Raw genomic sequence first — 115,343 nt, 5'->3', positions numbered from 1 at the left:
ATTAAGGGAAAAATGTTTTCTACTGAAACATTAATTTTACCTGTTGCCATATTTTTTAATTTTTGATTTAGTTTGATGATTTTCACTTATTCAAATAGAATACCAATTGTTTTTTGGGTGACAAAATGGCGGAAATGTTAATTTTGAAAGAAAATAAATAGATTCTAAAACGGATAATATCCCGACGAATCGTATATTTGTGGTACAATAATTGTTAAAAAGGCAAGTATTAATCTAAAAAAATTGTACAAAATGAAGAAGAGTATTTTTATATGCTTGATTGCCGCTATGTTTTTTGCGTGTAAATCAGCTTCGTCAACAGCAGCTTCGTCTTCAGAAGCAACGACACTATCAAATAAGCTTGATAGAAAAACTCAAGTAGCTTTTAAAGGAAACTGGGTCCTTACTAATGTTTCTTACCCAGGTTCTGATTATATCAAAGTAAATTCTTTTGATTTAGCTGATTCAAAATGCTTTATTGGTAGTACTTGGAGCTTTATTTCAAACAATAACAAAGGAACAATGGCTTTGACATCGCCAAGCTGTACCTCTTTCTCTTCTCCAATTGTATGGAGTATAAATGATCAAGGGATGTTTATACTTAAAATTTTGGATGCTGGAGAAAAAGCTAAGAAAGTAAGAGATGGTTATTTGCTTAAAGTAGGCAGTGTTACAGAATCTTCATTTCAATTAATTGATAATATCAATGTTGGAGGTCAGGTAAAAGATGTGGTTTACCAATTTCAAAGAGCTAATTAATATTTTAAAGAGATAAAAAATGAGAAAGATAACGGTTTTAGGTTTAAGCAGTTTAATGGTTATAGCTAGTTTTTTTACTAGTTGTGATTCAGTAAAAAACGCAAATAATACGCAAAAAGGAGCCGGAATTGGTGCTGTTGCAGGTGGTGTTATTGGTGCCGTTTTAGGAAACAATATCGGACGAGGCGGAAACGCTGCTTTAGGAGCTGCAATTGGAGCTGCTGTTGGTGGTGGTACAGGAGCTTTGATCGGAAACAAAATGGATAAACAAGCTCGTGAAATTGATCAGGCTTTACCAGGTGCGTCTGTAGAAAGAGTTGGAGAAGGAATTCACTTGACATTGAATGAAAATGCAGTGCGTTTTGATACTAATAAGTCAACTTTGACTTCTCAAGCAAAAGCTAATTTAGATAAATTAGTTCCTGTATTTAATGAGTATGGAGATACAGATATTCAAATTTTTGGTTACACAGACAATACTGGAAAACCAGAATATAACTTAACACTTTCAGGACAAAGAGCTGCTTCTGTGCAAGCTTATTTAGTTTCAAAAGGATTAAAATCTAGCCGTTTCAAAACTTCAGGTCTAGGAATTGCAGATCCAATTGCAACAAATGATACTCCAGAAGGTAGAGCGCAAAACCGTCGTGTAGAATTCTCAATTACTGCAAACGACAAAATGGTAAATGACGCAAAAGCAGAAGCTGGAAAATAATTTCAGATAAAATAAAATATAAAAAAAGCTGTTTCATAATTGAAGCAGCTTTTTTTTGACTTTAGAAATTGAAGTTCAAGATCATATTATTAATATAGATTAATATTTATTTGAGGACAATCATGTTCATTTGCGTAGATAAGTTTTAATTGCTTATTTCATGGAATTATAATTTAAATCGTTTTCATTTCCATTTAAAGTTTTTGATATTCAATCTATGTTTTATTTTTTTGATTTTGTTTCGCAAATCATATATGAACATAAATCTTCTTCGCTGCTTACGAAATGAATCATATTTTTAGCTATAAAATCTCGATCTTCAATTACAGATAAATTATAGAAAGCTCTATATTTATTGATTTTGTCGACATAAGCATCGATAATTTTTCTGTCAATTTCACACACTTGATTTTTGTCAAAATTGTATATTCCTAAAACATATATGTCTGTAAAATCTTGCTTAGGTTTTTTAGAAAAAATTTTAGAAATTAAAGTTTTTACTCTTTCAAAGTTTTGATTGTTTGTAATAAAAATTTGAAATGGTCTTGAGCTATAGTCGCTTTGAACATAATGGTATGTAGAATATTTTTTCTCTTCATTTGTTACTGAATAATAAGTTTCTTCCGCTTTTATAATTTGAGAAGAAACGAAATTATGCAGTAGTATAAAAAGTGCTATTATTATTTTTCGCATTATTTTTAATTTAAGTTTCTTGTTGAGATAGATAAAATATTACTATGAGTACCACGTTTAATTCAATATTTATAAAAGAATTTAAGTCTGAAGGAATAGGAAGTCGTTCGGACGAAAATGTAAAATTATTGACTTTCGATACTATTTCTATATTTTTTAAATTCTTTTAAAACAATACCTCCATTTTTCTTCTGAGTAAATATTCTAATAATCGAATCAGTTTGTAAAAAATTGTCATATCCGTTTAGGAATATTTCAGTAGTGATTATATTTTTATTAGCAATATCATATTTAAATTTCCCAATTGTGAAGATGGAATCTTTTTCAGTTTCAAAATCAAGTTTTTGAGCTTTAACTGTGTACCCAAAAAGAAATGTGTCCTTTATGGGGCTATAATAGCTTTTTATGTTTTTTATTAAACCATTAAATTCTCCTGTATTTATTCTTTCATAACTTACTTTGTACTTAAAATCGCCAATTTTTTCATATGAATTACAACTTATAAATAAGACGGCTGACACCACTATATAAAATTTAGTTTTCATTTTAGTTTGTTTCTGAAATTTAGTAAGCTTTAAAAAATAAATTTCGGTTGTTAGTTAAAAATAGCACCTAGAAAGTCAGTCTTTTAGTAAAAAAATGATTTTTCATTTTAAATAGTTTTTCGTTTAATTAAGTAGTGCTAGAAATTAATGCAATATTAGTTTCTATTGATTGACTTTTCCATTTTTAAATGATTTCTATAAGCTTTTTTTGCAATTGAATCTAACTCTTTGCTGATGTAATAGTGTAAACAATTTGCCATGTAGTAATTGTCTCCTTCTTTGCAGTTTTCACATAAAATAGGTTTGGATATATTCGTGCTTAATGTAACCCCCAATTCTCTGGCTCTTCTTAAATCATCTAAACTTAAACCATCATAAGGATTAAGAGCGTCTCTTTGCTCAATTATTTTGAAAATGCTATCATTTTTATAGCTTTCTCTTAAGCAAGAGAAAAAAACATTGTCTTTATAAGCTGCAATCCAAGGATTCACGGAATAATTGTAGTTAAATTTTTGATAAATACTTTTACTACATGAGCAAAAGAAACATAAAATTAGAAAGGTGCTTATGTTTTTCATGGACGAAATTAATTTAAAATCCAGGATTTTTTGCATTTATGATTGAATCAATGTTTTTTATATTTTTCCATTTTCTATAATTTACCTTTGTGATAGAATCTAATTTTTTACTATTATAAAAATTTAGACAGTGTAGCTGTATTTTTTTTCCTGTCAATGCTTCTGAGGCAATTGTAATTGACTTAATTGAATCTTTTTTCATAATTTTTGCCTCTTCAATTCCAATTTCTCGTAACTCATCATAAAGTACACTATTTATTACAGGTGAATAGAAAGATTTATCAATAAGTGTCATTTGTGAAGTTAGATTTTTATTGCCGTATCCTTCCAGAAGACAACTGCAATATGCATCAAACTTAAAATCTTTTTTAAAATTTTGAGTGTGTTTTTTATTATGTGTAACATTGCATGACATTAATAATAAGGAGCTTAAAAGTAAACAGATAGTTTTCATATAAATCTGATTAAAAAGCTGTTTTATAATCAAAACAGCTTTTTATTTATGTTATTTTGTTTTTAGATATTTTTTATAAGCTTTTTTTGCAATAGAATCTAATTCTTTACTAGCATAATAATTTAAGCAGGTAGCACAGATATAATTCTTTTTTAAAATTTCATTTTTTTCTTTTTCAGTGCAGTCATCACAATGCGGATAAATCGGTTTTGTTATGTTTTTAATTACTTTATCAGCAAGCGTGTCTATATTGTTGTATTCCGTGTAAATTGGCTCGTAAGGAACAAAAAGATCTTTTTTTTCTATTAAATCAAAGATGCTTTTTTCATTATACCCTTTATTTATACAGGAGAAAAAGACTTCTGTCTTGTACATATTAATCCATTCATTATCTTTTTTCCCAAAGTGATATTCAAATTTATTTCTTTTGTATGTGTCGCAAGAACACATAAAACATATAATGACAAAAAAAAATATATTTTTCATATTTGTTTGATTTTTAAGTGTTTAGTGTGTTGAATGTAGGGGGCAAATTGATGTTACTTGCTCGTTTAAAATACTCCAGTACGAACATTTTCCTAGTTACTTAAACATATTATTCCTATAAATTTTATCTCTTTCTCCTCCGTGTATCCATTCAAAACTTGACAACTCAGCAGGCTGAAACTCAATACCTATACAGCCTGCATCATCAATTTCTTTTTTTAGTTTTTCAGAAATATAATACATACTTCCAATTTATTTTTATTAGGGATAAGTAAATTATAGTTTTTATATAATCATTTGAACCACGTATTTTTTTGTTCATCGTAAAAAGCTGTTTCATAATTGAAGCAGCTTTTTTTTTGACTTTAGAAATTGAAGTTCAAGATCATATTATTCATATAGATAAATATTTATTGGAGGACAATCATGTTCATTTGCATAGATATGTAACGGAAATTTAATTGAAAGTTTTTCAAATTCTTGTATGTTAATGCTTTCGAAAGCTTTATTTAAAAGTTGATACGTTTTATATTTATAACATTCTGTTAGGTGTTCATAAAATGCTGTTTCCATAATAAAATTATCAATTTCCATTTCTTCCAAGAGTAGATCGAAAGAGAATAGCTTAGAACTTATTGTCGAATAATTAATAAGGTCAATGTGATTATAAATTGATTTTTTATAATCAAAAGAGAAACCACTAGGCTCTTTTAAGATTGGAAAACTTCCTTCTCCATAACAATACAGACCAGCAGAAAGTAATTGGTCATGAATGATAAAAATTAACTGAATATTAAATTTATCTTGTTGGGATTGCGCATTTTGCTTTAAATCAATGATGGCATTTTTGATTCCAGAAATCAAATCATCTTTTATGATCGCTTCGTTAAAATCTATTTTTATAACTTCATCAAAAGCTTTTTGCAATCGTTTATTCTTAGAAACTTTATTTAATAGAAGAACTTCTTCATCCTGAAGATAATTTGTGATTCCCATACTTTTGTAGTATAGGTCTGTTTCAATTATGTAATCTTTAATTATGTTTTCTAAGCTTTCATCTCTTACATGTTTATAGTTTTCGATAAATAATCTTTCAAGATTTTGTTTTATTTCATCATTCTTTTTCATAGCAATATATTTTTATAAAAACAATTAAATAGCCTTGCCATAAATTTTTTCTCGTTCTCCTCCATGCAGCCATTCTGATAATGATAGTTCTATTGGTTGAAACTCAATGCCTGTACATTCTGCATCTTCTATTTCTTTTTTTAGTTTTTCAGACACAACATATTTTAAGCCGCCTTCAACATTTTTTAGCATAAAAAAATCTTCCTGTATATTTTCTTTTAACTTAATTTTTTCAATGTAGAAAAGTTCATTATTATCAAGAGCTTTATGTAAAGCTTCACTAAAAATTTCATAATTGTCAAAAAATAAATGTTCAGTTTCGGTTTTAAAAGTGAATTTGTAATCATCTGATTTTTTGTCATATCTGATTTTACTATTTTTTATATCAATTAAATTATTCTCGTTTTGATACATATTTAAAACGAAATAATCGTCGATAAGATTTTCTTTGAAGATTATTGGAGATTTAAAGAATTGAAGCCCTTTTTCTTTACTATTTTCTAATATGTTTTTAAATTTCTGACTTACAAGAGGTTTTAATGTAAAGCCTACGCCTCCTGCATCTATTAGATCAGTTACTTTTGATTTCGTGTGTAATATTGCATTTGCGGTAATTGGTTCAAAATCAACTTGAGTATTTTGAACTTGTTCTATAAATTTTGGGTCATTCCATATGTCGCAATGATATTTGTAGCTTTTAACTTGAGGATAATGGCCTAAAATCTTGGAATTGAGAGAATGTTGTATTGAAAAATATTTCATAGGATTAAAAAATTAATTGAAGAACTAAGACCGTTATCATATTTTTCTACAAAGAATTTTGTTAAGCTTTTCCATAAATTTTTTCTCGTTCTCCTCCATGGCTCCATTCAATGCTTGATAATTCAGCTGGTTGAAACTCAATACCTGTACAGCCGGCATCTTCAATTTCTTTTTTTAGCTTTTCAGAAACATAATACATACTTCCAAAAACATATTTTAAAGCAAAGAAATCATCGGGAATTTCTGATTTAAGACATAATTTTTCAATGTAAATATTTTCGAGTTTAATTTTTGCCATTTCGATATATTCCATAAACTCTGATATGTTTTTTACTTTCAAAAGTGTCTTTTCTATTTTGTATGATATTTTAAAATCTGCATTTTGTTTTTCATAATAGATTAAACTGTTTCCAAAATCAATGTAAGTATGACTAAATTCATACATGTTTAACAACCAATAATTTTTATGTTTTTGATAAGCATCGATCAAACTAATATTAAAAAACTGCATTCCATGATTTCTGTATTTTTCAATCAATTCTTTTAATTTCTCACTTACAATGAGATAATTCGCTACGGGACCTCCTTCGAGGATCAAATCATGAACTTTAGATTTTTTAAAAAGCTCTATTTCTAAAAGATAAGGAATGAAATCTATTTTTGTATGATTAATATTGCCAATAAATTTTGGTTCCTCGAAATATAATTTATTTTTATTAGGGATAAGTAAATTATAGTTTTTTATATAATCATTTGAACCACGTATTTTTTTGTCGATCGTAAAATGTATACTGTAATATCTCATAATTAAAAGATTAGATCATTGATGTGTAAATTTGGATTGTCAATTATTGCCTTTTTAGCTTGATTCAAAATGAGTGTTAGTTGATCGTAACATTGATTTAATGTCGCATTCGGATTGTTTTTTTGAAAGACGTTCAGTTTATCAAGAATTAAATTATTATATTTATTATGATTGTATTGATTTCTCCATGCCTCGACTGCTATACCATTGAGTTCTTCATTCATATGAAATGCGCTTCCTGATTTTGCTGCTTTTTGCACCACTGGATGGCTAGAAATATCTTTTGCCCAAGGTATTATATGATGTGCTTGTCTAGCATCAAGTGCTATAGGGCCTAATCCTAAAACAACTCTCAGTTGACTGCTTGATCCAAATGTAATAGTATTTCCTGAAACCTTCCAAACCAATTTTGTTTTGTTTGAAATTGTATAAACCGTCTTAGGAACAACTTTAAGTTTAAAGGCATACTTAGTAGAAACTGCTGCCCATCCTGCTACAGGAACTGCACTGGCTAGGCTTATTGTGGCATTTAAACCGTCGCCTTCAATAACATATAATGCACCATTTGTAATATCAGCCAGTTCTCCTACTACAGGCACCGTACCAAAAACATCAAGTGTAATATGTACTACTTCTTTACTGGCTTCCCAATAACATTTTAAAAAACTCCATTGAGGATTCAGTTTTTTTAAGCGACACATTTTGGTTATATGGTGCGCTCCAAAATATATTATTAAATCAGGATCAGTATTATTTATGGCATTCATATCTTCGTCCATGTATCGATCCATGGCTAGTAAAAAGGCATCATCTAAACCACCTATAGTTTTATTGTTGCTCAATGCTTTTAAAGTAAAATTGAAAGCATTAAGATCAAGTGAAGGGTCGGCTTTTATTATTTCAAATAATTCTTTCCCAAAAACTATAGAATCATCTGAAAATTTATTCGCGACTAGGTAATCGTATAGGGCAAAAGCGATTTCCCCATTATTATGGATAAATGTTTTACCAGGTATTGTATTAATGTGCAAGTATTTTTTGACCGCTTCAATTTTGATAATCTCTGGTTCATCATACATAGAAAATAAAGGAGATGTGGCAATGCTTCCTCCACCAGTGCCCCCAGAATTGGGGTTGATGTAACCATTTGAAGTGTAAGATCCTGTTCCTGTTTGATAGTTTGTTGTGTTGGTATCTTCTTCTATCACATTTGCATATACCACAGAGCACGATGCTGCAACTAAAGTCCAATATTGTTTAACATTATCGGCTCCTACTAAATCTCCCGATCCTACAAGTTCATAATCGTATTTACAAATCCATAGTGCAGCTCCCTTTCCTGTTATAGAACTTATATTAAGATCGATTGGTTCAATTTTAGCCGCACCCGGTTTGTTTTTAGCATTGAAACTTTCTAATTCTTTTTTATTATAATCGTATTCAACTATATAAGAATCATAACCGCCATTTTCATTTAGAGAAAAAAGGATGTTTTTTATTTTTTCATTCTCATTTTGTTGAGTAGAGAAGGTATATGAATGATAGTTTCCATTCTCAATATAAATCGCATTATCGGTATTAACAATTAAACCAAGATCATTTAAAAGTATGTTTTTTGATGTCGATGAATTTTTTGCTTCATTTATTTTTTGAAGTTTATTTGCAATTTTAGTATTTAATTCAATCTCATCTTTTGAAATTTTCTTTAAATTATAATTGCTTTGAGGAATATTAGTAACAATGTTTTCTTCGGCTGAACAGCTCGAAAGTAAAAAACTAAGTATGGCAAAGCATATTATTGCCAAATGGAGTGATGTTTGTTTCATGGTATATAGTTTATTTTGGTTTTTTAAGGTTTTGCTAATGATCTTTCATAGAATTTAAATAGTTGATTACTGTTTTCAATTACGTTTTCTAAATTGTGGTCTCTTAAAAACTGCTCCGTTTCGGTTATATCTTTTTGGGTTCCTTTAGTAGCTAAATACTTTAAAAACCAATACTGATAATCATTTAATTCGTTAATTTCTTCTGCTTTTATTGCTGAAATTTTTTTGTTGAGCTTTTCAAAATCAAAGCGATATGCTAATTCGTACAGGACTAAAAGCTCAAGTTTTTGTTTCTTTTGCAAATAGTTTTCATCGCTTTTCTTTAATTCATCTTTAGCGTCTTTTAAGTATTCATTAGCAACACGAACTATTCTTCCTTTAATATTATTATTTACTAATAGAGAATAATTGTAATATTTCTGTGCTATCCGAATAGCTGTATTGTATTTTTGAGTTTGGTAAAAACCAATTAATTCTGTGGCTAAATATTCTGTAGATAAACTATATTGTATTAATTCTCTTTTTAAATCAGAAGCAGTTTGATAACCTGTAAATTGATGAATAATTTTTCCGTTAGGATCAATAATAAAAATACTGGGAAGAAGCCTAATCTGGTATTTAAAAGCAATGTCCCGATGCACATCGACATCTATCTTAAGGTTACAAAATTTTCAAGAATGGTTTGAATCTGGACATCATTCCAAGAACTTAAATCCATTTGCTTGCAAGGGCCGCACCATTTTGCAGTAAAATCTACAAGTATTAGTTTGTTTGTGCTTAAAGCTACTTTTTGTGCATCTTCTATAGAAGTAAACCACGCTGCTTCAACTTTATATGATGCAAAAAACAATACTATTAACGGGAGCAATTTTTTCATAATGCAATTTATTAATTCTAGGCAAATAAAGTAAAAAAAAGATTACAAATAAAATTATAATGTTAATTTTTAAATTATTTTTCTGACAATAAACTTACTTAGGAAGAGTTTCATAATTGAAGCAGCTTTTTTTTGACTTTAGAAATTAAACATTGTAAATTTGACGTCTCATATTACAACTCATGCTCGACATACAAAATATATCTTTTTCGTACACCGAAAGCCCCGTTATAAAAAACATCTCTTTTTCTATTGAAAAAGGCCAGAATATTGCCATTATCGGCGAGAGTGGCTGCGGAAAAAGCACGCTGCTCAAGCTTATATATGGGCTTTACGATCTGGACGAGGGAAAGATTTTCTATGAGAACAAGCCAGTTTTGGGGCCAAAGTTTAATTTGATTCCAGGAATGCCCTATATGAAATATTTGGCGCAAGATTTTGATTTGTCTCCTTATGAAACGGTTGCAGAAAACGTAGGTAAGTTTCTATCCAATGGTTTTGCCAACATGAAAAAACTTCGTGTTCAGGAATTATTAGAAATGGTAGAAATGGATCAGTTTTCAAATGTTAAGACCAAATTCTTAAGTGGAGGACAGCAGCAGAGAGTGGCTTTGGTAAGAGTTTTAGCTTTAGAACCAGAAGTGATTTTGCTAGACGAGCCTTTCAGTCAGATTGATGCTTTCAGAAAAAATGCGCTTCGTCGTAATTTGTTTCGTTACTTAAAACAAAAGGGGATTACGTGTATTATTGCAACGCACGATAGTACAGATGCTTTGTCTTTTGCAGATCAGGCAATCGTGATGCGAAATGGGGAAGTATTAGTAAAAGATGATCCGAATAAAATATATGAAGATCCAAAAATAAAATATGTTGCTTCTTTGTTTGGAGAAGTAAATGAAATTCCGACGCATTTATTATTAGACTATCAAGACGAAACCCATAAAACTTTGGTTTATCCGCATCAGTTTAAAATGGTTTCAGAGTCTCGATTAATGGTTAAAATCAGAAGAACTTATTTTAGAGGAAGCCATTATTTAATTGAAACTGTTTATAAAAGGCAATTAATTTTCTTTGAAAGTGAAATAGATTTACCGCTTGAGCAGGAAGTGTTTCTGGCTTTGAATTATCTATAATTAGAAAATGTGCCAATTAGATAATTAAGATAATTGCTGGCGTTAAATAATAAACCCGACAGGTTTTTGAAACTTGTCGGGTTTGCTTTTGAAAATAAAATGAAATTAATTTTTCAGATATTTTTCTAAAAATTGATCTTGTTCCCAAAGCAAATGAAGAATGTTTTCTTTGGCAACATAACTATGCGATTCTTTTGGCAGAATAACCATTCTTGCTGGCGCTCCCAAACCTTTCAATGCTTGAAAATAACGTTCTGTCTGCAAAGTAAAAGTTCCAGGATTGTTATCTGCTTCTCCGTGAACTAATAACATTGGAGTTTTCATTTTTTCTGCATTCATAAAAGGAGACATGGTATTGTAGACTTCTGGAGCTTCCCAATAATTTCTTTGTTCAGATTGAAATCCGAATGGCGTTAAAGTTCTGTTGTAAGCGCCACTTCTTGCAATTCCGCAGGCAAAAAGATTAGAATGCGTTAATAAGTTAGCCGTCATAAATGCTCCATACGAATGTCCTCCAACAGCCACTTTTTTGCGATTAATATAACCTAAAGCATCAACAGCGTCAATCGCCGCTGCTGCATTATCAACTAATTGCGAAACAAAGTTGTCATTTGGTTCTGTAGTTCCTTCTCCAATAATTGGAAATGCTGCGTCGTCTAAAACCACATATCCTTTTGTAACCCAGTACACAAATGATCCATAATAAGGAAATGTAAATTCGTTAGAATTTTGCGTCGATTGCGAAGCACTGTTTCTGTCTTTATATTCTGCAGGATAAGCCCAGATCAATAGCGGCAATTTTTCTTTTTTTGCTTTATCATAACCAGCAGGAAGATATAAAGTTCCTGAAAGTTCCAAGCCATCTTTACGTTTATATTTAATAACTTCTTTGCTTACATTTTTAATGCTTTCAAACGGATTTTTGAAATCGGTAACTTGTGTTAAGCTGTTTTGTTTTTTGATATTTCTGAAATAGTAATTCGGATATTCTGTTTTAGATTGTATCTGAACCAAGACTTTTCCGGTTTTAAAATCTTCAATTTCTAAAATATCTTCTTTTTTGTCTTTATAAGAAGACGTATAAATGCGTTTAGATTTTAAAGTTTCCAGATTGAATTCATCCACAAAAGGGAATTGCCCAGTTTTAGTATAACCTTCGCCAATTCTGTAAAGATTGTTTTTTTCGATTGCTAAAACATATTTATTGTAAGCATTTTTTCTCGTTTCAAAAACTCCAGGGTCTGAATAAACATCTTGCGAATTTCTATCTGTAATCAGTTTCGGCTGCTGACTTGGGTTTGAAGGATTTATCAAAAATGTTTTAGTGTTTCTAGTGTCGTACCATTCTTCTGAAAGAATAGCTAAATCGTCATTCCCCCAAATAATATCACTAAAACGCTGTGGTGTTTTTGCTAAAGATGTCGCTTCTTTGTCAAAAGGTGCATCCCAAAGAAAAATCTCATCTCTAAAATCAACTTTATTTGCAGGATCTCCTTCATCTAAAGCTACAACATAAGACAATGTTGCAGGTTTGTCATTTCTCCAAGCCATTTCTCTTTTTCCTTTGCGAACAGCCATAAAACCTTTTGGCATAATTTCGTTTAGAGGAACATCGTTTACCGTTTTAATTTCTCTTCCGCTTAAATCGTAAACAATAGTTTTAGACGGAAATCTATATAAAGGCACTACATAAGAAAACGGTTTTTGAATTGTAGTCAGCATAATGTAATTGCCATCTGGCGAGATTTTCTCTCCAAAATACATCGCAGCTGCTTTATATAAAGAAGCGTCGCCGTTTAATTTTACTTTGTATAATTCAGAAGTGATGCAGTTTTCAAAATTAACTTCGTCATTTTTATTTTTAAGCATATCAGGATACGTTCTGTTTTGAGATTTTTCTCCCGAAGTGTTTGAAATAATTGGCCCAGTTGGCAGATCTTTTTTAGAATCTAAAAGAGGCTGTCTGTTTTTAGGAAGCATTTTTACTAAGATGGTTTCGCTATCTAAAAACCAGCTAAACGGATTTCCAAGATTGGCATTTACTCTGGCCTCTGTAAGTTTTGTAGCTTGTGCTGTAGCCACATCTAAAACCCAAAGTTCAACACCAGAATTGGTAGTGTGCGAGAAAAGGATTTTTTTGTCATTTGGCGACCAAAGAATGTTTGTTATTTTTGGATTATCAGGCAATCCTTTAATTTGGATTTCTTCTTTACCGCTTATTTTTCGTAGTTTAAGGTTAGTTAGATAAGTTACTGTGCTCGAAATATTAGTAACGGGATTAATTCTTAAACCTGCCAAACGAACCTCGTCTTGATTTAGGTCATCTAACGTTTTATAAGTATTGCGGTACATTAAAAGCATATTTTCTTTTTTTGTATCCATAGATACGGAAGGAGCTCTTTGGTAATCTGCCAAATCTAAAATAGATTTTGAAGGTTTTTGATAAGTTAGATTCTCTTGTGCGAAAGAGAAAAAGCTTATATTTAAAAATAAAAACAGTGTAACCTTTAATTTCATAGTTTGAATTTTATGGGTTTGTAAAATTGGTATTCAAAATGTTTGTCTAAGATAGTTTTGTCTTGTTACATCTTGAGCCTGATTTTTAATTTTTTTCAATGTTTGCGTATTAAAATTGCCTTTTCGAGAAGTAAATGATGATAAGTCACCGTAGAATTAAAATATATTAAATTGCTAATAACGAAAAAAATAGTATTTTGTGTACGTATATTTTAAAGTATGCGTAAATTTGCAATCCAATTTTTTAATAAATAATAATAGATTATGTATCATTCAAAAATAGCTGGTTTAGGATATTATGTGCCTTCAAATGTGGTGACTAACGATGATTTGTCTAAGATAATGGATACCAATGATGAATGGATTCAGGAAAGAACTGGAATTCAGGAAAGAAGACACATTATCCGTGGAGAAGACACTACTACTTCAATGGGAGTAAAAGCAGCTAAAATTGCAATCGAGCGTTCTGGCGTTGCCAAAGAAGATATTGATTTTGTAGTTTTTGCTACATTAAGTCCAGATTATTATTTTCCAGGACCAGGTGTTTTGGTTCAAAGAGATTTGGGTTTAAGAACAGTTGGAGCATTAGATGTTAGAAACCAATGTTCTGGTTTTGTTTATGCAATTTCTGTTGCAGATCAATATATTAAAACTGGAATGTATAAAAACATTTTAGTTATTGGTTCTGAAGTTCATTCTACTGGATTGGACATGACAACTCGCGGACGTGGAGTTTCTGTAATTTTCGGAGATGGAGCAGGAGCTGCAGTTTTAAGCCGTGAAGAAGATTTGACGAAAGGAATTTTATCTACACATTTGCATTCAGAAGGAGAACACGCAGAAGAATTGGCTTTGCAAGCGCCAGGAATGGGAGCGCGCTGGGTGACAGATATTATTGCTGATAATGATCCGAACGACGAAAGTTATTATCCTTACATGAATGGACAATTTGTATTTAAAAATGCTGTAGTTCGTTTTGCTGAAGTAATCAATGAAGGATTGGAAGCAAATGGTCTTCAGGTTTCAGATATCGACATGCTAATTCCGCATCAAGCGAATTTGAGAATTTCGCAATTCATTCAAAATAAATTCAAATTAACAGACGACCAAGTTCATAACAATATTCAGAAATACGGAAACACGACAGCAGCGTCTATTCCGATTGCTTTGACTGAAGCTTGGGAACAAGGAAAAATCAAATCTGGAGATACTGTAGTTCTAGCAGCTTTCGGTAGCGGATTCACTTGGGCAAGTGCTATTATTAAATGGTAAAATAATCATCTTACATTATATATTTTTTTTAACCTGCTTCTTATTTGGAGCAGGTTTTTTTTTATAAATTGCGGTGTAGACCTGACAGGTTTCTAAAACCTGTCAGGTCTCTGAGAATAAACTTATTTCAATAAAAATGAAAAAAAATCAATTAGAAATAGCTTGTTTTAATTATGAATCGGCATTAATTGCTCAAGCAAACGGCGCGGACAGAATTGAACTTTGTGAAAATATGAAATTGGGAGGAACTACTCCAAACTCAATTTTGGTGGTGAAAGTTCGCGAAAGCCTAAATATAAAAATGCATGTAATCATCAGACCTCGTGGCGGTGATTTTGTTTATTCTGATGAAGAGCTTACAGAAATGAAACAAGATATTAAGCAATATAAAAAACTTGGCGTAGATGGTTTTGTTTTCGGAATTCTGAAGGAAAATGGAAAAATAAATAAAAAGCAAAATAAAGAATTAGTGCATTTAGCGCATCCGCTTTCATGTACATTTCATCGTGCTTTTGATGTAGTTAAAAATCCTGAAAAATCGCTCGAATCAATTATTGACTGCGGTTTCAAAACAATTTTAACTTCTGGCCAAGGAGTGAATGTTGAAGAAGGAATTTTAGCTTTAGAAAGAATTCAGGAATTGGCTGGCGACAGAATAGAAATTATGCCGGGCGGAGGGCTGAGATCTTCGAATATCAAATTACTGCAAGAAAAATTAGATTTGACTTTTTATCATTCGTCTGCAATTACAGACGATTCAGAAACGGCAAATCCAGAAGAAATAAAGGAATTGCGTAATTTTTTATAATTACATAAAAATAAAAAATCCTGGAGTTGGCATACTCCAGGATTTTTTTTTCTACAAGAACTATTAAAATCTGCTAATAAAAGCGGTATTAAAACATTCCGCCGCCACCTTTATTAGTGTTATCTTCTCTTTGTTTACGCTGTAAATTTTTGATTTTTGCACCTCCAAAGTTATACGTTAAACCAACATATACAGTTTGGCTTTCCCACTTAAACTGACCCGCTTGCGGATAAGGATACATCGTGTCAAAAGCATATTTCATAGTATTGAAAACATCATTAAAACGAACACTTAAATTCATTTTATTGTCTAGCAATGTATAACGTGTACCAATATCCATTTTATACATTTCATGGCTATTGTTTTGAAGACCGTCTGTAGCACCTCTATAGAATCCGAAAGCTAAGAAACTTAAACGTTTATTTACTTTAAAGTTAGAGTTCATACGTCCGTTGAAAGCAGCAACTGTAATTTTACGATCAACAGGATTACTTGTATTAGTTGCAGGATCATATAAGAACACAATACCTTGCTGATTAATGCTTGAAAAATCAATAGACGGCTGAATATCCCACCATTTTGTAATTTTATAATTGAATGAAAGTTCAAATCCGTAAGCAGTATTATGATCGTAGTTTGTAAACGTCATAATCTGTTTTTCTTTGTTAGGATCTGCTGGATCAGGATATAAAATTCTGCTAATTTGATCGTTGATGCTTCTCACAAAAACACCAGCTGTAAAACTTCCTTTTTCAAGAGTTTTAGTATAATTTACTTCAACAGAGTTTGTAAACTGAGGTCTTAATTCTGGATTTCCTAAAGAAGTAACCAACGGAGTGGCAAATTCACGAATAGGTTTTGTCTGCTCTAAACTCGGACGGTCTACACGACGGCTGTAGCTGAATTGCAGAGTATTTTTTTCATTCAAGTTATACGTTAAGTAAGCAGATGGATACAAGGTAATGTAATCATCGTCAAATGTAGTTTGGCCGTAATTTAAGTTTGCCTGAGCTTTATAACTTTCAAAACGAGCTCCTAATTGATAGCTGAATTTTTTAAATTTTTGCCCAAAAGTTACATAAGCAGAATAAATGTCTGTGTCATAAGTATAATGAGAAGTTTGATCTGCAACAGGAAGTAACGGGTTTCCAGTTGTGTAGTCGTTTCCTGTTCTCGTGATTCTTGCTTCTGCTCCAGCTTCAAGAGTCGTTTTTTCGTTTAACGGATTAACATAATCAACGTTTATGGTGCTTAATTTTCTAGTTCCTTCTAAGAAATCATTGTAGGCAACATCTGAAGAGGTGTTGTCAGTATTGGTCGTTTGAGTATCAAAAGAAGCATGTTGCGTTTCTTTGTTGTCGCTATAATTGGCTTCAAAATCTAAAGTATGTCCTTCTTTTTTGAAAATGTGTTTGTATGCCAAATTATAAGTTCCAACTCGATCTGGCCCCCAATATTTAGATTTTTGAAAGATATTAGAAATATCAGAATTTGCTACATTATTGTAATCAATATCAGTATCTACAAAGCCTTCGCCGTCAGATCTGTTTTGGTTCGTATAAATAGATAAAGTGTTATGGTCATCAATTAAGTAATCCATTCCAATTTTGTATAAATACGATTCGTTGTCATTCAAAACATCAATATTTTGAGTGATATCTTGATCAAATCTTTGGATAAATCCATCATTTTGGTACTTTCCAAAATTCTGTCCTACGTTTCCAAAGAAATTTACTTTACCAGTTTTATAGTTTAAATCTAAAGACTGATTGTATTTTGCCGTTTTTCCAAAAGTAATACCACCGCTATATGTTCCGTTAAAACCAGTATTTGCATTTTTATGCAAAATAATGTTGATAATTCCAGACATTCCTTCTGGATTATACTTCGCACTTGGATTGGTAATCAGCTCAATTTTTTTGATAGAAGTTGACGGAATCTGTTTCAGTAATTGAGCAGGATCAATATTAGAAGGACGACCGTCAATAAGTACACGAACATTGTCATTTCCGCGAAGCGAAAGTTTTCCGTCCTGATCCACATTCACAGAAGGAATATTATTCATAATATCCGATGCTGAAGCTCCGGCAGTTGTTAAATCTTTTCCAACGTTCACTACCTTTCTATCAATTTTTTGTTCAATTGTCGAACGTTCTGCGATAACGTTTACCCCTTTTAACTGCGTTGCTTCTTCTTCTAGAGAAACATTTACAGTTGCCGTTTTTTTGTTTTCGCTTAAAAGGACAGAACCAATATATTTTCTAAATCCAATATATTGAATTTCGATCGTATAACTTTTTAAAGCAACATTTTTAAATGAAAAATCTCCATTATCGTCTGTATTTACTCCGGTAATTACTTTTCCATTTTCTTTAAGTGAAACCGTAGCGTAAGAAATCGGCGCATTGTTTGACTTTTCTGTAATTTTTCCAGAAATACTTCCCGTATTCTGGGCCTGTGCTGTTGCGATTATCCCCAATAATGCAAACAGAAAGAATTTTAATTTCATGATTTTTTTAATGATTATTTTTGATTTGATTGATGATGATTTTGTTTTGTTAGTTTTTCTTTTTTTTGTTTTTTCTTGACCTCAATAAAAATTGAAGTCACTAAGTAAGACTCGATTGTATTTGATATGTTACAAGAAATTCTAGAAAAAAGAATAAATTTTTTCTCATTGGCTGTTTTGTAAGAGATTAGGCTTTTGATTTTTTGATAATTTTAACAATTAAAAAATGTGCTTTTTTATCAAATTGAAACTCTTTTCTTGAATTTAATATGTTTTTGATTTTCTCTAATTGATGAATAAGCAGTATCTTTGCTCACTTTAAAATAAGTTTACATGTCATTACAACAAATTCTTACACCTTCTATACAAAAAGCAATACAAGCATTATTTGATGTTACTGTTGATAAAATCGAGTTTCAAACTACTAGAAAAGAGTTTGAAGGCGATATTACAATGGTAATTTTTCCTTTATTGAAAGTGATTAAAAGTAATCCGGCCGAACTGGGAAATAAAATTGGAAACTATCTCGTTGAAAATGTTTCTGAAGTGGCTCGCTTTAATGTAGTTTCTGGTTTCTTGAATATTGTAATTTCAGATAGCTACTATGTAAATTTCTTTAACGGAATAAAAGACCAAATACCATTCGGATTTGTTGAGCCAAATCCTGCTGAAAAAGCGGTAATGGTAGAATATTCTTCTCCAAACACCAATAAACCTTTGCACTTAGGGCATGTTCGTAACAATTTGTTAGGATATTCTGTTGCAGAGATTTTAAAAGCTTCGGGTAAAAAAGTATACAAAACTCAAATTATCAACGATAGAGGAATCCATATCTGTAAATCGATGCTGGCTTGGGAGAAATTCGGACACGGAGAAACCCCTGAAACTTCTGGTTTAAAAGGAGATAAACTGGTTGGTAAATATTATGTAGAGTTTGATAAAGCTTACAAGAGTGAAATTAATGGTTTAATCGAAACGGGTAAAACAGAAGAAGAAGCAAAAAAACAAGCGCCAATCATTATCGAAGCACAAGACATGCTTAAGAAATGGGAAGCTGGCGACGAAAAAGTAATTGCACTTTGGAAAAAAATGAACGAATGGGTTTATGAAGGTTTTGCTACAACTTATACTAATCTTGGAGTTAATTTTGATAAATATTACTACGAAAGCAACACTTATTTATTAGGTAAAGATGTTGTGCAAGTAGGTTTGGATAAAGGTGTTTTTGAAAAAGATCCAGACGGTTCTGTTTGGATTGATTTGACTGACGAAGGTTTAGACCGTAAAATTGTTTTGCGTTCTGACGGTACTGCAGTTTATATGACACAAGATATCGGAACAGCAATTCAGCGTGTAAAAGACATGCCAGATGTTGGAGGAATGGTTTACACGGTTGGAAATGAACAAGATTATCACTTTAAAGTATTATTCTTAATCTTGAAAAAGCTAGGTTTTGACTGGGCTTCAAGTCTATATCATTTGTCTTACGGAATGGTTGATCTTCCGTCTGGAAAAATGAAAAGCCGTGAGGGAACAGTTGTAGATGCTGACGATTTGATGCAAGACATGACGGATACAGCAAGACAAATTTCAGAAGATTTAGGGAAATTGGATAGCTATTCTGATGAAGAAAAAGCAAAACTGTACAAAACAATTGGTTTAGGGGCTTTGAAATATTACATTTTAAAAGTTGATCCTAAAAAACGTATTTTGTTCAATCCAGAAGAATCTGTAGATTTTGCAGGAAATACAGGACCATTTATTCAGTATACATACGCTAGAATTCGATCGATAATTCGTAAAGCAGATTTTGATTTTGATACTAAAATTGAAATTGATGAATTGCACGAAAAAGAAAAAGAATTGCTAAAACAAACCGAGCTTTTCCCAGAAATAATTCAAAATGCAGCTCAAAATCATAGTCCGGCATTAATTGCAAATTATACTTATGATTTAGTAAAAGAATACAACTCTTTTTATCAGTCAGTACACATTTTAGGTGAAGTTGATTTAACTAAAAAAATATTCAGAGTGCAGCTTTCTCAAAAAGTTGCCGAAGTAATTAAATCTGCATTGCAATTGTTAGGAATTGAAGTTCCTGAGAGAATGTAAGAGTTTAAAATACCAGAGAAAGTAAAGCCAATAGTTTAATGACTATTGGCTTTTTTTATTGTTTTTTTGGCTCGTAGACCCTTTTTACACTATAATTTGAAAGTAATTTTGCACCGGCTTTTGTAAGAATTACGATAATAGGTGATAGATTTTTTAAGTCAGTTCTACTGTTCATTTTTAACTATTTTGAATTAGTAATCTCTTAGTTGAAAAATGATACAGAATAAAAGAAAAACCGTCTATTATAGATGGTTTTTATTCTTAAGCCTCACCTTTACTTGTTTCGTTTTTAAACGTAGTGGCTTCTCTTTTAAGTCTTCTAAATTTTATTTGTAATATTAATTGTATATTTTATTTAGTTAAAAGTAATTTAACACTTGTTAAAATTATTTTAATTTTTTAAGTTCGCCCCGTAATTAAAAAACAAAAAATAATGAAACAAAAATTAAAAGGATTTATGATGCTTTTTTTTATTCTGATTTTGCAGTCTAGCATTGCTCAGGAGAAAAAAGTTACGGGAGTGGTTTCAGATGCAAACGGACCAATTCCGGGTGTAAACGTAATGATTAAAGGCACCAAAAATGGAGTTCAATCGGATTTGGATGGTAAATATATCATAACAGCAAAAACTGGTGATGTTTTAACCTTTTCTTACATGGGATTCAAAGATGTTAGTTTAACTGTCGGTTCTGGTTCTGTTCTAAATGCTAAAATGCAAGAAGACGGAAAAGAATTAGATGAGGTTGTGGTTGTCGCATATGGGACGGCAAAAAAGACTTCTTATGTCGGATCAGCTACTCAAATAAAATCCGAACAACTCGAAAATAGACCTTTGACAAATGCATTGTCTGTTTTGGAAGGTTCAACATCAGGAGTTCAAATTCAAAGTTCTGCGGGACAACCAGGTGCTGCTCCCGAAATTAGAATTAGAGGTTTTAGCTCGATTAATGGATCAAATACTCCTTTATACATTGTAGATGGTGTTCCTTATGCTGGCGACATCAGTAATTTAAATTCAAGCGATATTGAAAGTTTAAGCGTTTTAAAAGATGCTTCTTCTACATCTTTATATGGCTCAAAAGCAGCAAATGGAGTAATTATTATTACTACAAAATCAGGGAAATCACAAAAGGATAAATTCTCACTTAATTTAAGTACAGGAATGACCTCCCGATCTATTAAAGATTATAAAAGAGTAAATGCCCTAGATTATTATCCATTAGAATGGGAAGCTATTAGAAATAGTCGTCCGATGGGTAATCAAACAGAAATTGATGCAGCAAATGCTTATGCATCTTCTAGAGTTCCAGTCGTTTTAGTTACAAACCCATTTAATGTTCCAAGCGGGAGTATAGTTGGAACAGACGGAAAATTAAATCCTGATGCAAAGTTGTTGTATCCTCAAGATCTTGATTGGGCTAAACAATTGGAAAGAGCGGGAGTTCGTAAAAATGTAGATTTTTCTTATCAAGGAAAATCTGAAAGATCCAACTATTTTGCATCATTAGGCTATTTGGATGAAGAAGGATATATACAAAAATCTGGCTTCGAAAGAACAACGGGAAGATTAAACCTAAATACAAGTTTAAAAGAATGGTTTAAAACAGGCGTAAACATATCGGGAACTTTAACCAATTCAAAATTAGGAACTGATGGAGTCGAAAATACAAGCTCATTTAAGAATCCATTTAGAACAATAAGAACAATGGGGCCAATTTATCCTGTTTTCGATCATGCATCAAATGGCGATTATGTTTTAGATGTTAATGGTAATCGCGTTTATTCTACTGTTCGTGGATCAGGAGCTTCAAACGGACGTAATGTTGTTTACGAAACTTTAAATGATACCGATGTCGTAAAAGGATTAGCTCTTTCGGCTAGAACTTTTTTTGAAATTTCATTTACTAAGGATTTAAAATTTACAACAAATGCATCTATCGACAAAACATATAGAAATAGAACCTATTCTTATAATACTGAAATTGGAGACGGAGCACCAACTGGCTTGATGGCAAAAGAAGATAAAATCCTAACAGGAATTACATATAATCAATTATTGAATTATTCGAAGAAAATTGGAGAACATTCATTCAATATATTATTGGGACATGAAAGTTTCGATTATGAAACAAACTGGACCAGCAGTAGTAAAACAGGTCAAGTGGCTCCAGATATCATAGAGTTTGTCAATTATGCAACAACTACTGGTTTAACTTCTTTTACAAGAAATTATGCAACAGAATCATACTTTTCAAGAGCAGGTTATGATTATATGAGTAAGTATATTTTTTCAGCATCATTAAGAAGAGATGGATCTTCAAAATTTGCTAAAGATAATCGTTGGGGTAATTTCTGGTCTTTAGGTGGAGCGTGGGTAATTTCTAAAGAAAATTTTTTAAAAGATTATTCTTGGATTAGTGATTTAAAACTAAGAGCCTCAATTGGGCAAGTTGGAAATGACTCTCATATAATTGGCAATACGAATGATGCTGGTTCAAAAATTAATGGCTTAAATTATTATGTCAGCCAGCCTACTTATAGTTTAGGTAATGATAATGGAAGTGAGGGCGGTATTATAACTTATGCTGCGGCTGCAACCGATTTAAAATGGGAGGTAAATACTCAAAAGGATATTGCAATAGGGTTTGGTTTATTCAAAAACAGATTAAAAGGGAGTGTCGAGTATTATAATAGAAATACTGACGGGTTGATTTTTTCTGTGCCTAATCCATTGTCTTCTGGTTTAGATAATAGAGTGGAAAATATTGGTTCTATGGTCAATAAAGGATTTGAAATTTCATTAGATGGTGTCATCGTTAAAACAAATGATTTTTCCTGGAGCCTGAATATTAATGCGTCAACAATTAATAATAAAATTACAAAACTTCCTCAAGGAGAAATTATTGATGGGACTAAAAAACTCTCAGTAGGTCATTCAATATATGATTATTGGTTAAGAGACTGGTATGGTGTAGATCCTTCAGACGGATATGCGCTATTTGTAGCGGATCCAAAATTTGTAAATACAAGCGATGCTTCAATGAGAGTTGTAAATGGTGTAAATGTTACTACAGATCAAAATAAAGCACTGTACCATTATGCAGGTTCAGCTATTCCAGATTTATTTGGAAGTTTTGGAAATACATTTAAATATAAAGGACTTCAATTGGATGTTGTATGCGCGTATCAAATAGGAGGTAAAATGTACGATACTAATTATTCAGTTTTAATGCATACGGGAAATAATTATGGATCTGCTTTAAGTACGGATATCTTTAGAAGATGGCAAAATCCTGGCGATATAACTGATGTTCCTCGATTGGATGTTAATAGAAATACTCCATCAAGCGCGGCTTCTGACAGATGGTTAATAGGTTCTGATTATTTATCGTTAAGACAAGTTAATTTATCTTATAAAATGCCTTCGGAGTTTATATCAAAATTCGAAATTGATAATGCTTCAATATATATCAACGGTGAAAATTTAATGCTGTTTACAAAACGTCAAGGAATGGATCCAACTCAAACTTTCAATGGAACGACTCAAAATAGATATATACCATCGAGAGTAATTTCATTAGGACTGAATTTAAATTTTTAATATTATGAAATCAAATTATATAAAATTACTATTCGCATTTATAGTCTTAACTTTTTTAGGCTCTTGTTCTGACGATTTTTTAGATAAAAAGCCAACCGAATTTGTGGACTATGAGGGAGCAACAAATACAACTACTGATTTAATGACTCTTTTGAATGGGATTCATCGATCTTTATATATTAGTTATGAAGATCAGAGTCAGGGAGGCTTGGGAGGTCTTATGGAACAAACTGATATTGCTGGTGATGATGTTGTCTTCCCAATTACAAATGGATGGTTTTTGACAATGTATAATTGGAGCGCAATGAACAATGAGAATTCTACAGAAATTCGTTTTGCTTATAGAACCTATTATAGAATCATTAGAAATGCCAATACAATAATAAATGCGACTGATTCAGCAATTGGATCTAATGCTGATAAGAAGATTGTAAAAGGACAAGCTTTACTTTACAGAGCGTTTTGCCATTATCAATTGGTGCAGTTGTTTGGTAAAAGATATGAAAGTGGTAGTGTAAATTCTCAACTTGGTGTGCCAATTATCTTAACTGTTGGGAATGATAAATTTCCGCGTTCAACTGTTGAAGAAGTATATGCTCAAATTAACAAAGATTTGGACGAAGCAAATGTTTTATTAGCGGGTTATACAAAACCAAATAATTCGCATTTGGATTTGGCAGTAGCACAAGGTTTAAAAGCTAGAGTAGCTTTGACTCAAGGAAATTGGTCAATTGCGGCTGATTATGCCAATAAAGCCAGAACAGGAAAGACTCTAATGCCAGTGGCAGAATATGGTCTAGGTTTTAATGATTATAATAATAGAGAATGGATGTGGGGAAGTCATATTAATGAAGTTCAAACAGCATATTTTGCAAATTTTGGTGCTTATATGTCTAGAAATTTCAGTTCAACTGTTATTCGCTCTTGTCCAAAGGCAATCAATAGCAAATTGTATGATTTGATTCCTTCTACTGATGTTCGTTCTACAATATTTGACAAAACAGGAAAGCATACAGCGTTGGGATTGCCTTCAAACTTTGCTAAGTTTCCTTATACCAGCCAGAAATTTTTAGCCGTAAGTGCAGGAGACAGCAGATGCGATGTGCCATATATGCGTGTTGCTGAAATGTATTTAATAGAAGCAGAATCAAAAGCAAGATTAGGAAATGCAGATGCAGCTACTGTGCTTTTTGAATTTGAAAAAACAAGAAACCCTTCTTACACCTTATCTACAAATTCAGGGCAGGCTCTAGTTGATGAAATTTTACTTCAAAGAAGAATTGAATTGTGGGGAGAAGGTTTTAGATTTTATGATTTAAAAAGAACTAATTCCCCATTGAATAGAACTAATTCAAATCATGATTTAGGAATTACAAATGGAGTGGTTGCTGTAGCGCCTTCAGATAAAAGATGGCAATGGTTGATTCCAAAAGTTGAAATTGATGCAAATCCTTTGGTTATTCAAAATGAATTGTAAACTTTTATAATAAGCCTAAAAGAATAAGAAGTTTAAATCTTAACACATATAAAATAAACGTTGCTAAAATGCCAAAAAAAAAGCCGGAAGTCTCAAAACTTCCGGCTTTTTTATAACAACTAATTCTAATTACTTAACAAATTTGTCAATGATTTTATCTGTTTCTGCTTTTGCAGTATCTGGTTTTAAATCAAATAATAAAGAGTAAAGTGCTTTTCTATCTACTTTAGCCTCTAAGTTTAAGTCTTTATGTCTGTCAAATAAAGTTTGCCATTTATCACGAACATTTTTCCATAAAGCATTGTTTGCAACCCACCATTTTTGAGCAGCCTGACATTTAATGTCTGGAACTTTAGTGTAAACGTCAAATCCTTTTTCTTGAGCTAACAATACATCTTTTCCAGCATCGTCACGAACCAATTTGTCGTTGTCTTGCTCGTGGTTCCATCCTGTAGCAGTGATTTCGTGAATGTTTCTTCTTTTCAAAACATTGTAATCGTTACGTTTTGTCTGCTCTCTTCTTGGAAGCGGTGCATCTGCAACATTTTCCCAATAATCTTTTCCGTCAACATGTACCCATGTAGAAGAACCTTCGTAACGAGGACTATCATCTACTTGGTAAACTTTTTGAGTCCATTGACCTTTAACGGCTTTTTTATCTAATTTTTTGTATTTCCAAGAAGTTCCTTTGTCGAAAGAATATAAGTCTGTGTTTTCATATAACCAATCTTGTCTCCAGTGTTTGATAATCATATCGTCACTTACAATCAATAAGTGCTGCATTACAATTTTGTTTGGAGTATCTTCTAATAATTCTACCCATTCTAAAGCAGATTCATGTTTAGTTTCAGAAGGTTTGTAAGTAAGAGTATCTTTTGGATAAGAGAAAGTTTCTGTGAAATTAAACTTTACCTCGTAACAACCACACATCGATTTAATTGACTTAATGTCTTGTTGTTTCTTGTCCTGACTGAATCCAAGACTACATGTTAAAGCCAAAGCGGCTGACATAAAAAGGCTTTTTGAAATCATAACTTATTGTTTTGTTTTTAAATTTTTCGCAAATATATAAATTTAATTTAGAACAATTAAAAATAATCATATATTTGCACCGATTATTAAGATTGAATAAAAATAATGAAAATTAAAATTACCCTTTTTGCTGGATTTCTATTTTGTACTTATGCTTTCGGACAGCAAAAAGATACCATTAAAACAGCTGAAAAATTGTCTGAGGTTGTTGTGACCGGGCAATTCGAACCACAATCGATTAAAAAGTCGGTTTTTAATGTTCGTGTTATTTCTAGTAAGGATATTCAGAATCTAGCTGCGAATAATTTAGCCGATGTGTTGAATCAGTATTTAAATATTACAGTTAGACCAAGTGGAACAAGCGGAAGATCAACAGTTTCCTTGTTTGGGTTGGATGCACAGTATTTTAAAATTCTGGTGGATAACATTCCATTAGTAAATGAAGCGGGTTTAGGAAATAATACAGATTTATCGCAGATCAACTTAAATGATGTTGAACGAATTGAAATCGTAGAGGGATCGATGGGGGTGGTTTATGGAGCAAATGCAGTAAGTGGTGTTTTAAATATCATTACCAAAAAATCTTCTCAAAATAAATGGAATATAAATGCCTATATTCAAGAAGAAACGGTTAAAGATGAGTATGCACTTTTTGATGAAGGTCGTCATATTCAATCACTAAGAGCAGCTCATACTTTTAATGATAATTGGTTTGCCAGTATTGGTGCAACTCGTAATGATTTTCAAGGTTTCTTGGATGATAAAAACGGAAAAGACTACGAAATAAACGATCAGACCCGTGGATATAGATGGCTTCCAAAAGATCAATTGAATGGAAATGCATTAATTGCTTATAATAAAGGTAATTTTAAAATTTTCTACAAATTCGAATATTTAGATGAGGATGTTGATTATTATAATGCGACAGTGCAATCAGGATTTAATCCTGTTTTAGGATCATATACTTATGCAGATGATATGCGATATATGACTAATAGATATTTTCATAATCTTAATGCTTCTGGAAAACTTTTTACTAAATTAAACTATAATGTTTCTCTTTCGCATCAAAAACAAGAACGTAATGTAGAAAATTTCAAATACTATTTTCAGAACAAAAATGAGAAAGAAAATGTTACTGTGAAAGACCAGTCAATGGAAGTTCTTTATTCAACAGGAACTTTGAGCAATTTTTTTACAAATAAAAAATATGATCTTCAAATAGGTTATGAATTTGTAAATAATCAAGGGTATTCATTGATTCAAGAAGGAAACAATTTATTTGTTCCTGTTAGAAAAACTCTTGAAAACTATGATTTTTTTGCTTCTTCTGAAATTATGGCAACAGACAGGTTTTCAGTCCGCCCAGGGTTAAGATTTTCTGCTCAGTCAAGATTTAAAGACCAATACGCTTCTTCTCTTAATTTAAGATATTTATTTGATAGAGGAATAGAGTTAAGAGGATCAGTTGGTACATCATTTAGAACTCCAACTTTTGAGGAGTTATATTCAAAATTAATCTTCGATGGACACTTTTTTACAGGAAATGAAAATCTTATTCCAGAAACAAGTACTTCATATGAAGCAAGTTTTAAAAAGTCAACTTCTTTAAGTTCTGGATTGAGGATTTCAAACACATTTGCAGGAAGCTTTTTAAATGTAAATGACAGAATCGATATGGCTTTAATTCAATTTAACCCAGATACGGGAAATCCAGAATATCAATATATCAATATTAGTAAATACCAAATGTGGAATTTTTCAACAATGAATCAATTCAACATTGGCAATCTAAATTTTAATCTTGGAGCCGCGGTTGTTGGAATTTCAAGAAAAATAGAAAATCAAGTCTTTAGTTCTGATGACAAATTTTTGTATTCGTTTAATTTGAATAGTAGCGTTTCTTATCAACTTCCAAAATGGAAAACTATTTTTTCAGCCTATTATAAATATAACGGAAAAACACAGCAGTTTATAGAAGGGTCTTCGTCGTATGTTCTTTCGGATATAGACCCAAGCAATTGGCTAGACGCTTCTATTCGTCAGGGATTTTTTAAAAACCAATTGGAAGCTACAATTGGAGCTAGAAACATCTGTAATGTTACTAATGTTACACAAACCAACACCAATCAGAGTGCAGGACATGCAGGTTCATCAGACTTAATGCTGGCTTATGGACGCTCTTATTTTATTAAACTTTCATATAATCTTAATCTTTAAACATAAACTACAATAAAATGAAAAAACTATTATTTTTATCACTTTTTGTGTTGTCATTAGCATCATGCTCAAGTGATGATAACAACACAGCTGAAGTTAATGCTGTTGCTTTTGCATCTGCTTCACTAAATCTGACTGCCGCTGAAACACCAGTTGTAATTAATTTTGCAGCACCAACTTCATCAGCGGGATCTTTGACTTTAAGTTATACTGAAAATGCTGTTGTTGAAGGAACTGATTTTTCAACAGTCCCAGCTGTAGCTGCCAAAACAATCGTAGTACCTTTTGCACAAGGAGTTTCTTCTGTTAGCTTTACTTTCAAAAAATTGAAAGAAGCTGTTGAAGGACAGGTTAAAAATGTAGTTTTCACAATTAGCAGTAATTCTATTAATGCAATACTAGGTGAAAACAAAACAATTCAGGTTAACTTTAATGAAACTGCATATACAGGCGGTACTTTAGCTGCAAGTGTTGGTGGACCAAATCAGCCAAATCAACTTTACCTTGATTTAAGTTCAGGTATTTCAACATCTGTAAATAGAGCTGCTTGGGATTTTGGTTTCTATTCAGGAAGTGATTTTAGAGTTATAATAAACGGATCAGTTAAAATGGCTGTTAAAAAACTAGAAACATCAGATATTACTTTACCACAAGAAATTGATAGTAATGTAACTGTTGGAGCAGGAACAACAGCAGCTTCAAATGGTTTTGTAGATAACCCAACTGGTGTTTTAACTGGAGCTGGTGCAGGACTTGGAACAGCTATTGCAGAAATTTCAGCTACAGACGCAGATAATAAAGTTTACTTAGTGAATATGGGAGCAGCAGTAAGCACAAAAGTAGCAGGTACTGGTGGAGTAGAAGTTGATGGTGATTCTAGAGGATGGAAAAAAGTTAGAATATTAAGAAATGGTGCAGGTTATAAAATTCAATATGCAGAATTAGGAGCTACTACATTTACGGAAAAAACAATTTCTAAAGATGCAACTTATAACTTTACATTTTTTAGTATAGCTTCTGGAAATACTGTTTCAGTTGAACCAGCAAAAGCAAAATGGGATTTAAACTTCACTGTATTTACAAATTATTTAAATATGGGTAGTGGAGATGTAACTTATGGATATGCTGATTTTATTACTACAAATTCAAGAGGAGGATCTAAAGTTTATCAAGTTTTAGTTTCTACTGGTGGATCTTATGCTGATTTTACAAAAGCAAAAGTTGTTGAAGATAACTTTAAAGTTTCTGAAACAGATCAAAGAATAATTGGTGCAAACTGGAGAAACGGAGGAGGTCCTACTACTTTGCCAAGCATCAGAACAGATCGTTTTTATGTAGTTAAAGATGCAGCAGGTAACTATTACAAAGTAAGATTCCTTACTATGCTAAATGAAAAAAGCGAAAGAGGAAATGTTACTCTGGAGTCTGCTATCTTAAAATAAATTCATAAATGAAAAATCTAAAAAATATAAAGATTATTTCATTCTAAAATAAATGCTTTGCATTCAAAATTTAGTTAATCATTAGCTTTGTTTTTTTTATTTTTTTTTGATTTAAGAGGTTAGATTTTCTAACCTCTTTTTTTTGTTCTACTTTCCTGTTAAAATGAAATAGAAACAAAATGTTATTCTATCTTTGCACAAAATTTTCTGCAATAAGTTAACAATTATTTAATTGGTTTAATTTTTGAATGCAGTCCCTCATATTTTTATAATTATTAAGTGAATACAAAATCTTATTTTTTTCAGTCTTTTGCGATCGTTGCTTTAGCGCTGGTTGCTTTTATTGGGTTTAAGCAAATCCTTCCAGACAAAATATTTTCGGAGAGTAAGTTAGATTCTAAAAATATATTAATTGACAGTTTGCTTTTGGAGTCTGTAGCCGAAGATTCTCTTTCTTTGGATAAGGATAGTATTGCCGAAAGCGAACGAGAACTAAATCAGCAGAAAATTGTTTTTGACGAAACGGAAGGAATCGAGTTTCCCGCAGAAACATTCGAAAATTATAAAGGATATCAATACCTGATTTCTTTCTATGAGAAATTGTACCAATTAGAAAAAAATCCTCAAAGCAAAGTTAGAATCGCTTATTATGGAGATTCTATGACCGATGGAGATTTAATCGTTCAAGACGTTCGTACGAATTATCAGGAACGTTTTGGTGGAAACGGTGTTGGTTTTGTTCCTATTACTTCAGAATCTGCTGCTTCGAGAGGTTCTGTAAAATCAACTTATTCTAAAAACTGGAAAACGCAGTCTTATTTAAATGTAAAAAGACCAACTAGCCCGTTTGGAGTTAACGGACACGTGTTTTTTGCAAATGACAAATCCAATTTAACTTGGGTACAGTATGAAGCTGGGCGTAACAAATATTCTACTTCTTTAGACAATGCCACTTTATTTTATGGACGTTCGTCTAAAGCTGGAAAAGTAAATTTCATTATAGGAAAAGATACTCTAAAGAAAAGTCTATCTCCAAATAATCTAGTAAACACGCTGAAAGTTTCATCTGGAAGTTTAAAAGCTTTTAAAGCAAATTTCGTACAAGCAGATTCTATTCCGATTTACGGATTTAATTTTGATAACGGAGCTGGAGTTCATGTCGATAATTTCTCGCAGAGAGGAAATTCTGGACTTCCAATTTCGATGTTCAATGCCGATGTCATGAGAGCTTTTAATAACAATTTAAAATACGATCTGATAATTCTACATTACGGAACAAACGTTTTAAATTATGGTACGAAAAATTATTCTTGGTATGAAAAAGGAATGACGAAGACCGTAAATAAAATCAAAGAATCTTTCCCTGGAGTTTCAATTTTGATTGTTTCTACAGCTGATAAATCAACAAAATATGATTTAGAAATGAAAACAGATTCTGCAGTAGTGCCATTAATGAAAGCACAAAAACACTATGCACTTGAAACGCAGGCTGGTTTTGTAAATTTATATACTTTGATGGGAGGAGACGGCTCTATGATTAAATGGGTTGACGAAGTTCCTGCAAAAGCCAATAAGGATTACACGCACTTTAACCAGCGCGGGGCAAAAGCAATTGGTAATTTGCTTTACGGACAATTAAATAAGGGTTACGAAGAATATAAAGCACTCAGACAAAAAAGAGATGCTGAAGGGACTAAGCCAAAACCAGTAAGGAAAGCCAGACCCGATTCCGTTTCGGTAACAAAAGATAGCGTATGATAAATAAACTTATTTTTTTCTTTTGTTGTCTCTTTTTTACAACAAATGAAAAACCTCCAAAAACAGCCGTACATCCAATACAAAAAAGTATGATTCAAAAAACAGATTCTGCAGTAATTGATGCGCCTTCTGACGGACAGATTTATAATGCAAAAGCGTTAAGTGATTTTTTTAAGAAACTGGAAAAAAACGAAGACCAAAAAAATCAAAAAATCAATATTGTACATATTGGAGATTCGCATATTCAGGGTGATTTAATGACCAATGAAATCAGAAAGAAGCTTCAGCAGAAATTTGGTAATGCAGGACGCGGTTTAGTATTTCCGTATCAATTGGCCAGAACAAACGGATCGTACAACGAGCGTTTTAAATCCAACAGAACTTGGGAAAGTTATAGAAATATTTACCCAGCTAAAAATAGTCCGGTGGGGTTAAGCGGAATTGGACTTTGGAGAGATACAGGCGGATTTGTAGTAGAGATGAATGTAAAAGATCCTTCGTATAAATTCAATACCATAAAAATTATTACGCCTCAGAATCAGAATATGTTTGATTTGGCGGTTTCGTCAAAAATCAATTCTATTCAGACTACAGAACGAAGGGTTATAACACACAAAATTAAAAAAGGTGAAGTTCTGGGTACAATAGCAGATAAATACAATGTTTCGATTGCTGAAATTAAAAGAGACAACCGCTTAAAATCGAATAATATCCGAGCGGGAAGAACGTTAAAAATAGCAACAAACGAAACAAGAGCGAAAACTGTTTCAATGTCTGAATTTGTTCCGTTGGAGATAGAGTCAGATTCCTATTCGCATTATTATAATTCGGAGAATGCTTTGAGCCGAATTTTCTTGATTCCGAATAAAGAAGCAAAGGATTATGAGCTAAACGGAATTGTTTTAGAAAAAGATGCTCCAGGCGTTATTTATAGTGGAATTGGAGTGAACGGAGCGAAATATTCAGATTACAATAAATATCCGCTCTTTTTTGAACAATTGAAATCCCTGCATCCAGATTTACTGGTTTTTTCGTTAGGGACAAATGAAAGCTACGATCACTTAGATGCAGAAAAGTATATTAGTGAATTGCGAGAATTTATTAGTAAGATAAGAGCGCAGAAAATAGAGGCACCGATAATTGTAATGACGCCACCGCCATCTTTGCTAAGAAGAAAACCAAATACCTATGTTGATAATTATGCAAGACAAATTATTGATATAGCCCAAAAAGATGATCTTGCTGTTTGGGATTTATACAATGAGTTTGGCGGAATGAGCGGAATCAAACAATTAAAGGTACAGGGATTAATTGGCCCAGACTGGGTTCATTATTCCAAAAAAGGATATGAGAAACAAGGAAATTTGTTTGCTCAGGCATTTTTAAGATCATACGATAATTTTAAATTAAAGAAGTAAATTGACAACGATAGAGAGCATTAATAATTGGTTTATTCAAAACTTTGGTGCAATTACAATAGAACAAGTTAAGAGTTGGTTTGTTTACGATCCCGACGAAAAACTTTTATTCAATACCGGTTTATTCCTAGGTTTATTTCTGGTTTTCTATTTTGTGTATGGTTTTTTACGCAAAACATTTTATTTGAGATTAACGTATGTTATTCTCTTCTCGCTTTTCTTTTATTATAAGTCAAGCGGAATTTACTTTTTGCTGTTATTGCTTTCATCGGTAGTAGATTATGGCTTGAGTCAGATTATTTACAAGGAAAGTAGAGACGGCGTTAAGAAATTGTATTTGGTAATTAGTGTGATTTTGAATTTGGCACTTTTGGGCTATTTCAAATACATGAACTTTTTGATTGTTACGTACAATGATATGTTCAGCGGAAATTTTGCATTGCATAATGTGTTCCTTCCTGTTGGAATTTCATTTTACACTTTCCAATCGATGAGTTATATTATTGAGATTTATCGTGAAGAAATTAAGCCGACCAAAAATTACATCGAATATTTATTTTTCGTTTCATTTTTTCCGCAGTTAGTCGCTGGGCCAATTGTTCGCGCAAAAGATTTCCTTCCGCAGATTTATCAAAAATTAAACCTGACCAAGCAAGATGTAAACAATGCTCTATTTTTGATTATTGGAGGTTTAATTAAGAAAACCGTAATTTCAAATTATATATCGGTAAACTTTGTAGATCGTGTTTTTGATACACCTTTGAGTTATACTTCGTTTGAAAACTTAATGGCTTCTTACGGATATGCGATTCAAATCTATTGCGATTTCTCCGGATATTCAGATATGGCAATTGGTATTGCATTATTATTAGGATTTAAATTGCCAGCCAACTTTAGAACACCGTATAAATCAACTTCGATTACCGATTTCTGGAGAAGATGGCATATTTCACTTTCGACTTGGTTAAAAGACTTTTTATACATTTCGATAGGAGGAAACAGATCGGGTTCTTTCGCAGGATATTTATTCCCGAGTTTATTCTTCTTCGGATTATTGCTTTGGGGAATGTCTTGTTACAATGAAAGTATAATTCCGCTTATCATTGCAGGAAGCAGTATTTTGATTTTCTGCTTGTCATTTTTACTTTCAAGCAAAATCAAACAAACATTAGTAACAAACTTCAACTTGTTTACGACAATGCTTTTGGGCGGTTTGTGGCATGGAGCAGGAGCGCAGTTTATAGTTTGGGGAGCACTTCACGGATTAGCTTTGGCAGTTCATAAAATTTTTATGGAATTCTTTCCGTCTAAAAAAGATAAAAGTCCGAATTTCGTTTGGCGCTTTTTCTCTATCGTAATCACATTTCATTTTGTAGTTTTCTGCTGGATCTTTTTCCGCGCAAGAGATTTCGAAACTGCTCTACAAGTAATTAATAATATCGGCCAGTTAACATTCGAACCAGAACTTTGGAAAACAATTGTATTAGGTTATAAAAATGTTTTCGGATTAATGCTTTTCGGTTACGTTTGGCATTTCTTACCAGAAACTTTCACAAACGGAATGAAATCTGTTTTTGACAAAACTCCATTATTAGTAAAAGCAATAATCTTAGGATTTGTTTACTGGATTGTCTACGCAACAGCCGTTGCAGGATCACAACCGTTTATTTACTTCCAATTTTAGTCAGAGTTACAAAGGCGCAAAGGTTTTTTCTTTTGCGCCTTTTTTTTGGGGTATGCCACGAAGGCGCTAAGACGCGAAGTTTTTTTGTTTCACGCAGATTTTACAGATTTTAGCAGATTTTATTTTAGATTTTTTGAAATATAAATCTGCGTGAAATAAACTTTGCGTCTCTGCGTCTTTGCGCGATTTTTTATTTTAGAGAAGTTTTTTGTTTCTCGCAGATTTGGCAGATAATGCAGATTTGTCTCGTAATATCTATTTTGTAGATTTTCAATTTTTATATTAAAAAATAAATCAGCTTAATCTGCGGGAGAAAAAATTCGAGAAATTAGTGTAATTCGTGGCAAAAAAATAGGCGTAAAAATAATTCGAGCAATCAGTGTAATTCGTGGCTAAAAAACTTTGCACCTTGAGCCTTTGTAACTCTGTCACTTTGTGCCTTTGAACCTTAAAATAAAAATTGCCTGAAATATCTAATTAGATTATCTTTGCACTTCATATAAAGAAAATGATATGTTTGATAATTTAAGTGATAAGTTAGATAAAGCGTTCCATATATTAAAAGGACACGGTAAAATTACAGAAGTAAACGTTGCCGATACCTTAAAAGAAGTTCGTCGTGCCTTATTAGACGCCGACGTTAACTTTAAAATTGCCAAAGATTTTACAGCTAAAGTAAAAGAAAAAGCAATTGGTCAGGATGTATTAACTACACTTCAGCCAGGACAATTATTGGTGAAGTTAGTAAAAGACGAACTTACCGAATTAATGGGTGGAGATGTTGCAGGAGTAAACCTTTCAGGAAATCCGACAGTAATCTTGATGTCTGGACTTCAAGGTTCTGGTAAAACAACTTTTTCTGGAAAACTAGCGAACTTCTTAAAAACAAAGAAAAATAAAAAGCCACTACTTGTAGCGTGTGATATCTACCGTCCGGCGGCGATTAATCAATTGCATGTTGTTGGAGACCAAATAGGTGTTGAGGTTTACTCAGAACCAGAAAATAAAAATCCTGTAGAAATTGCTCAAAATGCAATCAAACATGCTAAAGCAAACGGATTCAATGTTGTAATCGTCGATACAGCAGGACGTTTAGCAGTAGATCAGGAAATGATGGACGAAATTGCACGTGTACACAAAGCAATTGAGCCGCAAGAAACATTGTTTGTTGTCGACTCTATGACAGGACAAGACGCTGTAAACACAGCAAAAGCTTTCAATGATATCTTAAACTTTGATGGAGTTATCTTAACGAAGTTAGATGGTGATACTCGTGGTGGAGCTGCGCTTTCTATCAAAACGATTGTAAACAAGCCAATTAAATTTGTTGGTACTGGAGAAAAAATGGAAGCAATTGATGTTTTCTATCCAGAACGTATGGCAGAGCGTATCTTAGGAATGGGAGACGTTGTGTCTCTTGTTGAAAGAGCTCAAGAACAGTTTGACGAAGAAGAAGCAAGAAAACTTCAAAAGAAAATCGCTAAAAACGAATTTGGTTTTGATGATTTCTTAACGCAGATTCAGCAAGTGAAAAAAATGGGTAATATGAAAGATCTTGTCGGAATGATCCCAGGAGCTTCAAAAGCCATGAAAGATGTAGAGATCGAAGATGACGCTTTCAAACATATCGAAGCGATTATCTACTCGATGACACCAGCAGAAAGAAGTAAACCAGCCTTAATCGACGTAAAAAGAAAAGCCAGAATCGCAAAAGGTTCGGGAACTAAAGTCGAGCAGGTAAACCAACTGATGAAGCAGTTTGACCAAATGAGCAAGATGATGAAAATGATGCAGGGGCCAGGCGGAAAAAATCTGATGAAAATGATGGGCGGTATGAAAGGAATGCCAGGTGGAATGCCAGGAATGCCAAAATAAAAAAAATAAAAGTTTCAAGTTTCAGGTTTCAAGTTATGAGACAGAAATTTGAAACTTTTTTCAATAATAAACAGGGAATGTTTTTAAAACAAAACCTGAAAATAAAAAGGACAGCAAACAACAAACAACAAACAAAACAACATGCAGTTACTAGACGGTAAAAAAACATCTAACGACATTAAAAACGAAATTGCAGTAGAAGTTCAATCTATAAAAGATGCAGGAGGAAAAGTACCTCATTTAGCAGCGGTTTTAGTTGGAAATAATGGAGCAAGTTTAACTTATGTAGGAAGTAAAGTAAAATCATGCCAAGAAATAGGGTTTGATTCAACTTTGGTTTCTTTACCAGAAACAATTACAGAAGAGGAACTTTTGGCAAAAATTAAAGAATTAAATGAAGATGATAATCTTGATGGATACATCGTTCAGTTGCCTTTGCCAAAACACATCGACGAGCAGAAAATTTTATTAGCAATCGATCCAGATAAAGACGTTGATGGTTTCCACCCAACCAACTTTGGTAGAATGGCTCTTGAAATGGAAAGCTTTATTCCGGCAACACCATTCGGAATTATGGAATTGTTAGAGCGTTACAAAGTAGAAACTGCAGGAAAACACACAGTAGTTATCGGAAGAAGCCATATCGTAGGCCGTCCGATGAGTATCTTAATGAGCCGTAAAGGAAATCCTGGAGATTCAACAGTAACTTTGACTCATAGCCGTACTAAAAACTTAGCAGAATTTACTAAAAATGCCGATATCATTATCACTGCTTTAGGAGTTCCGGAATTCTTAAAAGCAGATATGGTAAAAGACGGAGTAACCGTTATCGACGTTGGAATCACTCGTGTAGATGACGCATCAAACCCAAAAGGATATGTGATCAAAGGTGACGTTGATTTTGACGGTGTAAGCAAGAAAGCAGCATTCATTACGCCAGTTCCAGGTGGAGTAGGGCCAATGACCATTGCCATGCTTTTGAAAAACACTCTTTTAGCACGTAAAATGAGAAGCGCAAGAAATCAATAATATTGGTTCAAAAACATATATTGTAAAGTCTAATTAACCGCAAAGTTCGCAAAGATTTTTAAATTTAAGTTTTATAAATATAAGTTCGCAAAGCTAAATCAATAAAGCTTTGCGAACTTTCTGCTTTTACGGGGCTTCCCTAAAAAAATCTTTGCGCACTTTGCGGTTAAAATTATTTGCATTTTCTAGGATCTCTATTTAAACTGAACACTAAAAGCTGAACACTGGATACTTTCTATGTGTTTAAAAAACTTAAACGCCTGTTTTAATATATTATTAATACTTTAAACTTTTTCCTTCTAAAAATAAAGGATACTTTTGCAACACTTTAAAAAACACTTCTCCAAAATGGACGATTATTATTCGTTAGTATTTAATTAAAAGCAGCAATTGAAATTTCAAGGTGCTGCAATAAACACGTAGTTACTAGAAATGAAAGCCTTTTACACAAACAACAACGGATTGGTAGAAATTCAAAAATGGATTTCAAATTGCTGGATTCACATCGAATCGCCTACAGAATCAGAAAAAAAATATCTATTAGAAGAACTTCAGATTCCCGAAGCATTTTACAACGACATCGAAGATATTGACGAAAGACCACGTATCGAAATCGAACACGGCTGGACGCTTATCATCATGCGCATCCCAATAAAAAGTAGCGATGTCAAACTCCCTTTTCAAACTGCACCGCTCGGAGTTATTTTTAAAGACGATATCTGCGTCACCATCAGTTTTTACAAAACAGAAATCATAGCCGATTTTGTGCAATATTCAAGACGCAAAAACATCGAAATCGAAGACAATTTCAATTTAGTTCTAAGACTGCTTTTGTCTTCAAGCGTTTGGTATTTGAAGTACCTAAAACAAATCAACCAAAAAATCAAATTGGCCGAAGATAATTTAGAGAAATCAATCAAAAATGAAGAATTGCAAGCCTTGCTTCAGATCGAAAAATGTTTCGTATTCTTCATCACTTCCTTAAAAGCCAACGACGTTTTATTCCAAAGAATCAAGAATCTAAAAGCGCACAAAGCCAGTTATGATCCAGAATTGCTAGAAGACGTAGAAATCGAGCTTAATCAGGCACAAGATACCGCCAATATTTACAGCAACATCTTGACCGGAATGATGGACGCGTACGCCTCTGTAATTTCAAATAATATGAATAATATTATGAAGCAAATGACCTCGATTTCCATCATTTTAATGATTCCAACACTAATCGCCAGTTTATACGGAATGAATGTCCCAAATGGCCTCGAAGAAAGCAAATACGGAATCTGGATTCTGCTTTTCGTTTCCATTATTCTTTCTGTTGGTGGCGTTATGCTGTTCAAACGCAGAAAATGGTTTTAAATAGAAATTAAAAATAATGTGAAAGTCCGTTCTTGATGAATGGACTTTTTCGTTTTTATTATTTGGGCGTGACCCCGATGCGTCGAGAGGGCAAACATACTTTGTCTTTATACGCCCTCTCAACGCATCGGGGTCGGGCTATCCGCGCTACTTCGGTAGCTAGCTCCTATCCCTCACGCGGTCAGACGTAGTATTCCTGCAAGGTTTCCAAAACCTTGTAGGTATATGTAAAGACTATCATGAAAAAATAGTTTGCTAAACTTTCAGACCTACAGGGTTTTGGAAACCTTGCAGGAATTAAAAATATTTTCACTTTTTTATTTGCCAATTCAAAATAAATAATAACTTTGTACTGCAAAGTACTTTAATTATGAATCAAAAGCACCAAGAAGATTTAGCACATATTCGTTCCATGATGGAGCGCTCTTCAAGATTTATATCATTAAGCGGACTTTCAGGAGTTTTCGCTGGTCTTTCGGCTTTAATTGGCGGAATCTATGTTTACCAGCTGTTCAAAGCAAACGGCATGGATTATCTAAACGATGAACATAGATTATACACAACCAATTTAGTTTCAGAATTATTCTGGATCGGAATCACAATTTTAGTATTTGCATTTGCATTTGGAATCTTTTTCACCATTAGAAAAAGCCGAAAATACAATCTGCCAATTTGGACTTCGGCAACAAAAAAAATGCTGTTCAATCTTGCAGTGCCGCTATTTACAGGTGGAATATTCTGTTTGGCAATGATGCACCACGGCTACTTTGGTTTAGTCGCGCCATCAACCTTAATATTTTACGGACTGGCGGTTTTAAACGCAGAAAAATATACATTTTCAGACATTAAATATCTTGGTTTTTCGGAACTGATTTTAGGATGTATTGCACTCTTTTATATAGGGTATGGATTAATTTTCTGGATTTTAGGATTCGGAATCCTGCATATCGTATATGGATTAGTGATGTTCAAAAAATACAAATAACCCAATGGGAATTATTGATAAACTAAATAAAGATTTTGAAAGCCGTGTTAGACTGGGCATTATGTCCGTTCTGATGGTTAACGACTGGGTAGATTTTACCGAGATGAAAGCGCTTTTAAACATCACCGATGGTAATTTAGCGAGTCATTCCTCAGCGCTTGAAAAAGCAGGTTATATAGAAGTAAAAAAAGAGTTTGTGGGCAAAAAGCCAAAAACATCTTACCAAGTTACCGATTTAGGGCGCGCTGCTTTTAAAGAGCATTTATCATATCTAGAAAAATTAATGAAATCTTAAAACTAAAATTTTTTATCTAAAAACTTTGAAATGCAAAGTACTTTTAAATTCTAAAATCATGAAAAAACATCAAATTATCTTTGCTTGTACAGCAGTTTTTATCCTGCTTTTTTACAACGAATCTGTTGGAATTAATCTTTCTATTTTTGGCGTTTTACTGACGCTTTTAATTAGTTATTTCTTCCAAGAAAAGTTTGTCGACCGATCGCATCTTGTTCTTGTAGTTACATCTATATTGTCTTGTTTCGCCTTTGCGTGGTACGGAGACGCAGCTTCATTCTTCGCTTTAGCATTATCAATACTGTTTTTGCAATTCAAAACACAAGATGGCGAACTCAAAACAATTCAGGTTTTTCCTTTAATAATCTTAAACGGATTTACTTCTATAGGGAGAATTTTCATGTTTAGCCAATGGCTTCCAGAGCGAAAAATCCATAATGATTTTGCTAAAAAACTAGTAGCCTTTGTTCTCATTCCAATAATCTTTCTCGGATTGTTTTTTATCGTTTATTCTTTCGGAAGCGATCATTTCTCTTCATTGTTTACCGATTATGAATTAGATATCAATATGCCGCAGCTAATCGCAATGTGCATTTTAGGTTTTTATATTTCGTTCAGTTTTTGGAATTATTGGGTTCCAGATGTCTGTTATCAATACAATCCAAAATTGAATAATGAATTCACTAATATTTCAGAAGTCAAAAATCAAAATACCTTTTCATTTTTAGATCTTGACTTCGAACGAAAAAGTGGCGAGATCACCTTGGTTCTTTTAAATATTATGCTTTTAGTTTTCATCGGAACGTATAATTATGAGCAGTTTTTTGAAATGAAAGACACAGCCGTAAAAATGTCAGAGTTAAGTGCTGCTACGCATGAAAGAGTAAATTCAGTTATTTTTTCAATTTTGATGGCTGTGGGTGTAATCTTATTTTATTTCAAAGGAGGGTTTAATTTCGATAAAAATGCCACTCTTCTTAAAACGCTGGCCAAAATCTGGATCTTTCTAAACGGAATTTTAATAGTAAGTACATTCGTAAAAAATTCAGAATATATTTCTTCTTTTGGTTTAACCTATAAACGTTTAGGAGTTTATGCTTTTCTAATTCTTTCGCTTATCGGGCTGGTTTATACTTTTTTAAAAATAAAGAAACAAAAAACAAATGCCTATTTAGTCAACCAAATGGTTTGGTATTTCTACGGAACGGTTCTTTTGTGCAGTTATGTAAATTGGGGAAATTTAGTGACTAATTATAATATTTCTGTAAACAAAGGTCTGGAGCCAACCTTTTTAAGCGGCTTGAATTTTAATGATGAAGCTCGAAGAGCATATTTTGTAAAGAATAATTTGAGTGGAGGATATAATGAAGAAATGAGAGAAAAATTAATTTCAAATTATCAGAACGAAAAATTTTTATCTAAAGCTTTGTATTATGAGTTTTTGGATAAAAAGAAATAGTCTTAAAGCAGAAATCCCATTCAAACGAATGGGATTTCTGCTTATTTATTATCCCCTCTTTTTTTAAATCGAGGATCATGTTTTGAAATAAATGCTTTTCTTCGAGTTGGAGTGGAAGCAGAAGTTGGAGCTTCAACTTTTGGAAAACTTGCTTCTTCCGTTTTACTAGAAGGCTCAATCAGCTGGTTCAGTTCTTTGATTTCATCGTCTGTTAATTCTCTGTAACGGCCAACAGGAACATCCAAAGAAATATTAATAATTCGGATACGTTTAAGCGCTGTAACTTCGTAACCCAAATATTCAGACATTCTTCTAATTTGGCGGTTTAATCCCTGCGTTAGAATAATTTTAAAAGTGAATTTGCTAATCTGTTCTACTTTACACTTTTTAGTAACCGTATCCAGAATCGGAACTCCATTTCCCATTCGCTGAATAAAACGCTCTGTGATTGGTTTGTTTACCGTAACGGTATATTCTTTTTCGTGATTGTTTCTTGCGCGAAGAATTTTGTTGACAATATCTCCGTCATTCGTCATAAAAATCAATCCTTCACTGGCTTTATCCAACCTTCCGATCGGGAAAATACGTTTAGGATAATTGATATAATCAACAATATTGTTTTTGACTTCAAGATTGGTAGTACATTCAATTCCGACAGGTTTATTGAATGCTAGATAAATCATTTTTTCGTTTTTTTCAACGATCAATTTACCGTTTATACGTACTTCATCATCTGGCGAAACTTTAGTTCCCATTTCGGCCGCAGCACCATTTATTGTCACTCGTCCTTCTTCAATCAATTTATCGGCTTCACGACGCGAGCAGTAACCCGTTTCTCCAATAAATTTATTAAGACGTTTTAAATTTTCTTCCATACTGCAAAAGTAGGGAAAATTTAAATTTTAGACTTGAGATTTTAGATTTTAGATTGCTCAAAAGCTTTGTCCCTTTGAACCTCTGAACCTTTGCATGTTTTAAGAATGATATTCCTTGCTGTCTTCAGGAGTTTCTTTGCGCTCAAACATTCCGTAATCGCGAACTACGGTTGCAATTCGCAAATGGTAATCTTTAAAAACTTCATTTCTGCCTTTTGCCTGCGCATGGCGATGCATTTCAAGATTTCGCCATTGCTGAATACTTTCTTCATCTCTCCAAAAAGAAAGAGATAAAATTTTCCCAGGATCAGCTAAACTCTGGAATCTTTCTATGGAAATAAATCCGTCGATATGACTCAACTCCGGTTTTAGACTGGCTGCAATATCCAGATATTCTTCTTTTTTCCCTTCGTTCGGAATGACTTCAAAAATTACGGCGATCATCTTTTGGAATTATGAATTATAAATTATGAGTTATAAGTTGAATTAAATGCAGAAAAACTTTGTGTCTTTGTCACTCTGTTACTTTGTCCCTTCAGAAAAAAGAAACTCAATCACTTTGTCATACAATTCGTCATCATGCATTCCGTGACCTAAACCACTTGTTTCTACAAACTGGCTGTTTTTCCAATTGCTGGCGATTTTTTGCCCTTCGGCGAAAGCCACAATTTTATCAGAAGTATCGTGAGCGATAAATCCAGATACATTAAATTGAGAAGCAAATTTCTGTCCTGAAAAATCTTCCAGTTTAAAATTGAATCGGTCCATGAATTTGCTTTCTAAAAGTGAAAACATTTTGGTGTTCAGACTCAACATGGAAACATAATTATCAATCAAAGTTTTTAATTCAGATGGAGCGCCTAAAATCACCATTTTATTGATGCTCGTATTCGGAAATAAATATTGATGATAAACGCAGGCAGCACCGCCAATAGAATGTCCGATGATGATTTCTGGCTGGTATTTTTCTACCGCTTTATTGATAAATTCGGCATAAAGAGGAACGTTGAATTCTTTTCCGCTGCTCTGCCCGTGTGCGGGAGCATCAAGCGCGATGATTGTGCTTCCTGATTTCTGCAGATGCGGTAAAGTTTTTTTCCAGCGTGACGAATTGCTTTCCCAGCCGTGAACTAAAAGAATTTTGGTTTCATTTCCTTTCCAGATATAGGTTTGAAAATGATGTTCATTATGATGGAAAATTTCTGTTTCGGTATTTTTTAAAACTTTAGGAAGTTTTTCTTTGTGCAATCTGCCAATTCGTGGCTGACTGAAAAGTGCATAAGAAAGTTCAACAGCTTTTTGCGGACGCACATAACTCAGAAAGTTAATATAAGTTCCAACAGATTTTAATGTAATGAAACGAATTCCTTTTTTAATTCCCAAAACGTAATTTTTTTAAAGATAAAAACTTGCTAAAAAAGTTAGCCACGAATTACACGAATTTACACTAATTTCTATTCCGATTAGAAATAAATTAAAAATTAGTGCAATTAGTGTAATTCGTGGCAAAAAAAATATTTTCAAAAAAAAATCCCGATTTTAATCGGGACTTGATATTTAGAATTTTGCGAACAATTGTTCCATTTTTTCTTTTTCTTCTTCAGCTAACTGAGTGTCAACTAAAATTCTTCCAGAGTGCTCATCAGTGATGATTTTCTTTCTTGAAGCAATTTCAACCTGAGTTTGTGGTGGAATTGTAAAGAAAGATCCAGCAGAAGCTCCTCTTTCGATAGAAACAACAGCTAAACCATTACGAACACTGCTTCTGATTCTGTTGTAAGCAGCCAATAATCTGTCTTCGATTTGTGCAGCATACTCAGCAGATTTCTCTGTTAAGAAAGTTTCTTCTTTCTGAGTTTCAGCCATAATAGCGTCCAATTCAGATTTTTTATGTTTTAAATGAGAGCTTTTAGCGTCAAGTTTTTCTTTTAAGTTAGAAATAACTTCTTTTTTGTGCTCGATAGAAGCTTTCATTTCTTTGATTTGCTTTTCAGCCAATTGAATTTCTAATTCTTGAAATTCAACTTCTTTTGTCAAAGAATTAAATTCTCTGTTGTTACGAACAGATTCTTGTTGTTTTGTGTACTTCTTGATAACCTCTTTATGCTCCTCAATAGCAATTTTCTTTGCTTTGATTTGCTCTTCAATCACTTCAAGTTCACCTTTCAGTTTCTCTGAACGAGTGCTCAAACCTGCAACTTCATCTTCCAAATCTTCAACCTCTAAAGGAAGTTCTCCTCTAACGTTTCTGATTTCGTCAATTCTAGAGTCAATAAGCTGTAAATCGTATATTGCTCTTAACTTGTCCTCAACACTTAATTCTTTCGTATTCGTCATATTCTATAAGTACTTAACTGGATTTGTATTTTCTTCCGATAAAATGATTGCAAAATTAAGAATTTTTTTTCGAAGATAATCAACAATATAATTTTTTGTATAGCGTTCGCTCTCAAAATGACCAATATCGGCCAAAAGTAGCTTATTTTCAGCTTCATAAAACTGGTGATACTTCAAATCGGCAGTCAAAAAAGCGTCGGCTCCAGCCTGAATTGCATTTTTTATAGCAAAACTTCCTGAACCGCCCAAAACGGCAACTTTTTTGATTTTTTTGCCTAAAAATTCAGAATGACGAATTCCGTCAGAAATCATTTTTTCTTTCACAAAATGAAGAAATTCTTTTTCATCCATTTCATTTTCAAATTCGCCAATCATTCCTAAACCAATATTTTGATGCACATTTTTCAAATCATAAATTTCATAAGCTACTTCTTCGTAAATATGATTGGCAAAAAGCGCTTTTAAAATTCGAGATTGAAGATGTTTTTCAAACACCACTTCGATCTTGATTTCTTCTCCTGTATGAAGTTTTCCTTTTTCGCCAATTACCGGATTGCTATCTTCATTTCCCTGAAAAGTAAAAAATCCCTGTGTATTAAAACTACAGTTGTCATAATTTCCAATAGTTCCGGCTCCAGCTTCAAACATTGCATTTCGAACTTTATCGGCATTGTCAGGAACTGTAAAAGTGACTAATTTTTGAATGAAATTATTTTTAGGAACTAAAACTTTAGTATTGATTAATCCTAAAGCATCGCAGAAAATTTTATTTACACCTTGCGAATGGTTATCAAGCGCGGTATGAACGGCATAAATAGCAATATCATTTTTTATTGCTTTTAGAATAGCGCGTTCCACATAATTTTTGCCCGTAATTTTTTTGATTCCAGAAAATAAAATAGGATGGAAGCAAACCACCAAATTGCAGTTTTTAGAAACGGCTTCGTCAATTACATTTTCCAAAGCGTCGTGACAAACCAAAACACCTGTGCTTTCAGTTTCAGAATTTCCTACTAAGAGCCCGACATTATCAAAATCTTCGGCATAAGCCAAAGGAGCCATTTCTTCAAGAACCGAGATAATTTCTTTTATTTTCATTTTTTTGTTTCAAGTTTAAGGTTTAACGTTTCAAGTCTTTATTAGAAAATTTAGAAACCTTGATAAGTTTAACAAAATAACGAATAATCAGGTCAATTTAAAATCCTAGATAGCGTTTTTATAGAATAACACGAGTAACATTGGTAACACAATGTTACTCGTGTTACTTTTCGTATATTTGTAGTTCTAAATTAAAAGTCATGGCTATAATAAAAATAAACGAACATACTAAGACAGGCAAAGCTTTTATGGCGATGTTTGAAGCTTTTTTTAAGGGAGTTGAGGGTATTGAAATTGTTGAAGACAATTATAATCAGGTTAATGAGGAAGAAGTTATTTATAGCGCTGAATTTGTTGAGAAAGTAAGAAAAGCAGAAGAAAATATTAAAAATGGCGAAACTACAACGCTGAATCCAGAGGATATATGGGGAAGTTTAGGGTTGAAGTAACTAAAATGGCAAACCAAGACATTGAGAAACATAAGAAATCAGGAAATAAAATCTCTATTAAAAATATTGCCAAAATTTTAATAGATCTTACAGAAACCCCATATGAAGGTTTTGGAAGTCCCGAGCCTTTAAAATATGAGTATTCAGGATTATGGTCGAGACGCATTAATCAAAAAGACCGGCTAATTTATCGTGTAGATGATGAAGTCGTAACGGTATTTGTGATTTCTGCAATGGGTCATTATTCAGACAAATAACATTTATGAAATTACTCCGCTACATACTTTTCCCTTTCGCCGTTTTATACGGTTTCATTACTTCAATTCGTAATATTCTTTTTGATAAAGGAATTTTAAAATCAACTTCATTTGATCTTCCAGTTATTGCAGTTGGAAATCTTAGCGTGGGCGGAACTGGAAAAACGCCACAAATAGAATACTTGATTCGATTATTATCTGATAAATATAAAATTGCCACTTTAAGCCGAGGTTACAAAAGAAAATCTGAAGGTTTTGTTCTGGCTGATGAAAATTCGAATGCCGAAATTCTAGGTGATGAACCCTTTCAATTTTATCAAAAATTCCCAAATATAATGGTGGCAGTTGATGCTAATCGTACAAACGGAATTCAGCAATTGCTTTCGCAAAATGAAAAACCTGAAATTATTTTGCTTGATGATGCCTACCAGCACAGAAAAGTAAAGGCAGGTTTTTATATTTTATTGACTTCTTATGGGGATTTATATGCAGATGATTTTATGCTGCCAACGGGAAATTTACGTGAAAGTAGGAGTGGGGCAGAAAGAGCAAATATTGTAGTTGTCACCAAATGCCCTAAAATTTTAACCGAAGAAGAACAAGCTGAAATTAAATCAAAATTGAAGTTGAAAGCTGCACAACAGGTCTTTTTTACTTTTATAGATTATGATTTGGTTGTTTTCGGCAAAAACGAAAAAATTGCAGTGAGCGAAATCAAATCAGAATCAAAACTCCTTTTGGCTGGAATTGCAAAACCAAAGCCATTTTTTGATTATTTAAAGAATGAAAGCGACGAATGTCTGACTTTTCCAGACCATCATCATTTTTCTGATGCAGATTTGGATGCCATTCGAAATAAAGCAAACGGAAGAAAAATAATTACTACAGAAAAAGATTATGTGCGCTTAAAAGATTCCGAGTTGGTGGATCAATTGTATTATCTGCCCATAAAAAGCTCTTTTATCAATCATCAGCAAGACTTTGACGCAACGATTTTAGAATACGTAAAGAAAACTTAGAGCCTTAGTATCTCAGCATCTTAGAAGCTTAGTTGAAAAACTTCGCAATAGTAGTGTAGAAATCGTCTGGAACAAAAGGTTTTGTAATCACATCGTCCATTCCGAAAGATAAAAGCATGTCTCGGTTTTCGTCAAGCGAAATAGCTGTCAAAGCAATAATTGGAGTCGCTTTATCAAATTCACGAATCAATTTAGTGGCTGTTGTTCCGTTAATTCCTGGAAGATGAACATCCATTAAAATCATATCGAATCGCTTGATTTTCAAAAGTTCGACAGCATCTTCTCCATTATCAACAATCTCGCACGTAATGTTTTTGTTTTCCAACATTTTACGAGTAATCATCTGATTGATTTTGTTGTCCTCAATCAATAAAATAGATTTGTTTTTCAATTGGTTGTCGTTATATGGTTTTACTTCTTCGATTACTTCCAATGGTTCGTTGTTAATTTTGAAATTTAACTTGAAGGTAAATGTAGAACCTTTACCCACTTCACTTTTTAATTTTATTTCGCCTCCTAAAAGTTCGATCAATTTTTTTACAATAGTCAAACCAAGGCCAGTTCCACCGTATTTTCTATTTACTTCGATAGAACCTTGAGAAAAGCTTTCAAAAACAGATTGCAGTTTGTCTTCTGGTATTCCAATTCCAGTATCAACAATTTCAAAATATATCGTAGCTTCTTCACCTTCTTGTGAATACAATTTTGCAATCACATTTACATGTCCGTTCTGAGTAAATTTTAAAGCATTGTTGATTAAGTTCAGTATAATCTGAGACAGTTTTGTTGGATCTCCAATTAAATTATCAGGAATCGCTTTGTCTATTTCTAAGTTGAAGTAGTTTTTGTTGGCGGTTGCCAATTCTTTTAATGAACTTTGAATATTAAAAAGCAGTTCTTTCAAATTAAAGCTGATATTTTCAACTTCAACTTTAGTCGAATCTATTTTATTAATTTCTAAAATTTCATTGATAAAAGTAGTTAAATAGTTACCGGAGAATTTCAGTGACTCTAAATATTTCAATTGCTTTTTCTTCGGCTTATCTTCGAGAAGGATATGGGTAATTCCGTTAATCGCATTCAACGGTGTCCGGAGTTCATGGCTCACAGTCGACAAAAATTCAGATCGTGCTTTAGATGCTTTTTCTGCTTTATTTTTAGCCAAAATCAATTCTTTATTTTTTTCCCGAAGCAGTAAATTATTCTGGTTTCTAATAATATTGTTTTTGTATAAAGCCAAACTCAACAGCGATAAAATCGAAATTAAAGCAATTGCTAAAATACTCACTAACTTAGAATAGCGATAGGTTTTGAGCTGAAATTTCTCTTCGTTTTCTTTTTTAATAGTATTATTTAAAGATTGATTTTTTTTGAATTTTTCGAATTCGTCCAAATCAACTTTATCATTTTTTAATTTTAAAAGATAATTTTCCAGCTGATAATGTTCGTCTAAATAAGAATACGCCAGATCATAATTTTTGTTTTGTTTGTAGTATTGGCTTATCGCTAAAACGATTTTCGATTTCTTTGGAAGATCATTGATTTTAGAATTGTATTCTAAAGCTTTGTCAAAATAGATAATAGCAGAATCATTTCTTTTAAGCTGTCCTTCAATCAAGCCAAGCTGATAATAGGCATCTACTTTGGTTTTTGTGATTGTAGGATTATCAGGTTTTTTTGTTATTGCTTTGAAGGTTTTTGCTGCTAATTTGAGATCTTTATTAGACTTAAAAGCCAAAGCTTTCTGGTAATCTAAAACTTCCGCATTATCATTGATATTCAGCTCCTTTAATAAATCCTTCGCTTTGGTGTAGTAAACGGTTGCTGTTTTGTAGTCGCCTTTAGCAGTATTCGTTACGCCAATATAATGCAAGGCTAAAGCTTTTGTACAGCTGGGTTTTATGGTGTCGAATAAAGAAACTGTTTTGTGGAAGTTTTTTAAAGCATCTTCAAACTTTCCCTGATTGTAATAAATTTTACCAAGCTTAAAAGTCTGATTGGCCAGATTTTCTTTTTTGCCATTTTCTTCGCAAAAATTAATCGACTTTTCGGTGTAATATACCGCCTGATTGAACTTTTTATTGTTAAGGTTTAAATTGGCAAGCTTGTTATAATAGCTCACGCTATCCGTATTCTTTTTAGCTTGAGAATACAAAAACGAGTTAAAAAAACAAACAACAATAAAAAGATAGTATTTCATGTATGGCAATGCATTTACAATGAACCTTATTTTTCTCTTATTAGTAAAATTAAATCGATCAATCTTGATGAATAGCCAATTTCGTTATCGTACCAGCCTACCACTTTTACCATTTTATCGATAACTGAAGTTAGCTGAGCATCAAATAAACAAGAATGTGTGTTGCCAATTACATCAACCGAAACAATCGGATCTTCGGTATAATCTAATATTCCTTTTAAATTTGTTTTTGAGGCTTGTTCGAATGCTTTATTTATTTCTTCAATGCTTACAGCACGTTTTACATTGAAGGTTATGTCTGTTAATGAACCGTCTGGAACTGGGACTCTTATGCCACAGCCACCCATTTTATTGTGCAATTTAGGAAAAATTTTTGTTAATGCCTTAGCTGCGCCAGTAGTTGTTGGAACAATTGACTGGCTGGCACCTCTCGCACGGCGTAAATCCTTATGTGGCTGGTCATGAAGACTTTGGTCTGTCGTGAAAGAATGTATAGTTGTAATGTAAGCCTGCTCAATTCCGCACAATTCTTCGATTATTTTAATCATCGGAGCGGCGTTATTTGTCGTACAGCTTGCATTCGAAACGATGTCTTCAGTACCGTCCAAAATATGTTCGTTTACACCAAGAACTACTGTTTTTATAGTGTCAACTTCAGATGGAGCCGAAAGAATTACTTTTTTTGCTCCAGCTTCTAAATGCGCATTTAATTCTTCATGAGTCTTGTACTTTCCTGTCGATTCGATTACGATATCAATCGAATGCGATTTCCAGTCTATGTTTGAAATGTTTTTTTCGTGAAAAAAGAAAAAATGCTTTCCGTCTACAATAATACTATTTTCGTCATGACTTACTTGCGCAGGCAAAACACCGTGAATACTGTCATATTTTATTAAATGAGACATGGTTTTGTTATCTGCAATGTCATTTATAGCAACGACTTCAATTTCAGGGTGATTTAAAAGCAATCGGAATAAATTTCGTCCAATTCTTCCAAATCCATTAATAGCAATTCTTGTTTTCAATTTTTTCTTTATTCGTTGAACTGTTTAATCGTTTAATCGGTTTTACAATTAAACGATCAAACAATTAAACTTTTTATAAAATATGTTTTTGTGCTTTGTAAGATGAACGAACAAGAGGTCCGCTTTCTACGTGTCTAAAGCCTAATTCAAGACCAAATTTTTCATATCTGGCAAATTGTTCAGGCGTGATAAATTCTTTTACAGGAAGATGTTTTTTACTTGGCTGCAAATATTGCCCAATTGTAACCACGTCAACATTTGCATTTCTTAAATCGGTCATAGTTTGGAAAACTTCTTCTTCAGTTTCTCCAAGCCCAAGCATAATTCCAGATTTTGTTCTGTTAATTCCCTTTTCCTTTAAATAACGAAGCACTTCTAAACTTCTGTCATATTTAGCTTGAATACGAACTTCACGAGTCAAACGTCGTACGGTTTCCATATTATGAGAAACCACTTCAGGATTTGCTTCTACAATACGATCTAAATTTCTTTCAATTCCTTGAAAGTCTGGGATCAAAGTTTCTAGAGTAGTTTGAGGATTCATTCTTCTAATAGCTCTCACGGTTTCCATCCAAATAATAGAGCCACCGTCTTTAATATCGTCTCTGTCAACACTTGTAATAACAGCATGTTTGATATTCATGATTTTAATAGAACGAGCTACTTTTTCAGGTTCGTCCCAATCTACCGTTTCTGGTCTTCCGGTTTTAACACCGCAGAAACCGCAAGAACGGGTACAAACGTTTCCTAAAATCATAAAAGTCGCTGTTCCTTCACCCCAGCACTCTCCCATATTTGGGCAGCTTCCAGAGGTACAAATGGTATTTAAACTATATTTATCAACTAAACCTCTAAGTTCAGTATATTTTTGTCCGATAGGTAATTTTACTTTTAACCACTTTGGTTTTGTGGCAGGTATATTTTCAGCGACTGTTTCCATATATCAATGTTCAAAGTACAAAGATACGGAATGTTGTTTATTTGAAGATTTGTTTAAGGTTTAATTTAGCAATTAGATGCTAAAAATGAGTAGATGTGCGCTTTAATTATGTGTAATAAAACAGTTAAATGTTTGTGTTAAAATCATTATTTGTTGCTGTATAAGTGTTTTTCTTTTTGTGAATATTTATTTTGAGCATAATTATAGCAACGGGTTGTGTTTTAGTACTTTAAAATTTATACCTTTAAATGTTAAAAAAACTAGATTTCTCATAGATATAAGAAGATGTTTTTGTAGTATATTTGTTATTAAATTAATAAAAGTAAAAATGAAAAAGAAATTTATTGTATTAGGAGTTTTATTGGCAGTTTTTGGTTCTACCAAAACAAATGCACAAATTAATTTTGGAGATAAAGCAATTGGAGCAGTTCAGAAGGGGGTTAGCGGTTTTACTTTTAGTAATGCCGATGCGGCAAAACTATCTAAAGAAGCGGTTGATAAATTAGATGCAGAGCACGAAATTGCAGGACCGACTGATGGTTATGCAATACGATTAAACCGTGTTTTTGGGAAACATGCATCTGGAGACGGATTTACTTTAAATTATAAAGTGTATAAATTGAAAGAAGTAAATGCTTTTGCAACAGCAGATGGAAGCGTTCGAGTATATTCTGGATTAATGGATATCATGGATGATAACGAATTAATTGCTGTAATCGGTCACGAGATTGGACACGTAGCCAATAACGATTCTAGAGACGCTATTCGTGCGGCTTACCAGAAAGAAGCTTTAATGGACGGAGTAGCTTCTCAATCGGCGACTGTGGCAACAGTTACAGACAGCCAGCTTGGAAAAATCGGAAGCGCAATTATTGACAGTAAATATAGCCGTAAACAAGAATCGGAAGCCGATTTGTTTGCTTACAATTTCATGAAGAAAAACGGCTATGATGTGAATGCTGAAGAATCTGCTTTTAGAATTTTAGCCAAAATGAGCGAAGGATCTGAAGCTTCATTTATTGACCAAATGATGAGTTCTCACCCTGATTCTAAGAAAAGGGCAGATGATGCGAAAAAAAGAGCAGAAAAAGATGGTTTGTATAAACCGTATGTGCAGCAGAAAATTGTAAATACTGTTCCTGTAACTACAACTAAAAAAGCTACAACTACAAAGAAAACAACAACAAAAAAGAAATAAAAGTTGTTTCTTAAAATTATAAACCCCGTCAGATTTTATGATTTGACGGGGTTGTTTTTTTATCCTAAAACATGAAAGGCAAGAATCTTTTGCACTTCATAAACATTAACCGATTTGTTGAATTGTTTTACAATGCTTGGCTGTTGTTCGCTAGAAATCCAGATTTTTAATTCAGCATCCAGATCGAAAGTTCCAGCAGTTTCTACACTGAATCTTGTAATGTTTTTGTAGGCAATAGATTTGTATTCTGTTTTGCTTCCTGTAATTCCTTGCACATCAACTAAGATTAATCTTTTGTTAGTAAAAATGAAAGTATCGCGAATAAGTTTAAAACCCATTTCGATTTCTTCATTTGCTGTCAAAAGCTGTCCGTATTTTTTAATTAAATCTTCCTGACTTACAGAACCTGCATTGCCAAGAATAGCTGAAAATATTCCCATTATTTTGTTTTTAATTCGTTAAAATAAAATCCGTTTTTGAAGTAGTAAATGTAGTAGATTTTTGAATTAAAAATAAACAAAAAAGCAGAACCTAAAGTTCTGCTTTTTCACTTTTCAAAATATCTATTTTTTATTCAACCTCTGTTTTAATTGTAATCGGAAGATTGTATGCTGTTCTTACAGCTTGTCCGTTAAGAATTCCAGGAGTCCATTTTGTTTTTAATGATTTTAAAACTCTAACAGCTTCTTTTCCCATTCCGAAACCAGGATCATTTTTAACCATAATGTCAGTAAGCGATCCATCTTTTTCAACTACAAACGAAACATACACTCTTAATGTTTTTTCTGCATCAAGCTCTGGTCTGCGGAAATTGTTTCCCACATATTTGTAAAACTGAGCAATTCCGCCTGGAAATTCTGGAAGTTTATCCAAAACTGCAACAGAAACAGGATCGTTAGTTGGTGGTGCAACCGAAGCAGTGTCTCCATTTCCTCCTCCGCCTCCAGTTGTAGGCAAAGTATTGGTTGCCGTTCCTGTTCCAGTGGTGTTTTCTACAACTGGACCATTGTCAACATTTGGTGCAATTTCTTGAACCGCATCTTGTGTTCTAGTTACTACAGGATTCGTTAATTGAACTGCATCTGTTTGACTTGCGGCAGTTTGTTCTACTACCGGTGCTGGTGGCGCTGGTGGCGGTGGCACAACAGTAGGGTCAATGTTTACAATCGTTGGCGGTTCGTAAATCATTGGCTCTGGCTCAGGTTCAATTACTGACGAATTAAATTTGCTAATAAGTGCAGATGCACTTCCTATAGCTGTTAATAACAATAAACCCATAAAGAGAGCTGTTACAGAATTTTTAGAATTCTCTTGACGTAATTGGTATGCGCCGTACTCTTTGTTTTTGTTCTCGAAAACAAGATCGGTCCACTTGTTTTCATAAATACTTAATTTAGACATAATTTTTGGGTTTTAAGGTTAAGTAACTTTAAATCATACGCAGAAAAGGTTTAGGTTTGAGCTAACAACGTAAAAGTTGTAGTTTTAGTGTTGTGGAAATCTATTTATTTTAAGAATAAAAGTGATAATAATTTATTCTTTATTTAAAGATAATAAATTATCTGTTACGTTCGATAATTTCTGCCAATAATTTTTTAGCACGTAAAAGCTTTACTTTAACGCTGCTTAAAGGCTCATCAATCTTAGCCGCAATTTCCTGATAAGACATTTCTTGAAAATAACGAAGCTGAATTACTTCTTGGTAGTGGGGTTTGAGTTCTTTGATGCATAAGAGCAGACGAGAAAGATTCTGTTCTTTAATTAAAGCATCTTCTGCAGATGGAGTAGGGTCAGCAATGTTGTATGCCTGCTGGTCTTCGTTGTCTGTGATTTCTATAAAAAGATTGGTTTTCTTTTTTCGAAGTAAATCAATATAGACATTTTTTGCAATCGCTATGAGCCAGGTATTAAACTGAAATTCTGGATTATAAGAGGCTATTTTGTCAAAAGCTTTAGAGAAAGTTTCAATGGTAATATCTTCTGCCGTGGTTTCATTTTCGGTACGTTTGAGCATAAAAGCATACACCTCATTCCAATAATGATCTAATAAAAAAGTAAAGGCGATCTGATCGCCTTTTTTTGCTTTTTCTATTTTAGAATTTATTTCCAATATACCGGTTTTGAAAAGATATTAGTTATAAAGATATTAATTTGCGTTAATATAAGCGCTATCTCAACAACTGGAAACCAAATTTTAATATCTTTTTCTTTTAATTTTCCTGCCGAACATCCAATTACTGTCCATACAACAGTATAGCGTGTTGCTAAAATGGCTAATACCGCAATCCATTGAAATTGGAATGCTAATAAAATAATAACTAATAAAAAGAAAAATAATTGTGAAAGGAAGAATAATCCTAACTGCATTTTGTCAAAAAACTTGTAATGCTCTGCAGTCGAAATGTGTCTTCTTTTCTGAGTAAACCATTCTTTGTAAGTTGTTTTAGGTTTTGAATACGTAAAACTTTCTGGTGTATAAGAGATGGTAGTATTTTCTTTATTCGCAGCCTGATTAATAAACAAATCGTCATCGCCAGAGCGAATCTGAATGTGATCAATAAAGCCGTTTACATTAAAAAACTCTTCTTTTTTATAGGCAAGATTTCTGCCGACTCCCATATATGGAAGTCCCATTTTTGCCCATGAAAAATATTGCATTGCAGTAAGGACAGTTTCAAAGCGAATAACTTTGTTTAGAAATGAACGCTCTACTTTTTCGTAACCTCCATAGCCCAAAACGATTGTTTTGTTCATAGTAAATTGCGAAGTCATCGATGTAATCCAGTCTTTCGAATTTGGAAAACAGTCAGCATCTGTAAATAATAAATAATCTTTCTTTGCGGCTTTTATTCCAAGCGTTAAAGCGTATTTTTTATTTCCCCAAAAAGCTTCATTATTCTCCACTTTTACCAAACGGATATTAGAAAATTCTTTTTCAAATTCTTCAAAAACTTCAAGAGTTTCATCGCTAGAAGCGTCGTCAATTAAAACAATTTCAAAATCAGGGTAATCTTGCTGTGCCAAAAGCGGAATGAATTTTTTAACATTCTCTTCTTCATTTTTTGCGCATACAATTACAGAAACAGGAAGATTTTTAGGTTTTACATGCTGCGGTTTGGCAAAAGCAAATTTTCCAAAAATTCCGAGATAATAAAAAAGTTGAACTACAACAATAGCAATAAAAAAGTAAAATATGTATATAAGCATCTGATTTATTAGGTTCTATTAATTTCACGTTCTGCGACTGCAAATGTACTTATCAATTCGCTAAATTCAATAGCCAAAACCGATTTACTTTCGGCATTTTGACATTTCTTTTGCAACAGCAATAGACTGAGGGTTTTCGGTTTTTTCTAGTTCCGAAATTATGTTTGTATAATTATGATCGTCGCGGTTTTGCGAAAGTTTTTTGGTTGCCTGAATTTCTTCAATTTCAATTTCAAAACCAAAGATTCCGCGCGCTTCACGCATTGTTTTTTGAGATAAATCTTCAACACGAACTGGTTTTGCAGAATTTACTTCATACTTATCTACAAGCTTTTTCAGTTGCTCTACAGAAGTTTCGTAATCTACGATCTTGATTTTTCCGTAAACATGTACGGCTATATAATTCCACGTTGGAACATTTTCATGATCGTACCAAGAAGAAGAAATATAACTGTGCGGACCCGTAAAAACAGCCAAAACCTGATCGTTTTCTTTAAAACCTTCAGCCTGCGGATTCAGTTTTGAAATATGTCCTTGCAGAACTTCTTTTCCATCAGCATTCAATTCCAATTCTATCGGAATATGTGTAGCGGTCAATTTCCCGTTTGTCTGATTTATCAAGATTCCAAAACTATTTTCTTTCAAAAAAGCTCTAATTTCTTCCTGATTTTCGTTTTTGTATAAGTCTGGAGTGTACATATTCTTGTTGTTTATGCAATTTGTCACATTGAGCGATGCCGAGTCTTCAAGAAAAATGTTTTTCATTAGGCTTCGACTCCGCTCAGCCTGACAAAAAAGTTAATTCGTGAAAATTAGTGAAATTCGTGTTTTAAATTACATTCACTTCCGCTTCAATTTGGATCCCAAATTTTTCAAAAACCGTTTTCTGCACTTCTTTCGAAACAGCCAAAATTTCTTGACCTGTTGCGTTTCCGTAATTTACCAAAACTAACGCTTGATTTTTATGAACTCCAGCATCGCCAAAACGTTTTCCTTTAAAACCAGCTTGTTCAATTAGCCAGCCTGCAGGAACTTTAACTTCAGTTTCAGAAACTTCATAAAACTTCATTTCTGGGAATTTTTGATGGATTTTCTCAAAATCAGATTTTGCTATAATCGGATTTTTGAAGAAGCTTCCGCTGTTTCCTAATTCTTTCGGATCGGGTAATTTACTTTGTCTAATGGCAATTACAGCATTGCTGACATCTTTTAAAGTTGGTTCTGTAATATTGTTTTTAGCCAATTCTGCCAAAATATCTCCGTAAGAAGTATTGATTTTGTGATTGCGTTTGGTTAGTTTAAAAATGACCGAAGTAATAATATATTGGTCTTTTACTTCGTGTTTGAAAATGCTTTCGCGGTAGCCAAAATTACATGCTGCATTATCGAAAGTTTTCATTTCTTGAGTGGCAATATTCATCGCTTCGCAAGAAACAAAGGTGTCTTTAATCTCAGTTCCGTAAGCGCCGATGTTCTGAACTGGAGTTGTGCCAACATTTCCAGGAATAAGCGACATGTTTTCTAAGCCTCCAAAATTATTTTCAATGGTCCAAAGAACAAAATCATGCCAAGTTTCTCCCGCCTGACTTTCGACCCAAACAAAATCGTCGTCTTCTTTTATGATTTTTTTACCTTTTAAATCGATATGAATAACCAGCGCCTCAATGTCTTTGGTTAAAAGCATATTGCTTCCACCACCCAAAATAAATTTTTTCTCGTTTTTGTTTTCTTGTAAAACTGTCTTTAGTTCAGCAATAGAATGAACGGCAACGAATTGTTTTGCATTGGCTTCAATGCCGAAAGTATTATATTTTTTTAAAGAAAAATTGGATTGGATTTCCATAAATAAAAGGCTTTTTAATATAGTTCAAAAGTATGAATTATAATTTTTGGTTTGACTGGAAAGAACACAAAGTTTAATTTTAACGCAAAGCACGCAAAGATTTTTATTTTAGTTTGTGCTTATAGAAAGGTAAGTTCGCAAAGCTTTATGGAAAATTGCTTAGCGAACCTTGCGTAAATCTTTGTGTGCTTTGCGGTTAAATTATTTTCGCATAGTCAATAACTCATGATATTTCTCTGAGATAACCTTCATATTAATATCATAATTAGCATTTTCCTCCACAAATTTTCTATTTCGAATAATGGCTTCATTTCGTAAATCTGGATTTTCAAAAGACCAGATCAATTCTTTCGCTAACATTTGGATATTGTCAATTTCAATCAACTGTCCGTTTTCACGATGTGTAATCCAGCTTTGATTTCCTGGAATGTCAGAAACTATAGGGAAGCAATTAGAAGCCATTGCTTCAAATAAAGATGCAGAAACGCCTTCTGTAATTGGCATACTGATATAAATGTTCGATTGTTGCAATAATTTTGGGAGTTCTGTGTTCGGAATTCTTCCTGTAAAAATTACTTTGTTTTCGATTTGAAGTTCTTTAGCTAAATCTTTTAAAAACTGCAATCTTGTTCCGTCGCCGACAATTGTCAGTGAGAAATCAATTCCTTTCTGATTTAAAATTCCTAAAGATTTTAAAATAGAATCATGTCGGTATTCTGGTTGAAGCGAACGCGTTACTATCGCTTCAATTTTATTTGAATTATTAGTCGAAGGACTAAAAAGTGATAGATCAATTCCTTTAGGGAGAACCAAAACTTTATTCATATCTACACCCGTTGCCTTCATATGAATTGCCATTACTGGACCCCAAGCATGAATTAAATGTGCTTTTTTGAAGGCGTATTTCTGAATAAATTTTTTAAATGGGTATAAAAGAGAACTTTCTGGCCATAAATCGGTTCGGCCTTGCTGTGCGATGGCAATGGTTTTAGATCCTGATATTGCTGCAAGAAAACCGTAACTGGTCGTTCTTTCTGCAATTACCATATCTGGCTTTTCTTTTTTAATGATTTTTCGAATAGAAAGAGGAGCAGAGAAATACTCTAAAATACGCTTCAATCTATGATTATTTGAAGTTTGAAGTTCCCAAGTTCTGATTTCAAAATCGCCAAATTCCTTTAGACCTTTCATCCAAGTTATAGCATCGGCGCGGTAAGATTCTCCAAGAAAAAGTATTTTCCTTTTCATTATAAAAGTTTTTCGCTGCGAATTCACGAATTAATTTTGAATAATTCGTGAATTCGTGGCGTTTTTTTTTTCTCTAAAATTCGTCAGTTTCCAAAGCGCGGTTGATGAATTCGTTTAATGGTTTCAACGCGATTAGCTTTTTACTCATTTTAGAAACGAAATCTTTCTGGGTAACTTCAGAAATATCATAAGGCTGAGTTGCTGTAAAGCTTTTTAATTTCAAAAACTCAATTGCCGGATGGTCTTTTTCGTAACCGCGCGGCATGCTTTTAAGCGAATTGTTTTCGTTTATGTCTAAACTTCCAAATTCTTTTTTGAAGTTTTTATCGTTTAAGATTTCCTGTAAATCGTCATAGAAAAAAGCAATTTCTTTACGGACTTTCTTTAAATCTTCCGCTTCAGGCGAATAGAATCCGCCAGCAATAAAACTCGCGCCTTTTTCGATGTGAACGTAATAACCAGAACGATTTGCGCCTTTTGCACCCGCTGACATCCAAACGCCCAAATGTGCCTTATAAGGTGATTTGTCTTTAGAAAAACGGATATCGCGATTAATTCTGAAAGTACAGTTTTTAACTTCGAGCAATTCCAATGAAGGATCAAGCGGTTTCATAACATCAAGAAAGTTAGAAACCAATTGATGGTAATCTTTCTTAAAAACTTCGTATCGTTTTTTATTTTCTTGAAACCATTCTCGATTGTTGTTCTTTTTTAAATCGTCTAAAAATTGCAATGATTCTTTGGTTAGCATATACTTTTTATATATTATTTATTGCAGTTAATGTTTTTGCTAATTTACTGATTTCTTAAAAGAAAGTTTGCCACGAATTGTTTTTTGCCACGAATTTCACAAATTACACAAATTTGCGCAAATTAATTTCTAACCAGTGTATCTTCAGATTTCATAGATGCGCACAGATTTTTAATCATTACAATCCTCTATTCTGAGCCAAAAAATAATTTGTGAAAATTTGTGTAATTTGTGGTAAAACCTCTCAATCTGTGGCTAAAATAAAATGCGTAAAGTTAATTAGCGAAAATTCGTGTAATTCGTGGCAAACAAAAACTTTATAGATTAAATATCTTATAACTCTGGTGCGTCGATTTTACAATCGCTTCGGTTCTTTCAGGATGAGTGTCAGAAATAAAAAGTTGTCCGAACGTTTCGCTGTTTACCATTTCTATGATTTTGGCAACACGTGTTTCGTCCAGTTTGTCAAAAATATCATCAAACAGAAGAATTGGTTTTACGCCGCTCTGTTTTTTGAGGAATTCAAATTGAGCCAATTTTAAAGCAATCAGGAAAGATTTCTGCTGCCCCTGAGATCCGAATTTTTTTATCGGATGCGAATCAATTTCAAAAGATAAATCGTCTTTATGAATTCCGACCGTTGTATAATGAAGTACGCGATCTTTGTTTATACTTTCCTGTAAAAGTGTCAAAAGATCTTTTTCGAACAAATGACTTTCATAAACCAGCTGCACACTTTCTTCAGAACCTGTTATTTCGTGATGATGTTTATTAAATATAGGTATAAACTGCTCGAGGAAATCTTTTCGCTTTTCAAAAATCGATTTTCCGTAACCTTGCAATTGCTCATTATATATAGATAAGGTGTCGTTGTCAAAAACATGGTTCAGAGCAAAATATTTTAAAAGGGCATTTCGCTGTGTAATTACCTTTTGGTATTGTATTAATTCGTGCAGATAAGTGGCGTCTAACTGCGAAATCACACTATCCATAAATTTACGGCGTGTTTCACTGCCTTCAATAATCAAATCGCGATCTGCCGGCGAAATAATAACTAGCGGAATAAATCCGATATGATCTGAGAATTTATCGTAAGGTTTTCCGTTTCGTTTTAAAACTTTTTTCTGGCCTTTTTTTAAACTGCAAACAATCTGCTCGGTTCTCTCATTTTTTTCTAGTTCGGCATCAATCACAAAAAACTCTTCGCCGTGTTTGATGTTTTGAACAGCAAGAGGATTAAAATAACTTTTTCCATAAGCCAAATGGTAAATGGCATCAAGCACATTGGTTTTTCCAATGCCATTTTTACCCACAAAACAGTTGATTTTGATGTCGAAATCAAAATTTGCTTCAGAAAAGTTTTTGTAATTAAATAAAGAGATTTTGTTTAAATGCATTTTTGAAAGAAAGCACAAAGGTACAAAAAGGAAGATTCTTAAAGAAGTTTAATAGTTTTAGAAATTCAATTCAAAATCTTCCGTTTCTTACATACAAAAAGAGGATTGTAATTTAGTGCTACAATTATCCCAAAAGTGCTGTTGTAAATGGGTATGCCGTGGTTTTGAGTTGATTTGTTTTTTACGCTTTCGCGGAAGCAAAAAAGCAATTGCAAAATATTTCTTTTAAAATAGTGATAAAATTGAAATTTTTTACGTCAATTTCAATAAAAATTTTATTTTTGCCGTTCACTAAATAAATTTTAAATGGCAACTTACAATAAAAGAGGATATAAGACACCAAAAGAAAAGGAAGTTAAAGAAGTTACTGAAGAGCAACAAGTAGTTATTGATGAAAAAGATAGCACAACAGCTGGAGTTTTCTCAAAATTAGACGAAACTGCTTCAAAAACTGAGGATTGGGTGGCTAAAAATCAAAAAATCATTATTGGTTTAGTTGCTGGTATTGCAGTTGCTACAATTGGATATTTGGCTTACCAAAAATTTATTGCTACTCCAAAACAAGAAGAAGCTGCAAGCGAAATGTTTGTTGCTCAGCAAAACTTTGAAAAAGCTGTAAACGGTGTTTCTAGCGATTCATTATTCAAATTATCATTGAATGGTTCTGAAGGTAAATTCGGATTTATTAAAATCGCTGACGAATATTCTGGAACAGATGCTGGAAACTTAGCAAATTACTATGCTGGTATTGCTTACTTAAATACTGGTAAATTTGATGAGGCAATTAAATATTTAGGTGAATTCAAATCGGAAGATGTAGTCTTAACTGCTTTAGCTAAAGGTGCTACAGGAGATGCTTACTCTCAAAAAAATCAGCAAAAAGAAGCTTTAGATTTTTATGTAAAAGCTGCTGAGTCTAACAAAAACGATTTTACAACGCCTCGTTTCTTGCTAAAAGCTGGAAAAACGGCTTTAGCTTTAGGACAGAAAGAAGATGCATTGAAATATTTCAATGACATTAAAGATAATTACGACAGTACTCCAGAAGCAGCACAAGTTGATGCTTTGATCGGATTAGCGCAATAATATTATTGTAGAGTTAAGATTTTAGATTTTAGATTCGTATTTTAGCAATCTGAAATTTAATATCTAAAATCTAAAATATACAGATGGCTACTGAAAATAAAAATCTATCAGAATACGATAAAAACACAATCCCAAACGCGAAAGACTTTCGGTTTGGGATTGTTGTTTCTGAATGGAATGATACTATAACAGAAGGACTTTATGATGGCGCTTTTGACGCTTTAGTTGATTGTGATGTTCCTGCTCAGCAAATTATCCGTTGGAATGTTCCGGGAAGTTTTGAGCTGATTTACGGAGCTAAAAAAATGCTTCAGACACAAAACGTTGATGCCGTTATCGTAATTGGATGCGTAATTCAAGGAGAAACAAAACACTTCGACTTTGTTTGTGAAGGTGTGACACAAGGAATTAAAGACCTAAATGTTCAAACTGATATTCCAGTTATTTTCTGTGTTTTAACAGATAATAATATGCAGCAGTCAATTGACAGAAGCGGAGGAGTTCATGGAAACAAAGGAACAGAAGCAGCAATTGCAGCAATCAAAATGGCGTACATTCGTCAGCAAGCTTCAATAGCTCACGTTTATAATCAGCCATTGTTGGCTTCAGGTGCGCTTCAAATTGAAGATTCTCCAAGAAAAATAGAAAACGAATAAGGCACATTTGTTTTAATAAGATTAAAACCTATACTGTGTAATAACGGTATAGGTTTTTTTGTTTTTTTTATGATTATTCTTATTCTAAAAGCCAACCAAAATTCACTAAATTTGTACTTCTTGGTTTATAAAAACCGAATCTAAACTTTAAAATTATTTTTGCTTAATGTCGAGTATTATTCAATTGCTTCCTGATCACGTTGCTAACCAAATTGCTGCTGGAGAGGTGGTTCAAAGACCAGCTTCAGTCGTAAAAGAATTGTTAGAAAATGCTGTTGATGCCAAAGCAACTGATATTAAATTAATTATAAAAGATGCTGGTAAATCACTAGTTCAAGTTATCGATAATGGTGTCGGAATGACTGTTACCGATGCGCGTTTGTGTTTTGCCCGTCACGCTACTTCCAAAATCCGTCAGGCCGAAGATTTATTTTCGCTAGGAACAAAAGGTTTTCGTGGAGAGGCTCTCGCTTCAATTGCGGCGATTGCTCACATGGAAATGAAAACCAAACAAGATCAGGACGAACTTGGTACGCATATTATAATTGAGGGAAGTAAATTTGTTTCGCAAGAAGTGGCAGTTTTGCCAAAAGGAACTTCATTTGCGGTTAAAAACTTGTTTTTTAATATTCCAGCTCGCCGTAATTTCTTAAAGTCAGATACGGTTGAATTTCGACATGTTATGGATGAGTTTCAGCGTGTAGCATTGGCGCATCCTAACATTCATTTTAGTTTTTACCATAACGGCAGCGAGATGTATAATCTTCCGTCAGCAGGATACCGCCAGAGAATTGTTGGTATTATGTCTGGAAAAACAAATGAAAAATTAGTTCCGGTAAACGAAGACACAGAAATTATAAATGTTCAAGGTTTTGTTTGCAAGCCTGAATTTGCTAAGAAAAATAGGGGAGAACAATTCTTTTTTGTAAACGATCGATTTATAAAAAGCAGTTTTTTGCACCATGCGGTAATGTCTGCTTACGACGGATTGCTGAAAGATGGTTCACAGCCAAGTTATTTCTTGTATCTTCAAGTTCCGCCAAATACAATTGATATCAATATCCATCCAACTAAAACTGAAATTAAGTTTGATGACGAACAGGCTTTATATGCTATTTTAAGAGCCTCTATCAAGCATAGTTTAGGGCAGTTTAACGTTGCTCCTGTTTTAGATTTTGATAGAGATGCCAATTTAGATACGCCATACCATTATAAAGATGTAGAAGCAGAAGTGCCAACTATTCAGGTAGATGGGACTTTTAATCCTTTTACAGATGATAAAACGAATCAGCATTATAGCAAAGGCTCTTCGGGATCTTCAGGATATAGTTCTGGTTCCTCTTTTTCGTCTTCATCAGGATCTTCCTCTTCTGGATCATCTTATTCGGGTTATTCTAAGAGAGTAGAACCAACTGCAAGTTGGGAAAGTTTATATGTTGGTTTAGATGTCGAAAATCCAGAAAGCATAGAAAGTTCGCCATTTACATTCGAAAACGAGGAAGTAACCTCTTCTTTATTTGATGATGAAGAAGTGGAACAAGCAACTCAGAAAACGTATCAGATTCATAAGAAATATATTGTTTCGCCAATAAAATCAGGAATGATAATTGTCGACCAGCAGCGTGCACATCAGCGTATTTTGTACGAACAATTTTTGCTTAACATGACCGTAAATCAAGCTTCTAGCCAGCAATTGCTGTTTCCGTTAGATTTGTTTTATTCGTCAAGCGAAATGAAATTGATTGAAGAATTAAAGCCTTCTCTGGCAACAACAGGATTTGTTTTTGATGAAAGTAAAACTGATCATGTTGTGATTTCTGGAATTCCAGTAAATATTACAGAAAGTGAAGTCTCTCAAGTTATAGAACAATTATTGAGCGATTTGCAAGACGGAATTCCAGCAAACAGTTACAGCCAAAACGATACAATTGCCAAGTCGATGGCCAAAAGTTTAGCGGTTAAAACAGGATCTTATTTAACCGAAAAAGAACAAGATAACTTAGTAAACGGTTTGTTTGCTTGTAAAGATCCAAATATTTCACCTTTTCAAAAACCTACCTTTATCACTATGCGTGTTGAAGATATAGATAAAAAGTTTGCTTTATGATGAATATGACTCCAGTAGTTAAACAACTGCTAATTATAAATATAATATTCTTTATTGGATCTCAGATAGTTCCAATTTCATATGACTATTTGATGCTGTATTATCCTGAAAGTGATCATTTCAGAATCTGGCAGATTATTACGCATATGTTTATGCACGCGCCACTGCCAAACTTTGCACATATTTTATTTAATATGTTTGCTTTGTACAGTTTTGGTTCGGCATTGGAACATTTCTGGGGCGGAAAAAAATTCTTGTTTTTCTATATTTCTTGCGGACTTGGTGCGGCATTGCTTCATACAGGAGTAAATTATTTTCAGATTCAATCGCTATTAAGTTCTGTTTCTGATTTGAATTTGTCAAAAGCTGAAATGCATATGATCTTGAATGCAGACTATTCAGCGTTATTTGATGCAAACGGAAAAATGATTCAAGGCGAAATAGCTACTATTTTAAACAAAGCACATTGCACGCAAGAGCAATTCAATTCATTAGCACAGGCGAGTTCCATTATGCAATCTCCTGTTTTAGGGGCTTCTGGAGCAATATATGGATTGCTAACCGCTTTTGCATTTATGTTTCCAAACGCAGGATTGGCATTATTATTTATTCCTGTTCCAATTAAAGCAAAATATTTTGTTCCTGGAATTTTAGCAATTGACTTATTTTTAGGTTTTAAAGGAAGTTCTTTATTTGGAAGCGGAGGAACCGGAATTGCGCATTTCGCACACGTTGGTGGTGCAATTGCAGGTTTTTTAATGATGTTATACTGGAAAAAAAATCAGTTTAATAACAACCGTTGGAATTAATTTTTAACTTTAAAGTACAAATTCTAAAACAAAAGAGTTTCTATGAATATTCTTGATGATTTAAAATTGCAGTATAGATTGGGCGGTATTGCCATGCGAGTGATGTACTGGAATATTGCCTGTTTTATTGTCTCGCTTATTTTCTTCTATAATTATTCAAATGGTCAGTTTGCTTTTCCAAGTTGGCTGGCATTGTCATCAGATCCTCAGGTTTTTATGTTTAAGCCTTGGACTTTTTTAACGTACGCTTTTTTTCACGACGGATTTTTTCATCTGTTGTTCAATATGATGGTGCTTAATTTTGCCAGCACTTTGTTTTTAACCTATTTCACCCAAAAACAATATTTAGGTTTATATCTTTTAAGCGCTCTTTTTGCTGGAGTAGCTTTTGCGCTGAGTTTTTATTTTTCTAATATAAGCGGTTCAATTGTTGGCGCATCTGCTGCTATAATGGCTATTTTGGTGGCAGCAACGACCTATTCTCCTTTGATGAACGTTCGTTTGTTTCTGTTCGGAAATGTAAAGCTTTGGCATATCACAGCGGTTATTATAATTTTAGATTTAATGCAGTTCCGTATCGGAAATATGGGCGGACATATTTCGCATTTAGCGGGAGCATTTTTCGGATTTGCCTATATAAAACTGCTTCAAAACGGTACTGATTTAAGTATCATTGTTTCTAAAACCCTAGATTTCTTTGTAAATCTTTTTAGAAAATCTCCTAAGACCCCATTCACAAAAGTTCATAAAAATTACAAAAAACCTACAGAAAAAACGACATCAAGAATTGTTACGAAAGATAAAACGCAACAGCAGATTGATGAAATTTTAGACAAAATAAGCCAGTCGGGATACGATTGTCTGACAAAAGAAGAAAAAGAGTTTTTATTTAAAGCTGGAAAATAAACTTGTAGGAAATAAATATGAAAAACCTTTCTTGGTTTAATAAAATAATGTTCTTTTTGAACATAGTGCTGACTGTGCTTACATTTAGTGTCTATGTTTTACCTTTTTTAGCACCCAAAAGCTTTCCGCTTTTATCGGTGCTTACGCTGTTTATGCCAGCATTTTTTGTGGCAAACATATTGTTTTTTGTCTATTGGGGAATTCAGTTTAAAAAACGCCTTATTTTGTCTGGTTTGGTTTTGCTGACCGGAATTACATTCATTAGTAAATTCTATAAATTTTCTGCCAAAGAGTATATTAAAGACGAAAAAGACTTTTCTGTAATGAGTTATAATGTCCGACTTTTTAATGTTTTTAAGTGGCTGGACCGTGATGATATTCCAGAAAATATTAAAGGATTTATTGACGAAAAAGATCCTGATATTTTGTGTATTCAAGAATATTCTAATTCTGCACATTTAGATTTAAAAGTGTATCCGCACCGCTATATTTTTATTGACGGTAAAAAGGTTAAAACAGGGCAGGCTATTTTTTCAAAATTTCCTATAATAAATGAGGGTAAAATTATTTTTCCAAAGTCGGATAATAATGTAGTATATGCTGATATAAAGCGTGGAAAAGATGTTATTCGCGTTTATAATATGCACTTGCAGTCTATTAAAATATCTCCCGATGTGAGTGAGATTTCTGATGATATTGATAATGTAAACCAAAAGAAATCGCAACGTATCTATGCTAGAATAAGTAAAGGATTCAAGCAGCAGCAAGAACAGGCTGAAATTTTTAAAGAAAATATTAAGCAGTGTAAAACTCCCTTTATTATATGCGGCGATATGAACAACAGTCCGTTTTCGTATGTATACCGAAGTATTAAAGGAAAGCAAAAAGATGCTTTTGAAGAAGCGGGAGAAGGTTTTGGAGCTACTTATAAATTCAAATATTATCCAGCAAGAATTGACTTCATTTTTACAGACAGTAAAATGAAAGTAAAACAATTTGAAAGCTTTTCTGATTTCGAAAATTCAGATCACTATCCGATTATGACAAGGCTTTCGATGGAATGATTTTTTATATTAGTTAACATTTAAAAAATCAATTTATCAAAAAATAAGGTTTTTCTTAATATGTTCAAAATCATATATTTGTAAGTTTTTTTTGTTTTTAGTTGAAATTTCTTAAAGTTTTTTCTTGTTTTTTATCTTTTGCTTACATATGTTTGTTGCGAAAAATAGAAAAATATTTACAAATAATATTGTTAGATGATTAAAGAAACTGTTAAAACTCAAATTAAGATAGCTGAATTATTTTATTACTTTTTAGTGTTTTTTCTATGCTACACAGCATCGAATAAATTGATTAAATTACAATCTTTTAGGACGAATTTGATTAAAACCACACTTTTTACTCCAGATTTTGCAGATGTATTTTCCATTTGTGTAATCATTTTAGAAATAGCTTTAATCTTGCTTTTAATTTTTTACAGAAAAAATGGGTTGTTGCTCAGTTGTATAACTTTTTTAGCATTTACATTATACATATCAGTTTTGAATTTCAAGGGATTATATGAAGTATGTGGTTGTGGTGGAGTTTTAAATGGCTTACAATATTCTTATCATTTAGTAATTAATATTACATTAATTATTGCTTCTATATTTTCTTTTTTAACATTCCATTCCCTTAATAATGAAAAATAAGTATTTTACGGGACTGATTACAGTTTTTGTAGCGATTATAGTTTGTATAACAATTTTGAATCTAGCAAATTCAAGTTCAAAAAAGAATTATTATTTTGAAAGAGCTTTTGTTAAGAATGATTTTTTGAAATTTTCCAAAACCATTTCTAAACTCAATGATAAAAGTGATTTTTTAATGAACGTCAATTCAGATAGTTTATTAGTTGAGAAAGAACTTTTAGAGAATGTAAATTCTACTGTTTTTTATAAATTGTATTTGTCGGATTTAAATTTTGAGAAAAAAAACAGTAAAGATGTAGATTTACCTTCAAACGCAGATATGAAGTTATGTACTAATAATAGTTTGTTTTATATTCAAAAATTTAAACTATATAATTATAATTTAATTTCTAAAAATAGAAAAGAAATAAATTTAGAAAATTTTAAAATTGTTTCACTTTTACCTTTGAAGGATTCAAATAACAAATTTATTTCTTTTGGTGAATTATTAAAAAATGAAGTTTATTACACGGGTTTTTTTATTATAGATACAAAATTTTCAACGGTTGATTTATTGAAAACCTTGAGCGAATCTAAGGAAAGCAATGTAATAAGTGCATCATTACAGTATTCAGGAAGTTTCTCTTATAATAGTGATAATGGTCTTTTAGCATACTTCTGTAATAAATATTCCAAAATTTATTTTTTCTCCTCTCAAACAGGGTCTTATAAAAAAGTTTTAACAACAAAAGAGGATGTTCCTTTACCTAAAATATTAAAAAATAACAAAGGAGATAGTTTTTATGCGAGAGGAACAACTAGAAATACAAATATGGGTTTTTTTTTGAAAAACGGAAATGTATTTGTTTTTTCAGCAAGATCTCCCCTTGAAAGTGAAATATTAGTTGATATTTATTCTTCTGATTCATTTAAGTATGAGAAAAGCATCAAATTTTTTTATAAAAATTTTGATTCGAAAAGTATTGAAATTGTTATGCTTAAAGATAATAAAATAGTAATGGGATTTAGTACAGATTATGCGGTCTTTAATTTGTTATAAGTTGTACTAGGAAGAAATAAAAAGATTTCTTGTGTCCATAATTTTCAATGTTAATGTTCAATTTATAAATTGAATTGTTTCAAAGTATTCTATTAATTAATTTAAATACACTAAAAAAATGAAAAATTATTTAAAATTTGTTGTTGCTGTTTTTGGAGTTGTAATTTCTTTGTGTGCATCTGGCGTTGTAAGTGCTCAAAAAGACAAGAAAGATCCTTCAGGTACATGTACGTTAAATAGCCAAATCTGTGGAAGAACAGGTGATGGTAATATAATCAGTGGAACTTATAATGAGTAAAAGTATGAACAGTTATTTAAAATTTGTTGTTGCTGTTTTTGGTATTACAATTTCTTTGTATTCGTCGGGAGTGATAAATGCTCAAAAAGATAAACAAGATCCAACCGATTGTTCACCAGGGAATGGAGAGTGTGGCATAACTGCAGATGGTAATCGTATCACTGGGAAATGTGGGTGTAACTAAATATTATTAATTATTATAAATAAAAAATTATGAGAACAAAATTAAGATTTATCATTGCAATTATGGGAATAACAGTTGCTTCTTTAAGTTCGTCAATTAGTACGGCTCAGAAAGATAAAAAAGATGATGGTGGCTGCTCTGGTGCACGAGGAGAATGTGGTAAAACAGATAGTGGTCAAGTGATTGTAGGTGTCTATAACACGTAAAAAATCAGAAAATTATTGTTTGGCTTTCCTAACTTATTAGTTAGGAAAGTTTTTTTTAAGATTTTTACTAATATTATTTATGCGATTTATAATTATTTCTTTCTTTTTTTTATGTACTGTTAGTCTTTTTTCTCAAGAAAAACATGCTATTTCCGGTAAAGTGTTAAATGATAATGTCGCTTTACAAGATGTATTAGTCGAGTTAAAAATGGGGCAAACTTCGAAATTCTCTATAACTAATAAGAATGGAGAGTATAAATTTGATTATAATACTCGTGATACTGTTTTTATTAAAGTGAAAAGTTATGGTTATAAAGAATTTGATTCTTTTGTAGAAATTAAAGGTAAAAATACTTTATTTAATATCGAGCTTGTTAAGTTAGAACCAGAATTGTTAAATGAAGTAGTTATTAAATCGGGTGAAAAAATAATCACAAGTGCAAAAAAAGCAATTTACCAGATAAATCATAAAGATTATTTAAAAAATGCAAAAGCAAGTGATGTGCTTCAGTCAGTACCTAATGTTTATTTTAATGAATTCGATGGTAAAACATTAGTTGATGGAGTGTTAACAGGTAAAATCTTTATTGATGGATTGGAAGCGGATGCCAGCGAGCTTAAAGGACTTAAAGTGGAAGATATAAAAAGTGTTGAAATAATTAATAATCCTTCGGTAGCTTATTTTAAATCGGAATTTTTAGGTGCAATTATTAATGTTATAACAAAAACTAGAGCAGAGGGTTTTTTTAAAGGTAGTTTAGATGGTACAGTTGGGGCTGTAAATAATTATTGGTCAATTAGTCCTAATTTCTCCTTTAAAAAAGATTTTTTTCTTTTAAGAACGAGTTTTCAATATTTAAATAATGATCAAGTAATTGATTTTACATCTAGACGGATTGATGAAAATGGTCTTTTCTATCAATCTAACATTAATCATTCTAATGGCAAACAATTAAATTCTAATACAAGAGTAGCCATAAAATTAAATGATAAGAGTAATTTTACTATTTCAAATAATATCAACGAATATAGTTTTTCTGGGAAAGCAAATGGCTTTACTGTTTTAAATGAAGAAGAAGTTAATCTTTTTTCTAAAATTGGTAAAGAAAGTATGGTTAACTGGAATATTGCATCAGTTTTTAATTATAAAATTGCTGAAAATAAGGCGTTTTTTTTTAAAAGCTCATATTCAATTTTTAATAACATAAATAAAAGTCAATTTCAGTTTGATAATACTTCTGAAATAGACTATTACGATGTTCAATCAAAAAATAATGAACTTTCGTTACAAGCCGATTATGAATTTGAAGAAATGCGTGTTTTTGGAAAAAAAATGGATTTTTATACTGATATTAAATACATAAATAGAAAGTATCGTTTTTCTCATGATAATTTTTACGTTTATCAGAATGTGTTTGATGGTTCAGTAGAATTAGACTCTGAATGGTCAAATAAATTTTCATCTGAAGTAAGTTTAACATATGAATTTACAAATAATTCAAATCAATTATTGAGGCAAAGTTATAACTTAGTATTGCCGACAATTAATAGCTTATATCATTTTGAGAATAAATTGGATTTAAAAGTAGGTTATTCGCGTAAAGTACTAAGACCAAGTGCAAGCGATTTAAATGATGATGTGCTTATTTTATATCCTGGTGTTGCGAAACAAGGGAATTCAGAACTTGATCCGCAGCTAAGAAATTACTATTTTGCAATGTTGACTAAGTTTTATACATCAGATAGTTTTTCTCTCAAAATTTATAATGAATCTATAAATAATGCTATCACACCTGTGTACAGAAATGACGGAAATTTATTAATTCAGACTCTTGAAAATGCAGCTAGATATAATTCTACTGGAATGAATATTGGTTTTAAAACAAAGGTGCTTAAGAAAATCACTGCAAATATAAATTCAGGCTTTGATTATAATGTTTTTGAAGATAATAGTCAAGATGCTATAATTGGAAAAAATAGTGGCTACACATTTAGGGGGAATTTTAATCTAAATGGAATATTTTTTAAAGATAGGTTGTCAATTTCTATTTCTGGAAGGCAAGATGGCCCTAATTATTCATTATTGTCAAAAAGGATTACCAATCCTTACTTAGATTTTACAATTTCAACAAATATTTTTAAGGGTAAATTAAATTTGAGTCTTTATGGACGAAACCTTCTTGGAAGAGTTTCTAGTGGATTTACAGACATTAGTGAATATAATAATTTTTATCAAAAAATTGAAACAAAGAATAATTCGCGAAATTTGCTTTTAACTCTGACTTATAATTTTGGTAAAAAATTTAGTGATAGGATAGAGTCTCAAGATATTAACAATAATGATGTCAGGCGTTAATGGAAATTATTTTTTGCGTTTTTAAATAATCCATTGCAAATTTACCTTCGTTAAAAAGTAAATCTAAAACACTTAAATTGTTGATAAAGCCATGTTTGTCATCAAAGACTTGAGTGTATTTCTCAAAAGAATTGGCGTCTTTTTTACCATTTGCTAAATATCTGAAATCGGTAAAATCAGCCACTTCGTGAAAATATTCAGTCGTTTTTCCAAAATCAAATTTCATTCGAAGGCATTTAGTAACAATGTCTAAAACTTCGAAATTTAAATCCATTAAAAATTGGTGTTTTTTCTCGAAAATAGGAACAATATCATCTTCAAAGTACTCAAAGAACGGAGAACTTCTATAAGCGGCCTCAAGCGATTTAAAATGCTGTTTCTGCCAGTCAAATTCGTTCTCGATCAAAATGTCTTTAGTCTTTTGATGCGCTTCTTTAGAATGCTTAACAGGAATATTTAATAATTGAATTCCGTTTGGACTATAGATATATGTTCTGTTTCTATTGGTCTGTTTCTGAAAATTATCTTCCATTTCAAAAGTAATGCTTTCAGATTGCGCTATTACAGCAAAATGACTGATAGATGGGAAATAAGTTGGCAGTATTAAGGAATTCATGAGTATTTGTGTTTAAAAAGTTTCAGGTTTCAGATTTCAGGTTCTATGCGAACTTGAAACGTGAAACCTGAAACAAAAATAACATTATTTTTTATGCTTTATTCTCTCTTCTTTTTTTCCAGATAAAATCTCCTACGAAATAAATAGCAAGAAGTATTAAGAAGTATTTAAAGTATGAGTGAGGCTGACCTTCGCCATCTACAGTTGTAAATACTCGGTTCCAGCGAATTTTATTGATGCCTTTTCCGTTAGTGTCCCAGCTCATCCAAATGAATACTGGTTTTCCAACAATATGATTTTCTGGAACATAACCCCAGTAACGGCTATCTTCTGAGTTATGACGGTTATCTCCCATCATCCAGTAATAGTTTTGTTTGAAAGTGTATGTAGTGGTTGGTTTTCCGTTAATCAAGAATTTTGAACCTTGCAACTCTAACGTATTTCCTTCATAATTTGTGATGATCTCTTTATAAAAAGGAAGTGATTCGTTTGTTAATGCAACTGTTTTTCCAGCTTCTGGAATGTAAATAGGCCCCATATTGTCTTGGCTCCATTTATTGATATGCGGGAATATTCTATCGTCATCCTGTGTATCAATTTTACGTATTACTGCAGTAACTCCAGGAGTGTTTTTAAATCTTTCAGCTCCAGCTTCTGTTAAAGCGCCTAAGTAAAGTGTATCTCTTTTTTCGGTTCTGAAACCTGCAGGATCTGTAATGTCTAATTCTTTGAAAATAGTTTCAAAGTCAATCGGTGTTTTTCCGTCTAATGCTACAGCGTAAGAATATTGCGGTTTAGCTCTTTCTGGTAAAACTAATTTTTTTCCGTTAATGAAAACAAAGCCATCTTTAATAGCTAAACTGTCTCCAGGAATACCCACACATCTTTTTACATAATTTGATTTTTTGTCAATTGGTTTGATAACCCCTGGTCTTCCTTTAGGTTCAAAGAAGTAATGAACCGTATCGACAGGCCAGTTAAAGACGACAATATCGCAGCGTTTTATTTTCTGGATAGCTGGAAGTCTCAAATAAGGTAATTGTGGCCAGCTTAAATATGATTTGCTTTTTGTTAATGGAATAGAGTCATGAACCATTGGCAATGCAACCGTTGTCATTGGAACTCTAGGACCGTAGTTTAATTTACTCACAAATAAGAAATCACCAATCAATAAAGATTTTTCTAAAGATGATGTTGGAATAGTATAAGGCTGTACAACATAAGTATGCACTAATGTAGCTACTATAATCGCAAACAATAAAGAACTGATAGTGTCAGCTGTTTTATTTTCAGGAGTTAAGCTGCGATCTTTACGATACTCTAATTTTTGGGTATAGTTTACATAGTAAATGTAAAATCCTAAAGTAAAAAGACCAAGAATAGTGTCTAAAGTAGATCTTTTGCCAAATGTTCTTAAGGTTTCTACCCAAACAACAGGAAACATGATCAAGTTGATAATCGGAATAAAAAGCAAAATGGTCCACCACGTTGGACGGCCAATAATTTTCATTAATACGATAGAATTGTAAACCGGAACAGCGGCTTCCCAGCTTTTTCTTCCAGCTGCTTGATATAATTTCCAAGTTCCTAAGAAATGGATAATTTGTACTGCTAAGAAAAATACGAACCAAGAGTATAGTGACATAATATTGTATTTTAAGTTTCAAATTCAGGATTTAGTCATCCAGAATTTTAGTCGATTTATTGTAAGTTTAAAACGTCTTTCATAGAGAAAATTCCCTTCTTTCCTGCCAGCCATTCTGCAGCGATAACAGCGCCAAGAGCAAAGCCTTCGCGGTTATGGGCAGTGTGTTTGATTTCGATACTGTCAATTGCAGAATCGTAATTTACAGTGTGAGTTCCAGGCACTTCTCCAATTCTTTTTGCTTCAATACGAATCTCGTTTGCTTTAGCGTCATCTAAAGTCCAGTTTTTGTAATTGCTGTTTTCAATTACACCCTGAGCCAAAGAAATTGCTGTTCCGCTTGGAGCGTCCAATTTGTGAATGTGGTGAATTTCTTCCATCGAAACTTTATAAGAATCGAATTGTTTCATGATTTTAGCTAAATATTCATTTAGTCCGAAGAAAATATTTACTCCTAAGCTGAAATTTGAACTAGAAATGAATCCTCCTTTTTTCTCATTGCAAAGCGCAATCATCTCGTCATAATGTTCTAGCCATCCAGTTGTTCCTGATACTACAGGTACATTAGCATTAAAAGATGCAGAAATATTGCTAACCGCTGCTGATGGAACGCTGAAATCGATCGCAACATCGGCTGTTGCAAGTCCGTCATAGGTGTTAAATTCATCTTTCTTTAAAACTATTTCGTGACCTCTTTCTAAAGCAATTCTTTCGATTACTTTACCCATTTTTCCGTATCCTAAAAGCGCAATTTTCATTATGATTTGTTTTTGATTTTTTAAATAGAAATTAATCTATTAAAACTTATAGTTAAAAGTTAGTCCGACATTTGGTTTAAATGTTACATCGGCTGGATAAATTTCTGGACGCATTGAAAGCCTTTCGTTTACGTTAAACTGTATCAAAGCGGCGTCAACATTGGCATCGATTATATTCAAGACATAAAATCCGACAACAAATAAAGCCGATAAATCTCTGTTTCTCTGGTAGAATTTCTGTCCCGCAATAAGTCGGTCGTCGTCCAAAAATTGGTAGTTGTCATCGTTATAACCTTCCAATCTTCGTTTGTAGGCGTCACGATAATCGTGGTATTTTTTGTTATTGTCTATGTAGAAATATAAACTGGTTCCGATTGCTCCGTAGACCAATGGAATTTTCCAGTACTTTTTGTTGTATGCTTGACCTAAACCAGGTAAAATAGCCGAATAAAAAGCGGCTTTTGCTGGTGTAAGCGGGTCTATTTCTTGTAATGCAGTAGTGTCTTTTACGACCAAAACCGTGTCTTTTTTTACCTGGGCAAAAAGAGAAACGGTTCCTGTTAGAAAGAACAACAGACCAATGGGGACAATCTTATTCACTATCCGTTTATTAATTTTATAATTCTGTTAAAGTCGGCTTCAGAATTAAATGGAATTGTAATTTTTCCTTTTCCGTTACCAGCGACTTTTATATCAACTTTCGAACCAAAATAATCGTTGAAAGTATTTTTCTGTGTTTCTCTTACCACAAACGCAGACTCTGCTTTCGGTTTTCCGTCTGCTTTTGGCTGTAAACCTTCGTGATAATTTTTAACCAAAGCTTCTGTTTCGCGAACAGATAAATTTTGGCTTACAATTTTTTGATAAATATCAGTCTGAACGTCTAAATCTTCAATGTTGATAATTGCTCTACCGTGTCCCATGCTAATAAAACCATCACGAATACCAGTCTGGATAATCGGATCTAATTTTAAAAGACGTAAATAGTTGGCAATTGTCGAACGTTTTTTACCCACTCTTTCACTCATTTGTTCTTGAGTTAATTGAATTTCGTCAATTAAACGTTGGTATGATAAAGCAATCTCAATTGGATCTAAGTCATGACGCTGGATGTTTTCAACCAAAGCCATAACCAAAGATTCGTTGTCGTTTGCAATACGAATATAAGCCGGAACATGAGTCAGGCCTACTAATTTAGATGCACGAAGACGACGCTCTCCTGAGATTAACTGGTATTTATTAAAATCTAATTTACGAACAGTAATAGGTTGAATTACACCGAGTTCTTTAATAGAAGTGGCTAATTCGCGTAATGATTCTTCATTAAAATTGCTTCTAGGCTGAAACGGATTTATTTCAATCGCACTTATTTCAAGCTCAATGATGTTTCCAACAACCTTGTCAGCATTTTTATCTTCTACTGATTTAATGTCGTTTTCAGGATCTTTTAATAAGGCAGATAATCCTCTTCCTAAGGCTTGTTTTTTAATTACTTTTGTCATAAAAACTATTTACTGTTTTTCTTTATAATTTCTTGTGCTAAATGAATATAATTTACGGCGCCTTTGCTTGTTGCATCATAATTAATGATACTTTCTCCAAAACTCGGAGCCTCACTTAATTTTACATTTCGCTGAATTACAGTGTCAAAAACCATATCGTTAAAGTGTTTTTGAACCTCTTCTACAACCTGATTAGATAAACGCAATCTTGAATCGTACATCGTTAATAATAAACCTTCAATGTCAAGATCTGGGTTGTGTATTTTTTGAATGCTCTTAATAGTGTTCAATAATTTTCCTAATCCTTCAAGTGCAAAATATTCACATTGAATAGGAATAACTACAGAATCTGCAGCTGTTAAAGCATTCAAGGTTAACAAACCTAGAGAAGGCGCGCAGTCGATAATGATATAATCATATTCTTCTTTTGCCTCTTCCAATGCTTTTTTAAGCATGTATTCACGGTTTTCTTTGTCAACCAATTCAATTTCGATAGCAACAAGGTCAATGTGAGCTGGGATCACATCTACGTTTGGAGCTGTACATTTTAAAACGGCTTCTTTTGGTGTTACAGTATGCTCAAGTATTTGGTAGGTTCCAGTTTCAACTGTTTCTACATCAATTCCAAGACCAGATGTAGCATTGGCCTGTGGATCAGCGTCGATCAACAATACTTTTTTTTCTAAAACACCTAATGAGGCAGCAAGATTTACAGATGTAGTAGTCTTTCCAACGCCTCCTTTTTGATTAGCAATAGCAATGATTTTGCCCATTTATTTTCTGAATTTTGAACCGTAAAAATACAATTATTTATGGTTTCTGAAAATCTATTTTGTTAACATTTGTGAAAGTTTGATTAATCGGGGTTTCATGGGTGTTTGGCAGAAAATTATTTTAGATATGAATAGAATTGTCAATAAAATTTGAAGATAATTTAGTCGTTGTTCTTACTTAAAAAGGCAGGAATCAAAATTTAGCCAGAAAAAGAATTATTTCAAAATCTCAATAGTGACATAAACCAAACCGCTTTTTTTATTGGAAGCAATTTTCATAAAGGCTCTCTTGCTGAGATCAATTTCTCTTCCTTTAATAAATGGACCCCGATCTGTAACTTCTACTATTGTAGATTTTTTGTTGGCTTCGTTGGTTACTCTTAATAAGGTGCCAAAAGGAAATTTCTTATGCGCTGCGGTAAGATCGTTGTTGTTAAATTTTCTGCCGCTCGCTGTTTTCCTTCCGTTAAATTTATCATGATAATAAGAAGCGTGGACATTTTTCTTGTGCAACACAATTTCTCTGGCAATGGAGTTAATAAAAATGATATTTTTTTGCTGTGCGATAGCAAGGACAGAAAACGCCAAGATTATAAATAGTGTAATTTTTTTCATTTCATTTTCTCTTTCTATTTGTGGACAAAAAAAAGTGATTAACGAAAAACAGATAGGTGCAATAAGGTTTATTTATGGTATAAAAAGGCAAAATTTCTAGATTTTGTAGTGTTTTTGATGAGAAAATTGAGAGCAAAAACGGACTTTCAGCTTACAGATTATTGCTATTTTGTGATCCCTAAAAACTACAATAATTACAAACTATCAAACCACAAAAAGCAACATTCTTATGAGTAAAAAAACAATCTCATTATTTACACTATTCGCGTCTATGCTGTTTTTATGCAGTTTTGTTTCGCCTTATTCTACAGATGAAAAAATAGAGGGAAATAAAAAAATAGAACGTAAAATTGTTTATAACAAAAAGAAACATTCTATAACATTATCATGGTTGGCTTTTGGCTCTTCTGGAAATTATATGATTACTAGAGGAGGAAGTCGCTTGGCATCAAATTTTGTATCAGTTGGGTCAACTTCTAAATTGACATTTACAGACAATAAGCCCAATACAGATAAATACGAGAACTATTATAAAATTACTCGTAATGATATTACTATTGTGATTTCTCTCGAAAATCAAATTTTTGGAGACAATATGTACTTCTATGATAGAAAATATGAAAAAGCTGAAATGGCACGAAATGAAATTAACTCGCAATTTAGCAGTATTGGTTTAGGCGGTGCAAATGGTGAATGGACAACAAAACGTCAGGCTTATTATTTTAAACCAAATGTTAATGGCGAAACGTATGATGTTGGCGGCTCTGGTTCTGCATCGTCAGCAGAAGCAAATGCAATAGAATTAGGATTTTATTCTCATATTGGAGGTTTAGGAAAAGTGCCGTCTGATGTTAAATTGGGAGCGATATTTACTAGACCTCACCTTTCTGGCGGAGCAAATGCAACTTGTACTTTTTGGCGTTCGGTTGAAAATGTAGAAATAATGCGCGATTTTTCGTGGACGGTTTCTCAGTCAACAAGTGCGAGAAGATTACTTATTGAAAGCACTTCGAAATATATTTCGGATATCGGAAACACGAATTTTTGGGGTAGCGGTGGTTTTATTGCCGATTCTCACTACACCACATCAAGGCCAAATTGGGGCGGACAGCAGCAATGGTATACCAGAAATACCGTTTTTCCTTCAGGCTCTGGAGCGATGGGAGGCTCGTATAATATGGTTTGGCAGGGTTGTGTAAATCCGCCGAAAGCAGATGATAGCAATTCTCCAATTTCGACTACACCTATTATTAGAGAAAAACCTTTTCTTTTTATTGATAAAGATGGAGAATATAAAGTATTTGTTCCGGCATGGCAAAAGGACAGAGTTGGAGTTTCTTGGTCTGCAAAAGATATGGGGCAAGGAAAAATTCAAGATTTGATTACGAGTTGGTATGTTACTAAAGAAGGAGATACCGATGTGGAAATAAACGCCGCGTTGAAAGCGGGTAAAAATATATTTTTCATTCCAGGACATTATGCCTTAAATGCTCCGATTCAGGTAAACAGAAAAGATGCAATTCTTTTAGGAGCTGGTATTGCGTCGGTAACGCTTGAACCGACGGAGAAAAATACGTGGGGATGCATTTATGCCGATGATAAAGACGGGATTATCATTGCTGGACTTTTGATGGATTCTTTTAATAGTACAACGTATCAGGTTAGAATTGGTAACGAAGGTGCGAATGCCGATCATTCTTCAAATCCTATTTTGCTAACAGATATTACTTGTAGAGTAGGTGGAGTTCAGTCAAAAAATATTCAGATTCAGGCTTCTATGCAAATAAACAGTAATAATGTGGTAGGAGATCATTTCTGGCTTTGGCGTGCTGATCATGGTTCGCAGAAAGGCGGAGATGCGCGCTGGATAAGAGACAGATGCAAAAACGGACTTATCGTGACAGGAGATGATGTTACGCTTTATGCTTTGTTTGTAGAACATTTTCAGGAATATGAAGTAGTATGGCTTGGAGAGCGAGGCAGAACTTTTTTCTTTCAAAACGAACCGCCTTACGATGCTCCGAATCAGGCGACCTGGAGCAGTCAGGGCGGAAGAGTTGATGGCTACGCGGCATTTAAAGTAGCGAATTCGGTAAAAGAACATCATACAATAGGAATGGGATCTTATGCTGTTTTTACAGGAACTGATGGAAATGTAAATAAGAAAAACGGTTTTGAAGTGCCAAATAGTCCAAATGTGAAGTTGGAGAAAATGTGCATTACTCGTTTTGCAGGTCCTGGTAATATTCAAAATGTTATCAATGGAACAGGAGGAAGTACGGCAACGGGCGCCAAACGTGTAGCATTGTATAATAATGGAGATGGCATACAGCCTTTTGATGAAGAATTTGTGTTGCCGAGTAAAGAATCTTATCCTGCTTATATTAAAAGTATAGAATAATTATACAGATTGTATAAAAAAAAATAAAACTCTGAAGATTAGCAATCTTCAGAGTTTTTTATTTTTAAAATCAGCACGTAATTCTATAGCAGTCAAAAAGTTATTTCAGTTATTAAAATCAATTGAAGATGTCTCGTTTTTAAGGAAAAGCTTTTCTAAGAAAACATGAAAATTTATTTTCTTATTTTTTTCTTTTTCAAATCAAATTTATTTATATCTTTGCATCCGCTTTCGGGCACTACAACAAATATACATCTTCGGGGTGTAGCGTAGCCCGGTTATCGCGCCTGCTTTGGGAGCAGGAGGCCGCAGGTTCGAATCCTGCCACCCCGACAAAAAGCCGAACAGAAATGTTCGGCTTTTTTCTTTTTAGGATTATTTTATAATATCTCCTTTGCCAAAATTAAAAAATGAGCTCAAAAATTTTGCGTCTCTGCGACTTTGCGAGATTCAAACGACCTGACAAACGTTAGACGCACTGCAGTGCGTCTCTACATACAATCTTTGCGCTTAAAATAATCAGCTATTTAATTTTTATACTTTGCATCAACATCGGCAGTTAATGTTTTTAAGAAAGCAGCCATGTTTTTAGCATCCTCATCAGAAATATCTTTGTTAAGCTGTAATTTCCCCATCATTTTTATGGCTTCATTCAATGATGAAACGGAACCATCATGAAAATAAGGTGCCGTTTTTTCTACATTACGTAAACCGGGAACTTTGAACATATATAAATCTCCATCTTTTTTTGTTAGATTGTAAAGTCCTTTGTCGACTTTTTTGCTGCCGGTAAGTTTTGCATAATCACCATAAACGCCAAATTTCTGAAACATTTGGCCTCCTAATGCAGGACCGCTATGGCAGGTAATGCAACCATTCTCGATAAAAGAACTTAAACCCTTTTTTTCCTGATCATTTAGAGCCGATTCATTTCCATCCAGATAATCGTCAAATTTACTTTTCGGATTAAGTTTGCGTTCAAAAGCACCAATTGCATTGGCTAGATTATCAAAAGTAATAGGTTCTTTATCTTTTGGATATACCTTTTTAAACAGAGCTTGATATTCTGGTATTGCTCTTAGTTTTTTCTCTAAAAATGCAGCGTCTGGAATACTGTGTTCTACAGGATTTAGTAAAGGTCCTTTGGCTTGTTCTTCTACATTTTTGGCACGGCCATCCCAAAATTGCATAGAATGCAGCGAAGCATAAATTACGGTAGGCGAGTTACGGTCTCCCAATTGTTTTGTGTCTCCTTCAGACAAAGATTTGTTGTCAACTCCATAAGTGGCAAGATTGTGACAGGAATTACAGCTGATTGTTCCATTTTTTGACAATGCTTTATCGTAATAAAGTTTTTTTCCCAAATCAATTTTTTCCTGCGATATGTTTTCTTCAGGCAATGCTGAAACAGATTTAAAGAAAGTAGAAGCTTTCGCTAATAATTCTGATTTAGGAGTTTCTGGAGTTTTTACGACATCGAATTCACCCGATTCTTTCTTGCACGAAGTCAATGACAAACCTGCAAGCAGTAAAATTACTTTTTTCATTTCGATTTTAGTTAAGTTTTTTATTGGAACAATGTAGGATAAAACCTATTTTTAAGAAATGATTTTTATCATGTATTCCTTGTTTCTGGCGAATAACTATTACAATTGTTTAAATTTTTAATTTGCGAAAGCAATAATGCGCAGACATAAGCTTGACATATTCATTATTTGTTATTTGAGAATAACAAAAACTGATTAGCCGAGTTCTTTTTTCCAACAATAAAAACTTACTTTTGCACCATCAATTATTAATGAAAACATAACTATGTCAAATACAATCGAAAAAATTAAATGCCTTATTATAGGTTCTGGTCCTGCCGGATATACTGCGGCTATTTATGCAGCCAGAGCTAATATGAATCCAGTATTATATCAAGGAATGCAGCCTGGCGGTCAATTAACGACTACTAATGAAGTTGAAAATTTTCCAGGTTATGTTGATGGAGTAACAGGACCAGAAATGATGATTCAGTTACAAGAACAAGCAAAACGTTTTGGTGCAGATATTCGTGACGGATGGGCAACAAAAGTTGATTTTTCTGGAGGTGTTCATAAAGTTTGGATTAACGATTCTATCGAATTGCACTGCGAAACTGTAATTATTTCTACAGGTGCTTCGGCTAAATATTTAGGATTGCCATCAGAACAACATTACCTAAATATGGGTGGTGGAGTTTCTGCTTGTGCGGTTTGCGACGGATTCTTCTACAGAAATCAAGATGTTGTAATTGTTGGTGCGGGAGATTCTGCTTGCGAAGAAGCACATTACTTGTCTAAACTTTGTAAAAAAGTAACGATGCTAGTTAGAAGCGAGAAATTTAGAGCTTCTAAAATTATGGAAGAGCGTGTTCGTAAAACAGAAAATATCGAAATCTTAATGAATCACGATACAGTTGAAGTTCTTGGAGATAATAATGTAGTTCATGCTATTAAAGCTTTAAACAAAACTACTGGAGAAGTTATCGAAATTCCAGCAACTGGTTTCTTCGTAGCAATTGGACACAAACCAAACACAGATATCTTTAAAGATTATATTACACTAGACGAAACAGGTTATATCGTAAATACTCCAGGGACATCTAAAACGAATGTAGAAGGTGTTTTTGTTGCGGGTGATGCTGCAGATCATGTTTACCGTCAAGCAATTACTGCTGCAGGTACAGGATGTATGGCTGCGCTAGATGCTGAAAGATATTTAGCTTCAAAGGAATAAATTTTTTGTTTCAAGTTAATCTGAACTTGTTATAAATATAAAAGTCCCTTTCTTTCGGAAGGGACTTTTTCATTATATTTTTAAATTCTAAATAATTTAGAAATTTACAATGTCGATGTTTTTGGTTTTGGTGCGCCTGGTTTTTTTATCAGTTTTGCCTCTTCGCTAAAACGTGTAAGCTCTATTTTTGGATCACCAGATAGTGAAATTTCAGACTTGTCTCCAGCTGCAATTGTGATAGTGTTTTCTGCTAAAATGCTTGCAACAGAAGAACCTTCAGCAGTAATATTCGCATCTTTCAAAGTAAATTTTACTCCGGTGAAAATAGAATTATTATCTAGTCTAATTGTAGCTTTTTCAGCAATACCTTCAATTGCAGCAGTTGATCTCTGGTATAAATCGCATTTGAATTTTATAGCAGAAACTAATGTTTTAACTGAAGCATTTTTGCTCAATTGCAAATTTCCATCTTCAGCTTTTAAGTTTAACTCTGTTTTAGTTTTATCATCGGCAATTAGGGAGAATCTCTTTGAATTTACATTTAAAAATAATTTAGAAAAATCAAGACAATTCATTGTGATATCATCCAATTGCAATTCTTGAATGGCATAAACTATAGCTTCATTTTTTGTAATGACCTTATTTAAAGATTTAGTATACGTTACTTTTACAGCTAACTTCTTGAAAATAGTAGATTCTTTATTAGTGTATAAACGAAGCGTTTTTTCTCTTAAATCCATTCCGATAATGTCATGAAGATTATCATCGGCTTCAATTTTAATTTCGTTTTTTTCTCCTTGCTCCAAATAAACTTCCAGATTATCATCGACTTCAAGAGCGTCAAAACTTCCAACTTCTTTTATCGAGGTCGTTACAATTTTAGAACCTTTAATTTTTTCTCTTTTTTGTGCAAAAGTGAAAGTTGTAACAAATAATAATAAGAGCAGCGCTGTACTTTTTTTCATTAATTCTAGATTTGATTTTGACAAATATAAAAAAATCATCCACTTTCGGTGAATGATTTCTTTTATATTTAACAGTTGCACTTTTAGCTTTTGCTAACGGTTCCTCCAGAAGTTGCCGATTTTTCAACCGTTTTTGGATTACCGCTGTAGTTGATATTTCCTCCGCTAGAAGCATCTGCTTTTAAGCTTAAGATTGGACGTACAGAAACAGTTCCTCCGCTAGAAGCATCAGCATGAACTTCATTTGCCATAAGTTTTTCGGCATCTATACTTCCTCCGCTTGACGCTGAAGTAGTAAGACTTAGCGCTTTACCTATAATATCTACAGAACTTCCGCTTCCGGCATCAATTGCAATTCTGTCCGATTCGATATTAACATCCATCGATGCTGCGCTTGAAACGTCCAAAGTAATATCTTCACTTTGAATTGTACCATTAGTTTCAACAGTTGACGCACTCGAAGCTTCTATTTTATGAACAGCAGGCATTTTTACCGTTACCGTTTTTGATGTAATGTTGCGGAAAGAGCTGTATTTGCATTCAATAATAAGCGTTCCATTTTCTACTCTAGTAACGATTTCTTTTTGAAGATTATCATCGGCCTCGACAGTAATTTCTGTTGCGTCAGACTGCTCAATAACCAAATCGATGGCATTGCTTACAGAGATATTTTTAAACTCTCCGTCAACGGTTCTTTTTTCAGTTGTAACATTTCCGCTTCCTTCAATAGAATTCATGTTAAAATTACATGAAGCAAACAGTAAAGCAGTAATAGTTATAATTATAAATTTCGTAATATGGATGATTATTTTTATCATGGTTTAGTTAGTTTTGATTATCACTCCGTTTTTATCTGTAGTTAGTCTTCCTTTAGTTTTTTTTCCGTTTATAACTTCTTTTCCGTTAATTTTAACCGAAACTTCTTTTATCGTGTCTGCAGCTTCAACGGCAGCTTCATTAACGTCTTCATTAATATTCTCGTAATCATTTTCATAGTTATTCTCGTAATTGTTATCATTGTCCTCATCAGCAGGGCAGTTCAAACATCTTACTTTAGACCCGATAACTTTATAATTGTAATCTCCATTATAATTTAATTCAAAGAAATTATCGTCTGAATTATAGTAATCTCTAACAGAAGAATCGGGTTTAATCAGTTGCCCTTCTGGTACATAAAGATAAACATCAACTTCTTGTCCTCTGAATTTGTTTTTTACATCTGTCAGAAAATAGTTATCCAAAATTAAATGATTTCCGTTAATTTGAAACTTATAATTAATTTTTTCTGCTCTTTTCTTTGCATTTGTAAAAGAGTTGCCTCTTGCACTTTTTTCGATCTGAATAAACGGAGCCGATTCATCTGTGCGCAATACGTGTAAACGCACGTCATTAGAATAAATCAATTCGTTGTTTGCAGAGTCCTGTACAAATTCAAATTCTCTGTAATGGTTCAAACTTTTTGTGTAATAATCATTGTACTTAAACTTGATGTACAAAGTATCAGCCGGTTTGATGGCAAAAACTTTTTTCTCTACTATCTTATTGTCGTATGAAATTTCAGTTGCCTGTTTAATTCCGATACTTGTAAGAATCGCGATAGAAATAATCCAAAGAGCCAAAAGCGTATATTTTGTAATATTTCCGATTGATTTTAAGTTTGGAGATAACAATTTAAATCCTAAAAGTGTCAGGAAGAAAAACGGAATTCCAACGGCAAAGAACATTAGCAATCCAAATGACCAAAGCGGATATTCTGTAAAGTTTCCTGCTTCAATAAAATTCTGCCAAGGGAAATCAATAAAAATGTTAGTTCCCAAAGTAAAAACACCAATCAGCAACATGATTAAAGTTGAAATCCCAGATATAATTAGAATCACTCCTAAAAATTTAGCAAAGATTTTAAAAACCGTCATCACAAAGTCTCCAAATGAACTACTTATTCTCCCAGCTCCCGACTTTACCTGGTTTCCCATTTTGTCATAATCTGCATTTTTAAATTTATCAGATAATGAGTCAATTTCTTCGCGAACTTTTTTTTCGATGTTTGAAATTGTTACAGGCTCTCCAGTCATTTCTAATTTTTCTGAAGTCGTAACCGCTTCAGGAGTTACGATCCAAAGAACGAAGTAAGCTAGAATACCAGTTCCAAAACCTGCAAAAACAAAGATTAAGAATACAATTTTGATCCAAACAGCGTCAATTCCAAAATAATGTCCTAAACCTGTCGCCACACCTCCAATCATACCTTTTTCTTTATCGCGGTATAATTTTTTGTGTTTTCTTGCATAATTATTAAAAGATTGAGCCGTTTCCTCATCTTCAATTCGGTAATCTTCTGGCTGTCCCATTACCGCAATCACTTCGTCAACATCTTTCAGTCCAACAACATGTTTTTCGCTTTTTTGTTTTTCTGTCAACAATTCAGAAACACGCATTTCGATGTCTTTAATAATTTCATCCTGACCAGATGAGTTGTTAAGTGATCGTTTTATAGCGTCAAAGTAGCGTGTCAATTTTAAGTATGCATCTTCATCGATGTGAAAAAACATCCCGCCTAAGTTAATATTTACTGTTTTGTTCATGACTTATTGATTTTGATTGGTGATTAGATTTACGGCGTCGGATAATTCTGTCCAAGTGCCGCTAAGTTCGTTTAAAAATGTTTGTCCTATCTCGGTTAATCCATAATATTTTCGAGGTGGCCCAGAGGTCGATTCTTCCCAGCGGTAATTTAGCAAACCGTCATTTTTCAGTCTCGTTAACAACGGGTAAACGGTTCCTTCTACAACTAGTAATTTTGCGTTTTTTAAAGTGTCTAATATTTCAGAGGTATAAGCATCTTTTTCTTTTAGAACTGATAAGATGCAAAACTCAAGAACACCTTTGCGCATCTGTGCTTTTGTGTTTTCAATGTTCATAATTTCATTTTGTTTTTTTTTGATTGAACAATTCGTTTTTTGATTGATGATGATTTGATTGATGATTGATTTTTGGAGCTATTTCCTGCTATCCGTTTCAATCTTTTGTGTCTCGTTAAAGAAACGAGACACATAAGGATTTCCACTTCTATCAGGGCTAAAACTCCCGTATGTATAAGAACTTTTAATCTTTAACGTCTAATTACTTTATAAAAGGAATCGTAAGCGGATATTTGTATAATTCTCCGTTTGAAGCTTTTATAGAAGCATAAATCACTAAAAAGAATTCAACAAATTTTAATAATCCGAAAAGGATAACAGCTGTAATTCCTACACTTAACATTCCAATGTTTGCCTGAAAGTTAAAGTTTCTAATTACATAATCGTCGTCATTAAAAACAGCTTCTATTGGAAGATTCTGTAAAAAGACAGTTACGAAAATCGGAATAGCAATAAGTGCTAAAATCAAAGAGTAAAGCAAAATGCTTAACTGAAAATTCAAAGCCTGTTTTCCGTGGTGATCTGCAAATTCAGATTTGTCTTTATAGTTCGTCCAAATGATTAGCGGAAAAATATAGTTCCCAAACGGAATTATATATTGGCTTAAAGTACTCAAATGAGTAAATGCTGCTGTATTCTTTTCTGATGTTTTTTCCATGATGAGTGGTGTTGATTGTTCCATGATTAAAAGTATATAGTAATTTCTTATGCAAATATATGTCTAAAAAACAGTATCTTGTTTTGCATAGTACTAATTATTAACAAAAATTTAACAAATATAAGATTGTGAATTATCCTTTAAATTGCTGAAAATCATTCGAAAGTGCCGTTTTTAAAGGCTTTCTATTCCTGTTAAAAGAATTTATTGTGCGTGCATAGTTTTTTTGTATTTTTACATAAAAAATATATTCTATGGCACTTTCGGTATCAAAACTTAATAAATTCGTCTTATTCAAATTGCCTTCAGCATACTTTTGCGGAGTTCGTGTAAAAGATATAAACGATAGCAGCTGTACAGTAACAGTAAAACACAGATGGATCAATCAGAATCCGTTTAACTCGATGTATTTTGCAGTTCAGGCAATGGCGGCAGAGCTGACAACTGGAGCTTTAGTGATTTCGCAGATTCAGCAAAGTGGCAAAAAAATCTCTATGTTAGTAGCCAACAACAAAGGAAACTTTACTAAAAAAGCAACAGGAAGAATTACATTTGTCTGCAAAGACGGACATTTAATTGCCGATGCCATCAAGAAAACCATAGAAACTGGAGAAGGGCAGACGTTCTGGATGAAATCTATAGGAACAAATGAAGAAGGAGTTCAAGTTTCTGAAATGGATTTTGAATGGAGTATTCGCGTGAAATAGATTTTTTAATAGCCACGAATTCACGAATTTTATTTTCTTAAACTTTACTTTTAATAGAATAATTCGTTAATTGCTTCGCCAGTTCGCTATCGCTCGAGTTGTGGCTGAAAATAAAAAAGACCTCGTTTTTGGCGAGGTCTTTCTGTTGAAATTGAATTTCGTTTATTTCTTAGTACAACAAGATTTTTTATCTTTTTTCTCCGTTGTCTTTTTGCAGCAAGATTCTTTTTTTGCTTTTTCTTTTGTTGCAGGTTTCGTTTCTTGCGCTGTTACTCCAATTGAAAATAGAGCGACAGTTAAAGCTGTAATTACTTTTGTCATTGTTCGTTTTTTGATGGTTTAGATTTTATTTTTGATGAATCAAATATAGCAGGAATTCTTATAGCTGATTCTTACAAATTGTTAATGTTTTTGTAAACTTTAAGATGAACTTAAATAACTTATATGGTTCAAAAAAGATCAATAATTCAAGTTTAATCCAAATCCAATTCCCATATCGCTGTCATAATGCGTTGTGATTCCGAAGTTTCTGCCAACGACATATTTTAGTCCCGCCATATATTCTTTATCCGTATTCCACATTAAATTCATTCGCAAACGTCTCGAAAGCGGAATGTCTTTTCGTTCAAATTGTAAACGAATATTTCCATCTGTATAAACTTCAACCTGGGCTTTTATCAGCATTGGCAAAGTATATTCTAAACCTGCACTAAAAACAGAACGATTGTCTTTGGTGTTTTTCTGTCCGAAAATATTCTGTTCCTGTTCGTCCATTCCCATTTTTCGGTAACGCCAGTCAAAACCGATGAAAGGCATCAGCCATTGATTTTTACCAATGTATCTTCCAATATGCGTTTCCGTTTCATAACCATGTTTGTCGTTGTAACCCAAACGCCATTCCGTGCCTATGCTCCAGCGCGTGTTGCTGTACATGGCTTCACCGTCGTTTCCATTCGTGGCAAAATCATTCTCGGCCATAAAATGAAACATTCGATCGTCCATTTTCAGCATTTTAAAAGCCATTTCGGGATGATGAATCAACGGATTCGGAGCTGAATTTTCGTAACTAAAAATTCGTCCCATTCCCGCCATCATATGATATAAAATATGACAGTGAAAAAACCAGTCGCCATCGGCATTGGCTTCAAATTCAATCGTGTCGGTTTCCATTGGCATAATATCCAGAACATTTTTTAGAGGAGAATAATCTCCATGTTCGTTTAAAACCCTAAAATCATGTCCGTGCAAATGCATCGGATGGCGCATCATCGAACCATTATATAAGGTAATGCGAACAATTTCTCCTTTTTTAATTAAGATTTTATCCGTTTCAGAAACTACTTTATTATCTAAACTCCAAACATAACGGTTCATATTTCCAGACAATTCGAAACGCAATTCTTTTACGGGAGCATCTTTTGGAAGCGTAGTTTTAAAAGGCGATTTCAGCATATCATAATTTAAAGTAACAATTTCTGGAGTTTCAGTGCTGTCACTTTCCATTTTCATTCCTTCCATATTATGTTGAGAATGGTCCATTGCAGGTTTTGTATTTTCGTCTTCTCCCGAAATTTCAGGATACATTACGGCATTCATATCCATTTTGTTGAGAGACATATTCATACCCATGTCGTTCATTTCGCCGTTCATCTTCATCATATCGTTCATCATTTTCATACCTTCAAAATATTTTAATTTCGAAAGATGATGAACAGGTTGTTTTTCTCCATTTCCTAAAAACAAAGAAGCAGATCCCGTTCTGTCTTCGGCTGTAGCCAAAAAAGCAAAAGCTTTATTATCTTCTGGAATCGTGACTACAACATCATACGTTTCAGAAACGGCAATAATCAAACGATCAACTTCTACGGGTTCGACATCATTTCCGTCGCTGGCTACAACGGTTATTTTTCCTCCGCCATACGTCAGCCAAAAATAACTTGATGCGCCTCCGTTGGCAATTCTCAAACGGACTTTCGAACCTGGTTTTAAATCAGAAAACTGCAACTCATTTTTGCCATTTATTAGAAATTTTTCATAATAAACATCGCTGACATCCATAGCATTCATTCGTTTCCATTCGTTGGTCACTTTGGTCGAAAAATGTCCTTGTTTAATGGCTTCGGCATAACTTTGCGTTGTTCCTTTTTTGATCGCAAACCAATCGTTGGCATTATGCAGCATTCGCTGAATATTCTCAGGTTTCAAATCGGACCATTCGCTCAGAATAACTGGAATCGTCGGCAAATCGTCAATTCCTTTTCGGATTGTTGAATCGTCTTTCTTTTTGTTGATGATGAAAAGCCCGTACAAACCAATTTGTTCCTGCAAACCAGAATGGCTGTGATACCAGTACGTTCCATTCTGAATAATTGGAAAAGTATATTTATGAGTTGTTCCTGGCTTAATTGGCATTTGCGTCAAATACGGAACTCCATCTTCTTTATTGGGAAGAAATAATCCGTGCCAGTGCATTGCAGTGTCTTCGTTTTCAAGATCGTTGTGCACGTAAATTTCAGCAATATCGCCTTCGGTAAAAGTCAAAGTCGGCATCGGAATTTGACCGTTTACAGCAATAGCACGTTTTTCTTTACCAGAAAAATTGACAATTGTATCTCGAACGTGCAAATCGTAACGCACGACTTTTTGTGCCTTTAGCTGAAAAGCAATTAGAAATAAAAGAAGAATATATTTGATTTTCATATCAGATTGTTAGTTTGTTTTTTGCGCGAAATTGAACGTAGTTTAATTTTAACACATAGAAACATAGATTTGTATTTTTAAAAAAGAGAATAAAAGAAACTAGTTTCCACACATAGCGCTATGTGTATTAATGTAAGTGAAACGTCTTTACACACAATACAAAACTATGTTTCTATTAAATAATTCGCCCCAACCTATAATTTTAGATTTCGCAATCTTAAAGCATTAACAATTACAGAAACAGAACTTAAACTCATCGCAACCGCTGCCAACATTGGCGAAAGCAGAATTCCGAAAAACGGATATAAAATTCCCGCTGCAATTGGTACGCCCAGTGTATTATAAATAAAGGCAAAGAATAAATTTTGTTTGATATTTGACATTACAGCGTGACTCAAGTTTTTAGCTTTTACAATTCCGTGCAAATCGCCTTTTACCAAAGTTATTTTGGCACTTTCGATCGCTACGTCAGTTCCCGTTCCCATCGCAACTCCGATATTGGATTGCGCCAAAGCCGGAGCATCGTTGATTCCGTCACCCGCCATTGCCACAATTTTTCCTTCAGCTTGAAGACGTTCTATTTCTTTTAGTTTATCTTCTGGAAGACAATCGGCTTTAAACGAACTCAAATGCAACTGATCGGCAACGGCTTTTGCTGTGTTTTTGTTATCACCCGTTAGCATAATGACTTCAACGCCCTGAGCGATCAATTCTTTTATGGCTCTTACGCTATTTTCTTTAATTGCATCGGTAATCGTTACATAACCTAAAACCATTTTTTCAATAGAAATATAAGAAACCGTTTTTCCTAGATTTTGCTCGGCAATAACTTTAGTTTCTAAATCTTCAGAAATAGAAGCACCAATTTCATCCATCAGCTTTTTATTTCCTAAAGCGATTTTTTTGTTTTCGATTGTTCCTAAAACACCTTTTCCGGCAATAGTTTCAAAGTTTTGAACTTCTTTTGTCGAAATATTTTTAGCTTTCGCGAAATTGACAATGGCCTGCGCCAAAGGATGTTCGCTATGCTGATTTAGCGAAGCAATGTTTTGAAGCAGCAAATCTTCGTCATTATTTGAACCGAATATTTTTTCAACAGAAGGTTTTCCTTCCGTAATAGTTCCAGTTTTATCGGTAATTAAAACATCGATTTTATTCATGTTTTCCAATGCTTCAGCATTTTTGATTAAAATTCCCTGTTGCGCACCTTTTCCAACTCCAACCATAACCGACATTGGAGTTGCTAATCCTAAAGCGCAAGGACAAGCGATAATTAAAACGGCAATCGCATTAATTAATCCGTAAACGTAAGCTGGTTCTGGACCAAATTTTGCCCAAAGGAAAAAGGTTAAAACCGAAATAATTACAACAGTCGGAACAAAATATTTAGAAACGCGATCGGCTAATTTCTGAATTGGAGCGCGAGATCTGCTCGCATCGTTTACCATTTGGATAATTTGTGATAGCATGGTTTCTGAACCTACTTTCTCGGCAATCATCACAAAAGATTTGGTTCCGTTGATTGTTCCAGAAATTACAGCATCTCCTGTTTTTTTATCTGCAGGAATTGGCTCTCCTGTAATCATCGATTCATCTATACTGCTTTCGCCAGAAGTTATTTTTCCGTCAACTGGGATTTTTTCTCCAGGTTTTACACGAAGCGAGTCGCCTTTTTTAATGTTGTGAATAGAAATCGTCTTGTCAACTCCATTTTCTACTAAAGTAGCTTCGGTGGGAGCAAGTTTCAATAATTCTTTTATCGCGCCGTTAGTTTGTCCGTGCGCTTTAGCTTCCAGTAATTGTCCCAATAAAACCAAAGTAATAATTACCGTTGCCGCTTCAAAATACAAATGAATCGTTCCGTGGTGCGATTTGAATTCAGGCGGAAAAATATCTGGAAAAAACATTCCGACCAAACTAAAAATAAAAGCCACGCTCGTTCCAATTCCAATTAATGTAAACATGTTTAAGTTCCAAGTTACAATCGATTTGTAGGCGCGAACAAAAAACATCCACCCTGAATAAAATAACACGGGAAGAGAAAACAGAAATTGAACCCAATTCCATTTTCCAATCGACATTATATTATATAAAGGATTATTCGGAATCATTTCTGACATTGAAATAATAAAAATTGGAATTGTAAACAAGATCGCAATTTTCATTTTTTTCAATAAGTCGGTATACGTTTTATTTTCTTCGTCTGAAGCTTGCATCGGAACCAAATCCATTCCGCAAATTGGACAATCACCTGGTTCATCTGAAACAATTTCAGGGTGCATCGGACAAGTATATTGCGCCGCAGAAACAGTAACCTGCGGCACTAAATCCATTCCGCATACTGGACAATCTCCTGGTTTGTTATAGGTTTTATCGCCTTCGCAATGCATCGGACAGTAATAAACACCGTTTGCACTGTGCTGATATACTTTTTTTGTTTCTGTTTTATGATGTGAATGCTCTTCTTTTTTATGACCTGAACAGCAAGATTTAGCTGCTTCGCCGTGATTTTTGGGAGAATCCATTTCAATTGTATAATTTCCCGCAGCAGCTAAAACTTCCTGAAATTTTTCTGTTGGGATATGTTCGTCCATTGTAATGGTCGCTGTTGGCGGATTTAATGTTACTTCTGCCTGAACGCCTTCGACTTCATTTAAAGTCTTTTCTACTTTGGTTCGGCATCCGTTGCACGACATTCCTGAAATTATATATTTATGTTTCATTGCTTTGTTCTTTTTGGTTTACAATGCAAATTTCCGAACTATTAGCGGGTTCGGTTTGTATAATTTTGGGGATGATTTGTAAGATTTACTAAGATAGTGATTTTTTAAACGCGGATGTTTTTAACCGCAAAGCACGCAGAGAGTTACGCAAAGAGCGCTAAGATTTTTATTTATTGAAGAAATTAAAAAACTCCCAAAGTTTTTACTGGATTGAATTAATCGCGCAAAGACGCGAAGTCGCAAAGTTTTGTTTCACGCAGATTTAAAATGATTTAAGCAAATAAGAATAGATTTTAAAAATAAAGATCAAATTAAATCTGCTGTAATTTGCGAAATCTGCGTGAAACAAAACTTTGCGCTTTTGCGGCTTTGAGAGAAGGCCATGGTCCAAGGTTTCAACCTTGGGTACACAACGATTTCGTCATAACGAATGTCCTACCTGCACGTACCCAAGGTTGAAACCTTGGGGTATGGTTATAATTTTTGTGTTTAATTAAAAATGTAAAATAAAAGGTTAGCAAAAGCTTAAAAAAATCTTTGCGAACCTTGCATAAACCTTTGCGATTAAAATTTATTGTAATAAAAACAGCACGATTTTTGTATCTTTGTTTCATAAATAAAAGATTATGACAACAATAACGATAAACGAGCGTACAAAAGCAGGAAAGACATTGCTTGAACTTGCAAAGTTGTTAGCTGTAACAAATAAAGGTGTAAAAATTGAGGAAGAAGAAAGTCCATACAATCCTGAATTTGTTGCTGAAATTCAGAAAAGATATGCCGATTATAAAAGCGGAAAATCTAAAGCTACAGTAATTGATCCAAATGATATATGGGGAAGTTTAGGATTGAAATAATTCCCGAGGCACAATTAGAAATTGCAAAACATCTTAAGTCGGGTAATCAAGCGAGCATTAAGAAAATTGCAAAAATATTAGAAGAATTGGCGGAGCATCCTTTTGAAGGAATTGGAAAGCCTGAGGCTCTTAAATATCAATTTTCAGGATTTTGGTCTAGAGAAATAAATAAAAAAGATAGACTAATTTATAGTGTTGAGGAAGAAATTGTAACTGTTGTAGTAATTTCTGCAATGGGACATTATAATGATAAATAGAAAAACGTGCTAATTATTAGCACGTTTTTTTATTTATTTTTTGAGAATTTCGTTTATGAATATAGCCCAAGGTTTCAACCTTGGGTACGTAACGAATTTCTACTCTGTATGTACCCACGGTTGAAACCGTGAGCTATAGTTATAATCTTTGCGTTGAAAAATATAAAAATAAAAAGGTTCGCAAAGCTTAAAAAACTTTGCTCCCGATAGCTATCGGGATTGCGTAACTCTCTGCGTTCTTTACGGTTAAAAAACTTTTATAAATTCTCCAACTGAATACGGTTTTTATCTTTTAATTGCTTAAAACCAGTAGGAGTATAACCCGTAATTTTTTTGAATTGATTACTCAAATGTGCGACGTTGCTATAGTTGAGAATATCTGCAATTTCGCTTAACGAATGTTCATCATAAATCAATAATTCTTTTACTTTTTCAATTTTCTGGCTGATGAAATATTTTTCGATCGTAGTGTTTTCAACTTCAGAAAATAAATTGCTTAATGAATTATAATCTTGGTTGAGGTTTTCAGCCAAATATTCTGAAAGATTAATTTTTAGATCATTGTTTTTGTGGTGAACTAAATCGACAATCAGGTTTTTTATTTTCTCGATGGTTTTTGTTTTTTTATCGTCGATTAAATCAAAACCAATAGATTGAAGATTCTTCAATAAAATATCTTTCTGATTTTCATTGATTTCTTCTTCAATTTCAGCTTCTCCCAAATTAACAGAAATAGGATGAAGTCCGAGTTGTTCTAACTCAGACTTCACCACCATTATGCATCGGCTGCACACCATATTTTTGATGTATAGTTTCATATGTTTTTACTTATGAAATGATGATTAAACACATAGAAACATAGATTTTTTCTTTATAAAAGGGATTTAAAAAAACTAGTTTTTCACACATAGCTTTAGGTAAAGCCTATGATTATTGATGCAAGTGAAACGCCTTTTTTCAGCATTCAGAACTATGATTCTATGTGTTTAAAAAATCTTCAAAGAATTATTTAATAGTTTCTACCACATTTCCGCAAGTCAGCATAGAAGAACCGTAATATGGGTTTTTTACCGATTTTTCTTTGCTTAACCAATCAGCATCAGCCATTGGGCAGTATTGTTTGTAAATTGGCTGATCTGGATTAGAAACTTTTATCAAATCATAAGTGTTTTTAGATAGTGATTTGAAGGTTTCGCGCTGTTTTTTAAGATCTGTTGTTGCTGAAATACTTTTAGCATCAGCAGTTAATTTTTTAACCACTTTCATCCAAACGGTATGTTCGTTGCTTTTTAATTTATCCATTTTTACAGCGGTAATGGCAGTCAATAAAGTTGCAGCTTTCGCCGAAGTCAATTTGCTGTCGCTTTTTATAAGTGCATCTTTTACGGCAAAATAAGAATCATAAACCGATTGAAGCTGACTTGCATCAACGATTTCGGTTATTCCAGATTCTGATTTTGTGGTGTTTGCTTGAATAGTATTGGCGCTAAATAATACTGTTAAGACTGTTGCTAAAGCTATGATTGATTTTTTCATTGTATATAATATTAGGTAAAGGATTTAATTTCCCTTTAAAATTAATTAAAAAAGTTGATTTCAAAAAGACCCAATATGGGCTGTCACAAATGCAATAATTATATTTTCGGCTTTAGCCAAATAGAAGTAAATCCAGAAGAAATAGTTGAATTACTGTAGGATGAAATAGTGTTTTTTAAAAAAAAGTTGAAAACATCTTTTTGTAAATCAAAATCATTTGAAGTTAAAATGACAAATTGCAAGGCAGAGGCAGTACAGCCCGAATGACGGCATTTTCCATCGCAATTGTGTTTTTCTTGTTTCGAAGTTTTCTTTTCACAGCATTTTTTAGAACAGCTGTTTTCTTCTTTTGTGCTAATTTCTTTTTGATGTCCGCTATTGCATGCATGGCTGTAACCGGGGTTCCAAAAGAAACTCAGTGTTAGAAAAAGCATTACTATGTGGATTCTTTTGGTCAAAGAAATTATTTTTAGAAGTACAAATTTAGTTAAAAAATACTCGAAGAAACTTTTTTTAAGATTTCGCTAACTAGAGTTTCTTAAAATCAGTAGGTTTCATGTTTTTACGTTTCTTGAAATAATTCGTCAAGTGACTTTCGTCTGTAAAACCAAATTCGTACGCAATTTGTTTAATCGGCAATTGATTGTTGTGAAATCTTTTTTCGATTAAAGCCATTCTCAAATTATGGATATATTCGCGATAACTAATGCTGAAAGTTCTCTTGAAATAAGCACTAAAATAAGTTTGAGCAATATTAAAATGTTCTGCAATTACTTTTACCTGAATCAATTTTGGCTGATAAATATTCTGGTGAATATAATTGGCAATTTGCTCATTATCTAAATGGGTCGATTTCATTTGCAGATTCATGCCTCGAATTGTTTCTTTAATTAATCCAAAAATGGAAAGAATCTGATAGAAAACAATTGGAGAAGATGTAACATCAATATAATGATTATAGGTTACGATGTTTTCGACTGTGTTTCTTAAAATTGTTTTGCAAGGTTCATCAAATTTTAAAACTGTTTCTTTTAAGATTTTATCTCTCATGAAACTTTCAGGAGTATTCACCAAAAACTCATCGCAGGTTAGATTCTGTTTGGAGTTGAAATAATTGTCAGTGAATTTGATAAAAATAAAACGGGTGCTTTTCTTTATATCAAAATAATGTTCATCGTCTGGCGAAATAACAAATAAGTCTCCTGCTTTGTAGGGTAATAAGTTGTTATTCAAATGATGAATGCCACTTCCTTTTTTAATATAGATAATTTCGTAATACGTATGAGTATGCGGAGGAAGATGAAATTTCTCTTCTTCAAATTCATCAAGGACAAGAGTTTTAAACTGATTTAATTTTGGCATAACTTAAATGTACAATTTTATATCACAAATTTACAATTTATTTTCAGGTTAACGGCGTTAAATTTGCATCGTAGAAATCTATTCCTTTCTATAGTAAATCAAAATGAAAAAAAGTCTTATTGCACTCTCTTTAGGAGGGTTAACTATTGGAATTACAGAATTTGTAATGATGGGATTACTCCCAGATATTGCTTCAGATATGAAAGTCTCTATTCCCGTTGCTGGATATTTAATTTCAGCTTACGCGCTTGGAGTTGTTATTGGAGCGCCTTTATTAGTAATCGCAGGAAGAAATTATGCGCCTAAAAAAATGCTTTTAATTTTGGCTTTAATGCTGGCCGTTTTTAATGCTTTGTCCATTATTGCTCCTGATTATAATGTATTATTTGCTTCTCGATTTTTATCTGGATTGCCACACGGAGCATTCTTCGGAGTGGGTGCTGTAGTCGCAAGCCGTTTGGCAGATAAAGGAAAAGAAGCGCAGGCAATTTCGATAATGTTTGCAGGATTAACCATTGCTAATTTAATAGGAGTGCCAATTGGTACCTATATTGGCCACCATTTTATCTGGCGTTATACTTTTGTATTAATTGCTATTGTTGGTTTATTGACCTTTTTAGCCATTTATTTATGGATGCCAAATCTTGAAAAGGGAGAAAGCGTAAATATGAAAACACAACTTCAATTTTTTAAGAAAACAGAAGCTTGGTTAATCATCGGAATCACGGCAATTGGTTTTGGAGGTTTATTTGCTTGGATCAGTTATATTGCTCCCTTATTAATTAATGTCTCCAAATTTTCGCCAGAAGATGTTTCATCAATCTTGATTCTAGCGGGATTAGGAATGGTTGTCGGTAATTTTGTTGGAGGAAAACTAGCAGATCGTTTTTCACCGGCTCCTACAACTCTGGCGCTCTTACTTGTTATGTCGACCGATTTGGTTTTAGTTTATTTCTTCTCGTTCAATCAATATATGTCTTTATTCCTGACTTTCTTAACTGGAGCTATTTCATTCTCGGTTATTGCGCCAATTCAGATGCTGATGATTCGTACAGCAAAAGGAGCAGAGATGATTGCTTCGGCGTCATTGCAGGGAAGCTTCAATATAGGTAATGCATTAGGAGCATTTTTAGGCGGGTTACCATTGGCGGCTGGATTTAGCTATTCTTCTCCAAATCTTATAGGAGTTGTAATGTCTGTGATCGGAATGATTATTACTTTCATCTTGATGAGGTTACATCAAAAACAGGTTCGAGTACAGCCTATCTAACTCTAAAAATTACATTCTTTTTAGCCCTTAACGTTTGTTTAAGGGCTTTTTTTTGTTTTGAAAATAACGAAACTTATAGTCAAAATTACTTTTTCCCTCTCCATTAAATCTTTTTTATAGGTAAAATCACTATAAAATTTTACTGATATTTCCAGTTCGCAAAAACTTTTTTAGTACTATTTTAACTTTTTAAGTGTGAAATTAACACCTAAAAATTTCGTAATTAATATTCATGTAATCGATTGTTTTTTTTGCAAAAATCGAATCAAATGAACGATTAATAATAATATATTTAATATTTTATATTCGTATAAATTATATATGTAACATAAAAAGCGGATATAATTTTTAATTTGTAATTTTTTTTATGAAATTTTTGGGAATTTTTATTTTTCATTTCGAAAAAATATCTATGTTTGTGTAATCGATTACAACTTTTTTTCTTTGTTTCGAAATCGATTAAGTAAAAAAGGCTGAAAATGTACTAACCGTAAAGCTTTAATACAGTTATAAATAAAGTATTGTTAAAATAAAACCACAAAAATTAACTAAAAAATGAATTGAAAGTAACCACAAAAAACCACTTAAACCAAAAAGAAAAAACATTAATAACTTAAACAATCAACCATGAACTTTAAAGAACTATTAAACAAAGGAGCAAATTTTTGCTTTAAACTTGTTTTCTTACTGTGCTTATTGATCGGTAGTCAAGTACACGCACAGGGCACAACGATAGAGGGAACCGTGAAGGATGCCGCGGGACTTTCTCTTCCTGGGGTAAACGTCTTAGAGAAAGGAACTAAGAACGGAACTTCTACCGATTTTGACGGACATTATAAAATAAAGCTTACCAACCCTAAAGCGGTCTTAAGTTTTTCTTTTATAGGATTTAAAACCATTGACATTTCAGCTGACGGAAAAACAAAAGTAAATGCAACGATGTCTGAAGATTCTAATAGCTTAAATGAAGTTGTTGTAATTGGGTATGGAACTTCTAAGAAATCTGATTTGACTGGAGCTGTTTCTACGATTTCTGGTACTGATCTTAAAAAAGTGCCTGTAGCCAATGTCGCTGAAGCGTTAACGGGTAGAATTGCGGGTGTGCAGGTAACGGCATCAGAAGGTTCTCCAGATGCAGATATTAAAATTAGAGTTCGTGGAGGAGGATCTCTTACTCAAGATGCTTCGCCATTAATTATTGTAGACGGATTTCCGATCAACAATATGAATGATATTTCTTCTTCTGATATTGACTCAATGACGGTTTTAAAAGATGCTGCTTCAACTGCAATCTACGGATCTCGTGGTGCAAATGGAGTAATTCTTATTACAACAAAAAGAGGTAAAGACGGAAAAATGGCAGTAAACTTCAATATGTTCTATGGTATGAAAACTATGGCGAAAGAAATTGATGTTTTGTCGCCTGAAGATTATACTAAATGGCAATACGAATATGCATTACTTTCTCAAAGCGGAACAAAAGTGCCTTCTGACCCAGATTCATATACTAAGTATTTTGGAAATTGGCAGGATCAGGATATGTACAAAGGTTTAAAAGGAGATAATTGGCAAAAGCAGATTTTTGGACGCACAGGTGAAGTGCAAAGCCGTGATTTAGGAATTAGAGGCGGAACAGATAAGCTTAATTATAATTTTAATTACGCTCATTATGATGAAAAGGCAATCATGATAGGTTCAAATTATAAAAGAAACAACCTTTCGTTAGCTTTAAATAGTAAACTAAGTGATAAAATTGATGTCGGTTTTACGGTACGTTATTCAGATACTGAGATTGATGGTGGTGGTGTGAATGAGCAAAATGAAAAATCGTCTGCAGATTCACGTATGAGAACAATTGTAGGATATGCTCCAATTCCAGTATCAGGATTGACTTCTGAGGATGTAGCCGGAGATGGATCGGATGTGTTAATTAATCCTTTTTCATCTGTTTCGGATAATGAGCGTCAGCAGTTTCGTAAAAACTTTAATATGTTAGGAACTTTCGGTTGGGAAATTGTAGACAACTTAAAGTTGAAAGTAGATTTAGGTCTTGATAATTATAACAATTTAGATTATCGTTTCTACGGGCTAACTACTTATTACGTAGCAAACTCTCCAATAGCAACTTTGCAAGATATGCCTGCTATGATTATGGGGGATAGTAAAGAAAGACGTTTTAGAAACGCTAATACGTTGAATTACGATTTCAAAAAAATAATGGGAGAAGACCATCATTTGACTGCGCTTCTTGGTCAAGAAAGTATTGAATACAAATCAAATACTGTAACAACTACTATTCATGGATATCCAACGTTTTTTGATTTTGAAAAAGCAAAAACACTTACAAGTCAGGGAACACCGCAATTAGTAGATAATTACTATAATCCAGATGATAAATTATTATCATTTTTTGGACGTGCAAACTATGATTACAAAAATCGTTACATATTCTCTGCTACTTTTCGTGCAGACGGATCTAGTAAATTCTTAGATGGAAACCGTTGGGGATATTTCCCAGCTTTTGCAGCAGGATGGAAAATTTCAGAAGAAAATTTCTTGAAAAATAAATCTTGGCTAAGTCTTTTAAAAGTAAGAGCAAGTTATGGTGAAGCAGGAAATAATAATATACCTGTTGGGCAGCAAATTCAAATTTTTCAATCTACAGGTACTACATGGATAAACGGTGTTACGAGTGTTTGGGCGCCTTCTAAAACAATGCCTAACCCTGACTTGAAATGGGAAACAACAGTAACTCAAAACTTTGGTTTAGATTTCGGATTTTTCAAAAACCGTTTAAGTGGTAATTTTGATGTCTACAAAAATGTTACCAGCGACTTGTTAATTAATTTCCCAGTTCCAGGATCTGGATACGATTATCAATACCGTAATATGGGAGAAACACAAAATACAGGTTTCGAAGCAACTGTAAATGTTGTAGCTATTGAAAAAGCGAAATACGGTTTGAATTTTTCATTGAATATGGCGGTAAACAAAAATCGTATTAACTCGCTAGGTGTTATGAGCGATTTCGGACAGGCAACGGGTTGGGCTTCTTCACAAATCGGAGATGACTACCTTATATCAGTCGGTTCTTCGTTAGGTGCTATGTATGGGTATAAAAATGATGGAAGATATGAGGTTTCTGATTTTGATTATGTAGGTGGAAAATATGTTCTGAAAAGCGGAGTAATTCCTACTGCTGGTACTTTAGTAGGAGACAATAACGGTCTTAAACCTGGAGACATGAAATTGAAAGATGTTAACGGAGATGGTAAAGTAGATATAAATGATAAAACAATTATCGGAAACGTTAATCCTAAAAGCTCAGGAGGTTTTGTAATCAATGGAAATGCTTATGGATTTGATTTAATGGCAGCTTTTAACTGGAGCATTGGTAATGAAGTGTATAATGCTGATAAAATCGAATTTTCGACAGCTACAGCTTCAGGAAAATATAAAAACCTTAATTCTGAAATGGCAGATGGAAAAAGATGGACGAATTTAGATCCAACGACAGGTCAATTAGTAACAGATAATCCTGAAGCTTTAGCAGCTCTTAATGCTAATACAACAATGTGGTCTCCATACATGAGAACTGCAATATTTACAGATTGGGCAGTTGAAGACGCATCATTTTTAAGATTGAATACTTTAACATTAGGATATACAACTCCTGAAATGTTTACATCTAAACTAGGAATTTCTAAATTAAGATTCTATTTGACGGCAAGCAATGTTTTTGTTTGGACGAACTACTCAGGTTCTGATCCTGAAGTTTCAACCAGAAGAAAAAACCCGCTGACACCAGGGGTTGATTCAAGTCCTTATCCAAGAAGCAGACAAATGATTTTTGGAATGAATCTTAATTTCTAATTTAAAAGACAACAAAATGAAACATAAAATAATAATAGCGGGATTGATAATTTGTAGTCTATTTAGTTCTTGCCAGCAATTTGAAGACGATTATTTAGATACAGATGCACCATCAACATTAGATCCATCATTGATCTTTTCTGAACCAGATCTTGCAAAGGGAGCCGTTGACGGAATAAAAGTGCCATTTGCAGAGACTAACTCTTATAGAGGAAGATTTTTACCATATTACGGATTAAATACAGATACAGAATGGTACAACACTTCGCAAACAGCAGGTGATAAAGCAGATTTATGTGTTTACGATGCTAAGCCAAGTAATACAGAGATGAATACAACGAATAATGCGTATTCAATGATGTTTTCAGGTATTGAACGTGCGAATGTTTGCATTACTGGTATGCGTCAATATGGAGATCCTAAACCTGGAACAGAAATGGGGCAGTTATTAGGAGAGGCTTTAACATTGAGAGCTATTTATTATGCTGATTTGCTTAAAGCATGGGGAGATGTTCCTGCTCGATTTGAACCTATTACTACTGCAACTTTATATTTGCCAAAAACAAGCAGAGATGTTATTTATAAGCAATTAATTGCAGATTTGGGAGAAGCATCAACATTGGTTGCATGGCCAAATGAAACTTCTTATACAAGCACTGTTGAACATGTAAATAAAGCTTTTGTAAAAGCATTTAGAGCACGTTTGGCTTTGGTAGCAAGTGGTTATCAGCAATATCCTGACGGAGTAAGAAGAAGTACTGATCCAGAACTTTCAGTTGCTAATATGTACGCATTGGCATTAAAAGAGTCTCGTGAAGTGATTCAAAGCGGTTCTGCTCATTTAGAAACTACTTTTGAAGGATTATGGAGAAAATACAATCAAGAAATTACTACTGCTGGAGGAGAATCTCTTTGGGAACTTCCTTTTGCTGATGGTCGTGGCCGTATGTTGTTTACGTTTGCAGTAAAACATACTTCTGTAAGTGATCAATTCCAGCAAAATGGAGCAAATCGTGGAGGTGTAGCAGGTCCTTTGCCATTTGTTTTCTATGATTATGACCAAACAGATTTACGTAGAGATGTTACTTGCGTGCCTTACAAATGGGGTACTGCTGTGCCTGCAAGTCCATATCCTATTGCTAAACAGGAGTTAGTTGCATTAGACACTTGGTGTTTTGGTAAATACCGTTACGAGTGGATGAATCGTAGAGTAACTTCAGATAATGATGATGGTGTTAATAAAATGTACATGCGTTATGCTGAAGTGCTTCTTATTGCAGCTGAAACAGCAAATGAGTTAGAAGGTCCTGGTGCTGCGATGCCTTATTTAAAAGAAATTAGAAGAAGATCATTTTCTTCAGCAGATCAAGCTGTGAAAGTAGAAAACTATGTAAATAATTTAAGCAGTAAAGAAGCAATGTTTAATGCTCTTGTTGAAGAAAATAAATTTGAGTTTACAGGAGAAATGGAACGTAAACAAGCTCTTATTCGTTGGAATTTGCTTAAAACAAACTTAGACAAGGCTAAAGAAAAAATGGTAAACTTATCTGCTCGTACTGGCGAATATGCTGACGTGCCTGCAACTTTATACTATAAATATAAATCAGATAATGTAAGCTTAGACATTTACGGATTGAATAGAGGAGAAACTTCAAATCCTGGAGCATCATATACATCTTTTGATTGGAAATGGACAGGCACAGCTGCTGATGCAAAGATAAGTTCATTGTATAAAGCGGGTGTTAATCCTGATAACAGACAATATTGGCCAATTTGGCAAGTATTTCTTGATGGAAGTAATGGCCAGTTAAAAAATGATTTTGGTTATTAAAATCTTTAATAAATTAATTAAGTTATTATGATGAAAACAAAATATATATTTAGAGGACTAATAACCCTATTATTACTTGCAATTTCAGTTTCTGGCTGCGAAAGTTATAATGAAGAGTTGTTAGACGGTATAGGTAATACAAGAGAATTTTCTCCAATTGGACTTACATCCAAAATTAGAAATTCGACTACAGTTGAATTAAACTGGAACGTTAAAACGGATGAAAATGTAGATCATTATGTGGTAGAATTTAGTCCAGATGATCCAGAGTTTAAGACCATTTTTAAATCATTAAATGTTTCGCCAGACCAACTTCCAATTCAAGTAGCTTTAGAAGGAGAAACAACCTATTCGATCAGAGTAAAAGCGGTAAGCGCTGCTGGTCTTGAAGATTCTAAATGGTCGGTTACAACTGCAACGACATTATCTGAGCAGATTTTCTTCCCTATTAAAGCAGAAGAAATCCAAGGAGAGTCTGTTACAGTACGATGGACACCAAACAGCAATGTAACTCAAATTTTAGTTCAGCCAGGTAATATAACGCATACTATAACGGCAGAAGAAAAAACGGCTGGAGTAGCAATCGTTACAGGATTAACCCCAGAAACTGATTATACTGCTACTTTAAAAAATGGAACTAAAACTAGAGGAATACTAACTTTTACGAGTGGTGTTGATCTTAAAAATGGTATTATAGTAAATCCAGGAGACGACTTAAATGCAAAAATAGCTCAAGCGTCAGCAGGATCTAGATTATTGCTTATGCCGGGTATTTATCAAACAACAGGAGAGGTGATTCTAAATAAAACACTTATCATTAGAGGGGTAAGACCAGAAAACAAACCAAAACTGAATGTTAAATTCACTGTAAATGCAGGTCTTGTTAATCTTTCTCTGGTAGATTTAGAATTACACGGAACAGCGTTAACTAATGCAGCAGTGGTAACTATTTCAGGAGCATCTAATTATGGAGATATTTTAATCAGTAAATGTAATGTTCATGATTATACACGTGCTTTAATGGCGGCGAGTGTATCAAATTCAAAATTAAATTCATTTACGGTTGACAATAGTATTGTGAAATCTGTAAATACAAATGCAGGAGCTGATTTTATCGATTTTAGAAATACATATGTTGCAAGTATACTGCTTAAAAACAGTACGTTTGATTCTTGTTCTACAGGACGTGATTTTGTTAGGGTAGATGCAGTTCTTCCTGCTAATGGAGGTTTTTCTGGTACCGGTTTAAAAACTACAACTTCAATACAAAGCTGTACACTTTATAATGTTTCAAGTACAGCAGCACCGAAAAGAATTTTGTATGTGAGATTCTTAGATAACAGCTCGACTGTAATGAATACATTGATCGTGTCAACAACGGCTATCTATACAAATCAGGCAGCTACAGAGACACCAACATTTAGTAAAAATTACTATTATGCAGCGCCAAGTTTTATGGATGCTTCAATTGCCTTAAATAAAGTTGATGCATCAGGAGTAACGGCAAATCCACAGTTTGTTGACCCTGCAACAGGTAATTTCAAAGTTCAAAACCAAACATTGATTGATAATAATATTGGAGATCCTCGTTGGTTAAAATAAAAAATCGTGGTTGATTAAATAGAAAAAGCGGGACACAATTTAGTTTGTGATCCCGCTTTTTTACTTTTAATATCGGTTTCAGTTTCCTTATGTAAACGAACAATTATTCGATGGAAAAATCAAATTTTTGGAGCAAACCCGCAAGTGCTGTATGAGAAACCTTTGTGCCTTTAATTTTATTTTCTGACGGATCAAAAGCATAATTTCTGGAGGTTCTAAAATCGGTTTTTTCTAGAATGCTATCTGCGAAAGTGGCACCAGAAAGATCACAATTTTTAAAAACCGCTAAAGATAAATCAGTATTCGAGAAATCGGTTTCTTTTAGAGAGCAATCTATAAAATTGGTTTTCTTTAGTTTTTTATAAATGAAAGTGGAATATTCCAAAATGCAATCATCAAAATTCATTGAAAATAAAAAACTGTTGCAGGCGCTAAAGTCCAATCCCATTAATTTACACCCAATAAATTTGATGTTTTTTAATCCAGTATTTCGTAATGTGGCTAAAGAAATATTGCAGTTTTTGAAAGTGCAATCTAGAAAGTCGTTATGGCTTAAATCGCTTTTAGAAAAATTACAGTTAAGGAACTCGCAGTTTACAAATTCGGTATTTGCTAGACTTTGTTCCGAATAATCGATGGTTTCGAAAGTTCGGTTTTGGTATAATTTTGATTCCATATAATGATAAGAAGGCGTGTGTATTTTATTCCAATTCGATGCATTCAAAAACCGTATTGTTTTGAAGCAGGTCTGCGACATTTAATTCGCTGTCAACTCTTAAGATATTATCACAGTCTTCAAGGTCGAAATTCCATTGAGACTCTGGTAATAATTGATTTAGCAATGCAGAAGCCGATTCGAATTTGCTCTGAGTATCAACGGAAGTTTTAAAAACATAAATCATAGTTTGCATTTTTGAGGAAGCAAATTTCTGAAAAACAAAGACATATTTGTTAGGATTCTATAATCAATAATTAGGACTTATCAATCATTTTTCGATATCGGATAGGAGAGATTCCTTCTGCTTTTTTAAAAAAACGGCTAAAGTAAGATTGATCTTCAAACCCGACTTGCGTTGCGATTTCACCTACAGAAAGAGTCGTTTGGAACAATAAATATTTTGCTTCCAATAATATGTTTTCGTCAATCCATTTGACAGCAGATTTTCCTGTTACGGTTTTAATACATTTATTCAAATGGTTTGGGGTGACATTTAATAAAGAAGAATAATAATTAACCTGATGTTGGGTTTTGATATGGTCATGAATCAATTCTTTGAATTTTGCTGTAATGGCTTCCGCTGCCGAAATGCTTTTAGAAGTTTTTACCGCATTTTTATTCATTTCATAAAACAAAGTAATCAGATATGATTGCACAATATTGAAATCGGTAACAGTAGTTTCAGAATATTCCTTTTTCAATCGTTCTAAAATATTGGTAATTGGCGCAATATCTTCTGCTGCAAGTTTGATTTTAGGATTTCCTGAAATTTTTAAAAAATCAAAATCATTCAGCAGTTCGCGACTGCCGTATTTTCGAATTAAAATATCGGGATGAAACTGGCAAATATATCCTTTATGAATATTATTGACATTATCTAGCGAAAAAATCTGACCAGCGGGAACGATTATCATTTCGTTATCAGTCGTGATATATTCCTGATAACCCAACTTCATAGTATGCTGGCCCGAAGAAATAAAAATAACCGTATGACAGGAATGTTTAGAAGGCGGCACCGGATGCTGCATGTGCATGATTTCTTCGATTTCCAGACAAAAAAAATGATCAGAATTCGATTTGAAAAGCAAATGGATAGGATTGTCTTCTCCTAAAAACTTCTCACGAAATCCCTTTGGACTATAGGTCTTTATTTTCTCTGCCTGCTTCTTTTCCATTTTTAATAATATAATCTAAAATCAAGCAGTTTGCACAAATTGTAATGTTTGGCATAAAGATCTTCAACAACCTCAATCAGATTGTCATTTTCCTGATATAAACTAAAAAAAGCCTTGTCAATAGTACTGCAGCTGGCAATTTTATTGTAAGTCGAACCATAGCCAGAAATTGCTCTAGCGCCAGTAATGTCTAAGAAATACTGCGCTTCTTCTTCGTTTAAATCTAAGACTTTCAGATTGGCAAAATGAATAATTTTACCTTTCATTTTTCCTTCAAACAATTCGGCAATTTCTTCAATACTGTAATAATAATCGTGAAGGCAGATATTGTTTTGCTGTCCAGGCATGGCAAGATAAATGATTTCATAATCCTTAAAATTATGATCTTCATAAAGAAGAATATTCAAACTTTCTTCAAGCCCCTCGATCGTGTCGCAGGTTTTATGAATACTAGAAATACCTTGGTCAATTGCCAATTCTTCCAGACATTTTACCACATGAGTAGGTGTGTGATCGTCTATATCTTTGACGCCTTCAAGGCAGAAAATAAATTTTTCATTATCCATTCAGTCTCTCTTTCTGTTATTTAAAGATTGAAATTATTTTTATACTGATTCTAACAAAAGTATTTTTTCTAAAACAAAATCCCGCATCCAGAACAGATTTTAACGTCTTTTTTGGATTTTATATAATTGCTTCAGCCTCATAAAATTTTAAACGTATTTTTGTAAACCGAAAATTAAATTATTCATGATACAGATTAACCAAACAGCATCATTTGCTGTTGAAGATATAGTATTCTGCTTTGCACTTCCATCTGAAGCGGCGGAAGTTTTTAAAGGACAAAACGTTTTATTTACCGGAATCGGAAAAGTAAATGCCGCTTACGAATTGACAAAACAGATTCAAAAGAAAAAACCTGCCGTTATTATCAATCTAGGATCGGCGGGAAGCAGTTGTTTTCAAAAAGGCGACGTAATCTGCTGCACTAAATTTGTACAAAGAGATATGGACGTTCGAGGCTTAGGTTTTGAATTATATGAAACGCCACTTTCTGGTTTACCGCCCGTTTTAGAATATGGTTTATTGATGGATAATCTTCGAGAAGGAATCTGCGGAACCGGTGACAATTTCGAAATGGGACATTGTTCTGATGCGTATAATGTGGTTGATATGGAAGCGTATGCTTTAGCCATGATCGCCATGAAAGAAAATATTCCATTTTTATGCTTAAAGTATATTTCTGATGGAGCCGATGATAATGCTGCAGAAGATTGGACGATTCAGGTACATAAAGCCGCGATTACTTACGGTAAAATTTTAGGATTGATTGAAGAAGAAGCAAAAACAGTATGATTCGGTCGATTTTAGTATGAAATTTAATTCGCTTATTTGATAGTAAATTCAATTGTTTTTTTCGGTATAATATGAACCTGAAAGGTTCAAACATTTATAGCATATAATTTCACCATTGTTGGTACGACCCCTTCGGGGTCGCATTGCGTTTTGTATTTCTTAGTTCTATAAATATGTAAATCCTCCGGATTTTGAAAACTTCTCAATAAAATCAGCCAATAAAGTACATCTACACCCCTTAAAAAGAAAAAACTCCCACCCTAAATTTTCGCATAAACATTATTTTGCAGTCAATTCCATTGATTTTTTTTCATAGGTTTATTGACGTTAAATCTTTCGGATTTTATTAAATTTCGTTTATGCAGCATATCAGAATCTACTTTTTAAGTTTAATTGTATTTCTTTCCATTTCTTTCGAGGCAAAGGCGCAGCGATCCGATTTGTATTTTGACCATATCGATTACGATGTGAGTTTTTCGCAAAGTATGATTTCCAGTATCCATCAAACCCAAAAAGGATTTATATGGATTGGTACGGCAAACGGATTAATCAGTTACGATGGTTATGATTTTCTAAGATACGTTTACAACAAAGACATTCTCAACAGTATTAGCAACAATCACGTCAATGTGATTTTGGAAGACAACGAAAGACAGCTTTGGATTGGAACCAACAACGGACTGAATCTATTTAACAAAAACGAAAGAACTTTTCTTCGTGTCGATGTTCAGAAAATAAAAGGCGGAAGAAATTATATTTCGTCACTAATTCAGGACGACGAAAACCGAATCTGGATTGGAACTTTTGGCGGAATCAAAAAATTAAACAAACAGAAATATTTACTTGAAGAAATCTCAAACGATCATAATTCGCCATTTAGAAAAAGCAGGGTTTTGTCTTTGTTTTATGATAAAAATTATGGCGTTTTGGTCGGAACTGCAAAAGGTTTGGAATGTTTTGATCCTAAAAATGGTTCGAAAAAAGCGCTTCCAAATGCTTTGGCTGAAAACCAAGATTTACTAAAATCGAAAGTCTGGAAAATCATTAAAGAAAAAAACGACGATTTATGGTTTGCTACCGAAGCCAACGGCGTTTTTAAATTTGATATAGATAAAAATACCGTAAAAAATTACTTGGTTAATTCACCTGGGAAAACTAGTTTATGTTCCAATTGGGTAAATGATATTACAGCAGTTGACAACAACACGATTTGGTTTGCGACCAAAAACGGTTTGTGTGTTTATAAAAAAGACCGAAACGAATTTACCAAATACGGTCACAATCCGCTGCAGAGTTACAGTCTTTCAGACGATGACGTAAAGTGTTTTTTAAAAGACCGTCATAACGATATTTGGATCGGGACAAATGGAGGCGGAGTCAACTTTTTTCAGAAAACCAATACCAATTTTACCAATATACGAGAAGTTGTAAAACCCAATTTTGGTTTAAATACCGCTTTTGTAAATGCTGTTGCTAGAGAAAATGACGGTTCGGTTTGGGTGGGAACGAACGGTGGAGGTCTGAATTATCTTGATTTTAAAAACAATACAAATGCTTCCTATCAGATTGAAGGTTATGATTTTGACAAAAGTGTCAATATGATTACGGCTTTGGTGAATCAGGACGCGCAAAATTTGTATTGCGGAACTTTCAACGGACTTTTCAAATTCAATAAAAGCAGTAAGTCTTTTCAGTTTATCTCGCTTTCGCGAAAGGATTCCAAAGAGAGAGAACGCCCAATTACTTCGTTACTAATGGATAACGGCGATTTATGGGTTGGTACCAACGGAAACGGACTGAAAAAAGTTATGCCCGACGGAACAGTCGAAATTTACATGGCCGATGGAAGCTCAAATTCGCTTAGCGATAACTTCATCACTTTTATCGAAAACAGAAAAGATGGACTCTGGATTGCCACACAATACGGTTTGAATTATTTCGATAAAAAAATGAAACAGGTTACAAGAGTTTTCAAAACAGGTTCAAAAAGCGGACTTTCGAATAATAGTCTCACTGTAATGTTTACCGATTCTAAAGGTCGATTCTGGGTTGGCGCAGAAAGCGGAGGTGTTACTATTTTTGATGAAAAGAAAGGGCGATTTTTCGAAATTAACCGTTCGATGGGTTTTACAGACGAAACTATCAAAAGTATTTTGGAAGATTCAGAAGGAAATATCTGGATCAGCGACAACAATCTGTTGTATAAAATTAGAACCAAAAATGTAAAACCAGTTTTAAATATCAGAGATTTTGAAATCACTTCTTTTTCTTCTAAAGATGGTTTGAAAGTAAAACAGTTCTCTAATAATTGCAGTACAAAACTCAATGCGAAACAATTGGTTTTTGGCTCTTCAAACGGATTAATTGTTTTTAAACCACATAAATTAATTAAGACCGAAGACAAATTGCCAATCGTTCTCACCAAACTTATTGTAAACAACGAAGAAATTAGACCCGGAAATAAAGAGGTTTCGATGGAAAAACGCATTAGTGAAACTTCCGAAATCACGTTGAAACACGATCAAGGTTACATCGGATTGGAATTTAGTGCTATGAATTTTATTTCTCCAGAAAAAAATGAATATGCCTATAAATTGGAAAGTTCGTTCAATAAAGACGAATGGCATATTATTGGTTCGCAGCATTATATCAATTTGACCAATTTAAATTCGGGAACTTATACGCTTCAAATTAAAACCTCAAATGGAGGTGGAGAATGGAATCCGAATATTAAAACTTTAAAAATTACCATGCTGCCGCCGTGGTGGAGAACTTGGTGGGCTTACATTTTCTATTTGGGATTATTAATTGCAGGTTCTGTTTTATTATTCCGTTTTTTAAGAAATCGAGAATTGTTAAAACAAGCCTATTATTTGGATCAAGTCGAAAAGGAAAGACAAGAAGAATTGTATAAAATGAAACTGGATTTCTTTACGAATGTTTCGCATGAAATCAGAACGCCTTTAACTTTAATTAGCGGGCCAGTTGAAGAACTTTTAAGCGGTGCAGAAAAGGGTTCGAATATGGAGCATAAACTCAAAACCATTAAAAACAATTCGGATCGATTATTGAAATTGGTCAACGAATTAATGGATTTTAGAAAAGCCGAAAAAGGGAGCATGAAAATCTATTGCGAACAGCAGGATATTGTTTCGTTTTGTTTTGATATTTACGAATCGTTTCGGGGTATTGCCGTTGAGAAAAAAATCGATTATAAATTCGTTCTCAATATCAATACAGCGCTGATTTATTTTGATAAAAACCAAATGGAAAAAGTGATTTACAACTTGCTCTCAAATGCGTTTAAATTCACAAGCAAAGGCGGAAAAATCACTTTGGCGGTTGAACAAAAAGACAATTCAGATTTTATCGAAATCAAAGTAAAAGACAACGGTATTGGAATTCCAGATAACAGAAAAAAGAAAATCTTCAAAAACTTTTTCCAATTGGACGATCGCGGAAGTGCAAATCTCGGAAGCGGAATTGGCTTGGCATTAAGCAAAAGTATTGTTGAACTGCATCACGGTGAAATTAAGGTTCAGACAGAAGAAGACCCTAACTTTACTACCATTTTCTCGATTAAGCTGAAAAAAGGAAAAGAACATTTTAAAAAATCTCAAATCGTTGAAAATTCAGTTAAAATAGAAGAAAATGCCAATCCGATTTCTGATGTGAAAACTGAAATTGAAGTTTATGACAGAGATTTTACGGAAGAATTGGACAGCAGTAAAAAAACAGTTTTAGTTATTGATGACAATGAAGAAGTGCTTTCGTTTGTTTATGATGTTTTGTATACAGATTACAGAGTGCTGAAATTTACAAGCGGATCGAGTGCGTTGGAATTTATGGAAAAAGAAATTCCGGATCTCATTGTAACCGATGTCATGATGCCTGAAATGGATGGTTTTGAATTGTGTACGATTTTAAAAACAAACCTCAACACCAATCATATTCCGGTAATTATGCTTACGGCAAAATCTTCGACTTTAAACAAAATCGAAGGACTTTCAACTGGAGCCGATGCCTATATTTCGAAACCTTTTAGCATTGAAGAATTAAAATTGACAATTGCGAATCTATTATCGGCTAAAGAAATTATGCGCCAGAAATTTGGCGAAGGCTTTATTACAGATGTTCAGGAAGAAAATCTAAATACTCCCGAAGGTTTGTTTTTAAAGAAACTAACACAAATTATAGAAAACAATCTGGACAATACCGACTTTGATGTAAACGATCTGGTAAACGAAATCGGAATGAGCCGAACGGTGCTGTATAAAAAAGTGCAATCCTTAACAGATCAATCGGTAGCAGGTTTTATAAAAAATATGAGATTGAAGAAAGCTGCCAGTTTATTGGCCAATACCAGTTATTCGGTTGCCGAGGTTACGTATATGGTAGGTTTTAATGACAGAAAACATTTTAGTAAAGAATTTAAAAAGTGCTACAATCTTTCTCCGACTGAATATAAAAGTTCTCAGGGACGTATTTAACCGCAAAGGGCGCTAAGATTTACGCAAAGTCCGCAAAGTTTATTTTAAGCTTTGCGGACTTTGCGCTTTTTTCTTTATGTGCTTTGCGGTTAAATTTTAGCCACAGATTATACAGATTAGCACAGATTTTTCTTTTTAATTTTTGTCAATAATTTTTCTCTCGCAGATTTGGCAGATTTGGGGGATTTTCTGCTTGAGTAAAGATCTCCGCAGATTTTTTATAAATAAAGCTAAAAGCTAAATCTGCATGATCTGCCAAATCTGCGGGAGAAAAAAACATATTTCATGCTGATTGATAATAAATCTTTTTTAATTCTTTTAATCTGTGGCAAATAAGCTTTGCGGACTTTGCGCTTTTTTCTTTGTGTGCTTTGCGGTTAAATTTTAGCCACAGATTATGCAGATTAGCACAGATTTTTCTTTTTAATTTTTGTCAATAATTTTTCTCTCGCAGATTTGGCAGATTTGGGGGATTTT

102 protein-coding genes and 1 tRNA gene (1 of these 103 running past the window's edge) are annotated in these 115,343 nt (G+C 33.2%); 46 read left to right on the top strand and 57 right to left on the bottom strand.

What is annotated here, in order from left to right; all coding sequences use genetic code 11:
• Positions 1 to 50: the 5' end (the start) of a molecular chaperone HtpG gene (gene htpG, locus Q9Q97_RS17225; RefSeq protein WP_306159344.1), read on the bottom strand. Its footprint begins 1,834 nt before the window's first position; the window shows 50 of its 1,884 coding nt (coding positions 1-50); its start codon is at positions 48 to 50; its stop codon lies beyond the left edge, outside the window.
• A 202-nt stretch (positions 51 to 252) separates the two neighbouring features.
• On the opposite strand from htpG, the gene Q9Q97_RS17220 reads away from it, so the two are divergent.
• On the top strand, positions 253 to 759 hold the full coding sequence (locus tag Q9Q97_RS17220; RefSeq protein ID WP_306159342.1) for a lipocalin family protein: 507 nt from the start codon (positions 253 to 255) through the stop codon (positions 757 to 759).
• A 19-nt stretch (positions 760 to 778) separates the two neighbouring features.
• Entirely contained in the window at positions 779 to 1,474 is a 696-nt protein-coding gene (locus tag Q9Q97_RS17215) for an OmpA family protein (protein ID WP_306159340.1), read from the top strand.
• 222 nt (positions 1,475 to 1,696) lie between these two features.
• On the opposite strand, the gene Q9Q97_RS17210 is transcribed toward Q9Q97_RS17215, so the two are convergent.
• The 12 genes from Q9Q97_RS17210 to Q9Q97_RS17155 all read right to left on the bottom strand — a co-directional run bounded on the left by Q9Q97_RS17210 (position 1,697) and on the right by Q9Q97_RS17155 (position 9,628).
• The gene (locus tag Q9Q97_RS17210; RefSeq protein ID WP_306159338.1) at positions 1,697 to 2,167 is read right to left on the bottom strand and encodes a hypothetical protein; all 471 of its coding nucleotides are present in this window, start codon (positions 2,165 to 2,167) and stop codon (positions 1,697 to 1,699) included.
• A 125-nt stretch (positions 2,168 to 2,292) separates the two neighbouring features.
• Positions 2,293 to 2,712 carry a hypothetical protein gene (locus Q9Q97_RS17205; protein ID WP_306159336.1) on the bottom strand — a complete coding sequence of 140 codons (420 nt, stop codon included), beginning with the start codon at positions 2,710 to 2,712 and terminating at the stop codon, positions 2,293 to 2,295.
• 155 nt (positions 2,713 to 2,867) lie between these two features.
• Entirely contained in the window at positions 2,868 to 3,290 is a 423-nt protein-coding gene (locus Q9Q97_RS17200; protein ID WP_306159334.1) for a hypothetical protein, read from the bottom strand.
• A gap of 13 nt (positions 3,291 to 3,303) precedes the next feature.
• Positions 3,304 to 3,744: a hypothetical protein gene (locus tag Q9Q97_RS17195; RefSeq protein WP_306159332.1), complete on the bottom strand. Its 441-nt coding sequence runs from the start codon at positions 3,742 to 3,744 to the stop codon at positions 3,304 to 3,306.
• Between the two features lie 51 nt (positions 3,745 to 3,795).
• Positions 3,796 to 4,230, bottom strand: coding sequence for a hypothetical protein (locus Q9Q97_RS17190; protein ID WP_306159330.1), 435 nt, complete (start codon positions 4,228 to 4,230; stop codon positions 3,796 to 3,798).
• A 96-nt stretch (positions 4,231 to 4,326) separates the two neighbouring features.
• On the bottom strand, positions 4,327 to 4,473 hold the full coding sequence (locus Q9Q97_RS17185) for a hypothetical protein (protein WP_306159328.1): 147 nt from the start codon (positions 4,471 to 4,473) through the stop codon (positions 4,327 to 4,329).
• Positions 4,474 to 4,620: 147 nt separating this feature from the next.
• Positions 4,621 to 5,358 carry a hypothetical protein gene (locus tag Q9Q97_RS17180; RefSeq protein WP_306159326.1) on the bottom strand — a complete coding sequence of 246 codons (738 nt, stop codon included), beginning with the start codon at positions 5,356 to 5,358 and terminating at the stop codon, positions 4,621 to 4,623.
• Between the two features lie 24 nt (positions 5,359 to 5,382).
• On the bottom strand, positions 5,383 to 6,120 hold the full coding sequence (locus Q9Q97_RS17175; protein WP_306159324.1) for an imm11 family protein: 738 nt from the start codon (positions 6,118 to 6,120) through the stop codon (positions 5,383 to 5,385).
• Positions 6,121 to 6,181: 61 nt separating this feature from the next.
• The gene (locus Q9Q97_RS17170) at positions 6,182 to 6,925 is read right to left on the bottom strand and encodes an imm11 family protein (RefSeq protein ID WP_306159322.1); all 744 of its coding nucleotides are present in this window, start codon (positions 6,923 to 6,925) and stop codon (positions 6,182 to 6,184) included.
• Positions 6,926 to 6,927: 2 nt separating this feature from the next.
• The gene (locus Q9Q97_RS17165) at positions 6,928 to 8,751 is read right to left on the bottom strand and encodes a hypothetical protein (protein ID WP_306159320.1); all 1,824 of its coding nucleotides are present in this window, start codon (positions 8,749 to 8,751) and stop codon (positions 6,928 to 6,930) included.
• A gap of 23 nt (positions 8,752 to 8,774) precedes the next feature.
• Positions 8,775 to 9,392, bottom strand: a complete 618-nt coding sequence (locus Q9Q97_RS17160; protein WP_306159318.1) for a hypothetical protein — start codon at positions 9,390 to 9,392, stop codon at positions 8,775 to 8,777.
• Positions 9,393 to 9,400: 8 nt separating this feature from the next.
• Positions 9,401 to 9,628: a thioredoxin family protein gene (locus Q9Q97_RS17155; protein WP_306159316.1), complete on the bottom strand. Its 228-nt coding sequence runs from the start codon at positions 9,626 to 9,628 to the stop codon at positions 9,401 to 9,403.
• Positions 9,629 to 9,810: 182 nt separating this feature from the next.
• Between Q9Q97_RS17155 and Q9Q97_RS17150 the strand changes: the two genes are divergently transcribed.
• Positions 9,811 to 10,761: an ABC transporter ATP-binding protein gene (locus tag Q9Q97_RS17150; protein WP_306159314.1), complete on the top strand. Its 951-nt coding sequence runs from the start codon at positions 9,811 to 9,813 to the stop codon at positions 10,759 to 10,761.
• A gap of 105 nt (positions 10,762 to 10,866) precedes the next feature.
• Here the strand turns inward: Q9Q97_RS17150 and Q9Q97_RS17145 are convergent, their stop codons facing one another.
• Positions 10,867 to 13,278: a S9 family peptidase gene (locus tag Q9Q97_RS17145; RefSeq protein WP_306159312.1), complete on the bottom strand. Its 2,412-nt coding sequence runs from the start codon at positions 13,276 to 13,278 to the stop codon at positions 10,867 to 10,869.
• Between the two features lie 264 nt (positions 13,279 to 13,542).
• Here Q9Q97_RS17145 and Q9Q97_RS17140 point away from each other — a divergent pair, with 264 nt between their 5' ends.
• Entirely contained in the window at positions 13,543 to 14,550 is a 1,008-nt protein-coding gene (locus tag Q9Q97_RS17140; protein ID WP_095929390.1) for a 3-oxoacyl-ACP synthase III family protein, read from the top strand.
• A 136-nt stretch (positions 14,551 to 14,686) separates the two neighbouring features.
• Positions 14,687 to 15,358 (top strand): copper homeostasis protein CutC, encoded by a 672-nt coding sequence (locus Q9Q97_RS17135; RefSeq protein WP_306159310.1) that lies wholly within the window; start codon positions 14,687 to 14,689, stop codon positions 15,356 to 15,358.
• Between the two features lie 88 nt (positions 15,359 to 15,446).
• On the opposite strand, the gene Q9Q97_RS17130 is transcribed toward Q9Q97_RS17135, so the two are convergent.
• On the bottom strand, positions 15,447 to 17,867 hold the full coding sequence (locus Q9Q97_RS17130; RefSeq protein ID WP_306159308.1) for a TonB-dependent receptor domain-containing protein: 2,421 nt from the start codon (positions 17,865 to 17,867) through the stop codon (positions 15,447 to 15,449).
• A 333-nt stretch (positions 17,868 to 18,200) separates the two neighbouring features.
• On the opposite strand from Q9Q97_RS17130, the gene argS reads away from it, so the two are divergent.
• From argS to Q9Q97_RS17115, 3 genes are all read left to right on the top strand, one after another.
• Positions 18,201 to 19,979, top strand: coding sequence for an arginine--tRNA ligase (gene argS, locus Q9Q97_RS17125; RefSeq protein WP_306159306.1), 1,779 nt, complete (start codon positions 18,201 to 18,203; stop codon positions 19,977 to 19,979).
• Positions 19,980 to 20,412: 433 nt separating this feature from the next.
• Positions 20,413 to 23,580 carry a TonB-dependent receptor gene (locus tag Q9Q97_RS17120; protein WP_306159304.1) on the top strand — a complete coding sequence of 1,056 codons (3,168 nt, stop codon included), beginning with the start codon at positions 20,413 to 20,415 and terminating at the stop codon, positions 23,578 to 23,580.
• A gap of 4 nt (positions 23,581 to 23,584) precedes the next feature.
• Positions 23,585 to 25,057 carry a RagB/SusD family nutrient uptake outer membrane protein gene (locus Q9Q97_RS17115; protein ID WP_306159302.1) on the top strand — a complete coding sequence of 491 codons (1,473 nt, stop codon included), beginning with the start codon at positions 23,585 to 23,587 and terminating at the stop codon, positions 25,055 to 25,057.
• Between the two features lie 129 nt (positions 25,058 to 25,186).
• On the opposite strand, the gene Q9Q97_RS17110 is transcribed toward Q9Q97_RS17115, so the two are convergent.
• Positions 25,187 to 26,089, bottom strand: a complete 903-nt coding sequence (locus tag Q9Q97_RS17110; RefSeq protein WP_306159300.1) for a DUF6607 family protein — start codon at positions 26,087 to 26,089, stop codon at positions 25,187 to 25,189.
• 105 nt (positions 26,090 to 26,194) lie between these two features.
• Between Q9Q97_RS17110 and Q9Q97_RS17105 the strand changes: the two genes are divergently transcribed.
• The 11 genes from Q9Q97_RS17105 to Q9Q97_RS17055 all read left to right on the top strand — a co-directional run bounded on the left by Q9Q97_RS17105 (position 26,195) and on the right by Q9Q97_RS17055 (position 41,613).
• On the top strand, positions 26,195 to 28,309 hold the full coding sequence (locus Q9Q97_RS17105) for a TonB-dependent siderophore receptor (RefSeq protein ID WP_306159298.1): 2,115 nt from the start codon (positions 26,195 to 26,197) through the stop codon (positions 28,307 to 28,309).
• 17 nt (positions 28,310 to 28,326) lie between these two features.
• Positions 28,327 to 29,751, top strand: coding sequence for an HmuY family protein (locus tag Q9Q97_RS17100; RefSeq protein ID WP_306159296.1), 1,425 nt, complete (start codon positions 28,327 to 28,329; stop codon positions 29,749 to 29,751).
• A gap of 279 nt (positions 29,752 to 30,030) precedes the next feature.
• On the top strand, positions 30,031 to 31,509 hold the full coding sequence (locus Q9Q97_RS17095; protein WP_306159294.1) for an SGNH/GDSL hydrolase family protein: 1,479 nt from the start codon (positions 30,031 to 30,033) through the stop codon (positions 31,507 to 31,509).
• A gap of 89 nt (positions 31,510 to 31,598) precedes the next feature.
• On the top strand, positions 31,599 to 32,927 hold the full coding sequence (locus Q9Q97_RS17090) for a GDSL-type esterase/lipase family protein (protein ID WP_306159292.1): 1,329 nt from the start codon (positions 31,599 to 31,601) through the stop codon (positions 32,925 to 32,927).
• Between the two features lies 1 nt (position 32,928).
• Positions 32,929 to 34,611, top strand: coding sequence for an MBOAT family protein (locus Q9Q97_RS17085; RefSeq protein WP_306159290.1), 1,683 nt, complete (start codon positions 32,929 to 32,931; stop codon positions 34,609 to 34,611).
• Positions 34,612 to 35,124: 513 nt separating this feature from the next.
• Entirely contained in the window at positions 35,125 to 36,486 is a 1,362-nt protein-coding gene (gene ffh, locus Q9Q97_RS17080) for a signal recognition particle protein (RefSeq protein ID WP_306159288.1), read from the top strand.
• 141 nt (positions 36,487 to 36,627) lie between these two features.
• Positions 36,628 to 37,515 carry a bifunctional 5,10-methylenetetrahydrofolate dehydrogenase/5,10-methenyltetrahydrofolate cyclohydrolase gene (locus Q9Q97_RS17075; RefSeq protein WP_306159286.1) on the top strand — a complete coding sequence of 296 codons (888 nt, stop codon included), beginning with the start codon at positions 36,628 to 36,630 and terminating at the stop codon, positions 37,513 to 37,515.
• Positions 37,516 to 37,947: 432 nt separating this feature from the next.
• Positions 37,948 to 38,874, top strand: coding sequence for a magnesium transporter CorA family protein (locus Q9Q97_RS17070; RefSeq protein WP_306159284.1), 927 nt, complete (start codon positions 37,948 to 37,950; stop codon positions 38,872 to 38,874).
• A gap of 370 nt (positions 38,875 to 39,244) precedes the next feature.
• Positions 39,245 to 39,859 carry a hypothetical protein gene (locus Q9Q97_RS17065; RefSeq protein WP_306159282.1) on the top strand — a complete coding sequence of 205 codons (615 nt, stop codon included), beginning with the start codon at positions 39,245 to 39,247 and terminating at the stop codon, positions 39,857 to 39,859.
• Positions 39,860 to 39,863: 4 nt separating this feature from the next.
• Positions 39,864 to 40,154 (top strand): transcriptional regulator, encoded by a 291-nt coding sequence (locus Q9Q97_RS17060; protein WP_198858408.1) that lies wholly within the window; start codon positions 39,864 to 39,866, stop codon positions 40,152 to 40,154.
• A 58-nt stretch (positions 40,155 to 40,212) separates the two neighbouring features.
• Positions 40,213 to 41,613, top strand: coding sequence for a DUF4173 domain-containing protein (locus Q9Q97_RS17055; RefSeq protein WP_306159280.1), 1,401 nt, complete (start codon positions 40,213 to 40,215; stop codon positions 41,611 to 41,613).
• Positions 41,614 to 41,654: 41 nt separating this feature from the next.
• On the opposite strand, the gene rluF is transcribed toward Q9Q97_RS17055, so the two are convergent.
• The 5 genes from rluF to Q9Q97_RS17030 form a co-directional block, all read right to left on the bottom strand.
• Positions 41,655 to 42,488, bottom strand: a complete 834-nt coding sequence (rluF, locus tag Q9Q97_RS17050) for a 23S rRNA pseudouridine(2604) synthase RluF (protein ID WP_306159278.1) — start codon at positions 42,486 to 42,488, stop codon at positions 41,655 to 41,657.
• Between the two features lie 99 nt (positions 42,489 to 42,587).
• Positions 42,588 to 42,932: an antibiotic biosynthesis monooxygenase gene (locus Q9Q97_RS17045; RefSeq protein WP_306159276.1), complete on the bottom strand. Its 345-nt coding sequence runs from the start codon at positions 42,930 to 42,932 to the stop codon at positions 42,588 to 42,590.
• A 78-nt stretch (positions 42,933 to 43,010) separates the two neighbouring features.
• The gene (locus Q9Q97_RS17040; RefSeq protein WP_306159274.1) at positions 43,011 to 43,871 is read right to left on the bottom strand and encodes an alpha/beta fold hydrolase; all 861 of its coding nucleotides are present in this window, start codon (positions 43,869 to 43,871) and stop codon (positions 43,011 to 43,013) included.
• A 174-nt stretch (positions 43,872 to 44,045) separates the two neighbouring features.
• Positions 44,046 to 44,825 (bottom strand): zinc ribbon domain-containing protein, encoded by a 780-nt coding sequence (locus Q9Q97_RS17035; RefSeq protein ID WP_091496387.1) that lies wholly within the window; start codon positions 44,823 to 44,825, stop codon positions 44,046 to 44,048.
• 3 nt (positions 44,826 to 44,828) lie between these two features.
• Complete coding sequence (locus Q9Q97_RS17030; RefSeq protein WP_306159272.1) at positions 44,829 to 45,923, bottom strand: Nif3-like dinuclear metal center hexameric protein; 1,095 nt, start codon at positions 45,921 to 45,923, stop codon at positions 44,829 to 44,831.
• A gap of 200 nt (positions 45,924 to 46,123) precedes the next feature.
• On the opposite strand from Q9Q97_RS17030, the gene Q9Q97_RS17025 reads away from it, so the two are divergent.
• From Q9Q97_RS17025 to lpxK, 3 genes are read left to right on the top strand one after another with little or no spacing between them, the layout of a single operon-like run.
• Complete coding sequence (locus Q9Q97_RS17025; protein ID WP_306159270.1) at positions 46,124 to 46,372, top strand: DUF2683 family protein; 249 nt, start codon at positions 46,124 to 46,126, stop codon at positions 46,370 to 46,372.
• Complete coding sequence (locus tag Q9Q97_RS17020; protein ID WP_306159268.1) at positions 46,348 to 46,629, top strand: Txe/YoeB family addiction module toxin; 282 nt, start codon at positions 46,348 to 46,350, stop codon at positions 46,627 to 46,629. Before Q9Q97_RS17025 ends, Q9Q97_RS17020 begins: the two co-directional genes overlap by 25 nt.
• Positions 46,630 to 46,634: 5 nt before the next feature.
• The gene (lpxK, locus tag Q9Q97_RS17015) at positions 46,635 to 47,648 is read left to right on the top strand and encodes a tetraacyldisaccharide 4'-kinase (RefSeq protein WP_306159266.1); all 1,014 of its coding nucleotides are present in this window, start codon (positions 46,635 to 46,637) and stop codon (positions 47,646 to 47,648) included.
• Positions 47,649 to 47,676: 28 nt separating this feature from the next.
• Here the strand turns inward: lpxK and Q9Q97_RS17010 are convergent, their stop codons facing one another.
• The 3 genes from Q9Q97_RS17010 to lipA all read right to left on the bottom strand — a co-directional run bounded on the left by Q9Q97_RS17010 (position 47,677) and on the right by lipA (position 51,813).
• Positions 47,677 to 49,848 carry an ATP-binding protein gene (locus Q9Q97_RS17010; RefSeq protein WP_306159264.1) on the bottom strand — a complete coding sequence of 724 codons (2,172 nt, stop codon included), beginning with the start codon at positions 49,846 to 49,848 and terminating at the stop codon, positions 47,677 to 47,679.
• Between the two features lie 26 nt (positions 49,849 to 49,874).
• Positions 49,875 to 50,873 carry a type I glyceraldehyde-3-phosphate dehydrogenase gene (gap, locus tag Q9Q97_RS17005; protein ID WP_306159262.1) on the bottom strand — a complete coding sequence of 333 codons (999 nt, stop codon included), beginning with the start codon at positions 50,871 to 50,873 and terminating at the stop codon, positions 49,875 to 49,877.
• Positions 50,874 to 50,946: 73 nt separating this feature from the next.
• Positions 50,947 to 51,813, bottom strand: a complete 867-nt coding sequence (gene lipA / locus Q9Q97_RS17000; RefSeq protein WP_306159260.1) for a lipoyl synthase — start codon at positions 51,811 to 51,813, stop codon at positions 50,947 to 50,949.
• Between the two features lie 328 nt (positions 51,814 to 52,141).
• Between lipA and Q9Q97_RS16995 the strand changes: the two genes are divergently transcribed.
• Positions 52,142 to 53,011 (top strand): M48 family metalloprotease, encoded by an 870-nt coding sequence (locus tag Q9Q97_RS16995; protein WP_306159258.1) that lies wholly within the window; start codon positions 52,142 to 52,144, stop codon positions 53,009 to 53,011.
• 59 nt (positions 53,012 to 53,070) lie between these two features.
• On the opposite strand, the gene Q9Q97_RS16990 is transcribed toward Q9Q97_RS16995, so the two are convergent.
• The 9 genes from Q9Q97_RS16990 to Q9Q97_RS16950 all read right to left on the bottom strand — a co-directional run bounded on the left by Q9Q97_RS16990 (position 53,071) and on the right by Q9Q97_RS16950 (position 61,457).
• Positions 53,071 to 53,451, bottom strand: coding sequence for a PH domain-containing protein (locus tag Q9Q97_RS16990; RefSeq protein ID WP_008464535.1), 381 nt, complete (start codon positions 53,449 to 53,451; stop codon positions 53,071 to 53,073).
• A 130-nt stretch (positions 53,452 to 53,581) separates the two neighbouring features.
• Positions 53,582 to 54,412, bottom strand: coding sequence for an energy transducer TonB (locus Q9Q97_RS16985; protein WP_306159256.1), 831 nt, complete (start codon positions 54,410 to 54,412; stop codon positions 53,582 to 53,584).
• A 157-nt stretch (positions 54,413 to 54,569) separates the two neighbouring features.
• On the bottom strand, positions 54,570 to 55,121 hold the full coding sequence (locus tag Q9Q97_RS16980) for an RNA polymerase sigma factor (protein ID WP_177212169.1): 552 nt from the start codon (positions 55,119 to 55,121) through the stop codon (positions 54,570 to 54,572).
• Positions 55,112 to 56,218 (bottom strand): glycosyltransferase, encoded by a 1,107-nt coding sequence (locus tag Q9Q97_RS16975; protein ID WP_306159254.1) that lies wholly within the window; start codon positions 56,216 to 56,218, stop codon positions 55,112 to 55,114. The genes Q9Q97_RS16980 and Q9Q97_RS16975 overlap by 10 nt, the downstream gene beginning before the upstream one ends.
• Before the next feature lie 84 nt (positions 56,219 to 56,302).
• Positions 56,303 to 56,917 (bottom strand): FMN-binding negative transcriptional regulator, encoded by a 615-nt coding sequence (locus tag Q9Q97_RS16970; RefSeq protein ID WP_306159252.1) that lies wholly within the window; start codon positions 56,915 to 56,917, stop codon positions 56,303 to 56,305.
• Positions 56,918 to 57,047: 130 nt separating this feature from the next.
• Complete coding sequence (murB, locus tag Q9Q97_RS16965) at positions 57,048 to 58,061, bottom strand: UDP-N-acetylmuramate dehydrogenase (protein ID WP_306159250.1); 1,014 nt, start codon at positions 58,059 to 58,061, stop codon at positions 57,048 to 57,050.
• A 201-nt stretch (positions 58,062 to 58,262) separates the two neighbouring features.
• Positions 58,263 to 59,309, bottom strand: a complete 1,047-nt coding sequence (locus tag Q9Q97_RS16960) for a glycosyltransferase (protein WP_306159248.1) — start codon at positions 59,307 to 59,309, stop codon at positions 58,263 to 58,265.
• Between the two features lie 73 nt (positions 59,310 to 59,382).
• Positions 59,383 to 60,060, bottom strand: coding sequence for a DUF2461 domain-containing protein (locus tag Q9Q97_RS16955; RefSeq protein ID WP_306159246.1), 678 nt, complete (start codon positions 60,058 to 60,060; stop codon positions 59,383 to 59,385).
• Positions 60,061 to 60,377: 317 nt separating this feature from the next.
• Positions 60,378 to 61,457, bottom strand: coding sequence for a DNA replication/repair protein RecF (locus tag Q9Q97_RS16950; RefSeq protein WP_306159245.1), 1,080 nt, complete (start codon positions 61,455 to 61,457; stop codon positions 60,378 to 60,380).
• A 306-nt stretch (positions 61,458 to 61,763) separates the two neighbouring features.
• On the opposite strand from Q9Q97_RS16950, the gene Q9Q97_RS16945 reads away from it, so the two are divergent.
• From Q9Q97_RS16945 to Q9Q97_RS16895, 11 genes are all read left to right on the top strand, one after another.
• On the top strand, positions 61,764 to 62,543 hold the full coding sequence (locus tag Q9Q97_RS16945) for a tetratricopeptide repeat protein (protein WP_306159243.1): 780 nt from the start codon (positions 61,764 to 61,766) through the stop codon (positions 62,541 to 62,543).
• 83 nt (positions 62,544 to 62,626) lie between these two features.
• Entirely contained in the window at positions 62,627 to 63,199 is a 573-nt protein-coding gene (gene ribH / locus Q9Q97_RS16940; protein WP_306159241.1) for a 6,7-dimethyl-8-ribityllumazine synthase, read from the top strand.
• Between the two features lie 166 nt (positions 63,200 to 63,365).
• Positions 63,366 to 65,306 (top strand): DNA mismatch repair endonuclease MutL, encoded by a 1,941-nt coding sequence (mutL, locus tag Q9Q97_RS16935; RefSeq protein ID WP_306159239.1) that lies wholly within the window; start codon positions 63,366 to 63,368, stop codon positions 65,304 to 65,306.
• Entirely contained in the window at positions 65,303 to 66,115 is an 813-nt protein-coding gene (locus tag Q9Q97_RS16930; protein ID WP_306159237.1) for a rhomboid family intramembrane serine protease, read from the top strand. Before mutL ends, Q9Q97_RS16930 begins: the two co-directional genes overlap by 4 nt.
• Before the next feature lie 42 nt (positions 66,116 to 66,157).
• On the top strand, positions 66,158 to 67,021 hold the full coding sequence (locus Q9Q97_RS16925) for a rhomboid family intramembrane serine protease (protein WP_306159235.1): 864 nt from the start codon (positions 66,158 to 66,160) through the stop codon (positions 67,019 to 67,021).
• 17 nt (positions 67,022 to 67,038) lie between these two features.
• Entirely contained in the window at positions 67,039 to 68,085 is a 1,047-nt protein-coding gene (locus Q9Q97_RS16920; RefSeq protein WP_306159233.1) for an endonuclease/exonuclease/phosphatase family protein, read from the top strand.
• Positions 68,086 to 68,280: 195 nt separating this feature from the next.
• On the top strand, positions 68,281 to 68,715 hold the full coding sequence (locus Q9Q97_RS16915) for a MauE/DoxX family redox-associated membrane protein (protein ID WP_306159231.1): 435 nt from the start codon (positions 68,281 to 68,283) through the stop codon (positions 68,713 to 68,715).
• Positions 68,705 to 69,754, top strand: a complete 1,050-nt coding sequence (locus tag Q9Q97_RS16910) for a hypothetical protein (protein ID WP_306159229.1) — start codon at positions 68,705 to 68,707, stop codon at positions 69,752 to 69,754. Before Q9Q97_RS16915 ends, Q9Q97_RS16910 begins: the two co-directional genes overlap by 11 nt.
• Before the next feature lie 118 nt (positions 69,755 to 69,872).
• Positions 69,873 to 70,052: a hypothetical protein gene (locus tag Q9Q97_RS16905; RefSeq protein WP_306159227.1), complete on the top strand. Its 180-nt coding sequence runs from the start codon at positions 69,873 to 69,875 to the stop codon at positions 70,050 to 70,052.
• A gap of 213 nt (positions 70,053 to 70,265) precedes the next feature.
• Positions 70,266 to 70,442 (top strand): hypothetical protein, encoded by a 177-nt coding sequence (locus Q9Q97_RS16900; protein ID WP_306159226.1) that lies wholly within the window; start codon positions 70,266 to 70,268, stop codon positions 70,440 to 70,442.
• A 79-nt stretch (positions 70,443 to 70,521) separates the two neighbouring features.
• Positions 70,522 to 72,798 carry an outer membrane beta-barrel protein gene (locus tag Q9Q97_RS16895; protein WP_306159224.1) on the top strand — a complete coding sequence of 759 codons (2,277 nt, stop codon included), beginning with the start codon at positions 70,522 to 70,524 and terminating at the stop codon, positions 72,796 to 72,798.
• Here the strand turns inward: Q9Q97_RS16895 and Q9Q97_RS16890 are convergent.
• From Q9Q97_RS16890 to Q9Q97_RS16860, 7 genes are all read right to left on the bottom strand, one after another.
• Positions 72,788 to 73,414, bottom strand: a complete 627-nt coding sequence (locus tag Q9Q97_RS16890) for a WbqC family protein (protein WP_306159222.1) — start codon at positions 73,412 to 73,414, stop codon at positions 72,788 to 72,790. The genes Q9Q97_RS16895 and Q9Q97_RS16890 overlap by 11 nt on opposite strands.
• A 91-nt stretch (positions 73,415 to 73,505) precedes the next feature.
• Positions 73,506 to 75,059, bottom strand: a complete 1,554-nt coding sequence (gene lepB, locus Q9Q97_RS16885; protein WP_306159220.1) for a signal peptidase I — start codon at positions 75,057 to 75,059, stop codon at positions 73,506 to 73,508.
• 56 nt (positions 75,060 to 75,115) lie between these two features.
• A complete protein-coding gene (gene dapB / locus Q9Q97_RS16880) occupies positions 75,116 to 75,817 on the bottom strand; it encodes a 4-hydroxy-tetrahydrodipicolinate reductase (protein ID WP_306159219.1) in 702 nt (233 codons plus the stop codon).
• Positions 75,818 to 75,856: 39 nt separating this feature from the next.
• A complete protein-coding gene (locus Q9Q97_RS16875; protein ID WP_306159217.1) occupies positions 75,857 to 76,417 on the bottom strand; it encodes a DUF5683 domain-containing protein in 561 nt (186 codons plus the stop codon).
• The gene (locus Q9Q97_RS16870; RefSeq protein ID WP_306159215.1) at positions 76,417 to 77,319 is read right to left on the bottom strand and encodes a ParB/RepB/Spo0J family partition protein; all 903 of its coding nucleotides are present in this window, start codon (positions 77,317 to 77,319) and stop codon (positions 76,417 to 76,419) included. Before Q9Q97_RS16870 ends, Q9Q97_RS16875 begins: the two co-directional genes overlap by 1 nt.
• A 5-nt stretch (positions 77,320 to 77,324) precedes the next feature.
• Positions 77,325 to 78,092: a ParA family protein gene (locus Q9Q97_RS16865; RefSeq protein WP_008464569.1), complete on the bottom strand. Its 768-nt coding sequence runs from the start codon at positions 78,090 to 78,092 to the stop codon at positions 77,325 to 77,327.
• 216 nt (positions 78,093 to 78,308) lie between these two features.
• Positions 78,309 to 78,707 (bottom strand): septal ring lytic transglycosylase RlpA family protein, encoded by a 399-nt coding sequence (locus Q9Q97_RS16860; protein ID WP_306159212.1) that lies wholly within the window; start codon positions 78,705 to 78,707, stop codon positions 78,309 to 78,311.
• Positions 78,708 to 78,936: 229 nt separating this feature from the next.
• On the opposite strand from Q9Q97_RS16860, the gene Q9Q97_RS16855 reads away from it, so the two are divergent.
• Together Q9Q97_RS16855 and Q9Q97_RS16850 are read left to right on the top strand one after the other, a co-directional pair.
• Positions 78,937 to 81,108 carry a hypothetical protein gene (locus Q9Q97_RS16855; RefSeq protein WP_306159211.1) on the top strand — a complete coding sequence of 724 codons (2,172 nt, stop codon included), beginning with the start codon at positions 78,937 to 78,939 and terminating at the stop codon, positions 81,106 to 81,108.
• Positions 81,109 to 81,366: 258 nt separating this feature from the next.
• Positions 81,367 to 81,441 (top strand) — tRNA-Pro (locus tag Q9Q97_RS16850).
• A gap of 194 nt (positions 81,442 to 81,635) precedes the next feature.
• On the opposite strand, the gene Q9Q97_RS16845 is transcribed toward Q9Q97_RS16850, so the two are convergent.
• Positions 81,636 to 82,655: a cytochrome-c peroxidase gene (locus Q9Q97_RS16845; RefSeq protein WP_306159209.1), complete on the bottom strand. Its 1,020-nt coding sequence runs from the start codon at positions 82,653 to 82,655 to the stop codon at positions 81,636 to 81,638.
• Positions 82,656 to 82,920: 265 nt separating this feature from the next.
• Between Q9Q97_RS16845 and trxB the strand changes: the two genes are divergently transcribed.
• Positions 82,921 to 83,868, top strand: coding sequence for a thioredoxin-disulfide reductase (trxB, locus tag Q9Q97_RS16840; protein WP_306159207.1), 948 nt, complete (start codon positions 82,921 to 82,923; stop codon positions 83,866 to 83,868).
• 104 nt (positions 83,869 to 83,972) lie between these two features.
• Here the strand turns inward: trxB and Q9Q97_RS16835 are convergent, their stop codons facing one another.
• From Q9Q97_RS16835 to Q9Q97_RS16815, 5 genes are all read right to left on the bottom strand, one after another.
• Positions 83,973 to 84,833, bottom strand: a complete 861-nt coding sequence (locus Q9Q97_RS16835; protein WP_306159205.1) for a GIN domain-containing protein — start codon at positions 84,831 to 84,833, stop codon at positions 83,973 to 83,975.
• 83 nt (positions 84,834 to 84,916) lie between these two features.
• Complete coding sequence (locus tag Q9Q97_RS16830) at positions 84,917 to 85,651, bottom strand: head GIN domain-containing protein (RefSeq protein WP_306159203.1); 735 nt, start codon at positions 85,649 to 85,651, stop codon at positions 84,917 to 84,919.
• 3 nt (positions 85,652 to 85,654) lie between these two features.
• Entirely contained in the window at positions 85,655 to 87,415 is a 1,761-nt protein-coding gene (locus Q9Q97_RS16825) for a PspC domain-containing protein (protein ID WP_306159202.1), read from the bottom strand.
• Between the two features lie 3 nt (positions 87,416 to 87,418).
• A complete protein-coding gene (locus Q9Q97_RS16820; protein ID WP_008464689.1) occupies positions 87,419 to 87,751 on the bottom strand; it encodes a PadR family transcriptional regulator in 333 nt (110 codons plus the stop codon).
• A 202-nt stretch (positions 87,752 to 87,953) separates the two neighbouring features.
• The gene (locus tag Q9Q97_RS16815; RefSeq protein ID WP_306159198.1) at positions 87,954 to 88,409 is read right to left on the bottom strand and encodes a DUF4870 domain-containing protein; all 456 of its coding nucleotides are present in this window, start codon (positions 88,407 to 88,409) and stop codon (positions 87,954 to 87,956) included.
• Between the two features lie 254 nt (positions 88,410 to 88,663).
• Here Q9Q97_RS16815 and Q9Q97_RS16810 point away from each other — a divergent pair, with 254 nt between their 5' ends.
• Positions 88,664 to 89,116, top strand: a complete 453-nt coding sequence (locus Q9Q97_RS16810; RefSeq protein ID WP_111285737.1) for a DUF4442 domain-containing protein — start codon at positions 88,664 to 88,666, stop codon at positions 89,114 to 89,116.
• 162 nt (positions 89,117 to 89,278) lie between these two features.
• Here the strand turns inward: Q9Q97_RS16810 and Q9Q97_RS16805 are convergent, their stop codons facing one another.
• From Q9Q97_RS16805 to Q9Q97_RS16795, 3 genes are all read right to left on the bottom strand, one after another.
• Positions 89,279 to 89,437: a hypothetical protein gene (locus Q9Q97_RS16805; RefSeq protein ID WP_164515329.1), complete on the bottom strand. Its 159-nt coding sequence runs from the start codon at positions 89,435 to 89,437 to the stop codon at positions 89,279 to 89,281.
• Between the two features lie 138 nt (positions 89,438 to 89,575).
• Positions 89,576 to 91,816, bottom strand: a complete 2,241-nt coding sequence (locus Q9Q97_RS16800; protein ID WP_306159194.1) for a multicopper oxidase family protein — start codon at positions 91,814 to 91,816, stop codon at positions 89,576 to 89,578.
• Between the two features lie 194 nt (positions 91,817 to 92,010).
• Positions 92,011 to 94,539, bottom strand: a complete 2,529-nt coding sequence (locus tag Q9Q97_RS16795; RefSeq protein ID WP_306159190.1) for a heavy metal translocating P-type ATPase — start codon at positions 94,537 to 94,539, stop codon at positions 92,011 to 92,013.
• Positions 94,540 to 95,165: 626 nt separating this feature from the next.
• Here Q9Q97_RS16795 and Q9Q97_RS16790 point away from each other — a divergent pair.
• Together Q9Q97_RS16790 and Q9Q97_RS16785 are read left to right on the top strand one after the other, a co-directional pair.
• Entirely contained in the window at positions 95,166 to 95,396 is a 231-nt protein-coding gene (locus Q9Q97_RS16790) for a DUF2683 family protein (RefSeq protein ID WP_306159188.1), read from the top strand.
• A complete protein-coding gene (locus tag Q9Q97_RS16785; RefSeq protein ID WP_306159186.1) occupies positions 95,372 to 95,653 on the top strand; it encodes a Txe/YoeB family addiction module toxin in 282 nt (93 codons plus the stop codon). Before Q9Q97_RS16790 ends, Q9Q97_RS16785 begins: the two co-directional genes overlap by 25 nt.
• A gap of 257 nt (positions 95,654 to 95,910) precedes the next feature.
• Here Q9Q97_RS16785 and Q9Q97_RS16780 read toward each other — a convergent pair whose 3' ends face one another.
• The 4 genes from Q9Q97_RS16780 to Q9Q97_RS16765 form a co-directional block, all read right to left on the bottom strand.
• Positions 95,911 to 96,471, bottom strand: a complete 561-nt coding sequence (locus Q9Q97_RS16780; RefSeq protein WP_306159184.1) for an AraC family transcriptional regulator — start codon at positions 96,469 to 96,471, stop codon at positions 95,911 to 95,913.
• A 187-nt stretch (positions 96,472 to 96,658) separates the two neighbouring features.
• Positions 96,659 to 97,189, bottom strand: coding sequence for a DUF3347 domain-containing protein (locus Q9Q97_RS16775; protein ID WP_306159182.1), 531 nt, complete (start codon positions 97,187 to 97,189; stop codon positions 96,659 to 96,661).
• A 98-nt stretch (positions 97,190 to 97,287) separates the two neighbouring features.
• A complete protein-coding gene (locus Q9Q97_RS16770) occupies positions 97,288 to 97,623 on the bottom strand; it encodes a hypothetical protein (RefSeq protein ID WP_306159180.1) in 336 nt (111 codons plus the stop codon).
• 94 nt (positions 97,624 to 97,717) lie between these two features.
• Entirely contained in the window at positions 97,718 to 98,551 is an 834-nt protein-coding gene (locus Q9Q97_RS16765) for an AraC family transcriptional regulator (RefSeq protein WP_306159178.1), read from the bottom strand.
• A 103-nt stretch (positions 98,552 to 98,654) separates the two neighbouring features.
• Here Q9Q97_RS16765 and Q9Q97_RS16760 point away from each other — a divergent pair, with 103 nt between their 5' ends.
• From Q9Q97_RS16760 to Q9Q97_RS16745, 4 genes are all read left to right on the top strand, one after another.
• Positions 98,655 to 99,821, top strand: a complete 1,167-nt coding sequence (locus Q9Q97_RS16760) for an MFS transporter (protein ID WP_306159176.1) — start codon at positions 98,655 to 98,657, stop codon at positions 99,819 to 99,821.
• Positions 99,822 to 100,448: 627 nt separating this feature from the next.
• On the top strand, positions 100,449 to 103,694 hold the full coding sequence (locus tag Q9Q97_RS16755) for a TonB-dependent receptor (protein ID WP_306159174.1): 3,246 nt from the start codon (positions 100,449 to 100,451) through the stop codon (positions 103,692 to 103,694).
• Positions 103,695 to 103,710: 16 nt separating this feature from the next.
• Entirely contained in the window at positions 103,711 to 105,525 is a 1,815-nt protein-coding gene (locus Q9Q97_RS16750; protein WP_306159172.1) for a RagB/SusD family nutrient uptake outer membrane protein, read from the top strand.
• 27 nt (positions 105,526 to 105,552) lie between these two features.
• The gene (locus tag Q9Q97_RS16745) at positions 105,553 to 107,127 is read left to right on the top strand and encodes a DUF5123 domain-containing protein (RefSeq protein ID WP_306159170.1); all 1,575 of its coding nucleotides are present in this window, start codon (positions 105,553 to 105,555) and stop codon (positions 107,125 to 107,127) included.
• A gap of 103 nt (positions 107,128 to 107,230) precedes the next feature.
• Here the strand turns inward: Q9Q97_RS16745 and Q9Q97_RS16740 are convergent, their stop codons facing one another.
• The 4 genes from Q9Q97_RS16740 to Q9Q97_RS16725 form a co-directional block, all read right to left on the bottom strand.
• Positions 107,231 to 107,851, bottom strand: a complete 621-nt coding sequence (locus Q9Q97_RS16740) for a pentapeptide repeat-containing protein (RefSeq protein ID WP_306159168.1) — start codon at positions 107,849 to 107,851, stop codon at positions 107,231 to 107,233.
• Positions 107,829 to 108,029, bottom strand: coding sequence for a hypothetical protein (locus Q9Q97_RS16735; RefSeq protein ID WP_306159166.1), 201 nt, complete (start codon positions 108,027 to 108,029; stop codon positions 107,829 to 107,831). The genes Q9Q97_RS16740 and Q9Q97_RS16735 overlap by 23 nt, the downstream gene beginning before the upstream one ends.
• A gap of 70 nt (positions 108,030 to 108,099) precedes the next feature.
• Entirely contained in the window at positions 108,100 to 109,020 is a 921-nt protein-coding gene (locus Q9Q97_RS16730; protein WP_306159165.1) for an AraC family transcriptional regulator, read from the bottom strand.
• Between the two features lie 2 nt (positions 109,021 to 109,022).
• The gene (locus Q9Q97_RS16725; RefSeq protein WP_125722622.1) at positions 109,023 to 109,586 is read right to left on the bottom strand and encodes a DUF6642 family protein; all 564 of its coding nucleotides are present in this window, start codon (positions 109,584 to 109,586) and stop codon (positions 109,023 to 109,025) included.
• 184 nt (positions 109,587 to 109,770) lie between these two features.
• Here Q9Q97_RS16725 and Q9Q97_RS16720 point away from each other — a divergent pair, with 184 nt between their 5' ends.
• Together Q9Q97_RS16720 and Q9Q97_RS16715 are read left to right on the top strand one after the other, a co-directional pair.
• Positions 109,771 to 110,376: a nucleosidase gene (locus tag Q9Q97_RS16720; RefSeq protein ID WP_306159163.1), complete on the top strand. Its 606-nt coding sequence runs from the start codon at positions 109,771 to 109,773 to the stop codon at positions 110,374 to 110,376.
• A 359-nt stretch (positions 110,377 to 110,735) separates the two neighbouring features.
• Entirely contained in the window at positions 110,736 to 114,866 is a 4,131-nt protein-coding gene (locus Q9Q97_RS16715; protein ID WP_306159161.1) for a hybrid sensor histidine kinase/response regulator transcription factor, read from the top strand.
• Positions 114,867 to 115,343: the final 477 nt, after the last annotated feature.

Origin of the sequence: Flavobacterium sp. DG2-3, from assembly GCF_030730925.1 — a bacterium.
Lineage (GTDB): Bacteria > Bacteroidota > Bacteroidia > Flavobacteriales > Flavobacteriaceae > Flavobacterium.
The sequence above is the reverse complement of the archived record's forward strand: the minus strand, read 5'-3'. Positions and strand labels throughout refer to the sequence as shown.

Excerpts from the sequence above, each read along its gene's own strand:
- Q9Q97_RS17220 (WP_306159342.1), top strand. The coding sequence starts at position 253 with ATGAAGAAGAGTATTTTTATATGCTTGATTGCCGCTATGTTTTTTGCG.
- murB (WP_306159250.1), bottom strand. The coding sequence starts at position 58,061 with ATGGAAATCCAATCCAATTTTTCTTTAAAAAAATATAATACTTTCGGC.
- Q9Q97_RS17195 (WP_306159332.1), bottom strand. The coding sequence starts at position 3,744 with ATGAAAACTATCTGTTTACTTTTAAGCTCCTTATTATTAATGTCATGC.
- Q9Q97_RS16870 (WP_306159215.1), bottom strand. The coding sequence starts at position 77,319 with ATGACAAAAGTAATTAAAAAACAAGCCTTAGGAAGAGGATTATCTGCC.
- Q9Q97_RS17205 (WP_306159336.1), bottom strand. The coding sequence starts at position 2,712 with ATGAAAACTAAATTTTATATAGTGGTGTCAGCCGTCTTATTTATAAGT.
- Q9Q97_RS17065 (WP_306159282.1), top strand. The coding sequence starts at position 39,245 with ATGAATCAAAAGCACCAAGAAGATTTAGCACATATTCGTTCCATGATG.
- Q9Q97_RS17155 (WP_306159316.1), bottom strand. The coding sequence starts at position 9,628 with ATGAAAAAATTGCTCCCGTTAATAGTATTGTTTTTTGCATCATATAAA.
- Q9Q97_RS16780 (WP_306159184.1), bottom strand. The coding sequence starts at position 96,471 with ATGAAACTATACATCAAAAATATGGTGTGCAGCCGATGCATAATGGTG.
- Q9Q97_RS17100 (WP_306159296.1), top strand. The coding sequence starts at position 28,327 with ATGAAAAAACTATTATTTTTATCACTTTTTGTGTTGTCATTAGCATCA.
- Q9Q97_RS16785 (WP_306159186.1), top strand. The coding sequence starts at position 95,372 with ATGGGGAAGTTTAGGATTGAAATAATTCCCGAGGCACAATTAGAAATT.
- Q9Q97_RS16855 (WP_306159211.1), top strand. The coding sequence starts at position 78,937 with ATGAGTAAAAAAACAATCTCATTATTTACACTATTCGCGTCTATGCTG.
- Q9Q97_RS16895 (WP_306159224.1), top strand. The coding sequence starts at position 70,522 with ATGCGATTTATAATTATTTCTTTCTTTTTTTTATGTACTGTTAGTCTT.
- Q9Q97_RS17140 (WP_095929390.1), top strand. The coding sequence starts at position 13,543 with ATGTATCATTCAAAAATAGCTGGTTTAGGATATTATGTGCCTTCAAAT.
- Q9Q97_RS17130 (WP_306159308.1), bottom strand. The coding sequence starts at position 17,867 with ATGAAATTAAAATTCTTTCTGTTTGCATTATTGGGGATAATCGCAACA.
- Q9Q97_RS16960 (WP_306159248.1), bottom strand. The coding sequence starts at position 59,309 with ATGAAAAGGAAAATACTTTTTCTTGGAGAATCTTACCGCGCCGATGCT.
- Q9Q97_RS16835 (WP_306159205.1), bottom strand. The coding sequence starts at position 84,833 with ATGAAAAAAAGTACAGCGCTGCTCTTATTATTATTTGTTACAACTTTC.
- Q9Q97_RS16830 (WP_306159203.1), bottom strand. The coding sequence starts at position 85,651 with ATGATAAAAATAATCATCCATATTACGAAATTTATAATTATAACTATT.
- Q9Q97_RS16735 (WP_306159166.1), bottom strand. The coding sequence starts at position 108,029 with ATGATTTATGTTTTTAAAACTTCCGTTGATACTCAGAGCAAATTCGAA.
- lipA (WP_306159260.1), bottom strand. The coding sequence starts at position 51,813 with ATGGAAACAGTCGCTGAAAATATACCTGCCACAAAACCAAAGTGGTTA.
- Q9Q97_RS17045 (WP_306159276.1), bottom strand. The coding sequence starts at position 42,932 with ATGATCGCCGTAATTTTTGAAGTCATTCCGAACGAAGGGAAAAAAGAA.
- Q9Q97_RS17210 (WP_306159338.1), bottom strand. The coding sequence starts at position 2,167 with ATGCGAAAAATAATAATAGCACTTTTTATACTACTGCATAATTTCGTT.
- Q9Q97_RS16975 (WP_306159254.1), bottom strand. The coding sequence starts at position 56,218 with ATGCTTATATACATATTTTACTTTTTTATTGCTATTGTTGTAGTTCAA.
- Q9Q97_RS16905 (WP_306159227.1), top strand. The coding sequence starts at position 69,873 with ATGAAAAATTATTTAAAATTTGTTGTTGCTGTTTTTGGAGTTGTAATT.
- Q9Q97_RS17190 (WP_306159330.1), bottom strand. The coding sequence starts at position 4,230 with ATGAAAAATATATTTTTTTTTGTCATTATATGTTTTATGTGTTCTTGC.
- Q9Q97_RS16800 (WP_306159194.1), bottom strand. The coding sequence starts at position 91,816 with ATGAAAATCAAATATATTCTTCTTTTATTTCTAATTGCTTTTCAGCTA.
- Q9Q97_RS17170 (WP_306159322.1), bottom strand. The coding sequence starts at position 6,925 with ATGAGATATTACAGTATACATTTTACGATCGACAAAAAAATACGTGGT.
- Q9Q97_RS17070 (WP_306159284.1), top strand. The coding sequence starts at position 37,948 with ATGAAAGCCTTTTACACAAACAACAACGGATTGGTAGAAATTCAAAAA.
- Q9Q97_RS16805 (WP_164515329.1), bottom strand. The coding sequence starts at position 89,437 with ATGACAAAAGTAATTACAGCTTTAACTGTCGCTCTATTTTCAATTGGA.
- Q9Q97_RS17180 (WP_306159326.1), bottom strand. The coding sequence starts at position 5,358 with ATGAAAAAGAATGATGAAATAAAACAAAATCTTGAAAGATTATTTATC.
- Q9Q97_RS16815 (WP_306159198.1), bottom strand. The coding sequence starts at position 88,409 with ATGGAAAAAACATCAGAAAAGAATACAGCAGCATTTACTCATTTGAGT.
- lpxK (WP_306159266.1), top strand. The coding sequence starts at position 46,635 with ATGAAATTACTCCGCTACATACTTTTCCCTTTCGCCGTTTTATACGGT.
- Q9Q97_RS16890 (WP_306159222.1), bottom strand. The coding sequence starts at position 73,414 with ATGAATTCCTTAATACTGCCAACTTATTTCCCATCTATCAGTCATTTT.
- Q9Q97_RS17165 (WP_306159320.1), bottom strand. The coding sequence starts at position 8,751 with ATGAAACAAACATCACTCCATTTGGCAATAATATGCTTTGCCATACTT.
- Q9Q97_RS17090 (WP_306159292.1), top strand. The coding sequence starts at position 31,599 with ATGATTCAAAAAACAGATTCTGCAGTAATTGATGCGCCTTCTGACGGA.
- Q9Q97_RS16795 (WP_306159190.1), bottom strand. The coding sequence starts at position 94,539 with ATGAAACATAAATATATAATTTCAGGAATGTCGTGCAACGGATGCCGA.
- Q9Q97_RS16945 (WP_306159243.1), top strand. The coding sequence starts at position 61,764 with ATGGCAACTTACAATAAAAGAGGATATAAGACACCAAAAGAAAAGGAA.
- Q9Q97_RS17110 (WP_306159300.1), bottom strand. The coding sequence starts at position 26,089 with ATGATTTCAAAAAGCCTTTTTATGTCAGCCGCTTTGGCTTTAACATGT.
- Q9Q97_RS17055 (WP_306159280.1), top strand. The coding sequence starts at position 40,213 with ATGAAAAAACATCAAATTATCTTTGCTTGTACAGCAGTTTTTATCCTG.
- Q9Q97_RS16950 (WP_306159245.1), bottom strand. The coding sequence starts at position 61,457 with ATGCATTTAAACAAAATCTCTTTATTTAATTACAAAAACTTTTCTGAA.
- Q9Q97_RS16990 (WP_008464535.1), bottom strand. The coding sequence starts at position 53,451 with ATGGGAATATTTTCAGCTATTCTTGGCAATGCAGGTTCTGTAAGTCAG.
- Q9Q97_RS16900 (WP_306159226.1), top strand. The coding sequence starts at position 70,266 with ATGAGAACAAAATTAAGATTTATCATTGCAATTATGGGAATAACAGTT.
- Q9Q97_RS16775 (WP_306159182.1), bottom strand. The coding sequence starts at position 97,189 with ATGAAAAAATCAATCATAGCTTTAGCAACAGTCTTAACAGTATTATTT.
- Q9Q97_RS16985 (WP_306159256.1), bottom strand. The coding sequence starts at position 54,412 with ATGTCTAAATTAAGTATTTATGAAAACAAGTGGACCGATCTTGTTTTC.
- Q9Q97_RS16725 (WP_125722622.1), bottom strand. The coding sequence starts at position 109,586 with ATGGATAATGAAAAATTTATTTTCTGCCTTGAAGGCGTCAAAGATATA.
- Q9Q97_RS17120 (WP_306159304.1), top strand. The coding sequence starts at position 20,413 with ATGAAACAAAAATTAAAAGGATTTATGATGCTTTTTTTTATTCTGATT.
- Q9Q97_RS17010 (WP_306159264.1), bottom strand. The coding sequence starts at position 49,848 with ATGAAATACTATCTTTTTATTGTTGTTTGTTTTTTTAACTCGTTTTTG.
- ffh (WP_306159288.1), top strand. The coding sequence starts at position 35,125 with ATGTTTGATAATTTAAGTGATAAGTTAGATAAAGCGTTCCATATATTA.
- Q9Q97_RS17145 (WP_306159312.1), bottom strand. The coding sequence starts at position 13,278 with ATGAAATTAAAGGTTACACTGTTTTTATTTTTAAATATAAGCTTTTTC.
- Q9Q97_RS16770 (WP_306159180.1), bottom strand. The coding sequence starts at position 97,623 with ATGCTTTTTCTAACACTGAGTTTCTTTTGGAACCCCGGTTACAGCCAT.
- Q9Q97_RS16955 (WP_306159246.1), bottom strand. The coding sequence starts at position 60,060 with ATGCTAACCAAAGAATCATTGCAATTTTTAGACGATTTAAAAAAGAAC.
- Q9Q97_RS16925 (WP_306159235.1), top strand. The coding sequence starts at position 66,158 with ATGAATATTCTTGATGATTTAAAATTGCAGTATAGATTGGGCGGTATT.
- Q9Q97_RS17035 (WP_091496387.1), bottom strand. The coding sequence starts at position 44,825 with ATGACGAATACGAAAGAATTAAGTGTTGAGGACAAGTTAAGAGCAATA.
- Q9Q97_RS16720 (WP_306159163.1), top strand. The coding sequence starts at position 109,771 with ATGATACAGATTAACCAAACAGCATCATTTGCTGTTGAAGATATAGTA.
- argS (WP_306159306.1), top strand. The coding sequence starts at position 18,201 with ATGTCATTACAACAAATTCTTACACCTTCTATACAAAAAGCAATACAA.
- Q9Q97_RS16865 (WP_008464569.1), bottom strand. The coding sequence starts at position 78,092 with ATGGGCAAAATCATTGCTATTGCTAATCAAAAAGGAGGCGTTGGAAAG.
- Q9Q97_RS16910 (WP_306159229.1), top strand. The coding sequence starts at position 68,705 with ATGAAAAATAAGTATTTTACGGGACTGATTACAGTTTTTGTAGCGATT.
- Q9Q97_RS17030 (WP_306159272.1), bottom strand. The coding sequence starts at position 45,923 with ATGAAAATAAAAGAAATTATCTCGGTTCTTGAAGAAATGGCTCCTTTG.
- Q9Q97_RS17135 (WP_306159310.1), top strand. The coding sequence starts at position 14,687 with ATGAAAAAAAATCAATTAGAAATAGCTTGTTTTAATTATGAATCGGCA.
- Q9Q97_RS16820 (WP_008464689.1), bottom strand. The coding sequence starts at position 87,751 with ATGAACATTGAAAACACAAAAGCACAGATGCGCAAAGGTGTTCTTGAG.
- Q9Q97_RS16765 (WP_306159178.1), bottom strand. The coding sequence starts at position 98,551 with ATGCCAAAATTAAATCAGTTTAAAACTCTTGTCCTTGATGAATTTGAA.
- ribH (WP_306159241.1), top strand. The coding sequence starts at position 62,627 with ATGGCTACTGAAAATAAAAATCTATCAGAATACGATAAAAACACAATC.
- Q9Q97_RS17025 (WP_306159270.1), top strand. The coding sequence starts at position 46,124 with ATGGCTATAATAAAAATAAACGAACATACTAAGACAGGCAAAGCTTTT.
- Q9Q97_RS16810 (WP_111285737.1), top strand. The coding sequence starts at position 88,664 with ATGGCACTTTCGGTATCAAAACTTAATAAATTCGTCTTATTCAAATTG.
- Q9Q97_RS17105 (WP_306159298.1), top strand. The coding sequence starts at position 26,195 with ATGAAAATTAAAATTACCCTTTTTGCTGGATTTCTATTTTGTACTTAT.
- Q9Q97_RS17075 (WP_306159286.1), top strand. The coding sequence starts at position 36,628 with ATGCAGTTACTAGACGGTAAAAAAACATCTAACGACATTAAAAACGAA.
- Q9Q97_RS16970 (WP_306159252.1), bottom strand. The coding sequence starts at position 56,917 with ATGTACACTCCAGACTTATACAAAAACGAAAATCAGGAAGAAATTAGA.
- Q9Q97_RS16860 (WP_306159212.1), bottom strand. The coding sequence starts at position 78,707 with ATGAAAAAAATTACACTATTTATAATCTTGGCGTTTTCTGTCCTTGCT.
- Q9Q97_RS16715 (WP_306159161.1), top strand. The coding sequence starts at position 110,736 with ATGCAGCATATCAGAATCTACTTTTTAAGTTTAATTGTATTTCTTTCC.
- Q9Q97_RS17020 (WP_306159268.1), top strand. The coding sequence starts at position 46,348 with ATGGGGAAGTTTAGGGTTGAAGTAACTAAAATGGCAAACCAAGACATT.
- Q9Q97_RS16930 (WP_306159237.1), top strand. The coding sequence starts at position 65,303 with ATGATGAATATGACTCCAGTAGTTAAACAACTGCTAATTATAAATATA.
- Q9Q97_RS16745 (WP_306159170.1), top strand. The coding sequence starts at position 105,553 with ATGATGAAAACAAAATATATATTTAGAGGACTAATAACCCTATTATTA.
- Q9Q97_RS16790 (WP_306159188.1), top strand. The coding sequence starts at position 95,166 with ATGACAACAATAACGATAAACGAGCGTACAAAAGCAGGAAAGACATTG.
- Q9Q97_RS17200 (WP_306159334.1), bottom strand. The coding sequence starts at position 3,290 with ATGAAAAACATAAGCACCTTTCTAATTTTATGTTTCTTTTGCTCATGT.
- Q9Q97_RS16920 (WP_306159233.1), top strand. The coding sequence starts at position 67,039 with ATGAAAAACCTTTCTTGGTTTAATAAAATAATGTTCTTTTTGAACATA.
- Q9Q97_RS16755 (WP_306159174.1), top strand. The coding sequence starts at position 100,449 with ATGAACTTTAAAGAACTATTAAACAAAGGAGCAAATTTTTGCTTTAAA.
- Q9Q97_RS16825 (WP_306159202.1), bottom strand. The coding sequence starts at position 87,415 with ATGAACAAAACAGTAAATATTAACTTAGGCGGGATGTTTTTTCACATC.
- Q9Q97_RS17060 (WP_198858408.1), top strand. The coding sequence starts at position 39,864 with ATGGGAATTATTGATAAACTAAATAAAGATTTTGAAAGCCGTGTTAGA.
- Q9Q97_RS17150 (WP_306159314.1), top strand. The coding sequence starts at position 9,811 with ATGCTCGACATACAAAATATATCTTTTTCGTACACCGAAAGCCCCGTT.
- Q9Q97_RS17115 (WP_306159302.1), top strand. The coding sequence starts at position 23,585 with ATGAAATCAAATTATATAAAATTACTATTCGCATTTATAGTCTTAACT.
- Q9Q97_RS17175 (WP_306159324.1), bottom strand. The coding sequence starts at position 6,120 with ATGAAATATTTTTCAATACAACATTCTCTCAATTCCAAGATTTTAGGC.
- dapB (WP_306159219.1), bottom strand. The coding sequence starts at position 75,817 with ATGAAAATTGCGCTTTTAGGATACGGAAAAATGGGTAAAGTAATCGAA.
- Q9Q97_RS16750 (WP_306159172.1), top strand. The coding sequence starts at position 103,711 with ATGAAACATAAAATAATAATAGCGGGATTGATAATTTGTAGTCTATTT.
- lepB (WP_306159220.1), bottom strand. The coding sequence starts at position 75,059 with ATGTCACTATACTCTTGGTTCGTATTTTTCTTAGCAGTACAAATTATC.
- mutL (WP_306159239.1), top strand. The coding sequence starts at position 63,366 with ATGTCGAGTATTATTCAATTGCTTCCTGATCACGTTGCTAACCAAATT.
- rluF (WP_306159278.1), bottom strand. The coding sequence starts at position 42,488 with ATGGAAGAAAATTTAAAACGTCTTAATAAATTTATTGGAGAAACGGGT.
- Q9Q97_RS16915 (WP_306159231.1), top strand. The coding sequence starts at position 68,281 with ATGATTAAAGAAACTGTTAAAACTCAAATTAAGATAGCTGAATTATTT.
- Q9Q97_RS16730 (WP_306159165.1), bottom strand. The coding sequence starts at position 109,020 with ATGGAAAAGAAGCAGGCAGAGAAAATAAAGACCTATAGTCCAAAGGGA.
- Q9Q97_RS16995 (WP_306159258.1), top strand. The coding sequence starts at position 52,142 with ATGAAAAAGAAATTTATTGTATTAGGAGTTTTATTGGCAGTTTTTGGT.
- Q9Q97_RS17185 (WP_306159328.1), bottom strand. The coding sequence starts at position 4,473 with ATGTATTATATTTCTGAAAAACTAAAAAAAGAAATTGATGATGCAGGC.
- Q9Q97_RS17215 (WP_306159340.1), top strand. The coding sequence starts at position 779 with ATGAGAAAGATAACGGTTTTAGGTTTAAGCAGTTTAATGGTTATAGCT.
- Q9Q97_RS16760 (WP_306159176.1), top strand. The coding sequence starts at position 98,655 with ATGAAAAAAAGTCTTATTGCACTCTCTTTAGGAGGGTTAACTATTGGA.
- Q9Q97_RS16845 (WP_306159209.1), bottom strand. The coding sequence starts at position 82,655 with ATGAAAAAAGTAATTTTACTGCTTGCAGGTTTGTCATTGACTTCGTGC.
- trxB (WP_306159207.1), top strand. The coding sequence starts at position 82,921 with ATGTCAAATACAATCGAAAAAATTAAATGCCTTATTATAGGTTCTGGT.